Source organism: Herbaspirillum sp. RV1423 (assembly GCF_000577615.1).
Classification (GTDB): domain Bacteria; phylum Pseudomonadota; class Gammaproteobacteria; order Burkholderiales; family Burkholderiaceae_D; genus Herbaspirillum.
This window is the reverse complement of sequence record NZ_CBXX010000007.1, coordinates 57,672-173,014: the sequence shown is the minus strand read 5'-3', so window position 1 is coordinate 173,014 and position 115,343 is coordinate 57,672. Positions and strand designations below refer to the sequence as shown.

Genomic DNA, 115,343 nt, shown 5'->3' with positions numbered 1-115,343 from the left:
GGTACCGTCGAGCGTAGGTTTGATTTGCGTACTGCTGCTCTTTTTACGTACGACGTCCTGCATAAGCTTGCCACTCACCCAACCGGCCGATCGTCCCCAATCCTTAAAGTATGCCATCGGCAATACTTCGTCCAAATCGGCGCTGAAGGCGGCCAGGTTCTGGCCGACCTCGGTGAATTCCGGCGGCAACAGGAAGGCGGCCAGTTTCACACCTGGTCGGACATCCTTCAACGTTTCTCGTACGCCGCGGACATAGGCGCCTATTTTTCTTGCACGCCATCGTTGCCAGGCAGCGGAGGACGCAGAGGGCTCAGCGTAGTTCAGCAGCAAGGGATCAATGCCGATTTCCTGTATCGCAAGCTGGCGTGTATAGTCGCCGACATCCATGTTGACATCGTCGAAGCGCAGCCAGTCGAGCGAAATGCCATCGACACGATAGTTGCGCGCGACTTCCGCGATAAGACTACGCTCATAGGCTTGCACATCGGGATTGATCGGGTTGATGAAGAATTCGGTGTTATTTTTTCCTTTATATGCCCGGCTGCTGCCTTCTTCGGCAGACTGCATCTGCCATTCCGGGTGCAGTCGCATCGCGGCCTGATCATGGAATTGCGGCATCCACGCATAGACTTTGATGCCGAGCCGATGGCCTTCGGCGATGGCGGCTGCGAGGACATCGAACTTCTCGTAGCCTGCGGCAATCTGCGCGATGCTGCTGGCATAGTAGACTTGGCCGGAGGGGCGCTCATCGTCTTCATCCTGTTTGACGTTGAGATGAACAAGGGTCACATGGGCCTTCTTCGCATGCCTGAAAAAATCGCTTATGTCTTTCTTCGTCTTGAAATTATTGACGGTTCTGACGACCAACTCAATCTGTAACGGCGTTGGTGCGGGTGTCGTCTTGATCTTGTTGTGCGCGTTCGTAGCAGCGTGGGCGTCGGAGAGCAGCAATGAAAGATTCAGCGAAACATATCCGACGCCGACAAGACCGAAGAATGATTTTTGCATACGGTATTCATGCTTCCAGAAGCTGATGTTGCGGACGGTTTTGCACTCTGCGCAATTCCGTCACCACACCGGACAAAGCATGAAAAACCAGAACCTGTTTTTCCTTCTGCATTGCATCGACCAGAGCCAGATCAAGGTGGAAATGACGCGCCATATCTTCGAGCGTCAACGGGGGCGTCGCGCCTTGCGCGCGGAGGGGAGGGGATAGCACCAGGTTTGCCGCCGACCATAGTGAAAAGCCGACGACCAATAGCAGCAGCATCATCACATAGGTCGTCGGGATATGAAACGACGCCAGCAGAGATCTGAGAAAAATTTCTTGCGCCATCAGCCAGTGCTGAAACGATGTGCCCAGTTCACTCCATTCGCTGCCATTGACGACCGCCAGGAAGACGGCGCCCCACATCGCCCAGCAAGAGAAGAACAATACACTGTCGCGGGCGCGTATCAACGGTCGTTTGGACGTATTCAGGTTGATGATGAGTTGCGATTTCATGATTTGAATCCTCTGTCCGGACTGGTCCAGACTGCTCGTTGTCCTTTTTTCCTGAATAGCGCCTTCGGAAATCCGACAAGCGTCGCGCAGGCTATCATTATCCAGTACACAAAGGGGTACCAGATGATCCACACATAGGTCTTCCATAAGTCTTTCTCGTAGCGGCTATCGAGATACAGGCCAAAGCTGAACTGGATCAATGAGCTGATGATCAGGATGAAGAATGTACTTTGCGTCGATAAGATCGATTGCCAAGGCTGCATCGGCGTACTCTCGCCGAGCAAAAAAGCAATGAGCAAAATCACTGTCAACGAGGCGGTGGCATAGACCCATAGCAAGCTGGCTGCCAGCTCGATGAACATGGGCCACATGTGGCGGTGTTTCCAATGCAGGAAGATGTCGGCGTTGCGCAGAAAAACTTCGGATCCTCCCTGCGCCCAGCGCAGCCGCTGTTTCCACAGGCCGGCAAAGGTTTCCGGCATCAGTATCCAGCATTTCGCCTTGGGCTCGAAACGGACTTCCCAGCCGGCGCGCTGCAATTTCCAGGTGACGTCGACGTCCTCGGTAATCATGTCCGGCGTCCAGAAGTCGACCTCGGCCAGCGCCGACTTGCGGAATGCCGCTACGACGCCAGACACGGAGAATATACGGCCGTAGATACGCTGCGCACGCTTGATAATGCCGACAATGCTTGAGAATTCTCCGACCTGAATTTTCCCCAGCAAGGTAGAGCGATTGCGAATGCGCGGATTGCCGGTGACGGCGCCCACGTGCGGGTGCACGAAATGCGACATCATCCAACTGCAGGCATCGACCTCCAGTAATGCATCGCCGTCGATGCAGACAAGATACTCGCTGTTGGCGAGCAGCGCGCCGACGCACATGGCTACCGCCTTTCCCTGATTGGCTGCCAGATGCACCACGCGTAGCTTGGGATGCATCGTGCATAGCTGATCCAGCAACTCGCCCGTATTATCGGTGCTGCCGTCATTGATCGCGATGATTTCGTAGGCCGGATAATCTTGTTGCAACAGCCAGCCGATGGTCTCGTAAACGTTGTCGCCTTCATTATGGCAAGGCAGCAGAATCGAGATCGGAGGATAGTGCGCCAGCCTGACGGTTTCCGGCTGCGCGCGTTCCCACTTCAGGTAGTACAGCAGCGCGCCGATGAGCCAGACATGAGTCATTGCCAGCGGATAAAAAAACACATAGTCCGATATCAGGCCAAGCATCGCTACGTAAAATGATGGATTTTCCATCTTGTCTATTTCCCTGGTGTAAGAAGCGGATTGTTTTTGAGGGACACGGCCTTTCTCAACATATCGAACTTCACCGGATCGTCCATGAACGTGTCGTCGTCAAGCATGAAATCGGACACACCATGCCGCTGGAAAAAAGACATGTTCTCCACGACGTTCTCAAGCTGTTTGATGCTGGCTCCCTTGACCGGCAAGCTAAGGATGCCGGCCCGGTTTGCCGGGAGTTGCCGCACGAAGGTCGCCATCTTGTCCGGCGGTGCGTCGACGGGCGCAGGAAAAGCAACTCTGTCCGACGCTCCCGTCATCGCATGCGAGAACGATAAATGAATGATGGCGTCAGCCGAATTCTCATCGCCGGCGGCGTAAAACAGCATGGGTGGCCTGATGTAACTGCTGCGCCCCAGCAGTTCGACGTAGAAGTTGAATTGCGCCCCGTCAACGGCGGGGGTGTCAAACATCAGTCCCTGGGCAGGGCTTGCCAGGCTAAGCTCGCTGTACAGGTTCAATAAGTGCTCGCGGTCTTCCCGATCCGAGATGTCGAGCGGATGCGGAATGCCGCTCTCAATACGTGCAACCTTGGCGGTATCGATCAGAATGAACACATCTACGCCAAGACGGCTGCGAAATTGCCAGGCCACGCGATTGAGCAGATCTGCGCGCATCGGCAACACCGAGTTAGGGAAATAAGCTTCGCTGGAGAAACGCCCGCTAGCCGGTGCGGCAAAGGGCTGCAGCAAGACCGTGTTGATCCCGAGCCTGGCAGTCTGATCGAGCATGCGGCCGAGCTTTTCGTCTTCTTTCGTCGGATCGGGATCGTAGACCCGGTCAAGACTGATTTTGATCGCCCGCACCGCATCGGCATTGTCTTGCAGCACTTCGTGCGTAACCATGTAGGTGAAGCTGGTCAGCGGCAGCTCATCGCCGATCAGATTCCGCGGGATGACGGCGGTGTCGAGCGTCGAACCTACGCCATCCGTCAATGTGAAGTTGATCGGCATTCCGGCGGCGGCAGCCTCCTCCGCCGAGATGCGGTCCACCGCTCCATACGGCCAGACCATGATGCGAGGCCGGATTCCTGTGTGGCGGGCGATCAGGGCCGAGTTCTTGCGCAGATCGGATCTGACGCGCAGACGACGTTGATCGGGCGTCTCATAGGATTGTTTGTCCGGGTCATATTCCTGCGTCACTGCGGCAGGCTCGGTATTGTGTTGCGGATTGGCGAGAATGCCGTGATGCAGGTCGTAGCTGTGCGACGCCATTTCCACCAGGCCGGAGTCGGACATTTCCCTGACCTGCGCCCAGTTCACGAATTGCTGGCTGGCATAACCAGGGTCGCTCTGACTGACTTTCGGATCGCGGCCATCCTCAATCCACCGTCCGACCAGACCGAATACCGCCGGGATCTTATAGAGCTTCAGTAACGGGAAGACATTCACGTAAAAATCTTCGTAACCGTCATCCACTGTCAATAAAAAGCTCTTTTGCGGCAACGGACGTTGGCCGGCCTTGGCCCGCAGTATGTCGTCCATGCTGATGGCGGTGTAGCCGTTGCTGCGAAGCCAGGCCAACTGGCCTGCGAAATTGGTTGTGCTGTTGGCTCCTGCGCTGCCATTGGCCGTTGCAGGTACCGAGTGATAACAAAACACCAGATAAGACTGGCCCGGCGCGACGGTGATCGTTTCCGTTGTGGATGTCGTTGTCGTGGCCGCCTGCACCATCGTCGACAGAATGGCCAGCAACAATCCGAGCAAGGGCAATAGCGCCGCAAGGAAAAATCTGTGCGGATGGCGAACAGCGGGCAAGCGCGGTTGAAAGCGGTGCAGACGCGAGGCGGTCATAGGAATTTCCAGTTCAGGTTCAGATGGACTTCGGGGCCGGAAGAGATGTTGCCGCTATAGATGCGCCGGACATAACCGGCGCCGTAATTCAACGACAACGTGTCGCTCACGCTGACGCGCTGCTCATAGCTGACGCCTCCGATGGTTGCGGATGAAAAACCGTGCTCGGACTGGCGTCCTATCGACAGAATCAGCCGTTGTCCAAACGAGCGGTTATAGCGTTGGAAGTTATTCCAATCGCTGACATAAGAAAACATCACTGACTGACTGTCCTGAGGATTGAAATAGGCCGCGTTGGCGACGCTGTTGGTCGCGCGGTACAGCTCCAGCTCGACGCTGCCCTTGTAGGATGGTCCCTGGATCACCGTGGCGGCGCCACGCACCAATGCCGAGCGGCGCGTATTCTGGTCGGACATGTTCAACTGGCTCACATCGGCCGAGACCGACCAGCGTTCGCTGTCTCGATAGCTCACTCCGCCACCGACCTGCCAGCCGGAGATGTCGTAATAGCGCGCTACCAACGGCACATCGAGCGAGTTTGAATCGATGCGTCCGCGTACCGTCCATTGATCGTTGAGCCGGAAATCTCCGGTCAGCGCGACACTGGTTTTCGGGTTCTTGAAAAATTCCTGCTGTACTTCGGCTTCGACGACACCCACGTTGGCGATGGTGTATTGCAAGCCGGCGCCAAGACGCCGGTAATCAGAGGATAGTTGACTGGTGATGCCGCGCTCGAAGTATTCGTGAATGAATGGGCGTAATTGCGGCCACATCGGTTTCGCAAGCAGTTTGCTTTCGACGATCACGCCTCGCCCGGAGCTGATATTTTCAGAGCTGCGCGTGCCGATCAACGACACCGTCAATTCATTGTAGTTGCGTACTTCTTGCGCGCGTGCCTGATTCATGACGTCGCCATCCGCCGGCGCTATCGCCTTAAGTTGTGCAAGCCTGTCGTCGGCGGCACCGAAGTTGCCGAGCGACGCATCGGTTTCCACTAAAGCAGCGCCGGCCTGAAGGTTGTCGGGGTCGCGCTGCATGACCATGTCGAATTGCTCGCGGGCGCGTCGAGGCCAGCCACGCCAGAGATACACCTTGCCGAGCGCCATGTGCAGTTGGTCGCTCGACGGTGCTTCATCCTGCAATTTCTCCAGGCGCACCTGCGCCACCTCCAGATGCCCCTCGAAGGCGCGTTCAAAGGCGGCAGCAGTTGCCGCACTGAATTTGTCTTGCGGAAGCAAGGCCTGCTCGGCCAGCGTATCGATATGTTCACGCGCTTCCGGAAATCTGTTTTGATCCACGAGTGCATAGAACAAGCCCATGCCGGCGTTGAAATTGCCTGGTTTCCTGGCGACGGCCTTGCGAAATGCCTGCTCGGCGAGTTCCGGCTGCTTCTCCGCCAGATAGGCGGAGCCTGCGCTTTCATGCACCTCGGAAGGGATGTCTGATTGTTGGTCCGGCAGCGCCGCATAAATCGCGATGGCTTCAGTTCTGCGTTTGCGATTGTTCAACGCCCGCACGAGGTCGTAACGTGACTGCAGCGATTCCGGATATTGCTGCAGATTGGCCTGTGCAAGGGCTATCGCGCGGTCATAGCCGGGATATTCTTGACCCGGTTTGGCGTAGTAGGTATTTTCACTCCAGCGAACGGCAAGTGTCGCTCTCTCTTCGTAGAGGCGGGCGACCACTTCGCGACTGACGGCTGGATAGCGCTCGGCCTCTGCAATGGCGATGTCGCCGGCGCCGAGCCGGGAGAGCGTCAACAGTCTTCCTTCTCGTGCCGCCCGGTCGTCAGGATGGCGCAATAGCACTCTGTCGAAACTCTTCAGGCGTGCGATGAGATCGTCTTGTGTCGCTGGCAATGCGCCGACCGTGGCGGTTTTGGCTGCCGGCAGTGGCGGCGGCGCGGGCGTAGGAACCGATATCGGCGCCGGTATAGCCACATCCGAAAAGGTATCGGTATCTGTACTCGCATCCATGCCGTACGTCGCCGCAGTTTCGCTGACTGAGTTTGTCGCTGCACGGTTTACCGGCGTCGCAGGTAATGGCGATGCGGGCGCGGCAACGGCCGCTTCGAGCCCGGATATCGGCGTCTCGGCCTGTACCGCCGTCTGACCGAAGCTTGCGATCGCAACTGCCAAGGCAATTCTGGTTTTGTTTTTCATGGCTCATGCCTTAGGGCTTCATTCACTACGGTGGTGCGATGTTGATGTCTGAGCCGATCGAGATGCCGAGGAAGTCCTCGAGCAGTGATCGATAGTGTCGGCCGACGCTTTATTTTGGATGGAGCAGATCGACCAGCCTGCAGAGCTCGATTGTCAGGTCGGTAATCGATTCCTTCAGGCGCAAATTTTCTTCCTGCAATGCACGCAGATCCCTGAGCAGATCTGACAAGGGGATGTAGCGCTTGCGCATTTTCAGGAAGGCGCGCCTGGAGACGCCGGTGTCTTCGATAATGTCTTCCAGCGGCATGCCTGATGTTTCCTGCTGCAGCGCGGCTGCAATGCCGTCCCGTGTAATAAGCCGTCGCATGTCAATCCCGTGAGTTTCCAGATAATAATGTTTCAGTGTCCTGCGGACATTGGCGGCAACAATTGCTGCTTGTGTTCCATTGACTCCGGAAAATCATCAGAGACTATTTTCTATATGCTGCGATGCATCCGGATGATTTGATAATAGAACGAGGGGAGCGCGGAGTCGCGACAAAACCCTGCCCAATGTGGACAAGGTATTTGGCGTATCCGAGCAGGGAGTGGCGGATATGGACAGCGCGAGAAAATCGTGCAGAAGAGAGAAGTGAGGAACTGAGGAACTGACGAACTGATTTTGAAAGCGTTAGTGAACGAATACAGGAAGATATTGGAGTGCGCCCCGCATCAGGCCGCACGCTCGTTCAATAGCAAGGGGCAAGAACCATCGGCCAAGGACTTCAGCGCCGCAATGTCAAGCAGGCGCACCTCCCGTTTGTCGACTTCGATGAGTCCTGTGGTCTTGAATTTTGCAATGAGGCGACTCACACATTCACTAGTGAGGTAAAGATAGCTGCCAATATCGTAACGAGTCATGGGCAATCTAAACTGGAACGCAGAATGGCCAAGAAGTGAATTGCGAACGGAAAAATTGTTCAAGAAAATGGCAAGGCGCTGCTCCGCCCGCACTGTTCCGATAAGCATGGTGCTTTGGCTTGACACGATTTGATTACTGGCTATTTTCAATACGCGGTGACGCAGATCGGGTGACGCCAGACAAAGTTTCTCAAGTTGCTCAAAGGGGATTTCATATATCTGGCCGTCTTCCAACGCGACCGCCGTAGCCGCGTATCGCTTATCCACTATACCGTCGATCCCGAACATCTCACCATGCAGATAGAACCCGGTGACCTGTTCGACGCCGGCAACATTCACAATCGATGTCTTGATACAGCCTGACTGAACGATGTACAGGTTTTCGAACAGGTCATTCATCCGATAAAGACGATCGCCCATGCGAACACGTGGACAACGTGTCATACGGTCCAGGCTGATTGCGTCGGACTCGCTCAATCCGTGCCAGCAAGGATGCGTCAAGCAGAGAGCATAGTCGTTTTTGCCCGGGAGAATCGGAGGAACACTCTGCGACGCGAAGGAGATGGAAGACATGGTCATGACGCACTCACTCGATAAGCCCACGCAATCGGATATTGTCGTGCGGATACACTCGCATCTTCTTGATTTATATTAGGAACTCCAGAGCGCCGTTGGGCAATCTAAGCACGTATCCTTTGATCTATATCAGTTCATGTCAAATCAAGTGACCGCAATTGACCTCCTGGAATACGCGGGAGTGTCCAAATTGCCATATCGTTGAGTATTGAGGGGGGAGGCGTGATGGGAGAGTACCGGACGATACGCTGTCAGCGCTGTAATTCTGGGCAGGACGCGTGTCCTTTGCAGAAGCATTGAACAACCTCCCGTCCAGCCTAGGTTGCTTTCGCGACGATTATTTCGCAAATGGCCTGCTGCGTGCAACCAGACCTGCTCGTTGCGAGAGACGTCAATGTTGCACTGGGGTATCTTGTGCTCAAATCCGAAAGAAATGCGAGACCATTGAACCGGATCCGGCAATGTCTCGCCATTGTGTCAGCGACCGGAAAGTGTGCTGAACGATATGTCAATCAGACCGTAAATCGACATTCAAGATATTCGGCATGGTCAATGAGATAAGAGTACGGGAGCATTCATTGTTTTCAATATCTTGCGAGTGACTCCTCCGAACACCATTTCGCGGAAGGGAGAATGACCATAACATCCCATCACAAGCAGGTTTGAGCGTGTACTGCTTATCAACATCAGCAAAGCATCGCCGACGTCGGAATTGGTCGCTCTTTCGCTGACGTCGACACGCACGCCGTAACGCATCAAATACGCCTGGATGTCCGCCAATGATTGCCGATGAAGATCTTCTGCTTGCAGGCCATGACTAAACGTGACAAGGTGAACATTCTCCGCTTTCTGCAGAAACGGAATTGCATCGCGGATTGCGCGCTGCGATTCTCTGCTTCCGTCCCAGGCAATTAATACATGGGAACCGACTTTCTTGAATGACTCCTTATACGGCATCATCAGAACAGGATAAGCAGATCCTGTCAGGAGATCCGCCGTGATCTCGGATTCGATGGAATTACTGTCGCTGGGATCGCTTTGCCCGAGAACCAGGAGATCGCAACAAGTGCCCAATAGTCCCGCATCTCGGGAAAATGGATTGTCGAGGGCGCGCGTCTCCACCGATTTGACGCCAATGGTCTCGACAATCTTGTTGAATTTTTCGAGTAATTTGCCGGCCCTTTTTCGCAGAACATCCAAAAAGGGAGCGATACCCGGATTGTCCTTGTCAAGCGTCACTGTCTCCTTCAGGAAGCGCGTCACACCAGTGATGGCCACGCCGATCAGATGGCTCTCTTCCATTTTCGCAATTGTTGCGGCGGCCTCAATGCATGACTCGGCGCTCTCGGATTCACTCACGAGTACAACGACTGTTTTATATGCCATTTTAATCTCCTGATCAGTTTAGACAACAAGGCGTTTCCGTGCATGTGTACTAGAACTCATTTCATCAATAGGCGTGAGATGCGCTCTAGAAAATCCTCCGCAACCATCGGTACGGTTTTCGCCATCGGGTTCCCAAGGCGTGCAGCGATTCCCGATTCCTACACCGCTTGCGAGGCGATCACGATATTCGCATCCTGTGTGTTGTGCTGATCAAATGAAAGCGGGCCCGATGTCCGCAGCAAACTCTTGGCATGCAAGACATCGTCGGCGGTGCCATGCACCACCAGCAAGAATTCGCCGGCCTTGATGGCGTTTTCATAACGAAGTACGGAATTCTTCGGGATGCCGATGGCAGTCATTGCGCCGACCAATGCGCTCGCGCCTCCCACCAGAACCGCACCTTCCAGACCACCGAAGATCAACGCCGCCAGCGGCCCGATAACGATGACTTGCCCCACCACAGGAATAGACAACATCGCTGAACCAAACAAAATGCCGAGCAGTCCACCCCAGAATGCGCCCAGTTTGCCGAAAATCTTGGCGCGGTCACCGGCATTCAGGTAACCGACGACGTGTTCTTCAAGACGATAATCCTTGCCGATAATGGAAATTTTTTTCATGTCGAAACCTGCGAGCTGCAGGGCCTTGACCGCATCTTCTGCTTGCTGATGCTGGGCATATGTAGCGACGGCGAGATTGGAAGTGGATGGAATCTGGGTCATGGCAACTCCTGAAATCTATTGAGGACGGATTTACATGATGTTCCTGCCGACCGCGAGGCGCTTGATCTCGATCAATTATTTCGCATCAAGGCGGCTTGCACTGGCGCATCGGGATATGACATCAACGCGACGATAGCGGCATTCAATTGAACATGCCGGCGGCACGCATGCGCTGACAGACATCGGATCGATTTATCGGCTTGGTCACTCCTTGTTCGGCTGCACGATTGCGCATGGCCTTGTAATGCTCATTTATGTACGACAGACATTCTTCATAGCTGGGCAGGCTCGTCATCTTCGCTCTATATTCAACCCGTTCCTCGGATGACATCATCGACCAGCCCGCGACTTGCGTATCATCGTACTGAAATCGTGAGTTGCCGCGCACCTGATACCCACGTTCAGGATATGCACAGGCGCAGAGCGAGATCGAGAAGATGACAATGAGCCACCGTTGAAAAAGTCCTGTCACCAAAAATCTCCTGGTTGAATTGGTCAGAATCCTCACGTTCCGACACGCGATATCCTGAAATTTCTCTTTTATCTCTGAGACGCGCACGCATGTTTCATGCTTTTTCCATCACGCATCGGCAACACTGACTTGACGCGGCAACGAAGACGCGCCGCCATCCATCGTTTTCGATTTGTGCACGATCCGACAGCGATTGCTCCACTTATGCCAGTCGACGCGCAGGCAACGCTCGTCATCCTTGTAGCGCAAGCGGAGCGAGCCGCGATAAGTGGTGGCAAGGACTACGCCCAGGCTGCGCGCCAAGCGCAGTCCGGTGGTCTTGACGATTGTTCCGTCCATCTGTTCTGAAATGTTGATGATCCGCTCCATTGGATATGCCGCCATCTCTCGCGCTGCCCGGCGTAACAACAGGCAGCGCAGCTCCTGCTGTTGCTGCAGGTCAAAGTCGCCGTGAATGATCAGATATCCGGCCGGCATGTCTTCATCGATACGACGACATGCAGGACACTGGACTTCGACGGCTACAGATGACGGCGCGCTCCATTTCCATTCGCCATCGTCATAGGCAGCACCGCATTCCCGGCAGATGCAATGAGAATGAAGGCTCTCCTTGTCCCAATCCATATCCTGCGGCGTCGCCGAATAATCGGGAATGCTGCTCAGAGTGAGCATTTCCGGCATTGACGGCGAACCGTCATAAAACAAATGCGTCAAGGCTGTCATAGTCTTACCCGTCCAAACGTTTAATGTGCAGTAGTGTCGTTGCTACCGCCTCTCAATGTGTTCAGCTTCCATGATCCATTCAGCTATTGAATCGCCAGGCGCTTGGTCCTCTGCGTGTGAGGCAGCTTGGGCAAGGTCAGTTCCAGAAGACCGTCGGTATATTTGGCCTTCACGTGTTCGCGGTCGATATCGAAATCCAGAAAGAAGCAACGATACACATCGCCCTCGGTTCTCTCCGAATACAATAGAGACGCGTTCTTTTTCTGCCGATATTTGATGGTCGAGGTAATGCTCACCTGATTTCCCTCAACGTCTATCTTGATGTCGCTTTTGTCGACACCGGGAAGATCGGCGACGACGATATAGTTGTCGTCGTCCTCATAGAGGTCGAGATCAAGTTGAAAGCTACGCGCCCCGGCTTCGACATCATCGTGTCGCCAGGGAGTGCGAAATGCGTGTTTCAATGCATTGCGAAGCCGGTCGGAAATCGGTTCATGAATGGCTATGGAAGTCATGTCTGTCCTTCAGGGTTTGTAATAGTCGATGTCTGCAAGTGAGGTTTCAAAAAAATGGTCAAGAAACGACAACAATGTTGTTGACGACTGCCGTTACTCCCGGGGCTGCCCATGCCGCGTCTTCGGCCTGGTTCTTTTCAGGCCACGATTTCACGTGACCGCCCAAGACTGCTCGGGTGCCGGACACGGTAACGCTGACATTGTCCGCCTCGATCTGTGCATTGCGAACAAGCGCTTCCTTGATCTTCGCCTGTACATCCGTGATCTGAAGCTTCGGCTTGACGACGATCTTATTGGTAATCCCCTTCACGCCGAATAGCGGTCTGACCGAGTTTTCCGCCCAATCGTGTTGAAAGCGCCATTCGACTTCTCCATCCAGCGTGATCCATCCATCCGTCACCGTCACTTTGATGCCTTTCTTCGGAAGGGAACCGTGGGTGGCAATCGCATGAAGCGCGGCCTCGGCAATTTCCAGATCGCTACGCTCCCAACTCCCCGGTAGTTGGACATCCAGATTGTCAACGACTGCCCTGACGCCGCCGACCCGCCCGGCAGCGAGTTCCGCATTTTTCTTCTCCGCGAACTTCGCGACATATCCGTTCAGCGTCACAATGTGGTCCTTCACTCCTACAACGATGTGTTCTTCATCGAAAGACGGATCCCAATGCATTTCATCTATGACTTTTTGCTGCAACTCATTGTCGGTATCAGTGCTCATGAGGTAATTTCCTTCCTGCGATCGGTGCCGGTGGTTGTCGAAACTCGTGAAACACTGTGCATCTGATACCGCGCCGCGACACTGATCTACATCAAAAAGTGAATCGGTAAGTCAACACCGCGGCTTTGCCGATGCAGCATCATTGGAGCAGTCCTATCAGCACGAAGTCGGATATTGTTCATGGCACTGTAAATCCATGCGTTCGTCACGTTTTTGATGTAGATCAGCAATCGGGGTGGAGCGGGGCGTAAATTCAACTCTCCTAACCTGGAGATGACAATGAACCTACTTAAAGTGATTGAAGTGCTGGCGGAGTCAGACAAGAGCTGGGAGGATGCGGCGCAGATAGCGGTAAAGATGGCTGGCAAGACCGTCAATAACATCAAGTCGATTTATATCAAAGAGATGGACGCCACCGTCGACAACAACAAAATCACCCGTTACCGCATCAACGCAAAAATAAGCTTTTTATTGGACAAATGAGGCCCCTGGATCAATTGGCCTTGTTTTTTTGACACAACCTACTTTTCTGGAGAATGCGATGAGTATAGATATTGAATTGCAGAAGAAAATCGTTGAAGAATTGACTTGGGATCCATCGATCGATGCAACGCACATTACTGTCGCGGTGAAGGACAGTATTGCCACATTGTCGGGTTATGTTCCTCGATTTGCCGATAAGGAAAATGCCGAGCAGGCTACCAAACGCGTCGCCAACGTAAAGGCGGTGGTTGACGAAGTGGAGGTCAAGCTGGCAGGTTCCTTCAAGCGGACTGACCTTGAAATCGCCGAAATGGCGCTCAAGGCGCTGCAAGCCAACTCGACGTTGCCGAAAGACAAGGTCAAAGTCACGGTTGCAGACGGCTGGGTCACGCTGGATGGCGAAGTCGAATGGCATTATCAACAGGATTCGGCCGCAAGCTCGGTGCGATATCTGTCGGGCGTCAAAGGCGTCACCAACAAAATGACCATCAAGCCCACGGTGCATATTTCAGATATAAAATCCAAAATCCGCGATGCCCTGGTGCGTAATGCGCAGATTGACGCCAACAATATCAATGTCGGCGTCAATGGCGGGATGGCCGTTCTGGATGGAAAAGTCAAATCGTGGGCGGAAAAAGAACAAGCCGGATATGCTGCCTGGTCTGCTCCTGGCGTTACATCCGTGCAGAACAACATCTCCATCCGTTGAAGTGGGCGGCATGGGCTGATGCGTCACGAAATCACGCTGGTCGCCGCATCAGCTCGATGCCTTGCACACGTCCGGCACGAGAATTGAAGAGGGAACGAAATGCAAGAGAAGATGACGGCAATGGTGTTGAATGCTGCAGGCGAAGCATTGCAACTGCGGTCCGTCGAAAAGCCTGTTGCGCAGGCCAATGACCTGCTGATCAAAGTACATGCCTGCGGCGTTTGCAGGACGGATTTACATCTGGTGGATGCAGAGTTGCCCAACGCTGTGTTTCCTGTCATTCCGGGGCATGAGATAGTCGGCACGATAGTCGCGACGGGATCGGCGGTTCAGAGATTTCGCATCGGTGATCGCGTAGGTGTCCCGTGGCTTGGGCATACCTGCGGCCATTGTCCGTATTGCGTTGGCGGACGGGAGAATCTTTGCGATCACCCGTCCTTTACAGGATGCACCATCAATGGCGGGTACGCGGAATACGTGGCGGCAGACAGCCAATATTGTTTTCCCATTCCGGATAATTATTCCGACCTCGAAGCAGCTCCGTTGCTGTGCGCCGGGCTCATCGGCTATCGCGCGTTGAGAATGGCTGGACAGGCGCAGCGCATCGGCGTCTACGGTTTCGGCGCGGCCGCGCAGATCATCACGCAGATCGCTTGCCATCAGGGACGAACCGTTTATGGGTTTACGCGTCCAGGCGATAGCGCGGCGCAGCGGCTTGCTTATGACTGCGGAGTTGCCTGGGCCGGTTCCAGCGATGAGGCGCCACCGTCTCCGCTCGATGCAGCGCTGCTGTTTGCGCCTGCCGGAGAGCTCGTTCCGCAAGCGTTGCGCCATGTACATAAAGGCGGCATCGTCATATGTGCCGGCATCCATATGAGCGATATTCCGACGTTTCCCTACTCCCTTCTGTGGGGGGAACGGAGCATTTGTTCTGTCGCCAATCTGACGCGTCAGGACGGACAGGATTTCTTCGCATTGTTATCGGAAGTGCCGTTGCATATGCATATCGTGCCCTATCCCCTGAAGGAGGCAAATCAAGCCTTGTCCGATTTGAGATCGGGGGCACTGAAAGGTACGGCAGTGCTGCAGATAAGTTGAACATGCAAGGGATTGATGATTTTCCAGTAGATTTTCCAGTACGGGATAACCTGTCGGGAATTGTTTGGAAAGAAGCACCCCGTTCACAGATCAAGGCAATTCGTCGTCTTTTGTATCGGAAATGCCAAGTCAGACGGATATTTTTGCGCTGCCGTCATGCTGATTGTCAGGCAATATTCCGAAACGGAGATACCCAGATTTTTCTTGAACAATGTCTCCAGCCTCTGTTCGGACAGCCCGACACTTCGCGCGGCTTCTTGAGGAGTGGAATTTTTCTCACGTAATATTTTCTGGGCAATCTCCAGTCGTAAATCAGTGAGAAATTGATAAAGAGTCTTGCCGGTCGATATCTTGAATTTTCGTTGGAAATTACGTTCACTCATACAAACGAAATCGGCCGCGTCGGACAATACCGCCGACGACGATATGTTGTCTCGCATGAAGTCTATGGCTGCGGACATTGGATTCCGATTTTGTTCTATTTTTACAATTTTCTCATTGATGGGAACGCAGGCCTCAGTCATTTTCGTCTGAGCCTGGATCAGGCTGGCCAAGACGCGGTTCGCAAGATGAGCGCCAAGATCGCTCTGCAATAATCTCTGCGTCAACACTGCTCCCATTCCGTAGTCGCTCGTGGTGTAAATATTTCCGTCCTCGACGATCGCATCGTCTCTGATGTGAATTTGAGGAAACTCCTCCAGGAGTTTCTCTTCAAGGAATCGGGGGGCGGTCGCATGAAGATTATCCAGGAATCCTGCTGAGCCGATAACCAATACACCACAACTCATGGCGCCGATTCGGCGCACCGAGGGGCGAATCATCCTCAGCCAGTTCATCAAACGAAAATTGTGAGAGATATCCAGATTGCCTTTTCCGCTGACAATTATCAGCGTGTCGAAATGGACCGCAGCATCGGGTAACGGCAGAGTCATGATCTGTATCGATGTGGAGGAAATGACAATCTTTCCATCAATGGAGAGCAGCGATACTTTATATCCGCTTATCCCGGAGAACTCCGTCGCAAGCAGTCTGTCTGCCATCTCAAACGCATCCGCAATGGCAATGAGATCGTGCAAGATGACCCCGTCTGCGACGATAAGACCGATATGTCTTTTTCAGATATTGGTTTTTGGTTATCAACCCTCTCTGCGCTATGCAGCAGCATTGGCAACTCCTTTTTTTATATCCTGTTTTTAAGCGGAACCTGTCGGACGACCGAAGCGAGCTGGAGTACCTTGATCTCCTTGGCAGGACATTTGACTTTTTATATGATTTTCGACGATAGAGGGTTGACTTATGTCAATCGAAGGGATTAAAGCCGGAACGATGGCGGGAGAGGACCGACGTTTGTCGGAAATGGAGCGACCGTAGAGGGTAATATCGACGCAAATACAAACAAACAACGCTATCGCGTGAACCATCGAAATGACCCAATCGCCGTTTTCCCATCGCATCTCTGCATGCTCTCCAGGGGAGAGCGATGTCACTTTATCTCATCGTGATCTGCGACTTCTCATGAATGGAATAGCGTTCCGCAAGAAGGTATATCGAGGACAAGTTTTGTACAGCACGGGTGGTATCGGTCGCAATCTCTTTGTCATTCATGCAGGATATTTCAAAACAACACTTGTCAATCTGGGGGGAGACGAGAGAGTTGTCGGATTTCATATGACGGGAGATATTCTCGGTCTGGAAGATATTGCGAGAAATGTCCGCAGCACCATTGCCGTCGCGCTGGAAGACAGTGAAATCATTGAAATTCAGCTTTCTCGACTTATACGCTCGCTCGCGGCCAGGCCGGATTTGCTTCAGGATTTTCTGGACCTGATGAGCAACAGCATCGCATTCGGCCAAAGCATGATGCTGATCTCGCAGATGCGAGCGGAACAACGCTTCGCCTCATTTCTCTGCAATGTCTCGCATGAACACGCCATCCGAGGATACTCATCGTCGGCGCTTCAATTGCGCATGTCGCGAGACGATATCGGAAGCTTGCTTGGATTGACCAACAGCAGCATCAGTCGTTTGATTGCGAAATTCAGATCCGGCGGTTTGATCGAAATCCATCATCGCAATCTCCGCCTTCTCAATATGATCGGCCTGAGACATCTCGCAAACGGCACATTGCCATGGGATTCTCTCTCGACCAAGTGATTCCGCACGGTTTTTATATGTGCGCTCAATGTCGAACAGAGGCAGTCATGGAAATTGCCATCCTGCGCCTGTTGCTTCATGAGAACGAGCTTGCGGATGGCACTCATCTTGATTTTACGGTCTGCGGCAACGATACCTGAGACGCGCCCGTCGTCGGGACTACTCGCCTTGCTTTTTCACGAATGACGAACGACGACCCCATGTTAATCGTCAGTACTGCCGCCGCATTTGATATGGATCATATTGAACGCTTGCCGAGAGGCCTATGCTTGAAATCAACGATGATGTTATGTCGTTATGCGATAGCGCGACGGATTTATCGTTGCAGCTTCCTCCGGAATCTCATTGATAGAAAGCGAGGCCAATCATGGCTGGCAATTTGACACGATATTCTCCGTTCAACGACATTGCACGTTTCGAACCTTTCGGCGGCATCGAAGATATGCTTCGTGAGTTTCGTCTGACGCCTTCGCTCCAGGCGTTCGAGAACGGGCAAGGCATGAAGATGGATGTCTCCGAAAATGAACAGGCATACACCGTGAAGGCAGACATTCCCGGCATGAAGAAAGATGACATCAAAATCGACATCGACGGCAAGCAGGTATCGATCGTGGCGGAAACATCTCAGTTCAAGGAGCAAAAGGACGGTGAAACGGTGGTGCGCAGCGAACGCTTTTCCGGTCGCCTGTATCGCGGATTTTCACTCGGGCATGAAATCGATGCCGCACATGCGGTTGCCAAATATCAGGATGGCGTCCTTGAGTTGACATTGCCGAAAAAGGCTCGCAATGGCGCAAAGAAATTAACCATCAGTTGAAACACGGCGCAGCGCCATGGGCTATGCGCCGTCAGTCCCTGATCAATGGCGCCCCCGGTTCGCGAGCTGGAACAGACGCTATTTGAAGGATATGAAATGAACAATCTGCGATATTTCTTGTTGGCAGTCGGCCTTGTGCTGCTTGCTGGTTGCGATCGAAGCGAATTGAACTTGCCGAGGACAAAGACCGTAGACCAGAGCGCGCCAGCCGATACGGCGGACCAAGATCAGATAAGGAAGAACGACTTCCTGAAAGCAAGCCGTGACGAGCTGGACCAGCTCAAGCAAGATCTGGATGCCTTGCAAGGGAAGGCAAAGAGCGCCTCTGACGCAGCCAAAGAAAAGATGACTTCGGAGCTTGAGAACTTTGAAGAACAGCAGCAAAGCCTTGAGGCAAGGTGGCAGAAGTTCCGGGAAAAAGGAAACGATAGTTGGAAAGACGTTGAAAAGTCGTTTCGCGATGCAATTGAAACGCTAAGAAATTCTGTTCGGAAAACCTATACGAATAGCGGGAAACAGGCGACATCGTCGAGTACGAGTCTGGAAAGCGTGCGTTCCTACCGGCGTGTAATCGTCAAGCGCATTCCCGATGTCTGACCTTTCCTGACGACTTCATTTATTTAAGGATAGTAATATGCGATCGCCATACTTTCTCCTGGTCTTTGTACTGATGCAGATTTCGGCCGCTTATGCTGCCCCGGTCGAGGTGGTCTCCGGACAGACTACCTATATCTCAGGCGGCATTGGTTCGGACGAAGCCGCCGAGATGAAATCGATGGCTTCCCGGTATGTGTTGGAAGTCGTGTCTGTAGTTAAGGCAGACCCACGAGAACAATACACTGCGGACTACCGCATTCTCATCAAAGATGCGACTGGCAAGACTGTCCTCGACGCTGTTTCGGAAGGCCCTTTTTTCCTCGCCAATTTACCTGACGGAAACTATCAGGTCGAGGCGACGCAAGACGGCGTGCGTAAATCGCAAAGGACCTCCGTAAAAAAGGGAGCGCATCGACGTCTGGTATTCGTATGGCCGCAGTAGCAGCGCCTTTCAGCAGGCTTGCCGCCGTTCTGACGGCGGCAGTCTGCCTTGGTTTTGGCATTGAGGAATCCTGCGTTGCGCAGACCATGCCGGACGAACTTGTCGTGATTTACCGTCAATATGTTGCTCCTGCTCTTGCTCCGCCAATCGAAGAGCAGTCGCTGTACGCCGATTTTGTGCGCAAAGCGCTTCAGGACAACGTGCCGGAGAGCCCGCAATATGTCATCTTGGTCGATCGCAGCGCACAAGTGCAGGCAATCTTCCTTTTTTGGCTGGAAGAGGGGAAAAGTCCCTTGTTCATCGGCGCATCCCCGGTATCGACCGGGCGAGTCGGGCAATACGATCATTTTGAGACCCCAACGGGCGTATTTGAACATTCCATCGACAATCCCGACTTCCGCGCAGAAGGAACAAAGAATGCGCTCGGCGTTCGCGGCTATGGTGTGAAAGGCATGCGCGTCTTTGATTTCGGCTGGCAACAGGCCACCCGGGGCTGGGGTAGCGGCGGCTTGAGTACGATGCGATTGCAGATGCATGCCACTGACCCGACCCTACTCGAATCGCGGCTCGGGACGATCCAATCCAAAGGATGCATTCGGATTCCCGCCAGCTTGAATCGTCTGCTCGATGCATACGGCATTATCGATGCCGATTACGAGGCTGCGGTAAGCAACGGCATTCATCTTTCGGTGCCGATGCCCGCGCCCAGGGTGCATGGCCCCGGAAGATACCTGATCGTGATGGACTCTCAGCGCACGACACGACCCGAGTGGGCGACGCCTCCATTTTTTCCGCGCGTGACTGCCGTTCCGCTGCCGCCGCTGCGATAGTGCAAACAACGGAAACGAAGCTGCCATGCTCGCCCGGACATGCAGGCAGAGAGCGACGCCGACAATTTCAGGCAGTCCCGTTTTTGATTTGGATCAACATTCGATCCGACATAGTCTTCATAATCAAACTTCACTATTTGAAGGAGGGGCTTGCTGTGAACATGTTCGCTGAAATCGATGCTGACACGCGTTGGCAAGACTGCATGATGGTGACTGTGGGGATCGCGCTTGTCGCGTCTCCTTTCCTGATGGAATATCCGCAGCAATACATTTCGCAAAATGCATTTGCCACGGGATTGGTCATTGCGATTTTTGCTCTTTTTTCCCTGTTTACGCCGGGCCTCTGGGAAGAAGCCGTGCTTTTGATGCTGGGATGCTGGTCGGTGGCATCCCCGTGGCTGCTTGGTTTCTCGGACAATCGCAGCGCGGCCCTTATCGTGGTGGCTGCCGGAGGAATCGTTTTGATATCCGCGCTGTGGGCGATGAAGGATGAAGACAGAAACAGAACGACCTCGGATAGTTTCGAGGAGCGTTAGCCCTTGCTCAATGGTTGCAAGCCGATGAAGAAAGCTATTTTGTCGTATTGAATCTGCGAGCTGACCTGCAATGCAGTTGGTCGAATGAATTTCAGCTCCGCAAGCGAGCCCAGATGAGGAAGAAATGCCATGGCGTATCCCACAGAAAAACAATTGACACATCTTCGAGAGCTTCTCGACAAGCAGGAGACAGCGGTCCTGATCAGGGCCCGGGTAAATGTGCCCGATGATACGGATAGTTGCGATACGACAGACGCAGAAGATACCTTCTCCAACATGGAGTTCGCCGAGTTGGCCGATATCGAAGCTGCGAAAAAAAGGATGTCCGAAGGACAGTACGGCCTTTGCACCGAGTGCGGATGTACGATCGCCTATGCCCGGCTTGAGGCTTATCCCACCGCAAAACGGTGCACGCATTGCCAGCGCCTCCACGAACAACACCGTCGCTGAATAGCTGCCGCACAGATCGTTCACGTTGCACGACGATACTGCTATTCATCAATGCAGAAGTGTGAGCCACGCTGGGTCGGCAATGCATAAGCTCTTGGAATCGGTTGTGCGCCGGCGGCGGCCAGTGCCTTGATCAGCGCAGCATCCATCTTGACCAGATGTCCGAGAAACCATTGCGGCAACATGGAGAGAATCTGGCGCGAAAGAACATAATCGCCATTCATCACCTTGGGAATGATGTGATGCAAGGCGCTGAGAAGTGCCGCATGTTGTTCGCGATGGGCGCGCAGATCATGGTATGCGATCCTTTCCATCAGTTCCTCTTCTTCCCGAAAGCTGCTTTCCAACAATCGGCTGATCCTCTGAAAACAGCGGGTGAACTCATGATCGGGAGCGTTCAGGATCGCCACCAATTCCCTGGTCAATATCTTGTGTGCATTATCTATGGTCGCTATGCCAAGAGAAATACACGATGACTGCGCAAGCTCTTCCATATGTTCACCTTGAATTTTTCGGGGGCATTACTTTTGAGCGGGTCTTGATGGCATTCCACGCATCTTTGAGCGCTTGTGCAAAGAGGAGGTTGTCGCAAAATCCGAGGCAACTCTCGGCAGACCAATGTAGACAGGAGCACAATCGATCCGGAACTGGCGATAACCAGCATCGCCTTACCCATCACCGCCATTTTGAAAACGGAGGCAACGATAAGCGCATTTCAAGAGAAGAAATATAGTCCGATACTACGCCTGAAATTTGATTCATATCAAAAGACGTTTAAGTCCGTCGACAAAAATCGCGCACTGGATTATTTCGCCGTGGCATCGAGAATGCGCGATGCTCTCTCTATGGCGGCAGTCGAATTTCGACAGGTCTATGGAGTTTCTTTTGACGCTTAAGCATGGTGCTGCAAGGCAATATCGACTTGTCCTCGGATCTGAATATGTCTGCAATCCGCCAATCGCCTTCAGATGTCGATAAGACGAGATGGATAATGTCGCTCGCTCCCGCTGTCTCCTGCCTTTGATCTGCTACTTGATGCATATCAAGTAGCAGATGACATTCAAGAGGTAGGATCGGGCTCATCAATGTCTCGGATATCGGGACTTCGTCGCTGCACAAACTTCAACCATTGCCACTTCTTTTGAAAAGCCCAACATGCCGCCAGATTTCGACACCATCGGAAGTCATTCTGCGGCCGGTGTCGGGAAGAAAACACTACCTCCTGGAGCGCCTGCAATCAGTGCACAGAATGTCGGCAAGTGGTTCGGCGAAGGCGATGCCAGGACCGTAGCGGTCAACGGCGCAAGTTTTGATCTCCATTTTGGCGAGATGCTGTTTATCGTGGGGCCTTCTGGAAGCGGCAAGACCACCTTGTTGAGCATCATTTCGGGGATATTGAAACCGAATGAAGGTAGCGTCATCGTCAACGGCCAGGATATCTGGCGTCTCGACAAGGACGATCTCGCGGACTTCAGACTGAATACGATCGGTTTTGTCTTTCAGGACTACCATCTTTTTCCGCGCCTGACCACGGCAGAGAACGTGGCGATCCCTTTGATTCTCAAGAAGGAAAGCTGGAGCCGCGCGCTCGCCGAAGCAAACAAATACCTGGAGATCGTCGGACTCAAGGAACGGGCCGAGTTGCCGCCGGTGAAACTCAGCGGCGGTGAACAGCAACGTGTTGCGATAGCCAGAGCGATGGTCAGTCATCCGTCGATTCTGATTCTGGACGAACCGACCGCCTCACTGGACGGCGACACCGGAAAGAAGATTCTGGCCTTCGTTCACGATCAGGTTCTGAACGAAAAAACATGCATTCTGATTGTGACGCACGATACGCGCATTTTTGAATTTGCAGACCGCATCATGTACATGGAAGACGGGAAAATCACCGGCTTTGATAAGGGGACCATATGAAAAATCGCCTTATTTTCGTCATCTCGGGGCTGGGCCTGCTCGCTGCGCTGGCGGGCGCTTATCTGATGAATCGCACCAGCAAGCCGCAATCCCCTTTGTTTGCTCCCACCGCGAATCCGTATGCAGATGGAATCTTTGCCAACGGTATCGTCGAGAGCGCACAAACCAACGGCTCGAACATCAACATTTATCCGGAAGTCGCCGGCACCGTGGCCAAGGTGGTTGTCACCGAGGGCGACACGGTCACGGCGGGACAAACGCTCATGGTGCTGGACGACACGGCGCAACGGCTTGTCGTTGAGCAGCAGAAGTCGCAGGCCGAGGCGACGCTCGCCGCCCTGGAGGAGCTGAAGGCTCAACCTCGCAAAGAGACATTGGCGGCATCCAAAGCGCAGCTCGACTTGGCGGCGGCGAATGAAAGAACGGCTCAGGATCAGTTCGACAAACAGAAAGCCTCATTCGACATTGAGCCAAGATCCGTCAGCCGCGATGTGCTGGACAATGCCCGGAATGCGCTCAAGACGGCGCAGGCCAGCCGCGAAGTCGCCAAAAGGCAGTATGAGTTGGTGCGCGCCGGCGCCTGGAGCTATGACATCCGCAATCTGCAAAAACAATATGAGGCGTTGAGCAGTTCAAGCAAAGCTGCGGAGGTTCTGCTTGGTAAATACACAATCAAGGCGCCGGTCGACGGTGTGGTGCTTGCGTTGAATACTTCCTCGGGGAGCTACATCTCCGCGCAAGGTGTCTACGATACCTATACGCAGGCAAACAAACCGGCAATCATGATGGGTGGGAAGCAAGACTATCTCAACGTCCGATGCTACATAGATGAAATACTGATCAATCGACTGCCGTCTCCGGGAGTCATCAAGGCGCAGATGTCGATCCGGGGCAGCGGACTTCACATTCCGCTTGAGTTCGTGCGGATTCAGCCCTACGTTTCTCCCAAGATATCTCTGTCGGATCAACGGCAGGAAAGAGTCGACTTGCGCGTCTTGCCCGTTATCTTCAGATTCGCAAAAACCGCCGAGATGAAAATCTATCCCGGTCAACTGGTTGATGTGTATGTCGGCCATAACTAAGTCGTGGCGTTATGCGGCGGGTGCGGCGGTTGCCCACCTGCTTTGCGCATGCACGGTAGGTGTCGATTATGTCCGCCAGCCTCCTCCGATTGAAGCGGGCTATACCATGCAGGATCCGTCAACGACGGTTGCCGACGCCGGTGGAAATGTACAGCGCTTTCATATGGACGCGGCCATTTCAGCCGAGTGGTGGAAGATGTTTCATTCGGAAGGCCTCGCCGAAGCGGTGAATCGCGCCTTCCTTAACAACGCCAGTCTCCAGGCCGCGCAAGCCAGCCTGAAAGAAAGCCAGCACAGTTTGCAAGCCGGTTATGGCGTATTTTTCCCGCAGATCGACGGCAGTTTCTCCGCGACGCGGCAATTGCCCTCCGCTTTCCGGTACGGGGCCGCCAGCCCTGCCGGGATCTTCAACCTTTTTACCCTGGGCGCGGCGATCAGCTATACCTTGGACATATTCGGAGGGCAACGGCGTGCGGTGGAGGCGCTGGGTGCGCAGGCCGACTATCAGAAATACGTCGCACTCGCGACTTACCTCACCCTGTCGGGCAATGTGGTGAATACCGCAATCGCTCGTGCTGCGTACAATGCGCAATACGAAGCGACACAAGAACTTATCCGACGCCAGGAAGAACAAGTTGCCATTGCCGAGAAACAAGCGGACCGAGGCATTGCATCGTATGCGACAGTGCTCAGCCTGCGCAGCCTGCTGGCCAGTTCCCGGGCAGCGTTGGCAACGGTGGCGCAAAAGCGCGACCAGGCAGACCACTTGTTGGCCAATCTGCAAGGTACTACCGCAAGCGGGACGTACACTTCATCGTTTGACTTGGCAGAGCTGGAATTACCGCAAAATCTCCCATTGAGCCTGCCCTCCGAACTGGTGCGCCAGCGCCCGGACATTCTGTCGGCGGAAGCGCAGTTGCATGTCGCCAGCGCTGAAATCGGGGTGGCCACCGCCGCGCTGTTTCCGAGCTTCGGCATTGGCGCCAACTATGCGTTCGGCAACACGAGGTTCGGGAACCTGACGGACTCTTCAAGCAAATTCTGGAGTATCGGTCCCAGCATGGACATCCCGATATTTCATGGCGGCGCGACGTGGTATAAACGCAGTGCCGCAGAAGATGCTTATCAGCAGGCACTCGCCAGTTATCGTCAGACCGTCCTGTCTGCTTTCGAGCAAGTTGCCAATGTACTGACCGCCATCGAACACGATGCCCAATCGATGAAGGCGCAGGCCGAGGCACTGGGCGCGGCGGAACAAACGTTGAAATTGATCGAAGCGAATTATCGCGCGGGGCTGGTTTCGTACCTGGACGTATTGGCCGCTGATAGCCAGTACTATCAATCGAAGATCGCTTACCTGCAGGTGTCGGCGCAACGCTATCAGGACACCACCGCCTTGTTCGTCGCTCTGGGCGGGGGATGGTGGAATGCGCCGCCGCCATTCGTTGAACAACCGGCATCGGTACAGGTGGGTGGGAAATGATATGAACGGCATATACTTGATCGCCTACAAACTTCTCACCAACGACAAAGGCAAGTTCTTTTCGCTCCTGATCGGGATTACTTTTGCGGTGTTCCTGATGGTGCAGATGACGTCGATCTTCGCCGGCATCCTGAATCGATCTTCCGCGACGGTTGCCAATATCGGCGCAGACGTGTGGATCATGGATCCCGCCGTCAATACCGTCGCCAATACCATTCCCTTGCCGGATTACGTGCTCGACGCCGTGCGCAGCATGCCGGGGGTGCGTTATGCGGTACCGCTCTATTCAGGTGGCGCATTGGTCAAGTTGTCCGGCGGCACGTATCAGGCCGTCTCGATACTGGGCTTGGATGACACCAGTTTGTTCGGCCGTCCCGAACTGGAGCAAGGCAATATGCGCGACATTTATACCGAGAACGGATTCATCGTCGTCAACGATTCGGAATACCGGAAACTCGGTTCGCCAAAAATAGGCGCCGAATTCGAAGTGAACGATCATCGCGGTCTCATCGTCGGCATTGCAAAAGTCAGCTCGGGAGGGCTGTTCGGGGTGCCGACGCTGTATACGACATATAGCCGAGCGGTGCAGTACCTGCCGACCACACGTTTTACCTCTTCCTATATATTGCTGCAGTTGAAGACCGCCGATGCAATGCCGGCGATCAGGGCGGAGGTCGCCAAAATGGGCTATCTGGCATTGACCAAGGAGGAGTTCACGCAAAGAATCAGCGACTTCTATACCTACCAGACGGGAATAGGCACCAATATTCTGTTGATGACCGTAATGAGTTTCATCGTCGGCCTGGCTATCTCCGGCCAAACCTTCTACACCTTCATTCTGGAAAATCTGGAGAAATTCGGCGCGCTCAAAGCGATTGGCGCCAAGAGCCGCGAACTGATTTCCATGATTCTTTTTCAGGCGACCTTCACTGCGTTGACCGGCTATGGCCTGGGAGTCGGATTGTGCGCGCTTCTCATCTTCGTCGCTAAACGCGCATTGCCAGATTATGCGTCGCTGATCACCTTCGGAAATCTGGCATTGGCGTTTGCGATGGTGGTATTGATTGCTGCCATCTCCAGCTATATCAGCATTCGCAAGGTGTTGAGAATCGAGCCTTTCGATATTTTCCGGGGATGACGGCATGGATGAAACGCCCGTTCTCAAGAAAGGAGTGGCGCATGATGCACAACAGATATCTGAAGCCCGCAGCCCGGTTTGCTTTGCTCAGAATCGTCATTCTGCTTGTGGGAATGACGAGCGCTTTGTTTGTCTATCAAACTCCGACATCGCCGGCGGATGCGGCGGAATATCGAATCATCGGTGAACACGCCTACCCTATTCAAACCGAAGAGTCGAAACAACACACAGGCGAACTGGAAATGTATGGGGGAAATGCGGCCGTCGTCATCGCCTCATTCAATCGAAGGTTGCACGAGCTGTTCAGGGGAAAAAATCTGGCGTGCATCCTGGCGATATCCAGCCTCGTTCTGGCTGCGGGATGCTTTGCGGCAGCCTGGCGCCTGAAGCGCGATGACTAATGCGTAGGGTGTGGAGGGGTTGTCACGGCGACGTGTGTCATCTTCGCGAGTCGGAACCTGCGCCGGCGTATTTCACGGCAGATCGCGGATGATGCTGTAATTTTTGTCGCTGACCGGCACGAATTCCTGGGCGCGCAGGTTGGTCAGCGTGGCTTGCAGGTTGGCGCTTTTCTTGTTGAAAAAAACCGCGCGGATTTTTTTCTTGATATCGTCGCACAACTGGCCGCGGTAGACGAAGGGATCGAATGGGATGGGCGCCGATTTCCACAGTACGCGCAGATCCGCGCGTTTGACCTTGCCGGCGGCGATCAGCGAACCGAGATTGGCGCTGGCGACGAAGGCGGCGTCGGCTTCCTTGTTCAATACGGCGGCGACCGACTGTTCATGGTTGCCCGAATAGCCGATGCGTGAAAAATATTTGTTCAGCGGTGTGCCGATCTGACGTGAAAAGACATGGGTCGGGATCAGCGCGCCGGATGTGCTCTCCGGATCCGCCAGCGCCAGCCGTTTACCCTTCAGCCCCGCGATGGAGGTGACTGACCCATGCTGGCGCACGATCAGCAGCGAATAATAAGCCGATGCATTGCCTTCGCTGAATGCGTCGGCCATGCGCACCAGCGATGCAAACGGGGTGATGCGCGCATCGTTTCTGTGCGCCGAGACGTAAGTCGCCGGTCCCAGCCGCGCGAGATCGACGGCGCCGGCCAGCAGGCCCTCGGTGACGGCGCCGTAGGAGGCGGGCGTGGAGGCTTCCACCGGGATGCCGAGGCTCTTTTCCAGGTCGCCGAGCAGTGGTTGCAGCGCTGCGCCGTCGTCCTGCAATTCGCCTTGCGGCACAAATGAAAATCGCAGGCGTGCCGGTCTCTCGCACTGCGCCGCCGCTGCATTGCCCAGGCTGCAAGCCAGTGTCAGTGCGAGTGCGAACGCGGCCCGCGTCAGCGCGGCGCTGCTGCGGCATGCATGTCGATGTCGTTTCATAGCGGATCAAATCTCCCTTTTTGCAGCACCGGCTCGATCTGTTCCGCCGAAACGGGCCGTTGCAGATAGAAGCCTTGCACCTGGTCGCAGCCGATCACCTTCAGGTGCATGAGCTGCTCTTTGCTTTCCACGCCCTCGGCAATGACCTTCAGTCCCAGGTTGCGCGCCAGCGAGACGGTCGAGGCGACGATCATGGCGTCGCTGTTGTCGTTGCGGATATCGCGGATGAACGACCGGTCGATCTTGAGCGCGTAGACCGGCAAGGTCTTGATATGGCTCAGGCCGGCGTAACCGGTGCCGTAGTCGTCGAGCGCGATGCGCAAGCCCTCGGTGCGCAGTTTTTCGAGCACCTCCTTGGCGCTGTCGATGTCGTCGATGAAGCAGCTTTCGGTGACTTCGATTTCCAGAAGATAGGACGGCAGCCGGTATTTCTTCAGGGACTCGAGGATGGTCTCCAGCAGCAGTTCGTCCTGCAACTGCTTCACTGATACATTGATGGCCACGGGCAGCAGCGGGATATTGCGTTTGCGCCATTCGGCAAGCTGGCGGCAGACTGCCTTGATGATCCAGTGGCCGAGCGGGATGATGAGATCGTGCTCTTCCGCCAGCGCAATGAAATCACCGGGGAAGATCAGGCCGTGCTCCGGATGATTCCAGCGTATCAGCGCTTCCATGCCGACGATGTCGAAATTCTGCATTTCCACCTTGGGTTGGTAGTAAAGACAGAACTCGTCACTCTTGAGCGCTTGCCGGAAGCGGGCCAGCAGTTCGAGGCCGCGCGCGGCGGAGGCATTGAGCGAAGCGTCGTAGAAACGATAGGCGCCGCTGCCTGCTTTCTTGGCGGTGTACATGGCGGCGTCGGCGCTGGTCAGCAGTTCGTCGACGCTCTGGCCGTCGCGCGGATAGAGTGCGATGCCGATGCTGGTGGTGGTCTGGACTTCGTGTCCTTCCAGGTCCGGATACGGTTCGCTGATTGCCGTGACCAGGTCGCGCGCGATCTCGGCGACGCGTTCTTCGGCGGCGATTTCGGAAATCAGCACGACGAATTCGTCGCCGCCCAGCCGCGCCACCAGGTCGTACTCGCGCAGCACCGCGCGCAAGCGTCTGGCGACGGTTTGCAGCAAGGCGTCGCCGACCGCGTGCCCGAGCGTGTCGTTGATGATCTTGAACTTGTCGAGGTCGAGGAAGAACAGCGCATACAGCTTGCGGCTGCGGCGCGCGCGCGATAATTCGGTGGCGGCGATTTCATGGAACAGCATGCGGTTCGGGATGCCGGTCAGGTAGTCGTGCGAGGCCAACTGGTAGGCGCGCGATTTTTCCTGTTCCAACTGGTCGATCAGGCCGCTTTTTTCACGTTCCGAATACAACAGCTTTTCATAGAGCCGTTTGCGGCGATGCGCGATGTTGACCAGGGCATACGAGAACAACAGGACCGCCAGCGAGATGATGATCGCCTGGTACAGGTATTCGCGATGCGGCTGGGCCAGCCTGCCGAGCACGTAAGCCGGATCGCGGCTGACGATCACGGCCAGCGGGTAACGTTCCAGCTTGCGCTGCACGCCGATCTGCTGCTCCTGTTCGCCTGGCCGCACGGCGTGGATCTCGCCGTCGGCCTTGTTGTCGACCAGGAACAGCGCGTAGTCTTCGCCGGCAAAATTGCTGCCGCCCGACAGCGTGCTGCCGCTCAGCTCCGCCAGTTGGAAGCCGGTGGAATTGAGGATTTCAATGCGGCTGCCGCTGCTGATGCTGACCTCTTTGTAGGTCTTCAGGAAATAGCCGAGATCGAGGATGGCGGTGAAGAATCCCAGCAGTTGATCCTTCTGGTTCTTGATCGGAATCAGCAAGGGCACGCGCCAGGTATAGCCGTCTTTTTTAAGCGGCGGACTGATGATCATCCCGCCCTGGCGCTGTGAATACAGCAGCGAAGAGACGTAGGCCGCATTGATCAGTTGCGAGAATTCAGGCTCCTGCCGTTGGTGCGCCGACGAGTAAACCAGCCTGGCGTCGGCGTCGAAAATCGCCACGCGCAAATAAGCCGAGTCGCCCAGGAACAGCGGCGACAGATAGCTTGAGGCGTGCGCGTCGCCGTCCAGCACGGATTTTCCTATTCGTGAATACAGCAGGGCCTTGCTGAGGATTTCTTCCAGGTTCGAGGAGATGATGGCGGCGACGTTCCTGCTGTCGGAGACGGAGCTTTCGATCGCCAGGGTCTTTTCATTGCGGATGCGGGTGAACGTGATGGACCAGATGACTGCCAGCAGGAAACACGATAGCAGCACATATCCCAATGACAGCCCCCGGCCGTTCTGGAGCGCAGCATTCAGCCATTTCGGCCGTATCGATAGTGGTAACCGCAATCTTCCGCCTCAATTCGGGATGTCCTCGCGGTGGCCGCGAAGCGCTTTTTCCCAAGAGTAAGCGCCAAATATGTCGAATTGATGACAAGGCTGGTATTTATGCAAAGCATGCCGGGCGCCGAAGCCGGCGCCGCAACGGTTGCCGCGGCGCCCAGGCTCAGAGGCGCAGGGGCGCTGCCGCATTGCCATGTGCCGGCAATGCGATAGGGGCGTTCGCGACAGTGATGTTTCGCAACGGTCCGGGCGCTTCCTGCGCCGCGCCGATCCTGAATACGCTGACCACGCCGAGCAGGTTGTCGCTCTGGTGTTGCAGCGATGTCGCCGCTGCGGCAGCCTGTTCCACCAGGGCGGCGTTTTGCTGGGTGACTTCGTCCATTTGCGAAATCGTCTGATTGACCTGTTCGATGCCGATGGTTTGTTCGTGGCTGGCGGTCGAAATCTCGTTCATCACGGTAGTGACGTTGCGGATGCTGTCCACCACTTCGCTCATAGTGATGCCGGCTTGCCGGACCAGGCGCACGCCGGCGTCGGTGCGGTTCACCGAATCTCCGATCAGGCCCTTGATTTCCTTGGCCGCGGCGGCCGAACGCTGCGCCAGGCTGCGTACTTCCGATGCGACCACCGCGAAGCCGCGGCCCTGGTCGCCGGCGCGGGCGGCTTCCACCGCGGCATTCAATGCGAGGATATTGGTCTGGAAGGCGATGCCGTCGATCACGCTGATGATGTCGACGATCTTCTTCGACGATTCATTGATCGCATCCATCGTGTCGACCACCTCAGATACCACGGCGCCGCCGCGCACCGCGACTTCGGACGCCGAGGCGGCAAGCTGGTTGGCCTGCTGCGCGTTGTCGGCGTTCTGCCTGACGGTCGAGGTCAGCTCTTCGATCGACGATGCGGTTTCTTCCAGCGACGCGGCCTGCTGCTCGGTACGCGCGGACAGGTCCAGGTTGCCGGCGGCGATTTCGCCGGACGCGGTGGCGATGGCGTCGGTACCGTGGCGCACGGCCCCGACCACTTTCAGCAGACTGCCGTTCATGTCCTTCAGCGCCTGCATCAGTTGTCCGGTTTCGTCCGTCGTATTTACCTCGATATGGCTGGTCAGATCGCCCGAGGCCACGGTTTGCGCGACGCCGATGGCGGTCGCCAGCGGGCGCGTGATGGAGCGTGAAATCATCCAGGCGCAGAGCGCGCCGAGCGCCACGATCAGCACGCCCAGCAGGATGCTTAGCCGCAAGCTTTTATCGTACAGATCGGCAATCTGCTGGGCGGTGGCGTCGATGGTTTCACGCTGCAGCTTCAGGAAATCCAGCACCACCGCTTCGTAGCCTTGCGCGACGGGTTTGAATTCGGTCTGGTACACCCGCGCGGTTTCGGACGGATCGTTGGCTTGCTTGGCCTTCATCGCGGCGTTCTTGGCGACCTGGAATTTTTCGCGATAGGTTTTGATGCCTGCGTACATTGCCCTTTCCCTGTCGGAAGTCAGTTCGAAGGTGTTCTGGATGGCGGCGGCTTTCTTGGCGCCGGCGGCGATGTCGGCGGCAAACTTGTCAGGAAGCGTGTTGTCGTTGCTTTCGATGATGAAGGAGGTGCGGATGACGGCCGCGCTGATGTTGAAATACCAGTCCGACACCGTTCTTTCCTTTGCCAGCGGCGCGGCCATCATGCGCTGCGTCGCCATCGCCACCTGGCGCATGTTCCAGATGCCGATGGCGGTGGATACGATCGCCAGCGCCAGCACAATGGCGAACCCGATTCCCAGTCTTGTCCCAACCTTGAGGTTTGCAATTTTCATGTCTCTGTTCTTATGGAAATAGTCGTTGATGGATGCCGCGGGCGCGACATCTTTCTTCAGGCCGTCAATACCTCAAAGTACAGCTTTGACGACCATCCCGATCGCTACCAACCCGGCGACGGCGCCGAATCCTTGTTGCAGACGAGGGCCGGACAGGCGTGCCGACAGCATGCGTCCGCCCAGCATGCCGATCAGCGCGCCGCCCGAGAACGGCAGCGCCACGGTCCAGTCCAACTGACCGGCGAGCGCGCTTGAGGCCACGCCCGTTGCCGAGACCAGCGCAATCACGGCAAGCGAGGTCGCGACCACGGATTGCATCGCCAGGTCGGTGTAGCGCTGCAGCGCCGGCACCATCACGAAGCCGCCGCCCACGCCGAGCAAGCCGGAAAGAAAGCCGGCGATGGCGCCGGACAATCCCAGTGCCCGCGCGCAGGGCGTGGTCCAGATGATTTTTCCGGTCTCGGTATTGCGGATGCAGGGGGGATTTTTCTGCAAGGGGCTTGCCTCCGGCGCCGCACTGCGCCTGCTTTGGCGCAGCATGCGCAGTGCCACATACAGCAGCACCGCGGCGAACAGCAGCGTCAGCCAGCGGTTGTCGCTATGGTGCGCCAGCCACAGTCCGGGCGGCGCCATCACCATGCCGCTCGCGGCGATCAGCAGCGACGCCTTGTAGCGCACGATGCCGGCCCGCAATCCCAGCAATGCGCCCAGGGCCGCCGCCATGCCGACCGCCATCAGGCCGATGGGACCGGCCTGGGAAGCGCTGAGCCCGGCGCCGAACATCAATACCGGCACCGCCAGGATGCCGCCGCCGGCGCCCGTCAGCGCGAGGATGACGCCGATGGCGAAGCCGAGTCCCGCATTCAGCAGCATTGCCGTTCTCCTTCGACCTGCGGCGCGGCGCGCATCAGTGCTCCTGCTCCAGGCGCGCCAGCCATTCGTGGCCCTTGAGCATCCCTTCCCAGTACAGTTTCGGCAGCACGCGTTGTTTCAGTTGCCACGCCAGCGACGACGGCCTGGTGCCGTCGATCAGCCACGACGGGAAGGTCGGCGCGACTTTGCCGCCATACAGGAATTCGGCCAGCACGATCTTGCCGCGTTCGACCGTCAGCGGACAGGAGCCGTAGCCGTTGTAATGGTGCAGGCGCTTGTCGGCGCTCTTGCCGAGCCCGGCCAGCACATTGTGTGCGACCACCGGCGCCTGCTTGCGCACGGCCGCGGCGGTCTTGGCATTCGTGGTGTTGGCGACGTCGCCCAGCGCGAAGATGTTCTCGAACGACTTGTGGCGCAGCGTGGCCGGATCGACATCGACCCACCCGACGGCATCGGCCAGCGGACTGGAACGGACGAAGTTGGGAGCGGTCTGCGGCGGCACCACGTGCAGCATGTCGAACTCCTTGACCACTGTGTCTTTCGCGCCGTCGGCGCCGGTGCGGACAAAGGTCGCGGTCCTGGCGCCGCCGTCTACGGCGACCAGGTTATGGTTGAAGCGGAGCTGGATGCCGTAGGCTTCGATGTATTCCATCAACGCCGGCACATAGGCGGCCACGCCGAACAGCACGCCGCCGGCATTGCAGAACTCGATATCGATGTGGTTGAGTGCGCCGGATTTTTTCCAGTGATCGGCAGCGAGATACATCGCCTTTTGCGGTGCGCCGGCGCACTTGATCGGCATCGGCGGTTGCGTGAAGATCGCGCGTCCGCTGCGCAGCGCACGCACGTTTTCCCAGGTACGGGGCGCGGACTGGAATTGATAGTTCGACGTCACGCCGTTGCGGCCCAAGGTCTCGCTGAGACCTTCGATCATGTCCCAGTCCAGCTTGAGTCCGGGGCAGACGATCAGTTGCTTGTAGTGGACCACGCGGCAATCGTCGAGCACCACGGCGTGGCGTTCCGGTTCGAAGGCGGCCACGTGCGACTTCAGCCAGCGCACGCCTGCCGGCATGACCGCCGCCATGGTGCGCACGGTTTCCTCGGGCGTGAATATGCCGCCGCCGACCATGGTCCAGCCCGGCTGGTAGTAATGCACGTCGGCGGCGTCGATGATGGCGATGTCGAGGTCGGGACGGCGCGCCAGCAGGCTGGTTGCGGCGGCGATGCCGGCTGTCCCGCCGCCGACGATGACGATTTCGTAGGTGGCGTCGGCGATGCGAAAGGGCTGTGCGGCGAGGGCAGGCTCGCCGCCGGTGGCGGATGTATTCATGGCATGTGGTCTCTGTGGAATTGTTTGTTTTTATTTAATGGTGGTGCGAAGTGCGGGCGATGTTTCAGAGTGCGTTGATCGGGATCTTCAGGTAGCAAATGCCGTTGTCTTCCGGCTCGGGCAGATGGCCGGCGCGCATGTTGACCTGCACCGAGGGCAGCATCAGCACCGGCGTGGCGAGCGTGGCGTCGCGCGCGGTGCGCATGGCGACGAAGGCTTCTTCGGTGACGCCGTCATGCACATGGATGTTGTCCTTGCGTTCTTGCGCCACGGTGCTGATGAACTGGACTTCGCGGCCGTCAGGCTGATAGTCGTGGCACATGTAGAGGAGCGTCTGCGGCGGCAGGCTCAGCACTTTGTTGATCGAGCGATAGAGGACGTGCGCATCGCCGCCGGGGAAGTCGCAGCGCGCCGTCCCGTAGTCGGGCATGAACAGCGTGTCGCCGACAAAGGCGGCCATGGAGGCGCCGTCGTCGACCACGTAAGTCATGCAGGCCGGCGTATGGCCGGGCGTGTGCATCGCGGTGGCGTTCAGCTTGCCGATGGTGAATTTTTCGCCGTCGCGAAACAGATGGTCGAACTGGCTGCCGTCGCGCGCGAAGCCGACGCCGGCATTGAACAGCTTGCCGAACACGCTTTGTACTTCGGTAATGTGGCTGCCGATGCCGAGTTTGCCGCCGAACAATTGTTTCAGATAAGGTGCGGCGGACAGATGGTCGGCGTGAACATGGCTTTCCAGCAGCCATTGCACGGTGGCTCCGAGTTCGCGCACGCGGGCGGCCAGGCGGTCTGCGCTATCGGTGGAGGTGCGGCCCGATTTGGGATCGTAATCCAGCACCGTGTCGACCAGCGCGCATTGGCGGCTGGCCATGTCCATGACGATATAGCTGACGGTTCCGGTCACTGCGTCATGCAGGCCTTCGATATGCATCGGACTAAGCTTGTCCATAAGAGTGTCTCTTCAAAAAGCATCCTGTCTGCGGCAGGGATGCGGGTTGTCATCGGAAAGCGTTTCAGCAGAATCCGTACCATATGGCCGTATCCTCTTCCTCCTCTTGTTCTAGTCGCTTGTTTTGTATGGTTTTTGTGGATGCGCGGCAAGTATTGCGACGCACGGCGCGGAGCTGCATGGGACTGCCATGACTGTCATGGCACTGCCATATTGACAGTTGTGGCGGAAATGCGGATAGTCGATCCCTCTTATCCCAACGGCGCATCGATGGCGCGAAAGGCGGCACTTCATGTCGACGCATGACAGCTTCGACGGCGATGACCATGACCGGCAGAACCGGCAGGGCGAGTCGGCGAACACGCCGGCGATGCAGTCGCTGGTTTCGTTTCTCGAGCATGAGGCGCAGCCGATGATCGTGCTCGATCCCGATTACAACATCATTGCCGCCAACGTCGCCTACAAGCGCCAGTTCGGCGTTGCCGACCAGCCTTTGCTGGGGCGCAAATGCTATCGCGTCTCGCATCACTACGACATGCCGTGCGACCAGGCCGGTGAGCATTGCCCCATGAAAAGAGCCCTTGAAATGCGCGGCCCGGACCGGGTGTTGCATATTCATCATACGCCGCGCGGACCGGAGCATGTCGATGTCGAACTGCGTCCGATCTTCGACAGCCGCCGTGAAGTGGTGGCCTATGTCGAACGGCTGACTACCGTGCGCAGCGTCACGGCCAGTCCGAACGCGGAGGGCCTGGTCGGCCGTTCCGAAGCGTTCAACCAATCCCTGCATGCCTTGCAGCGCGTGGCGCCGTCGATGTTGCCGGTGTTGCTGCTGGGCGAGTCCGGCACCGGCAAGGAGTTGTTCGCGCGCGCCTTGCACGATGCCGGCGAGAGGGCGCGCGGCCCTTTCGTGGTGGTGGATTGCTCGGGCTTGACGGAGACCTTGTTCGAGAGCGAATTGTTCGGTTACGAGAAGGGCGCCTTCACCGGTGCGCTGGCGCGCAAGCCGGGACTGGTGGAAACCGCCAAGGGCGGCACGCTGTTTCTCGACGAAATGGGCGACATCCCGCTGGCCATGCAGGTCAAGTTGCTGCGGCTGATCGAGTCGGGCACGTTCCGCCGCGTCGGCAGCGTCGAGACCCAGCGCGCCGATTTCCGCCTGGTTGCCGCCACGCACAAGCCTTTGCAGGAGATGGTCGCGGCCGGCGCCTTCCGTCAGGACCTGTATTACCGGATCAGCGCTTTTCCCATTCATTTGCCGGCGCTGCGCGAACGCGTCGACGACATTCCATTGCTGACGGAGTCCTTTTTACTGCGTCATGGCGGCGTCGGCAACCCCGGCGCGCATGCCCCGATAAGCATCCATCCCGCCGCCATGCACCTGCTGCAGCGCCATGACTGGCCGGGCAATATCCGCGAATTGCGCAATGTGCTGGAGCGCGCGCGGCTGTTCGCCGACGATGGCGAAATACGCATCGAACACCTGCCCGCCGGATTGGGAGTGCGGCAGGTTTCTTCATCTGCGGGGACGGGAACGGCAACATTGAGCAGGCTGACCGACGAACAATTGATCGCGCAGGCAAGCAAGTCCGCCGGCACGCGGCGCGAACTTGCGCTACAGCTTGGGATGAGCGAGCGAACCTTGTATCGGCGGCTGAAAGCCCTGGGTTTGTCCTGACGCCATTTTTTCCTGTGCGGTGTCAATTTGCGGGGACGCCTTGCGCTCGCCGATTTGCTCAGTTTGGCGGAAAGCCGCTTCACATGCGGCTTTCAGGTCAATTTCATTGCGCCCGATAAGTATATGTATTTCATCTGCATGTTAGACCTAATTCATATTTTTCAAATATGAACATTCTCCTTATAATTTTCTCCAGACATCTAAAAAAACATTCGTGTGTGTGATTTTTTAAATTGATTTGGAGGCAAGGAAGAATGGAAAAAGACACTGAAGTGGCAATCATCGGCGCAGGCGCAGGAGGGCTGATCCTGGCGTTGAGCTTGCATCAGATCGGCGTGCGCTGCAGGGTATATGAAGCAGTTCCCGAAATCAGGGCGGTCGGCGCCGGCATCAACCTGATGCCGCACGCCGTGCGCGAACTCGACGAACTGGGCCTGGTGCCGGCGCTGGACAAAGTCGGTATCCGCACCAAGGATGCATCGTACTTCAACCAGTTCGGTCAGCATATCTACACCGAACCGGCGGGGGAGGCCGCAGGCTATCCGTGGCCGCAATTTTCGCTGCATCGCGGCGACATGCAAAAGGTTTTCCTGGATGCGGTCATCGAGCGTCTTGGTCCCGACAGCGTGGTCACCGGCCATCGCTGCATCAAGGTCGATCAGGACAGCAATGGTGTCACTATCCGGTTCGAAGGTGCGCAGGGCGAAGCGATCGCTCCGGTGCGCGCCGGCGTGGCGATCGGCTGCGACGGCATCAACTCGGTGGTGCGCAAGCAACTCTATCCTCAGGAAGGCGAGCCGATTTATTCGGGACTGACGATCTGGCGCGGCGTCACGCCCTTCAAGCCTTTCCTCAGCGGGGCCAATACCATTCGCGCCGGCTGGATGACGGTCGGCAAGCTGATGGTCTACCCGATCCGCAACAACATCGACGCCGAAGGCAACCAGTTGATGAACTGGGTGGCGACGCTGGAGCGTCCGCGTCCGGCGTCCTACGACTGGAACCGCGTCAGTTCGCTGGATGCCTTCTTCGAGCCGTACCGAGACTGGCATTTCGACTGGCTCGACGTGCCGGCGCTGTTGCAGAAGACCGATCCCGTACTGATCTTCCCGATGGTCGATCGCGATCCCCTGTCGACCTGGACCTCCGGCCGCATCACGCTGCTCGGCGATGCGGCGCATCCGATGTATCCGCGCGGCTCGAACGGTGCCGGCCAGGCCATCCTGGATGCACGTTACCTCGCAGGCTGCTTCAAGCGCAAGGGCGTGACGCTGGACGCGCTGAATGAATACGACGAAGTGCGCGTCCAGGCCACTTCAAAGGTGGTGCTGATGAACCGCGCCAATCCGCCTGACACGGTGTTGCGCGAAGTGTACGAACGCTCCGGCGGCAAGCGTTTCGACCATATCAACGACATCATTTCCGACAAGGAATTGCGCGAGATCGGCGATCGTTATCGCGCCGTCGCCGGCTTCGATATCGAAGCGCTGCGCAAGCGTCCGTCGTTCGTATAAGAGTGCGCGGGGCGGCGCTGCCCAGGCACGGCCGCACAGCAAGCATCAATAAAAAATTGAGGAGATTTTTCATGAATTCAGCAGGATTGCTGGTTCCGCCGCTGACGCCGTTCGGCGACGATCTGCAAGTCGATTATCCGGCGTTGCAGCGCGGCGTCGATTACGTGGTGCAGCGCTGCCGTCCGGAAATGGTGGTGGCCGCCGGCGTCGAGGTGCAGGAGTATCACTACCTGACGCTGGAGCAACGCAAGGAACTGATTCGCCATACCATCGAGTTCGTCGACGGCCGCGTGCCGACCGCTGTCGGCATTTCACATCCCTCGTTCAAGGTCGCCGTCGAGCTGGCGCATTATGCCCAAAAGCTGGGTGCGCAGGCGGTACAGTTGCTGGTGCCGTCGCGCCCGTTCGGCGGCGAGTCGACGCAGAGCGAGCAGCTTGCCTATTTCGAAGCCGTGTCGCGCGAGATCGGCCTGCCCATCGTGTTGTATATCAATGCCGGTCCGGGCGCCGACGTCTCGGTCGACGCCACCATCGAACTGGCCAGGCTCGATCGCGTGAAATACGTCAAGGAAAGTTCGCGCGATCTGTCGCGCGTGTCGCGCCTGATCATGGAGATCGATCGTGCCGGCCTGGCCAGGTACTACACCACCATGCAGATGCTGCTGATCACGTTGCAACTGGGCGGATCGGGCGGTACGCTGCCGCCGCCGGCGGCCGAACTGGGCTGCAAGCTGATCGAAGCATGGCAGGCTGGCGACCTGGCCGAAGCGACGCGTCTTCAGGCGCAGTTCGCGCTGTTCCCGGCGCGCTGGATGCGCCACGGTTTGTTGCCGGTGTCGAAGGCGGCGCTGAAGGCGGTCGGCGTCGACGCCGGCAATCCGTATCCGCCGTTCAAGCCGTTGCAAGGCCGCGATCTGGAAGAAATGACCGCGTGCCTGCATGCCACCGATCTGTTCAGCAAGGAGACATGATGCTCACCGTAAAACGACTTTCCATCGCCGAAAGCGTCATCCTGCTGGAGGGCGCTGCGCAGAAAGCACTCGAGATGAATATCCCGATGTGCATCGCCGTGACCGATGAAGCGGGCGACCTGATCCGCTTCGACCGCATGGACGGCGCCAAGATCAGCAGCATTTCGATCGCCATCGACAAGGCTTTCACGGCGGCGGCGGCGCGCAACGGCACGCATGTCTACAACCAGTTGTGCGTGCCGGGACAACCGACCTTCGGCATCCACATCACCAACGGCGGCCACTTCTGCGTGATCGGCGGCGGCCTGCCGGTGCGCGTGGACGGCCAGGTGGTCGGCGGCATCGGCATCAGCGCCGGCACCGCGATACAGGACCAGGAATGCGCGGAAGCGGCGCTGCATTATTTTTACGAGAAAACCGGCTACGCTGCATAGTTCAACCGGACGATCCGTCGCCGCGCATGGCGACGGGATGGAGGCAGCGTGCAGGAAACAATCAGGAGAAGACAATGTTTGGAAAATCGATTCTGTTCTCGGAGATGACGCCGGGCGCCGATTGGGTGACGGACTTTAATCATTGGTACGACACCGAGCATATTCCGGTGCGCATGGTGCTTGACGGGTTCCAGGGCGCGCAACGCTACAAGAGCGTCGATCGGGACAGCAACCTGGTGGTGTACGACATGGATTCGCAGGGCGCGTTGAAGACGCCCGGTTATCAGGTCGTCAAGAACCAGCCAAGCGAAAAGACGCGCTGGATGCTGCAGAACGTGACCGGCTTCACGCGCTATCTGGCGGACGAAATCGGCAATGCAGGCAAGCTGGACCAGCGCGCCGAGCAGGCGCCGGTATTGTTCACGGCGATGTTTACCGTACCGGAAGAGGAACTGGCGAATTTCGACGCGTGGTATGTCGAGGATCACATTCCCATCCTGCTGGAATGCACGGACTGGCTGGCCGTGCGGCGCTTCGCCGTCACCAGCGCCGAGCCGGGCACGTACAATCGGCTGGCGATCCATTACCTGAACAGCGATGCGGCCTTGTCGTCGCCGCAACGCGAGCGCGCCCGCAACACGCCGTGGCGCAACCGCATGGCCGCCAACGACTGGTTCAAGGAGGGTTACTACGCAACGTTCAATCGCCTGGGCCGACGTTTCGACGGCGCAGCGAAGTAGTGCAGCAAAAAATTTCGTCGACAAGCGTGGCCGTCAGACCAGACCGAAAATAGCGCGTTCGACATTGCAGGGGCAATCCGCATTTGCCCCGGACCCGGTTGCCGATCGGAAAAAATAAAACATGGCCACAAGGCCAGGCCGATCGCCAACGTGAAGTGTTTCAGGAGGAGACTTGATGAACAGGTTCCAAGAAAAGCTTATCGTCCAGGATGTGATCGACGCGCGCGGGGTGACGTCCTTCAGCATCACCGTGGCGGTACTGTGCGCCGTCGTGCTGTTCGCCGACGGTTTCAACACTCAGATCATCGGCTTCATCGCACCAGCGATCACCAAGGAGTGGGCGATCAACAAAGCCGCGTTGGGCATGGTGTTTTCCTCGGGTTTCGCCGGCTTGCTGGCGGGCCTGATCCTGCTCTCGCCGCTCCCTAACCGGATCGGGCCGACCAAGGTTGTGCTGCTGTGCACGGCGATGTTTTCGATTTGCACCATGCTGACCTTGCTGGCCGACAGCGTCGCCAGTCTGATGGTCTATCGTTTCATCACCGGCGTCGGACTGGGCGGAGCGATTCCCGGCGCGATCGCCTTGACCGGCGAATATGCGCCGCGCAAATATCGCGGCACCATCATGGTGTTGATGAATACCGGTTTCGCTTTCGGCGCGGTGGCCGGCGGTTCGCTGGCCAGCCTGATGCTCGTGCGTTACGGCTGGCGTCCGATTCTGTTCATCGGCGGCGTCATTCCTGCTCTTGCGCTTTTGCTGCTGATGCGTTACCTGCCGGAATCAATCAGTTTCTTGCTGGCGCGGCCGGACAAGCGCAAGAAGGTGGAAGCGATCCTGCGCCGCATCGATCCTGCTCGGACATCCCTGGCCGACAACGTGGCCGTGACTTATGGCAAGGCGACGCCGGTGAAGTACACCTCGACCGACATTTTCCGCGACAAGCGCTTATGGGGCACCGTGGCCATGTGGGGTGTGTTTTTCGTCACGCTGCTGGAGACGTTCTGCCTGCAAAGCTGGTTGCCGACCGTCCTGATCGACCAGGGATTCGGCGTGTCGGCCGCGACTGCGACCGGAACGCTGTTCAGCGCCAGCGGCATTGCCGCGGTGCTGATCGTCGGACCTTTTATCGATCGTTTCGGCCCGTACCGTGTAATGGGTTTGCTGTTCGTCATCGGCACCTTGTTCATTGCCGCGCTCGGCCCGGTCATGCAGCAGCCGGTCGGATTGATCTTCGCGGTCATCATGTTGGCAGGCTTTTGCGTGGGCAGTACGCAGAAAGCGGCGGCATCGCTGCCGGTGTATTTTTATCCGACCGACCTGTGCGCCGCCGGCGCGGGCTGGTCGTATGGCGTGGGACGGCTCGGCGCGATCGTCGGCCCTTACCTGATCGGCCTGGGCCTGCATAGCGGTCTGCCGATAACCACGCTCTTTTACATCGGCGCCTTGCCGATGCTGTTCGGGGCTTTTTGCGTGTTCAGTCTCGGTCGTTTGTCGCGCAAGTCGGGCCAGCGCAACAGCACCGTGGCGACGACCGGCAGCGCCGTACCCATATCGCACCGATCCTGACGACAGCGATCTGGCCGATGCGGCCGCTTGCACCGTAATTCAACTATTCATTGCCTCGATGTGAGTCCACGGTTTCTCGCCTGAGAAACCGCCGGATGCCGATTATCCGTATTTAACCAACCTTATTGGTATGTTGTTTTGTGGGAAGGAACGTCAAATGTTGGACTTGAAAGATCCCAACCTGCTGCGCCGGCAGGCATATATCGGCGGCCGCTGGTGCGCTGCCGACGCGACAGGGACGCTGGCGGTGACCGATCCCGCCAGCGGCGTGCAGATCGGCACCGTGCCCTTGATGGGACAGGCGGAAACGCGTCGCGCTATCGCGGCGGCCAATGCGGCCTGGCCTGCCTGGCGCAAGAAGACCGCGAAGGAACGCGGCGCCATCCTGCGCAAATGGAGCGACCTGATGCTGGAGCATGCCGATGACCTGGCAGCCATCATGACATGCGAACAGGGTAAGCCGCTGGCGGAAGCCAGGGGCGAAATTGCCTACGCCGCGTCGTTCGTCGACTGGTTCGCCGAAGAAGGCAAGCGCTGTTACGGCGACACCATTCCGTCGCCGTCACCCTCGTCGCGCATCGTCGTGACCAAGGAGCCGATCGGCGTTTGCGCCGCGATCACGCCGTGGAATTTCCCTGCGGCGATGATCACGCGCAAGGCGGCGCCCGCACTCGCGGCCGGCTGCACCATGGTGCTCAAACCGGCCGAGGCGACGCCGTTCTCCGCGCTTGCCCTGGCTGTGCTGGCCGAACGTGCAGGCGTGCCGGCGGGCGTGTTCAATGTCGTCACCGGTTCGCCGCGCGAGATCGGCGCGGAGCTGACGTCCAATCCTGTCGTGCGCAAGCTGAGCTTCACCGGCTCGACGGAGGTCGGACGTTTGCTGATGCAGCAATGCGCGCCAACCATCAAGAAGCTTTCGCTCGAACTTGGAGGCAACGCGCCGTTCATCGTGTTCGATGACGCCGACCTCGATGCGGCGGCGGACGGCGCCATGATCTCCAAATATCGCAACGGCGGGCAGACGTGCGTCTGCGCCAATCGCTTGTACGTGCAGGAGGGCGTGTACGAAGCCTTTGCGGAAAAACTGGTGGCGCGCGTGCGCCGGATCAAGGTCGGCGACGGCCGCGAGGACGGCGTGACGCAAGGGCCGCTGATCGACGACAAGGCGGTTGCCAAGGTGGAAGCGCATATCGCCGACGCCGTCGCCAAGGGGGCGCGCGTGCTCACCGGCGGCAAGCGGCATGCGCACGGCGGCAATTTCTTCGAGCCGACCGTGCTGGCCGATGCCACCGCCGAGATGCGCGTGGCGGCGGAAGAAACCTTTGGTCCGCTGGCGCCCTTGTTCCGCTTCAAGACAGAGGAAGACGTGCTGGCAATGGCCAATGCCACCGAGTTCGGCCTGGCCAGCTACTTCTACGCGCGCGACATCGGTCGCGTATGGCGCGTCGCGGAAGGACTGGAAAGCGGCATGGTCGGCATCAACACCGGCCTGATTTCCAATGAAGTGGCGCCGTTCGGCGGCGTCAAGCAGTCGGGCCTGGGGCGGGAGGGATCGCACTACGGCATCGACGACTACCTGGTCATCAAGTATCTGTGCATGGGCGGGTAGCGGCAGTCGGCGGCATTTTTCGGGCATGCATTCCACAACAAAATCAAACCTTATAAAGAGACAACGGGACATGAAAACTACAAACAGGAAACTTGGCGTATTGGCGAAATACGCTCTCATCTGCGGCGCCTGCGCGGCGCCATGCGCGGTCATGGCGCAGACCCAGCCCGGCGTGAAGCTGTACGGACTGGTCGACGTCTATATGGGCTCGGTCAAGCGTAGCGACCAGAACGCCGCGACTTCCTCGGTCAACGGCGGCGGCACCTATACCTCTTACTGGGGCATCAGCGGCGAGGAAAATCTGGGCGGCTCGTTCAAGGCGCTATTCGTGCTGGAAAGCTTCTTCCAGCCGGACACCGGCGCCATCGGACGCAATGCGACCGATCCGTTCATGTCGAAGAATTCGTTTGTGGGTTTGTCGGGATCGCTCGGCGAAATCACTACCGGCCGCTATACCATTCCGCTGCTCAAGGCGACGGCCTCCACCAATCCGTTCGGCGCGTCGCTGCAACTTTCTCCGCTGATGCTGCAGACCTGGATTCCGACCTATGGCCGCGATGTCGTCGGCGACAGCGTATGGAACAACGCGGTGCGGTACGTCACGCCGGAGGCGGGTGGATTCCGGGGCACGGCCTTGTTGTCGCTTGGCGAAGATCCGAACACCAACGGCAAGAACAACCGCAGTCTTTCCGCCAACTACCGTTCCGGACCGCTGACTGCCGTGCTGCTGAACCAGTCGGCCAAGACCGGCCCGGGTTTCCCGACAGGCGTGACGCAGCAGACTACCTGGATGGGCGGCGCCACGTACAACCTCAAGGTGGTCAAGCTCTACGGCACCTTCTACAAAACCGACACCACCGGCACCAACGTCAGCGACAAGACAGGGCAGCTCGGCGTGTCGATCCCGGTCGGCGCCGCCGGCAAGATATCGGCATCGTGGGCCAACAGCCGGATCGTGACGCAAGGGCAGCCTCATGTGACGCGCAACGATTATGCCGCAGGTTACGAATATGCCTTGTCGCGCCGCACCTCCCTGTACAGCATCTACCTGATGGACAAGCTCAGCAGCAAGGGCGGCGCCGGCACCATTGCGTTCGGCATCCGGCATTTGTTCTGAACGTCTCGCGCCATGCCGCCGAGTGTTTTGCGGCGGCAGGCTTCCCTGGTGCCGGTGTTAAGATCGCGACAGCGTCGATCAGGACGCTGTTCTATCCGATATGAATCGATATGAATCAGGCACATCATGGAATTGAGACATTTGCGTTATTTCGTCGCCGTTGCCGAAGAAGAGCATGTGACGCGCGCGGCGTCCCGGCTCGGCATCCAGCAACCGCCGCTGAGCCAGCAAATCCAGGCGCTCGAAGATGAACTGGGCGTCAAGCTGTTCGCACGCTCGGCGCGCACGGTGCGTCTGAATGCGACCGGAAAATTCTTCCTCAGCGAAGCGCGCAAGATTCTGGCAATGTCCGAACAGGCCATCGAACGCGTCAGGCGTTTCGATCTCGGCGAAGAGGGCCGGCTGCGCATCGGCTTCACCAGCTCGTCGTCGATGCACGACGCCACGCCCAGCCTGATCCGCGCATTTCGTGCCGCTTACCCGTTGATCGTGGTCGAAATCGATGAAGGCGCCACGCACGATTTGTTGTGCGAACTGGAGCAGGAACATCTGGACATTGCATTCATCCGGTCGGAGGTGACGCGCTATCCGACGCTGGCCAGCAAATGCTTCCAGGAAGAACAAATGGTGGTGGCACTGCCGTCCGACCATCCGCTGACGGCAGACAAGCGCGAAACGCTGACGCTGCTCGATTTGCGCGACGAACCCTTCATCCTGTATCGGCAGATCAATGGATCAGGCATCGCCAACATCGTCCTGGATGCGTGCAGCCATGCCGGTTTTTCACCCAGGGTAGTGGGGCAGCCCTCGCGTCTGATGAGCGCGTTGCACTTGGTGGCGACCGGGCTCGGCATTTCCGTGATGCCGAAATCGATGGCGCAGTTCCAGAATGCCGCGGTCACCTACAAGCTGCTCGATTCCACCGGCAACTTGCGCGTGCCCCTCAACATCGCTTACCGCAAATCGGCCGACGCCTTGCCTCTGATGCGCTTCCTCGAACTGGTCGACGAGGAGCGCTGGAAACATTCCGCCGCGTGATCTGGAACGCAGCTCACGCCTATTGACGAAATGAGTTCTAGTAAATGCCGCGCGTCTTGAACGGCTGATATTGGTACAACCAGGTCTCCGACAGCGTTTCGTCCTTGTAGCGCAGGTACAGCCGCAGGTCGACCGGATCGTCGCCATCGACGGCGAGGTCGAATTGCGCGCGCCAGTGGCCGGCGACGCCGTCGGGCACCGCTTCGGTGAAGACGTAAGAAAACTTGCCGCGCGATGTCGACAGCACGGCTTCCGGCAATTCGCCCATCGCCAGTTTCTCCAGCGGTGCGCCTTTGAACTCAACCATGAACTTGCGCACGTTTTGCGGACGCGGCTGGCCGGGCACGCCGCCATTGCCCAGGCGCGTCGCGATGCAGCGCGCCAGCGGCGTCTGGAACGGTTCATCCTTCAGCCAGTGCAGGTGGTAGCGCAGGCGATAGCTGTCGCCTGCCGCGGCCTTGGCTTTCGGTACCCACATGGCGACGATGTTGTCGTGGATTTCGTCGTCGGTCGGAATTTCGATCAGTTGCACCGAACCTTCGCCCCAGCCGTCCAGCGGTTCGACCCACAGGCTCGGGCGCCGCTCGTAATGCACGCCGTCCTGGTAGTGGTCGAAATTGCGGTCGCGCTGCAGCAGGCCGAAGCCGCGCGGATTGTCGTCGCTGAATGCCGAGGCGGTGATGCGCGCCGGGTTGTTGAGCGGACGCCAGATGTGTTCGCCGTTGCCGCGCCACATCGCCAGGCCGTCGGAGTCATGCACTTCGGGACGCCAGTCGGCGCCGACGCCTTTGACGGCTTCGGAAAACCACATCATGGAGGTGGCCGGCGCAATGCCGAGGCGGCCGATATCCCGGCGCAGGAACAGCGCACACTCGACTTCCATGAGCACGCCCGCCACACCGTCCGGATCGCGCCGCATGGTGAACTTGTAGGCGCCGGCGATGCTCGGGCCGTCCAGCATGGCGTACACCACGACGCTGTCGCTCTTGCCGGCCGGCGCTTCGAAATAGAAGTGCGTGAAGTCGGGGAATTCTTCCGCCTTGCCCGGCTGCGCCACATCGATGGCGATGCCGCGCGCCGACAAACCGTATTGGTAGAGGTCGCCGATGGCGCGGAAATACGACGCGCCGAGGAAGGCGACCCAGTCGTTCTTGCGCCAGTCGAGTCTGGCCTGGTCGCCGAAGCGGCTTTCCTGGAAGCGGAATCCGGCAAAACCGCTGCCGCGCGGCAGCTTGCGGGCGGGGCTGTCGGGCGGCATGTCGAAATAACTTTCGTCGTAGAGGATTTCGCGCGCCCTGGCGTTGCCGCTAGTGCCTTCCAGCGCGTACATGTGCACCGGCGCCGGGAAGAAGCGGCCGAGAGGGAAGAAGGTCGCGGGGAATTGTCCGGGACCGTCGGCGAACAATGCGTGGTCGGTATTGGCTTTGATCTTGCCGAGGGCTTCGTAGTCGATTTTCTCAAGGACATCGAGAGGCGGTTTGATCTGCGCCTTGTAGGGCTTCTGCGCCGCAGCGCGCGCTTGCGCGATCAGCGTGTCGAACGAGAACGGCGCGGCGTTGCCCAGCTTGATGCGATTGGCGGCGAGCGCTTCGGGAGGAATGCCCAGTGCGGCGAAAACGGCAGTGGCGGCGGTCGCGGAGGCGGAACTCAGGAAGGTGCGTCGATTGATCATAGGCAATGAGATGTCGGACTGTCAATTCGGCCGGAATGGCGCGGGTGGAGCAGAAGCATCGCGGTCTGCGTTTGCGAGGATGTGCGGCAAGACGGAAATGCCCGCAACCGATGGCATTGCCTGGAAAAGGCATGGAAAGCACCGGCTTTATAAAGAGTCTCATTGCGCGGCTTGGTTCCTGCTTCTCTTGTGTTTTCTGTGGACTGATCGAAATTAATTGAGTAAAATGCGCCGGTCATTGGGGAGTAGTCGCCTTCCGCCCTGAGGAGGGGTTTGCATCAACATACTTGGTCCACAGACCATGGTGCAAGCGGTCCTAAAGCTTGACAAGACCTTTGACCACGTTGCCTCCGGAATGGCCGGGGAGAGGCGTGGTCATTGTTTTTTGTCCGGCCATGGAGACCCCAATTGGATGCATTTCTCATTTCCACAGGTATCGTTGCTCTTGCCGAAATCGGCGACAAGACACAACTCCTCGCTTTCATTCTCGCTGCAAAATTCCGCAAGCCGGTGCCCATCATTCTTGGCGTCCTGGTGTCGACCATCGCCAATCATGCTTTTGCGGGTGCGTTGGGCGCATGGATTACGTCGCTGGTTTCTCCCGGAACCATGCGTTGGGTGCTGGGCCTGTCCTTCATCGGCATGGCGATCTGGACGCTGATTCCCGACAAGTTCGACGAGAGCGAAGCGAAGTTCGGCCGCTTCGGCGTATTCGGCACGACCGTGATCGCTTTCTTCCTCGCGGAGATGGGCGACAAGACGCAGGTGGCGACAGTTGCGCTGGCCGCGCAATACCATGCTTTCCTGCCCGTGGTGGCGGGCACGACGTTGGGCATGATGATAGCCAACGTGCCCGCCGTACTGTTGGGCGACCGCATCGCCAACCGGATTCCCGTGCGTATCGTACATGGCATCGCTGCGTTGATCTTCGCGATCCTGGGCGTGGCGACCTTGCTGGGCGCGGGAAAATCGCTGGGTTATTGAGGTCTGCTGAGGTGAAATGCGCGCAGGACGCACAATAAAAACGGCCTGCGCTTTTCTTCAATCTGCAGAATCGTGTCGTTCTTTCTTTTGAATGAACTCTATTTTGTATCCATCCGGATCCGTCACAAATGCGATGACGGTCTTGCCGTGCTTCATTGGTCCTGCTTCTCGGGTAACTGTGCCGCCTTTCTTTTTAACGGCATCGCAAGCGGCATAAGCATCGTCTACTTCAATAGCGATATGGCCATACCCGGTACCCAGGTCGTAGGACTCGGTATCCCAGTTATGCGTCAACTCTAAAACGGTATGATCACTTTCTTGGCCGTAGCCGACGAAGGCAAGCGTAAATTTTCCGTCGGGATAATCATTCTTCCGCAGCAACGTCATGCCCAAGACGTTCGTATAAAAATCAATTGAACGATCCAAATTTCCGACGCGCAGCATCGTATGTAACATTCTCATCTGGCTACTCCTTCCTATGGCCTATGGCTATTGTTGCTCGACGCACATTATCTTACATTTACGAGAGCGTCACCTGATCGCGATTGACGTCTTCTTATCATCCTGTCACCGAGCTTCGCGAAGCAACAAACCTGTCCATTCCTGTCCATTCGTGCGGAACAAATATGGACAACAATAAAACAGCCAAGCCTTTGGTTTTTCAACGCTAAACCATGCCCGCATTCGCGATATTTGCGGGGGCATGGGGTTGCAAGATCGAACTCATTGAAAGAAAAGACTGAAGTGATTTCATCCTGCCGGACGACGCAGCACCCGGCACATCCGGCAGGATGAAATACAGCGGGATCAGAAAATCGGCAGAGTCTCGGGCGCGCTCTCGCGCAACGCCCGTTTGGCGGTTTCGAACTCCGGGAAGATCGATTGCACCGTCGCCCAGAAGCGCGGACTGTGGTTCATTTCGCGCAGGTGGGACAACTCGTGCGCGATGACATAGTCGATCAGCGGCAACGCAAAATGCATCAGGCGCCAGTTCAGGCGGATGCGGCCGTCGGCGGTGCATGAACCCCATTGCGTGGTGGCCGACGACAGCGCAAACGACTGATAGGTCACGCCCAGTTTTTCGGCATACACCGGCAGGCGCGCCGCGAAGGTTTCCTTGGCGCGGGCCTGCAGCCAGCCTTGCACGCGATCCTTCAATTGCTGCTCGCCGGCATCGGCGGGCAAGCCCACGGTCAATTCCAGCGATGCTTCATCGTAGGCGATGCCGGCGGCCTGACGGGCGCGGATGCGCAGCGTGATGTCCTGGCCTAGGTAGGGCAGCGTCGCACCGTCGCACCATTGCATCTGCGGCTGCAGGCGACGCGCCGAGCGTTCGCGGCGTTCATTGAGCTTGGTGAAAATCCAGCGCTGCTTTTCGCGGATGGCGTTTTCGATTTCGCCCAGCGTGACCCATTTCGGCGCGGTGATGCGCAGGCCTTCATCGCTGATCAGGAAACCGATGGAGCGGCGCTTGGAGCGCAGCAGGGAGTAGTCGAGATGATGCTCCTCGAGCTGGATGCGGCGTTTGCCGTCGGCGGGACGGCCGATAGGCGGCGACATCGGCGGAAACGGCGTCTGTTGCGTCAATTCCGGCGCCGGTGGCTGTTCCTGCAAAAGCGAGGGCGGTGGGTTGTCCTGCGTCGTCTCTGGCGGCGTCGGGGTGAAGAAATCCAGTTGCAGCGTAAGCTGGTTGGGATCTGGCTGAGAGTGACGAAGCAGTTTCAATGTGTTGGGGCCGATGGTGTCAGTTCTTTGTCTTGTCAGCGGCGGCGTAAACCGCCGGAGAAATTACGCGCATCTCGGATTCTATCCAATTTTCGACGCGTTGGCTTAATTGTGCCGCATCCAGGCCTTCCGGCGAGATCGGCTTGCCGATGGACACGGTAATGAGACCCGGGGTTTTGATGAACGAACCTTTGGGCCAGCACTCTCCGGAATTCACTGCGATCGGCACCACCAGCGTGTTGGTTTCCACCGCCAGGCGCGGACCGCCGTATTTATATTTGCCGGCTTTGCCGACCGGCATGCGCGTGCCTTCCGGGAACATGATCACCCACTGGCCGTCGGCCAGGCGTTTGCGGCCATGTTCGACCACTTGGGCGAAAGCATCGCGGCCTTTGCTGCGGTCGATAGGAATCATGCGCAGCAGACCGATGCCCCAGCCGAAGAAGGGGATGTAGATCAGTTCTTTCTTGAACACGAACACCAGCGGCCGCGGCATGCCGATCACGTAGAAAATCGTTTCCCATGCCGACTGATGCTTGGACAGCAGGACCACCGGCGCATCCGGGAGGTTCTCCATGCCGCGCACCTCATAGCGGATGCCGCAGATGACGCGCGCAGCCCACAGCACGGCGACATTCCAGCGCGAGGTCAGGTAATAGCGCGTGGCGTAAGGAAACGGAGCGAACAGGATGCAGGCCATCGACCAGACGATCGTGACGACCGCCATGAAAAGCGCAAACAGGGCGGAACGCAAAAACAGGTTGATACGCAAAATGCAGTCTCCCTTATGAGATCTGTGAACCTCAGACAACTTCAGACCGATACTTCGACCGGTGCTTTTAAAATGAAATCGACCACGCCGGCGAGATCGGGATAAACCAGCGTGCCGGGCGGCAAGCCGCCTTTTTCAAGCGTCTTTTCGCCTTTGCCGGTCAGCACCAGATAAGGCGCGCAACCGGCGACAAAGCCGGCTTGCAGGTCGCGCAGCGAGTCGCCCACGGTGATGACGCCGCCGCGCAGGCTGATGCCGAAACGCCGGGAGATTTCGTTGAACATGCCGGGCTTGGGTTTGCGGCAATCGCAATTGTCGTCGGCGGCGTGCGGGCAGAAGAATACCGCATCGATGTCGGCGCCGACTTGTTGCGCGGCGTTGTGCATCTTCTGATGGATGGCGTTGAGCATCATCATGTCGAACAGGCCGCGGCCGACGCCCGACTGGTTGGTGGCGACGACCACGCGATAACCGGCCTGGTTGAGGCGGGCGATCGCTTCCAGCGAACCCTTGATCGGGATCCACTCCGCCGGCGACTTGATGAACGCTTCCGAGTCGTGATTGATCACGCCATCGCGGTCCAGAATGATCAGTTTCATTTTCTTCTTGCCCGTCCCTTGAGCATCGATAAATGTTATGCGGCCAACTTGGAAATGTCCGCGACCTGGTTGAGCATCTGATGCAGTTCGGCCAGCAATGCCTGGCGGTTGTTGCGCAACTGCTCGTCTTCGGCATTGACCATGACATCGTTGAAGAAGCCGTCGACGTTCTGCCGCAACTGCGCCAGCGCCTTCAAGGCGCCGCTGAAATTGCCCTGCGCATACGCCGCATCCACCTGCGGCTTCAGCAGCAGCATGGCCGAATACAGCGCCTGTTCGGCGGTTTCGCGCAGCAGGCCGTTCTGCACCGGGCCGGTCACGTTACCCTCGATCTTCTTCAGGATGTTGGTGATGCGCTTGTTGGCGGCGGCCAGCGCATCGGCTTCCGGCAGGGCGGCAAAGGCTTGCACCGCATCGAGGCGTTCGATGATGTTGTCCAGCACTTCAGGCTGTTGGGCGACCACGGCTTCGACCTCGTTCTGCGCATAGTTGCGTTCGCGCAGCAGGCCGCGCAGGCGGTCGTAAAGGAAGGCGCTGACGTCGGCGCCCGGATCCTTGAAGTTGCTGTTGCCGGCGAACAGTGCGGCGGCTTCCTTCAGCAACACCGGGATAGCCAGCGGCAAGCGCTTTTCCACCAGCATGCGCAGCACGCCCAATGCATGGCGGCGCAGTGCGAACGGATCCTTGTCGCCGGTCGGCTGCAGGCCGATGCCCCAGATGCCGACCAATGTTTCGAGCTTGTCGGCCAGCGCCACGGCGGTGCCGGTTGCCGAGACCGGCAAGGCGTCGCCGGCAAAGCGCGGCTGGTAATGCTCGGACGCGGCCAGCGCGACCTCATCCGGCTCGCCGTCATGGCGCGCGTAATACGTTCCCATGATGCCTTGCAGTTCCGGGAATTCGCCGACCATGTCGGTCAGCAAGTCGGTTTTGGCCAGCAGCGCGCCGCGCTCGGCCAGCGCGACATCGTTGCCCAGCAGTTTGGCGATGGCGCCGGCCAGCGCCTTGACGCGTTCGGTGCGCTGCAACTGGTTGCCGAGCTTGTTGTGGTACACCACATTGGCCAGCAGCGGGACACGCTCGGCCAGCGATTTCTTTTTGTCCTGCTCGAAGAAAAACTTGGCGTCCGACAGGCGCGGACGCACCACGCGCTCGTTGCCCTGGATGATGTGCCGCGGATCGGCCGTCTCCAGGTTCGAGACGATCAGGAAACGCGAGCGCAGCTTGCCGTTGGCGTCGGTCAGCGCAAAATATTTCTGGTTGGTCTGCATGGTCAGGATCAGGCATTCCTGCGGCACCGCGAGGAACTGATCGTCGAACTTGCATTCATAGACCACCGGCCACTCCACCAGCGCAGTGACTTCGTCGAGCAGCGCTTCAGGCATCAGCACCTTGTCGCCGCCGGCCTTGCCGAGCAGGTCGAGACGGATCTTTTCCTTGCGCTCGTTGAAACCGGGGATGACCTTGCCCTTGCTGATCAGGGTTTCGACATAAGTTTCAGGCGAATCGATGGAGATCGCGCCTTGCGACAGGAAACGATGGCCCTGGGTGATCTTGTCGGCGTCCAGGCCGAGGATGTTGAGCGGCACGACGTCCTTGCCGTGCAGCGCGATCAGGCGATGCGCCGGGCGCACGAAATGCACGGTGTCGCCGGCGGCGCGGCCGTGCTGGCGTTGATAACTCATCACCTTCGGAATCGGCAGCTTGGCGACGGCTTCTTCCAGTGCGGCCTGCAAACCGGTCGGCAGCGCCGTTCCCTTGGCAGTGTAGTTGTAGAAGTAACTTTCGGCCTTGCCGTCCTGCGCGCGCTCCAACTGATCGGGCGTGATGACCGGCACACCGGTTTGTGCGGCGAGCGCGGCCAGCTTCTTCACCAGCGGTGCCGATGGACGGCCTTCGGCATCAAGCGCGACGGCGACCGGCAGGACTTTTTCGCGGATCGCCTTGTCCAGCGAGGTGGCGCGCACCTTGCTGATCGAGACCGCCAGGCGGCGCGGCGTGGCGTAAGCGGTGGCGGTCGCGCCCTCGTCGAGGAAGTCGCGCGATTTCAGGCCGTTGAAAATACCGTTGGCGAATGCATCGCCGAGCTTGGCGAGCACCTTCGGCGGCAATTCTTCGGTCAGGAGTTCTACTAAAAGTGTCTGAGTCATTTTCTGTTTTCTAGCTTGTCTGGCGCAGCGCCGGCTGCCGGCGTCGCGCGAACCATTCAATACTACTTGCTACCGGGAGCGGCCGGCTTCAGGCAACCTGGCGTACATCACCCAGCATCGGGAAGCCGAGGCGCTCGCGCGAGTCGAAATACGCCTGCGCCACCGCGCGCGACAGGTTGCGGATGCGGCCGATGTAGGCGGCCCGTTCGGTCACCGAAATCGCGCCGCGCGCGTCCAGCAGGTTGAAGGTGTGCGCCGCCTTCAGGATCATTTCGTAGGCCGGCAGCGCCAGCGGCACTTCCAACAGGCGCTTGGCTTCCGCTTCGTAATTGCCGAACAGCGAGAACAGGAAGTCGGTATTCGAATACTCGAAGTTGAAGGTCGATTGCTCGACTTCGTTCTGATGGAACACATCGCCATAGGTCAGCTTCTTCTTGACGCCGTTCTCGACCCATTCGGTCCAGACCAGGTCATAGACGTTTTCCACGCCTTGCAGGTACATCGCCAGGCGTTCGATGCCGTAGGTGATTTCGCCGAGCACCGGCTTGCAGTCGAGGCCGCCGACTTGCTGGAAGTAAGTGAATTGCGTCACTTCCATGCCGTTGAGCCAGACTTCCCAGCCCAGGCCCCAGGCGCCCAGCGTCGGGTTTTCCCAGTCGTCTTCGACAAAGCGCACGTCGTTTTGCCGGAGATCCAGGCCCAGCGCTTCGAGCGAACCGAGGTACAGATCGAGGATATTTTCAGGCGCCGGCTTCAGCACCACCTGATATTGGTAGTAGTGCTGCATGCGATTCGGGTTTTCGCCATAGCGGCCGTCCTTGGGCCGGCGCGACGGCTGCACGTAGGCGGCGCGCCAGGGCTCCGGGCCGATCGCGCGCAGGAAGGTGGCGGTATGCGAGGTGCCTGCGCCGACTTCCATGTCGTAAGGCTGGAGCAATGCGCAACCTTGCGCATCCCAATATTCTTGCAGCTTGAGAATGATCTGTTGAAATGTGAGCATCTTTTTGTGTTGCCGGAAATGTGGGCAAGGAATTGCTAAAACCCTGAATTTTAGCGGTTTTTGCGGGGCTTATGCGGCCCATTCAGGGGAAACGGAAAGGAAAATCGCCGGAAACCGGCAGAAGTTCATTCTTTGGCGCCCTTGCGGCGCGACAACAGCCATGCCGCCGCCAATGCGGCCGCGGTCAGCGCCAGCATCAGCTTGTTGCCGAGCAGGATATAGGGTGTCTGGCCCTGGTAGCCCTGCACCGATGCGCTCAGCATATTGCGCGTGTAGGGCTGCAATTCCGACTCCAACTGGCCTTTGGGGCCGATCACCGCCGTTGCGCCGGTATTGGTGGAGCGCAGCATCGGGCGGCCGGTTTCCAGCGTGCGCATCTGCGAAATCTGCAAGTGTTGCGGCAGGGCGATGGAGTTGCCGAACCAGGCGATGTTCGACAGGTTCAGCAGGATGCTGGCTTGCGGCTGGCCGGCGTAATAAGCGCCGCCGAGCTGGGCCGCGATCTCTTCGCCGAACAGATCCTCATAGCAGATATTCGGCATGATCCATTGCTGCCGGACCTCGAACGGCATCTGCAAAGGCTTGCCGCGCGTCATGTCGCCCAGCGGGATGCTCATCATGTCGACGAACCAGTGGAAACCGAACGGGATGAATTCTCCGAACGGCACCAGATGGTGTTTGTCATAGCGATACGGCGTCCTGGCGGTGGCCGGATCGGGCGAAAACCCGATCACGCTGTTGGCGTACAGGCCGGGACCGTCGGACAGCGGGATGCCCAGCGCCAGATGGCTGCCCGAAGTCTGCACGAAGCGGATCAGGCGCGCCAGGTAATCCGGCGGCAATTGTTGCGGCAGCAGCGGCACTGCGGTTTCCGGCGTGGCGATCAGATCGGTCGGAGCGCTGCGGATCATCTCGTCGTACATCATCAATGACGACAGCAGCGCGTCATTGGAAAACTTCATCTCCTGCGGGATATTTCCCTGCAGCAAACGCACCGTGATCGGCCGCCCGGCTGCATGCGTCCAGTCGATCGCATGCAGCGCCACGCCGGCCCCTGCCAGCGCCACGGCCAGCACTGCCGGCAATGCGCGCGGTCCGGTGCGCAGACTCAGCATCGCCAGCGCGCCGGCGACGGCGGCGGCAATCCAGGCGATGCCGTAGACGCCGACCAGCGGCGCATAGCCCGCGAACGGACCGACGCTATGGGCATAGCCCGAGGTCAGCCACGGAAAACCGGTAAAAATCCAGCCGCGCGCCCATTCCGTCAGCGCCCACAGTGCCGGCAGCACCAGCAGCAGCAAGACGGTTGGCGACATCGGCCGGCGCCGCCTGAGCCAACTGGCGATGCCGGTGCTCAGCGCCGCATAGATGCCGAGGTAAGCCGCCAGCAAACCGACGGCCAGCGCCGCCATCCATGCCGCCATGCCGCCGTAGTCGTGCATGCTGATATACAGCCAGTGCACGCCGCAAGCCGCCCAGCCGAAGCCGTACAGCCAGCCGGTCAAGGCATTGCGTTTGAGCGAATCGCCGCGCGCCACCTGGCGGAACAGCCACGCCAGCGTCAGGATCTGGATCGGCCAGATATTGAAAGGCGCAAACGCCAGCACGTTGGCGACGCCTGCCAGTACAGCAAACAGCGGCGTCCAGCGCGAGGCGGTCGACGTCGGCAATGCGGCCGCATCGGCCGCAATCGTCGTCGAGTTTTCAGTGGCGAAGGGAGAGGGACGGTTCACGCGGGAAGACTATTGTTCTTCCCCGGCCGCCGACGTCTCCGGCAGCTTTTCCACCAGCAGCACGTGCGCCTGGCGGGCGTCTGCACGCAGCACTTCGAAGTGCATGCCGGCGATGTCGAACTCGTCGCCCTTGCGCGGCACGCGGCCGAGATGGTTGGCGACCAGGCCGCCGATGGTGTCGGCGTCTTCGTCGGAAAAATCGGTTTCCAGCGTTTCGTTGAACTGGGCCACTTCGGTCAGCCCCTTGATGCGCCAGCGCGGGCCGTTGGCGCCGTCCTTGATGGCGAGGATGTTGTCTTCTTCCTCGTCGAAATCGTATTCGTCTTCGATGTCGCCGACGATCTGTTCGAGCACGTCTTCAATCGTGATCAGGCCGGCCACGCCGCCGTATTCGTCGACCACGATGGCCATATGGTTGCGATTGGCGCGGAAGTCGCGCAGCAGCACGTTGAGGCGTTTCGATTCGGGGATGAACACCGCCGGGCGCAGCATGTCGCGCACATCGAACGATTCTTCGGCGTAGTAGCGCAGCAGATCTTTCGCCAGCAGCACGCCGACCACCTTGTCGCGCTCGCCTTCCACCGCCGGAAAACGCGAATGTGAGGTCGACAGCACCTCGGGCATCCAGGTTTCGATCGGCTTGCTGATATCGATGGTATCCATTTGCGAACGCGGCACCATGATGTCGCGTACGGCCAGGTCGGACACCTGGAACACGCCTTCGATCATCGACAGCGCATCGGCGTCAATCAGGTTGCGTTCGTGGGCGTCGTGCAGGACTTCGAGCAACTCGGCTCGGTTTTCGGGTTCGGGGGAGATGAGAGCGGTGAGACGTTCAAACAGAGAACGGTGGGGTTTAGCGTCAAGAGATTTGACGCCACTAGAGTGATCTTGCATATGGCGTGAGCCGTGGGTCCGACGTTGTTTCGACGGGCATAGGATACAACAAATATATGACAAATCAGCTAAAACCCGATTTCATGCCTGTACGCATGGCAAATGCGCCGACCCGTGTGTCGTAAATTGCAACAGTTTCCCGATGGACAGACATGTCCGCGGCATGCGCATGCCGCGGACATGTCGAAAGAAACGAAGATTACTTCTTCATTTCATCCTTGCCCATGCCATCTTTGGCCATGCCGTCATTGGCCATGGAATCCTTGTTCATGGAATCTTTCTTCACGTGTTTCTTTTTCGTGCCGTCCTTGTGCATGCTGTCCTTGGACATGGAATCCTTGGACATATCGTCCTTTGCCATCGTATCGGCGGCATAGGCGCCCGAAACGGCAGCCATCATCAGACAGGCGAACAGGGTAGAGAGTGCTTTTTTCATGTGGATCTCCTAGAAATTAAAAAATTGGCAAAGCGCCATGAACCGGCGGAACCCTTAGCAATCCGCTAAGCGCCGCCGAACCAGTTGTACCCCTGGTCTTCCCAGTAACCGCCGGGGTAAGTGTTGGTTACTTCGATCGAAACGATGTGCTTCGGATTCTTGTAGCCCAGCTTGGTCGGCATGCGCAGCTTCATCGGGAAGCCGTACTTCGGCGGCAGGATGTCGCCGTCGTAAGTCAGCGTCAGTTGCGTCTGCGGATGCAGCGCCGTGGGCATATCGATGCTGGTGTAGTAGTCGTCGGCGCAGCGGAAGGCGATGTACTTCGCGCTCAGATCCGCGCCGACATGTCGGAGAAAGCCGGCGAAGGGCACGCCGCCCCAGCGTCCGATGGCGCTCCAACCCTCGACGCAGATATGGCGCGTGATCTGTTCGACTTGCGGCAGGCGGCGCAGCGCGGGCAATGTCCACGGCCGCCTGTTGTCGATCAGTCCCTTGAGTTCAAGGCGATACGCGTCGCCGTCGACCTCGGTGATCTCATCTTCGCCATAAAAGGCGTTGAACGGAAAAGGCCGGGTGATCATCGATGCCGGATAAGTTGGCGCCAGCTTGTCCGGGTCGAACAGCCATCCCTGCACGCCGTCATTCATGCGCGAGATCCTGGTCAGCATGCGATTGACCGAGGCGTTGTCGGTGATGTCGCAGCCGGTCAGCAGCGCCAGGCCGCCCAGCGTCAGCGCGCGCTTGCCGAACAGGCGGCGCGACGGCATGGACAGTTCCAGCGCGCGACGGGCGTCCTTGACGATCAGTTCGCTGTCGAGCGAGGCCGGAAGCCGGTTGGGTTTCTTGATCATGGCAGGCTCCTCAACGTCCGCGCAGCATGGCCAGCAAGGTGCGCGGCACCATCGCCACCATCGCGACATGCACGGCAATGAACAGCACCAGAAAACTCATGGCGAAAAAATGCACGACGCGCGCGTTGTCGTAACCGCCCATCACCTCCCGCAGGAAGGGCAGTTGCACCGATTTCCAGATCGCCAGGCCGGACAGCACGATCAGCGCCAGATCGGCAATGACGGACAGGTAGGCCAGCTTTTGCACGGCGTTGTAGTCGGCCAGGGAGGCATGTTGCAACCTGCCTTTGAGCGCCAGCAGCATGTCCCGCGCCACTTCCTTCGGTCGCAGCGGGAAGAATTTGCGCCGCGCGCGTCCGGTCAGCAGATTCAGCGCGAGATACGCCAGGCCATTGAGCGCCAGCAGCCACATCGCGGCGAAATGCCATTGCAGCGCGCCGCCCAGCCAGCCGCCCAGCGTCCACTCCCGGGGAAAGGAAAAAGGGAAAATCGGCGACGCGTTATATATGCGCCAGCCGCTCAGGATCATGATGACGACCGACAGGGCATTGATCCAATGCGTGATGCGCAGCCACAGCGGATGGATCGTCGCTGTCGGAATGGCGGGGGCGGCGGTGTTCAAGTTCGTCTCCTCAAGGCATGAAAATGTTGATTCATGCTGCTTGGTCGGGCGGGGACAGGATTTCTTACAGGGATATTGAAAAAATAAAAAACGGCGATGACGATGCGCTAAGGAGCAAGCAGCGCAGTCACATCGATCTGCAAGACATTCGCCAGTTTTTCAATGTTGTCGAGCGACACGTTCCGGCTGCCGTTTTCAATCTGCGACAAAAAGGTCTGGGACAGATCGGCGCCGGCCGACAACTCATCCTGCGAGAGGCCCCGGGCCAGTCGCCACCGGCGTAAGTTCCGGGCGAGGCGTGTGCGGGCGGTGGGAGTGTCCTGATGGCTGGTCATTGATAAACCTGAATTCAGCAAATTGTAAGAAATCGCGTCCGGAACCGACAAATCATAAAGACGCCGGAGACTCGTCTACAATTCCGCAACGGGAGCGAATTTCATGAATTGCAAGGAAGCACATCGCGTCTTGTGCGACGCCCAAGACCGCAAGTTGTCATTTGTGAGGAGGCTGGCATTGCGCTGGCATTTGAGCATTTGCGACCATTGCACGCGCTTTAACCGCCAGCTCGGCTTTCTGCGTACGGCGGTGAAACGTTATCGCGACGGCGAATAGCGTCCGCAGGGCGTTCTGCGGCGCATGCCGGATCCGATGGCGGCGCCGCCGCTTTAGCGGCGGTCCGCGTAAGGATCGCCGAAGCCCAGTCCAGCCAGAATTTCCGTTTCCAGCGCTTCCATCTCGACGGCTTCTTCTTCGTCCTCATGATCGTAGCCTTGCGCATGCAACACGCCATGCACGATCAGATGCGCCGCGTGCTCGGACAGCGGCTTCTTTTGTTCTTTTGCTTCCTTTTCCAGCACGTCGGTGCACAGGATGATGTCGGCCTGCGTCGCTTCGCTGTCTTTGCCTTCTTCGTTATAGGCAAACGTCAGCACGTTGGTGGCGTAATCCTTTTCGCGGTAATCGCGGTTCAGCGTCCGGCCCTCTTCGGCGTCGACGAAGCGGATCGTCAGTTCCGCCGGCGCGAACAGCGCGGCCTGGATCCAGCGCCGGATCAGCGTGCGCGGCACGCTTTCCTTCAGGCGCGGATCGGCGTACTGGACGGAGAGGGTCAGCTTATTTTTTTGCATGGCGCGGCTTGGCGGACTGGGTCACGCCCTGGCTGAGGCGTTTGACGGCGTTGCTGGAAGTGACGTGCGAATTGCCGGCGGGCGAGACGGCTTCATAGGCGTCGACGATGCGCGCCACCAGCGGATGACGCACCACGTCGCTGCTGGTGAAGCGCGAGAACGCAATGCCCCGCACGTCAGGCAGCACGGTAAGCGCATCGATCAGGCCGCTCTTCTGGCCATGGTGCAAGTCGATCTGGGTGACGTCGCCGGTGACCACCGCCTTGCTGCCGAAACCGATGCGCGTCAGGAACATCTTCATCTGTTCCGGCGTGGTGTTCTGCGCTTCATCCAGGATGATGAAAGCATGGTTCAGCGTGCGCCCGCGCATATAGGCCAGCGGCGCGATTTCGATTGCCTGCTTCTCGAACAGCTTCTGCGTGCGATCGAAACCGAGCAGGTCGTACAGCGCGTCGTACAACGGACGCAGGTAAGGATCGACCTTCTGCGCCAGGTCGCCCGGCAAAAATCCCAGGCGCTCGCCGGCTTCCACCGCCGGGCGCGTCAGCACGATGCGCTGCACGGCGTCGCGTTCCAGCGCATCGACGGCGCAGGCCACCGCCAGATAGGTCTTGCCGGTGCCGGCCGGGCCGACGCCGAAGGTGATGTCGTGTTCGAGGATGGCGTGCAGGTACTGGCTCTGGTGCGGCGTGCGGCCGCGCAGGTCGTGCTTGCGCGTTTTCAGTATCGGGCTTTCGATTTCGGTCTTGTCTTTATTGTCGATTGCCACTTCCGCCTGGTTCAGCTCGGCGTCGATGGTCGCGGTGGCGCGCTGTTCGACCAGCGCCAGTTGGATGTCTTCCACCGACACCGGTTTGTCGGCCAGGGAGTAGAAACGATCGAGGATGTCCACCGCGCGTTCGGCGTTGCCGCCGCTGGCGATGAACTTCTCGCCGCGACGGAAGATCGTCACGTCGAGGGCGGACGAGATTTGCCGCAGGTTCTCATCCAGCGGCCCGCACAGATGCGCCAGGCGCTTGTTGTCGAGCGGTTCCGGGATGAAGTAGTGAGGCTGGCTGGGTGATTTTTTCAATCTGGCTCGTTATCGGTAGGTAGATGAAACAGCGGATTCGGATGCTTGCGCGACCGCGATCTCGCCGCGCAGCGAAAACGGGAACGCCTGCGAAATCGACACATCGACCAACTGCCCGATCAGGCGCGCGCCGTGCGGGCCGCCATCGAAGTTGACCACGCGGTTGTTCTCGGTACGGCCTTGCAGTTCGTTCGGATCTTTCTTGGACGGACCTTCCACCAGGATGCGCTGGATCGTGCCGACCATGCCCTGGCTGATCTTGTTGGCGTTGTCCTGCACCACCGCCTGCAGATGCTGCAGACGCCTGAGCTTGACCTCATAGGGCGTATCGTCGGCCAGGTTGGCCGCCGGCGTGCCCGGACGCGGGCTGAACACGAAGCTGAAGCTGGTGTCGTAGCCGATGTCGGTGATCAGCTTCATCAGCGCGTTGAAATCTTCTTCCGTCTCACCCGGGAAGCCGACGATGAAATCGCTCGAGATGGCGATGTTGGGGCGCACTTCGCGCAGGCGGCGCAGCACCGATTTGTATTCCAGCGCCGTATAGCCGCGCTTCATGGCCGCCAGGATGCGGTCCGAACCATGCTGCGCCGGCAGGTACAGATGATCGACCAGCTTCGGCACCTTGGCATAGGTGTCGATCAGGCGCTGCGTGAATTCTTTCGGGTGGCTGGTGACGAAACGGATGCGCTCGATGCCTGGGATGTCCGCGACGTATTCGATCAGCAGCGCGAAATCGGCGATCTCGCCATCGGCCATCTCGCCGCGGAAGGCATTGACGTTCTGGCCCAGCAGCGTGATTTCCTTGACGCCTTGCGCGGCCAATCCGGCCACTTCGGTCAGCACATCGTCGAAGCGGCGCGACACTTCCTCGCCGCGCGTATACGGCACCACGCAATAGCTGCAATACTTGCTGCAGCCTTCCATGATCGACACGAAAGCGGTCGCGCCTTCGACGCGGGCCGGCGGCATGTGATCGAACTTTTCGATTTCAGGGAAACTGATGTCGACCTGCGGACGGCCGCTGAAACGGCGCTCGCTGATCATCTGCGGCAGGCGGTGCAGGGTTTGCGGGCCGAACACAATGTCGACGTAAGGCGCGCGCTTGACGATGGCTTCGCCTTCCTGCGACGCGACGCAGCCGCCGACGCCGATCAACAGATCGGGATTGTTCTTCTTCAGCTCGCGCAGGCGGCCCAGGTCGGAAAACACCTTCTCCTGCGCCTTCTCGCGCACCGAACAGGTGTTGAGCAGGATCACGTCGGCCTCTTCCGGCCGGTCGGTCTTGACCAGCCCGTCGGAGGCGTTCAGCACGTCCGCCATCTTGTCCGAGTCGTACTCGTTCATCTGGCAGCCGAAGGTTTTGATGAATACTTTTTTCTGCATAAATGTCATTCAAACTTGAGGACGCAGCGATGGCGCATGGGTGGCGTGTAGCGCCGGCAAGGGAAAACGAAGTCGAAACCGCCCGCTCGGCAGCAGCCGCAACAGCGGCGCGTCATCGCCGGATTCGACATCAATTCGGCATGCGCCGGATGGACTGCGGTCGGTATTTCCAAGGTTCGCGATTATAGCACCGGATGCCGCCGGGAGCCGCGGGCGGACGCGGATCCGGCCATTCCGGCAACAGCGGGTAGCGGCGGGCAACGGCGCAGAAAAGATGCCTTGTCGGCAACTATTCCGGCCGCAATTCAGCGGCGAAGCACATCTCCAGCCAATCCAGCACGGCGCGCAGGCGCGGCAGGGCCTTCAGGTCGCGGTGATACACCACCCATGCCTCGCGCTGCAGTTGCGGCGCCGCCTCGGCCAGCGCCAGTTCCGGCGCGAGCAGATACTGCGGCAGCAAGGCCAGTCCCACGCCCGCGCGCGCCGCCATGCACTGCGCCACCAGGCTGGTGCTGCGAAAACGCACCGGATTGCCGCCGGCGCGGTCGGCCAGCCACAGCGTTTCGGGGATATCTGGGACGTCGTCGTCATAACCGATGAAGGGCGCCGACGCCGGCGCGGCGCGCCAGTCCGCCACGCGCTCCTCGCTGCCGCACAGAAAATAGCGCAGCGTACCCAGCTTTCGAGCGATCAGCTCACCGTCCTGCGGCCTGGCGAAACGGATCGCCAGGTCGGCGTCGCGGCGCGCCAGGCTGACGGTCCGGTGGCTCATGCTGAATTCGATATCCAGCCTGGGCCATTGCTCCAGCAGCGCCGGCAGGCGCGGCGCCAGGAACATGGTCCCCATCGCGTCGGTACAGGCGATGCGCAGCTTGCCCTCCATGCGGATATCCTCGCCGGCCAGCCGCCGCGCCAGTTGCGCGGTCTGCGCTTGCATCTCGCGCGCCGCGCCCAGCACCGTATCGCCCAGTCGCGTCAATTCGGTATCGTCCCCACGCCGCGTAAACAGCGGACCTTGCAAGGTATGTTCCAGCAGTTGCAAACGCCGGCTGACCGTGGCGTGCGTCACGCCCAGCACGCGCGCCGCCCCGGAAAAACTGCCCGACTCGACAAAGGCGGCAAAGGTGCGCAAGCCTTCCCAATCGGCATCGCGCGGTTGCACGGCAGGGATCGATGGATCTGTTAATTTATTCATGGATGGATGGCTAATTTTGACAATTGATGTGCGTATTTTAACCAACTACCATGACATCAATCGCCCAACCTTCACAAGGAAAAAACCATGTCGACCCCGAAAACGCTGCTGCAAATCGCCGGCGCCGCACCGCGCACCCCAACGTGGCAGGACGCCGCGCTGATCCTGATCGACCACCAGACCGAATACACCACCGGCGGCGTGCCGTTGGTAGGCATCGACGCCGCCGTCGCCGAGATCGCGCACTTGCTCCGGCAGGCGCGCGCCGCCGGCGCCCCGGTGTTCCATATCGTCCATCACGCCAAGCCGGGTGCGGCGCTGTTCGACCCGCAACGCGAGTTCGTCGACATCATCGACGGCCTGCAACCGCAAGACGGCGAACTCACGATCGTCAAGACCTTGCCGAACTCCTTCGCGGGAACAACGCTCGACGCCGAACTGAAAAAGGCTGGCAAGAAGGAATTGATCATCGCCGGCTTCGCCACCCACATGTGCATCAGCGCCACCACGCGCTCGGCGCTGGATCATGGCTACGTGTCGACGGTCGTGGCGGCAGCCTGCGCGACGCGCGATTTGCCGGACGCGTTGGGCAACGGCGTGGTGCCGGCGGCGGATGTACAACGCGCTGTGCTGGCGGCACTGGCGGATCGGTTTGCGACCGTGGTGCCGGGCGCAGCGGCCTTGGCTTGACGCTGGGTCAGGCCGTCGGCCCTGACGTGCCGGTCGGATGAATGCGCAGATTTTTCAGGATATCGCGCCAGGTCACGATGCCGACAGGCTTGAAGTCCGGATCGACAATCGGCAGGCAGGAAACGCCATGTGTATTGAACATGTGAATCGCATCGTCGACCGTGGCGCTTTCCTGCAGCACCACGGGGCGTCGCGTCATGACCTGATGCACGCGTTTTTTCAGGGTGGCAAGATCCTGGTAGCTTTCTCTGGCCGACCCGACATTCGGACTCAGGGCCTTGAGCAGATCGCGGTCGGAAACCACGCCCAACAGCTTGTGCTCCTCCACCACCAGCAGGTGGTGGAATTTCAGATTGTCAAAAATCTCTTTGACCGTTTCCAGCTTGTCGTCCAGGCTGGCAGTGACGAGCTTTGTGCTCATGATTTTCTTGATGCTGACTCCAGCCATTTGCCCCTCCGCGAGAAATACCTGATGTGACCCGATTGCTTCCGTGAGCGAATTGTACGATGGTTCTGGACGGCCTCAGCCTGCGGCGTCGCGGCGGCTATCCCGGCAGATTGCGCCACACCTTTGCCCCGCACCTTCGCGCCGGGCTTTCAGCCTCGCCTCCGAGCGGCGGTCTTTATGGTTGAGCCCGACCTCTTCCGCGGTGACGTTGATGCAGTTCTCGATGTCGCAAGCGATTTTGCGCACGGCGGCAAGCGCGACGGCAAGCGTTTCAATGTGCGCCGGATGGTGGCCTTCCGGTGTTTCCAGGCTCAGCAGGGCCAGTGTCGCAATGGCGGATATCTGACTATAGCCCTCTTGGGAGAGGGCATCCATATTATTTACTGCGGCCTCCAACTTCTCAATGCGCCCGAGGGCGGCGGATTTCATTTTGGCTTGGCGTGGGGCTGCCGGTCTGGTGTCGGGATTTTGTGCAGGTGCGGTCGTGCCAGGCATGTGAGCCTCCGTGTGTATGGGATGGAAGCCGGCCTTTCATCGCCAAATGAGGGAGGCGGGCGCAAAGCAGGGTTGGCGAACCGGTACACACGGCAACCGGCATACCCGAAGGTATCCCCGCCAGGGCCCGCCATTGAAGACGTGCAGAGGCAGTACGGACGTAAAAAAGCCGCTAAGGAAGCGGCTGTCCGCCATGTGTAAGTCGAGTCGCCAAACCCGATCCCCTTTGTCAGGGGTGGATGAAGATTAGCGTACCAAGTAAACAAGCGTCAATCGTTATTTGAATAAGCTAAATGTCATGTGTTGGTGTGAGTCAGTCTAGATATTTGAAGCTCATTCGATATCAGTCGATAGTAAAACTCTTGCAATCAATCGAGACACCTTGAGGGGCTTCCTGGCCCATATCTGCCCAAATAATTGCAATCACCTTGACTTTGATCTTCCCATTATCAAAGGTCAACATATCTCCGATTCTCGGGACATGAGACCAGTTTCGATCTCTAAACGGTTGCCCATCGAGGAAGATATTTACAAGAATTGATGCCATTTTTATCTCCGATTTGATTCATTGAGCCCTAATCCTAACTGATCATTTCTTTGTCGCGACGACCCGTGCTGCAAGTGTGTAGCGGCTGGTATCATCGGCGCGCACGAGCAATACAATGCGATTGATGTGCAGACGATTCACGGATTTACTTTAAGCCCCCCGTATTACAGAACTTGGCGAAAGAGTATCGAGACATTGTGATTCCTACGAAGGGCATGCGCTAACCACTCGCCCAATTCCTTTCGATGAGGAAGTATTGCGTCGCTTGCCTCCCATTCCGAGGCCTCCTATTAAAGAACAGCCAGAGCAGTTATGGATCGTGCGATCGTGTGGCAATCTTAGCCAAAGAGTGAAATTCTGCGAGAAAATCAACAATGTGATTTTCTGCTGATTTTTCCTTGACTGGCATCCGTTTCAAAATTGAAAAGCAGATGCGCATCCACTATGTTGATCCGCTCGGTTTGTCGCCCCGATAATGCAAGCACCGACAACAAGGAGCAACCATGGGATTCAATCGCCGTACTTTCCTCAAGCATGCTGCAGCAAGCGCCGTACCGCTCTCGCTGATGGGACAGTCCCTGCACGCAGTTGCCGCCCCCGCAGCATCCGCACCGCTCAAGGTCGGAGTCGTCCATGTTTCCGCCATCGGCGACTATGGCTGGGCCAAGCAGCACGACCTGGCGCGTCAGGCGATCGATGCGGCTTTTCCGGGCCGGGTGAAAACCATGGCGATCACCAACATCTTCAATCCGCTGGACGCCGAACGTGTGTTCCGCGATCTAGCCGGGCAGGGCCATCAATTGATTTTCGGTACCAGTTTTTCGCACATGACGCCGATCATGAAGGTGGCGCGCGAGTTTCCCGACGTCCGCTTCGAGCACTGTTCGGGTTTGCATATGCTGAACAATCTTTCCACCTTCGAAGCACGTTACTACGAAGGCTCGTATCTCGCCGGCATCGCTGCTGCCTCGGTCAGCAAGACCAAAATCCTGGGCTTCATCGGCGGCTTTCCGATTCCGGACCTGATTGCGACCGCGAACGCTTTCTTGCTGGGCGCGCGTTCGGTCGATCCGCAAATCGTCTGCAAGGTGGTCTGGCTTAATACCTGGATCGACCCGGCCAAGGAGCGCGAGGCTGCCGTATCTTTGCTGGCCTCGCATGCGGACGTCCTGCTGTCAACCTCGGGTGACATTACCGGCGTCAAGACGGCGGAAGAAAAGGGCGCCTGGAGCGTCGGCTATGCCAGCGATTTCCGCAAGTTCGCACCGAAGGGGCAACTGACCTCGTTCACCCTCGACTGGTCGGGCGTCTACGTCGAAGCGGCGCGGCGCGTGCTGGACAACAGTTGGGTCGCCACCGATCGTTGGGACGGCGTGCAGGCGCGTATCGTCAGGATGGCGCCCTACAATCCGGCCATTCCTGCCTCCGGCAGGGAACGTCTGAGTGCTTATGAAGCACGCCTCGCAGCCGGGACGGTGCGTCCGTTCACCGGTCCGGTGAAAGATACGGCCGGCAAGCAGCGTCTGGCTGCCAGCGCCGTGCTGGCCGATGCAGATATCCGCAAAATGGATTGGTATGTCGAAGGCATACTTGGCGCTTTCACCAGTTGAGCGTTTATATTCAAGGGAGCACTGCATGACAGTTTCTCAAGCACTTGCCCTGAGCAATGCGGTGGAATGCAATCAGGTCATCCTGGCGCGCGCGTCGGAGTTGGAAATAGCGCTCTGGAGGGATTCTGCCGGTACGCTGCACGCCAACCAGAATCGCTGCCCGCATCGCGGCATGCGCTTGCATTTCGGCTTCGTCAGGGACGACCGTCTCAATTGCCTGTACCACGGCTGGTCGTACGACAATCAGGGGCAATGCAAATACATCCCGGCGCATCCATCGCATACACCGTCCGGCGTCATCTTTCTGCAGACGCATGGCGTGCAGGAAGCGTATGGCGTCATCTGGAAAGGATCACCGCCCGCGTTGCCTGAACATGTGGCGGCAATGCGCTCCAAACCGGTGCGTTCGGTCTACCTCAGCGCCGCGCTGACACAGGTGCGCGCAGCCATGTCATCGCCATCGTTCGCTGCGGCTGGCGAGCACAACCTGCAGCATGCAAGCATCGACGAGAACTCCGGCTACTGGCTTCCTACCGACGACGGCCGCGTCGCACAAAACGGTTGCTTGTATGCCTTGCAGGATGCCGGAGAAGGCAAGACGGGTATTCATCTCGTCGCGCTGACACCGGCCGAAGCAGCGGCATCGCCGGCATGGCTGCTGGCGTTGTCCTCGCAACTGCAACTGGTGCAACTGAAACTGGAGGGACTCGCGTCATGAGCAAGACCACCGACCCGATCGCTCTGCGCGAATGGATCGTCATCGGCGCGATCACGGATGTGCCGCAAGGCGTTCCCTATCGCACGCGCTTGCTTGGACAGGAGATCGTCTGCTTGCGCCACGGCGACGCGTTTCAGGTGCATGAAGTGGATGGCGATTTGACGTCGCAACGCCAGGTACAGGTTCGCACGCGTTACGGCCATGTCTGGGTATGTCTCTCCGACGAAGCCAGGCCGATGATCGAAGTGGCAGAGTTCGTCGATCCGCGGCGACGCATGATCACCTGGGGCGGCGTCTACGTGCGCACCTCGCCGCAGCGGCTGGTCGAGAATTTTCTCGACATGGGGCATTTTCCGTTTGTGCATACCGGCATTCTCGGCGCCGAACCGGTGACCGAAATTCGCGACTACAAAGTGGAAGTGCGCGCGGAAGATGCCGAAGTATGGGCCACCGAATGCATGTTCTATCAGCCCAGGGCGTCGATGGCGGCAGACGCCGGGCGCGACACGGCGTACATCTATCGCACTTCCGGCCCGTTCGTCGCCGTGCTCTACAAGACGGCGGAGGAAGAAGGCGCGGTCGACAACATCGGCATGCTGGTGCAGCCGCTTGATGAAGAGCACTGCCGCGTGTTCGGTTATACCTTGCTGCTCGAAGAGGACACCAGCGATACAGAGGCGTTGCATTTTCAGCAGACCGTGTTTCTGCAGGACCGGCTGATCCTGGAACAGCAGACGCCGCGGCGCATTCCGCTCTATGAAAAAAATGAAATTCCGGCTCGCGCCGACGCGGCCAGTGTCGGTTATCGCCGCTGGTTGCGCGCAGTGGGGATGCAATTCGGCGTCTTGCCGCAGCAAGTGAAGGAAGGATCGCTGCAATGAAGCTTTACGACTATGAGATTTCCGGCAGTTGTTACAAGGTGCGCCTGCTGCTGTCGATGCTCAATCTGCCGTATGAAAAAATCGCCGTCGATTTCTATCCTGGCAAGGCACATCGACAACCCGATTTTCTACACATCAATCCGCTTGGACAGATTCCGGTACTGCTTGACGACGATCTTGTCTTGCGCGACGCCCAGGCTATCCTGCTCTATGTCGCTGCGCGCTACGACACGTCCTCTACCTGGTATCCCACCGATCCGGCGACGCAAGGGCGCATCGCCATGTGGCAGGCGTTTGCAGGCGGCGAGCTGATGCAGGTTTCGGCGGTGCGCCTGCATGACATGCTGATGGGCTATGAACATATAGATGCCGATGCCGCGCGCAGCGGTGCGTACAAGGCGCTGGCGATCCTCGATCAGCATCTGGCGGAATGTGAAATGCGTGGCCAGCAATGGATCGCTGCCGCACACCCGACCATCGCCGACATTGCCTGCTTTGCTTATCCGGCTTTGTGCCACGATGGAGGTATCGACCGCTCCGGGTATCACAATATCAATCGCTGGCTGCGCCGAGTGCGGGCGCTTCCGGGATTCATCGTGATGCCGGGGATACCTGCCTACGCCTGAGTTTTACGGGACACGCTTACCGTTGCCGGCACCGCTTTCGCTGCTATGCCGACGGCCTGATTCTTGCGACCCAGCACGACGTACATCATGAAAGTCTCAGTGCTGGAGAAGTTGTCGGCCATCAGGTTGATGAATGCCTTGAGCTTTTCCGAGGCGTGGCGTTGCTTCTGATAGACGCAATACACCGGTAAGGTTGCCGACGCCCATTCCGGCAATACCGGCACCAGTACGCCGGCATCGACCTCCACGCGAGTAAAAAAATCCGGCAGGTAAGAGATCCCATAGCCGTCGATGCAAAAAGTCTTGTCCACCCAATAATCGTTGCTCACCACCGTACAGGCAGGAGCGACTTCCGCGCATTCGCGCTCGCGATAGAAGCGCCATTTGCCGTCGCTCAGTTCATCACGACGTACATTGGTACGATGTGCAGAAAGATTCGCCGAGAGGTCGGTCGGATGTTGCGGCGCCCCGTGCTGTTTCAAATAGGCCGGGCTGGCATACAGACGGCAGTGGAAGGAGCCGATTCGCTTGGCGATCAGGTTGGGGTGATCGGGCGGCGTCGTGCATACAAAGCAATCGGCCTCGTCGGGGAATAGCGGATTCGGCTTGTCTTCCACGATACGAAGATGACAGCGCACCTTGGGATACAGCGACATGTAGCGTTCGACGGCAGGCGCGACAAACGTGGTGCTGAAATAATTGGTGGTCATCAGATGCAGCTCGCCGCTGATGCCCCGGCTCAGATTTTGTACATCGATCAGTACCGTTTCGAGATCGGTCTGCATGGTGCGCATCAGGCGTGAGCAGCGTTCGTAGAGTAAGCGTCCGGCTTCCGTCAATGTCGCCTTGCGCGAAGTCCGGATGAATAGTTGCTGGCCGAGCAAGTCTTCTAGGCGCGTCATTTGGCGGCTCAGCGTTGCCTTGGAAATCCCGCTGTCTTCCTCTGCCTGCGACAGGGTGCCGCAACGCGCTACCAGCACGAAACTCTCGACCAGACGCAGGTCGATCCCCATTTCACTATATTTCTCGATTGCACCCATAACTCTCGCCATTGCTAGTGTTGATCGCCGGAATTGGCGGACTAAGAGTTAGCAAGATTCATGCGCATGCATCCTAACGCGCAAATGAAAACACCTGCGGATTGCAGGTGTTTTTGGGGAATGCCAAGCAAGACGATCAGACGGCAACGGGCTCCTTGATGTGTGCTGGCGCTTCATGGCCGATGATTCCGCAATTTTTTAATTGGCAATCGAAGATGGTTTCCGGCTTGCGATTGATTGGTAAATTCGGCAACGGTCCGGTGTGCGTACGAGCGGCTCTCGGACTTGTTTCATTGGAGTATCCTGCGTTAATCCTGCGATGGAATTCATTTCTTCTCCATGAGACTCAGCCAATGTGAACATTATTTATCATCATGATTTCTTGAGTCCGCTATCGGCCGCGGGGACGGAGATGTTAAGGTGTACTGGCTCAAGATTGGACTTGACAGGTTCCGTCAGAGCGTCAACCGCTATTTGAATAACTTAAATTGTTATGTTTCAGATCGCGGAGGGGCAGTCAGGGTCATTTCCACGACACCCGACCTGAGCAATCAGGTGGATATCACGAATGACGAAAACTCAAAATCCAATCACGGAATGCCGCGAGCGAGGGCAATTCGCCGCTTCCGGAAGGGTAAACAAAATAGTAGCTTCGTCTGCTTGTAATGGCGTCACCAATAGCGACCAGCTCGCCACGCCGTAACTCGTCCTCGATCAAGACTTTGGGAATAAGTCCAATCCCCATGTCCGCGCGCACGGCTTGGATAAGATGCGAGGTAAGTTCAAAACTGGGACCGGCACGCATTTTTCTATGATCGAAATGGTAATGGGTAAACCACTCAGCCCACGCTTGCTGATTCGATGTGACTGTCAATAGCACCTGACCGCTTGCCCATTTCAGTAAATCCTGGGACCCCAAAACGTGCTGCGGTCCGGTGATGGCGACCAAAAACTCGTTGTATAGCCGATGGCTAACCAGATCTCCAGGCCAATCTCCCGAACCAACGGTAATTGCCGCATCAATTTCTTCTGCATGGAAATCTATATGTCCAATCCGTGAGTGGACATGAATGGTGACGTCGGGATTGATGTCATAGAACTCATGCAAGTGTGGCAGTAACCATTTTGAGCCAAATGTCGGCAAGGTTGCGAGACGCAAGGCGCCACTACCTGCCTGATGCGACATGGCCTGGAGCGTCGCATTGCGAATGCGCCCAAGTGCGGCATTGAGCTCCGAATGGTAGCGACGTCCCAGCTCCGTCAATTTCACGACACGCCCTTCGCGTCGAAAGAGACTCACGCCAAGTTGCTCTTCCAGTGCCTGTACCTGTCGACTGATGGCACTCTGGCTAAGAGACAGTTCTTCAGCCGCGCGCGTGTAACTCTCGTGGCGGGCGGCAGCCTCGAAAGCAAGGAGTAGCGACATGGATGGCGTTAAACGACGATAATTCATAACCTGTATGCATCAATTGCGGCAATATTTTACGTTTGTAAACTTTTTTTCAAAGAGGATACTACAGTCGATGTAGTTCCGTAATCATGAGTACATAACATGATTTAATCGTTTCCTTATAAACAGAACAGAGCCATGTCAATCGCTGCATTGCCGCAAGGCATCACTGGTATTGATGGGGATTACCTCTCCTTCCTGGAGGCAGCGCGATCCTCAGGTTTTAGCGGTGAAATACACACCGACCACGCAAATCGAACCGTCTTGTCGACGGACAACTCCATCTATCAGCGCCTGCCTCAAGCGGTAATGTATCCAGCGCACGCCAACGATATTCAAATAGTGTCACGACTGCTAAGTCAGTCGGAATTCAAAGGCGTGGCGCTAACCGCGCGTGGCGGCGGTACGGGAACAAACGGCCAATCTCTCACCGATGGCGTGGTGCTGGATCTTTCCAGGCATATGAACAAGATCCTCGAGATCAATGTGAAGGAGAGATGGGTCCGGGTCCAGGCAGGTGTTGTCAAAGACCAATTGAACGCAGCACTGAAGCAGCATGGATTGTTCTTTGCGCCCGAATTGTCTACGTCAAATCGGGCCACTATCGGTGGCATGATTAGTACCGATGCAAGCGGACAGGGAAGCTGCAGCTATGGAAAGACCCGCGACCACGTCCTCGAGCTCGATTCAGTATTGATTGGCGGAGAACTGCTGCATAGCAAATCGCTCGATCTTGACGAATTGGAGCAGGCCTGCGCCAGCCAAGGCCGCACAGGAAAGATATATCGTACTGCACGCCGCATCGCCGAAGAAAAAGCTGAATTGATTGAAGCCAAATTTCCGAAACTCAATCGCTGCCTCACTGGCTATGATCTTGCACATTTGAGGGAGCCGGGAAACAAATTCAATCTCAATAGCGTGCTGTGCGGTGCGGAGGGATCCCTTGCGTTTGTCGTAGAGGCGAAGCTGAATGTGCTTCCGCTGCCGCGATTTTCGACGCTCGTCAATGTGCGCTATGGCAGCTTTATGGATGCTCTTCGAGACGCTCGTTCACTCTTGTCCCACCAGCCCTTGTCGATTGAAACGGTGGACTCAAAAGTTCTGCTGTTGGCCATGCAAGATTTTGTTTGGAGCAGTGTTGGCGAGTATTTTCCGCAAGACCCCGATCATCCGACGCTTGGCATCAATCTGATCGAATTCAGCGGCGACGATTCGGCGAAGCTTGCCGCTGACGTCGAGGCATTCATTGTCCATCTGCGTGAGGATACCAGCGTTGTACGTCTGGGCCATACCCTGGCGACAGGTGAGGATGCCGTGAAGCGCGTATATGCAATGCGAAAGCGGGCAGTGGGATTGCTCGGCAATGTCCAGGGCGAGGCCCGACCGCAGCCTTTTGTCGAAGACACGGCTGTGCCGCCGGAACATCTCGCTGATTTCATCGCCGAGTTCAGGCAGTTGCTTGATAGTTACGACCTGGAATACGGGATGTTTGGTCACGTCGATGCAGGTGTCCTGCATGTCAGACCTGCCCTGGACATGAAGAATGCGTTCCAGGCAGCACTGATCCGCCCTATTTCCGATGCGGTGGCGGCACTGACACAGAAATACGGCGGTCTGCTCTGGGGCGAGCATGGAAAGGGCGTTCGCTCAGAATATGCTCCTGCTTTCTTTGGCGAACTATATCCCTCATTGCAGCAGTTGAAAGCGGCCTTCGACCCCGACAATCAGCTCAATCCAGGGAAGATTGCAAGCGCAGCGGCGAGCATGACGATGCTGTTGAAGATCGATGCGGTTCCTCTGCGCGGTGAATATGACCGACAAATAGACGAGCGGGTCTGGCAGAGCTATGGAACCGCCATGCATTGCAATGGGAATGGTGCATGCTATAACTTCGATCCTCATGACGCCATGTGCCCATCGTGGAAAGCAACCCGCCAGCGCGTCCACTCGCCCAAGGGGCGCGCTGCGCTAACGCGCGAATGGCTGCGGCTACAGGGAAATGCGGGCGTCGATGTATTGGCCGTCACGCAAAAACCGCAAGCGTTTTTAGCCAGGCTGCCGGCACGTTGGCGGAATAGCCGCGCCGCAGCGCGAGGGGAAAAAGATTTCTCGCACGAGGTCTACGATGCCATGGCCGGTTGCCTCGCCTGCAAATCGTGCGCAGGGCAATGTCCAATCAAGGTAAATGTGCCTGATTTTCGTTCCCGGTTTCTTGAGCTATACCACCTGCGATATCTTCGTCCCGTTCGTGACTACATGATTGGCTCGCTGGAAATGACGGTCCCATTGCTGGCCAAAATGCCTGCGCTCTACAATGGATTGATGAACACTAGTTGGGTGCGCCGGCTGCTGGCGCGTTATATTGGCATGGTCGACAGTCCTTCGATCAGCCGGACGGACCTTGCTGCCGTCATAAAAAAATGGAATGTGCGACCCGCCGAGCCGAATGCGTTATCAAGACTGACTGCGAAAGAAAGGGATGCGAGTATTATCCTCGTCCAGGATACCTTTACGCGTTACTTCGATACCGGGCAACTTGCTACTCTCATCGAACTTGCCTCGCGCCTGCAATTCCAGGTATGGCTCGCGCCTCTGAAACCAAATGGAAAGCCGCTGCAAGTTCAGGGGTTTCTCCACGCTTTTTCCAAAGTCGCGATTCGCAATGCTTCGCAACTGCGCCGGCTGGCAGAGAGTGGAATTGCTCTGGTGGGTTTGGATCCGGCTATTACACTGACTTACCGTCAAGAATATCTGAAAGTGAAAAATATCGGCGTAGTACCGCGCGTGTTGATGCCGCAAGAATGGCTCATGGATGTCTTACCCGCTATGCAAACCGCCGGCGCAATACCCGAGTACCGATTGCTGCCTCATTGCACGGAGAGAACAAATAGCCCGGATAGTCTGAAGCAATGGGTGCAACTGTTTGCCCGACGCGGGCTCAAAATACATGTGCAACAAACCGGTTGTTGCGGAATGTCAGGAACATATGGGCACGAAGCCCGCAACCTCGAGACATCAAAGGCAATCTATCAGCAGTCATGGGCTACGCAGGTAGAGGCGCCACAGGTCCCGGGAGAAGCGCTGGCAACCGGGTATTCTTGCCGCAGCCAGGTGAAACGGTTTGCCAAGCAAGAGCTGCGCCATCCTTTGCAGGCTTTGCTTGATCACATCAAAGCGGCATAGTGCCATGGCAGCGTCGCCTGCATCCGATCGGATCGGTCCACCAGGCAGCACAGAGTTGCCCTGCGATGGCAGCCATGGCATAGTCGGGAGAATGCCTGTCCAGTCATCCACAACCCGGCCCTTCGACAACAGTATCCCGGACAATGAATCCATTTCGTCTCAAGTACATAGAGGTTTTCCAGGCACTTATGGAGACCGGCTCCACACATGGAGCTGCCGCCGCGCTGCATACTACGCAGCCCAGTGTTAGCAAGGCGCTTGCGGCATTCGAACGACAATTGGGCTTCGCACTTTTCTTGCGCACGGGTACCGGCCTCAAACCGACTGCCGACGCCTATGCACTCATGGCGGATGCAAACAGAGTCAATGAGGAGGTCTTCAATTTTCAAAAGGCGGCCGGCGCACTGAGGGACGGAAGATCACATCAGCTCACCGTCCAAGCGTCTCCTACACTGACGTCGATCCTTCTTCCGGAAGCCGTTGCACGCTACAAGGACCGATGGAGCGAAGGCAAGATTTGCCTGAATGCGGGGGGAGAACACGGAGTGGCGAATGCAGTCCGAAATTTTGCTGCTGACGTAGGTATTGTACTTAGTGGACCAACTGATACCTATGGCCATATCCGCAGACTCCACTCTTCTCCAATGGTCTGCGTCATGCCTGTCAATCACCCGCTCGCAGCCCTGGATGTGGTGCGTCCGCCCGACCTTGCGGGGCAGAAAATTGTGGGCTATCGTCACAACTTGGCGCTGCAGCGAATGATTGAATGCGCGTTTTCAGAAGAATACGTGCAACAAGACATTGATGTAACGGCCAACTATACGACCACTATTTGCAAGATTGTTGAACAAGGCTACGGCCTTGCCATTGTCGATCCCTATTCAGTTCGCCTTGGACTATATCCCGGCTTGTTGAGAAAGCCATTCATGCCCGAGTGTATGGTCCACGTCGACCTGATCGTCTCGGAGCAACGTCCGGCTTCTGTGCAAGCCGAACAATTCCTTGAAATCGTCCAGGAGTGCCTGCTGGAAACGGTAAAACTCCAGACGCAATAAACCCCTCCCCGCTTGCCCGACCCATCCTCCCTTTTCCTGCGCACCAGCATCGCTCAATTCCCTAAAAAATGGCACCACATTGGGGCCGAAAAATAGCGTCCGGCACCGACTTGGACTAAGTGCTACATCACATTCCAAACTGGAATTTGATCGACGGATAAAGAATTTGCGAACCAGTTCTTACTCACCGAAGATGACGCCATAGCATCACTGCATCGTTAAACGATAGAGGTGGCTGTTCACAAACTGACGACTGAAAGAGCGCAATGAACAAAGTCAAGAAGATTGAAATTTCCGGGCTCGGTGAAGGAGAAAATGGGACTTGCCTGGCTGAACGCCTGCTGGAGGGCTCGCAACCCGTGTTCACGTCCTGGGAGCAAGACCATCATGGCGCGATGGTTCGCAGTGGCGTATGGGCCAGTACCGAGAGCAAGCAAATCGCAATACGGGGCAGCATCTATGAGTTCTGCCACATTCTGGAAGGTGTAGTCGAAGTCCAGGAAGATAGCGGCGAGTCAAAGATCTTCCGGGCGGGAGATTCCTTTGTGATCAAACCGAATTTTACCGGCACCTGGAAAACTATCGAAGCAGTGAAAAAAGTTTACGTTCTCGTGGACACCGCCGCGCAAGAAAAATGCACGGACGAAGGTGCAAATTAAGTAAACATCTCAAAGAAAAATCAACACCGGTCCGGGACGACAACGAAGATAAAAATCTCGATTGCCCGGACGAATCAGCAAGTGGATCTCTGTTTTTGGAAATCACTTCGCAATACCATCCGGCATATTTTGGTCAATTTAAAAAGGGGAATTCTCATGAAATGTATGGTTGCTATTCTTTCGTTTGTCATGTACGCGGCTGGTGCACACAGCGCGATCGCTCAGACTATTTTAAAAGTTGGATCAAGCCCGACTGGCAGCCCATTCTCCTTCCTTGACACAAAAACAAATACGCTGCGCGGCGCGATGATCGATATCATGAAGGCCGTCGAAAAAGAGGCAGGTGTGAAGCTTGAATTCGAGCCAATTCCCTTCTCCTCTCTGATCGCCTCCCTGACGTCAAAGAAAATCGATGTCATCGCAACCCCCATGTTCATCACTCCCAAACGTGCAGAAATAGTCGACTTCAGCCAGATGATTTATGGCTATGGAGAAGGACTTGCCGTGCCGAACAAAGACACCGCTCAATACAAATCATTCGCCGACCTTCAGGGAAAAACAGTCGGCGTCGCGGTAGGCACCGCTTACATTGAACCACTCCAAAAGGCAGGTGTATTCAAGGAAGTGAAGATTTACGACAACATTCAAGAGTTAATGCGCGATGTCAACGTCGGCCGGATCGACGCCGCATTTATTGATTACCCCATTGCTGCCTACGGAATCTCCACCGGCAACTACGCCAATATCCATATGGTGTCCTCATATAAACCTACGTTGCCGGGCGAAGTCGGTTTGGCCGTGCGCAAGGGAGAGCCTGAGCTACTGAAAAAGTTGAACGACGCCATCACCAAAATTAAATCCAACGGCCAACTGGATGCCATCCTGAAGACCTGGGGCATGAAGTAAGCGCATCTACGCCACCATTGCGAGTTAACTATGAATCAGTTTTATGGCGATGCAATCGAGTACCTGCCGATCTTGGGGAAAGGGCTTTACCTGACAATTACCGTCACAATTGGATCCCTGCTTCTTTCAACTGTACTTGGATTATTTTGGGCAGTGCTGCGCGTGTCTTCCATTCGGGCGCTGGCGTGGATCAGCGTGATTGTCATCAATCTTTTGCGCGGCATTCCGGTAATTGTGGTTCTCTTTTTCTTCTATTTCGTGTTGCCCGATTGGGGCGTGTCATTAAGTGCGGTTCAGGCGGCCATCCTTGGTTTGGGATTGACCTACTCGGCCTACCAGGCAGAGAATTTCCGCGCCGGTATTGAAGCCATTGATCGAGGTCAACTCGAAGCGGCGAGCTCGATCGGCATGGGATGGGGCCTGACCATGCGGCGCGTAATTCTACCTCAGGCTGTCAAGCTGATTCTTCCACCCTACGGAAACATCATGATCATGATGCTCAAGGATTCATCGCAGGCCTCAACGATTACTGTGGCAGAACTGGCGCTTCAGGGAAAACTGATTGCTGCAAGCACGTTCAAGAGTTCGACGGTTTTCGGACTCGTAGCACTGCTCTACCTCGCCATGTGCGTGCCTCTCATCGTTCTTGTTCGTTATCTTGAGAAACGGAATAACAAAAGATGATTACTATTCAATCGCTTGAAAAAAGCTATGGCGCCAATCATGTCTTGAAAGGGGTAGACGCGCATATTCGCCAGGGTGAAGTGGTTTGCGTAATCGGGGCATCAGGTTCCGGAAAATCGACTCTGCTGCGTTGCATTAATGGGCTCGAAACGCACACTGGCGGCTCCATTACCGTGGACGGCGACCCGGTCTCCGACAACCCGACGGATCTGAGGAAGATACGCAGCGAAGTGGCGATGGTGTTTCAGCGCTTCAATCTCTTTCCGCACCGGACGGTCCTGGAAAACGTTATCGAAGGCCCGGTTTTCGTCAAGAAAGAAGCTGTGGAAGATGCGACAAGGCACGCAATGGATTTGCTGGACAGTGTAGGCATGGGACATAAGGCTTCGGCATTTCCACCTCAGCTTTCAGGAGGGCAGCAGCAGCGTGTTGCGATTGCGCGCGCCTTGGCAATGCGTCCGAAAGCCATCCTTTTTGACGAACCGACATCCGCATTGGATCCGGAACTTGTTGGCGACGTTCTTGAAGTGATGCGAAAGCTTGCGGAGAGCGGCATGACGATGCTGGTCGTCACACACGAGATGCAGTTTGCCCGGGAGGTCGCTGACCGGGTGATTTTTATCGACGGCGGAAAGATTGTCGAAGAGGGAATCGCGTCCGAGGTATTGAGTCAACCAATGAGTTCCAGACTCAAAGACTTCTTGCGCCGGGTCTTGCACCCGCTGTGAAGTATCCCGACCAGTAGCCATAACGAATAAATGCAATGCAAAAAAGCACCATGCACACCATATCTGTACAGAAAAATTGGGACGTCATCATTATCGGTGGTGGCATCATTGGCCTTAGCACTGCGTGGGCTTTGGCCCGCCAAGGCTTGCAGGTCGCGCTCTTTGAAAAGGGAACAGTGGGTGCTGAGCAGTCTTCCCGAAACTGGGGCTGGATTCGCAGCTTGCGGCGTGATCTTGCCGAGCTTCCAATGGCTCTCCGGGTGAATGAAACGTGGTCGAAATTGCAGGAACAAGTGAACGTCGGCTATCGGAAAACGGGACTTGCGTATTTTGCGTCAAGCGAACAGGAAATGGCTTCTCATGAAAAGTGGCTTGCCGCGGCGCGCCAGATTGGCGTCAAGGGCGAACTGCTGGGACGTGCAGCGGCTGAAGACCTGGTCGGTGGAACCAAACAGCCGTTGGCAGGTGCGCTGTATAGCGCTGAGGACGGTGTTGCCGAGCCGCAAATGGTCCCGGGAATTGTTGCGAAATTGGCAGCTTTCGCCGGCGTCAAGATTGTCGAGAACTGCGCTGTCCGCGGTCTCGATGTCGCGGGAGGAAAAGTAGTCGGTGTATGGACTGAGCAAGGCCGGTTTGGCGCCGCGGCCGTTGTATGCGCGGGCGGTATCTGGTCTCGTCTCTTCTGCGGAAATTTCGGTATCAACTTGCCTCAACTCAAGGTGGCAGCTACCGCATTTGAGACTACGCCGATCGGCAATGGTCCCCAGGTGGCATTGAATGGCGGGGAATACACATGCAGGCCTCATTGCTCAGGTGGATATGTTATTTCCAAGCTGAATGCGTCCATCGTGGAAATTGTTCCGGACAGTTTCAAGCTCTTCTGGAAATTTTTCCCCGCCTGGAGAGCGGAGAGCAAGCTTCTGAAGCTTCGCTTTGGAAAGAAGTTCTTCGAAGAGCTCGCCGTCCCGACAAAATTCTCGATGGAACAAGTCAGCCCATTTGAAAAAAACAGAGTGTATGACGCGATCCCCACAGAGCGAACTATCTCCCAGGCCATGGACAGCGTCAGATTGGCATTTCCGCAATTCGCTCAGACAAAAATTGCCAGGCAATGGGGCGGCTTAATTGATGTGACTCCTGATGCCCTTCCCATTATTTCCGGAGTCGGCTCCACACCTGGCTTGTTCATCGCGACCGGGTTTTCAGGGCATGGCTTTGGAATCGGCTTTGCGGCTGGCGACATGATGGCCGGGATCATCTTCGACAAATCCAATCGAAACCGCCGTGAAGAGGATGCCTTTTCTTTTGATAGATTTGATTTGGGTTAAAAAGCCATATGAATACTTCTTACGAAAGTCTTGCTCTGTTCATTGATGGCGAATTTCGTTGCTCGTCCGATGGCGTAACCATGCCCGTCATGAATCCGGCGACCAATGAAATACTGGGCCAGCTCCCGAAGGTGACGACAGATGATCTTGACGCTGCTCTTCAAAGCGCAGAATCAGCATTTCATCTATGGAGCAGAACATCTCCGCTATTGCGATCCGACGTACTTCGTCGATTTGCTAATTTGGCGAGGGCGCAGGCTGAATCGATAGGACGCAACATTACCCTCGACCAGGGCAAGCCCCTGTTTGAGTCAATTGCAGAAGTCAAAGCCAACGCCGATCATGCAGATTGGCACGCGGAAGAGTGTCGTCGCATTTATGGCCGTGTTATTCCTTCCCGATCGCCGGAAGTTCGGCAATTTGTCATTCGCGAGCCGATTGGCGTCTGCGCAGCATTCACGCCCTGGAATTTTCCTTTCGGCCAGGCGATTCGCAAAATCAGTGCGGCTATCGGTGCGGGATGTAGCATCATCCTGAAGGGCCCGGAAGAATCGCCCAGCGCAGTGATGGCGATTGCCCGATTGTTTTCCGAAGCGGGTTTGCCGAAAGGCGTACTGAACATCATCTGGGGCGATCCGGCGGCCATATCCCGGCATCTCATCTCTTCACCGATCGTACAAAAGGTTTCATTTACGGGGTCAGTCCCCGTAGGCAAGCATTTGGCGGCGTTGGCTGGTACACACATGAAACGCGGCACCTGGGAGCTTGGCGGACACTCTCCCGTGATCGTATTCGATGACGCCGACATCCATAGAGCCGCGGTTCTGCTGGCGCAAAACAAAGTACGCAATGCTGGCCAGGTTTGCGTATCGCCGACCCGATTCTATGTTCAGGAAAATGCCTACGATCAATTTCTGGAAGTTTTTACCGATACGGTTTCTGCGATCAAAGTAGGAAATGGACTTGATGCAGATGTCGGCATGGGGCCGCTGGCACATGATCGCCGGGTCGACGCCATGAGCCGCTTCATGGATGACGCTGATCAGCGTGGCGCAACGATTCATTTCAAAGGCCATGCTCCGGTCGGACCCGGAAGTTATTTCCCGGTAACAGTAGTTACCGGCTTGCATGACGATGCCATGTTGATGAATGAAGAGCCGTTCGGTCCCATTGCACCAATTGTGCGATTCAGCACATTTGAAGAGGTCGTCAAGCGCGCCAATCGTCTTCCATTTGGACTATCCTCCTATGTGTTCACGGAATCATTGAAGACTTCCGCTGCTGCGGCCCAACAACTCCAAGTCGGTATGGTGAACATCAACCATTTCGGAAGCGCACTGCCGGAGACGCCGTTTGGCGGCATTAAAGACAGCGGCATGGGATCGGAAGGGGGCACCGAGACCTTCGACGGCTATCTGACAACGAAATTCATTACTCAGGTCTGACGAGAATATTTTTTACCAATCAAGTTCCTCATTGATGACACGGCTATGAACACACCAAATTTTATTTCGCCAGACGAAATTCGCGCAAAGTTTTCCATGGCGATGTCAGGCATGTATCGGGCAGAGGTTCCGCAATACGGTACCTTGCTCGAGCTGGTTGGAGATATCAATAGAAGCACGCTGGAAGATGATGTAGCTTTGAGGAAGGAATTGCTCCAGACGGGAGAACTCGACCGCATCGACGTCGAGCGGCACGGCGCCATTCGCCTGGGTACTGAACGCGAATTGGCAACAATGCGGCGAATCTTCAAAGTGATGGGCATGCATCCAGTCGGTTACTACGACTTGTCGGTCGCCGGGGTTCCCGTCCACGCCACCGCATTTCGGCCAATCGAGGATACCGCACTCCGCTTCAATCCATTCCGGGTTTTCACGTCGTTGCTGCGCCTTGAGCTGATCGAAAATGAAGAGCTGCGCGAAGAGGCGCGGCAGCTCCTGGTTGGGCGGGAAATCTTCACGCCAATGGCGCTCTCCTTGCTGGCTCAGGCAGAGAAAGAGGGGGGCTTGCATTGTGGTGATGCAGATCAGTTCATTGCGGAAGTTACCAAGACCTTCAGTTGGCATAGCGAAGCAACGGTCAGCTCAAGCACTTACCAAAAATTACTCGGCGCACACCGCTTGATAGCCGACGTCGTTTGCTTCAAGGGCCCACATATCAATCATTTGACGCCGCGCACCTTGGACATCGATGCCGCGCAGCTTGAAATGCCTCGCCGCGGCATCAAAGCAAAAGACCTCATCGAGGGGCCTCCTCGTCGGCGTTGCCCGATATTGCTGCGGCAAACAAGCTTTAAAGCGCTGGTGGAAGCCATTGCGTTCAAGGGTGATTCGGACGCCGGTACGCATACGGCACGATTTGGAGAGATCGAGCAGAGGGGCGTTGCCTTGACCCGCAAAGGACGCGCTTTATACGATCAACTTCTTGCCAAAGTGCGTTCCATGGATGGATCGGGCAACACGGCCACCGACTATGAGAGCCGCCTCCAGGCGGTGTTTTCCGATTTTCCGGACGACTACCAAACATTGCATACCGAGGAACTGGCATTTTTCAGATATGCGATTGTCGATGAAGAAGCTTTCGCTGCAGCCACCCGGGGAAACAATAATTTCAATCTTAAAGTCCTGATCAAGAAAAAAATCGTTGGCATACAGCCGATTATTTACGAAGATTTTCTCCCCGTCAGCGCCGCCGGGATTTTCCAATCCAATTTGGGTGGGAACGAGCAAAAAGACTATGTGGCAGATTCTGCACAGGGCGGTTTTGAACAAGCATTGCAGGCCCCGGTTCTTGATGAGTTCGTGATTTACGAGAAATCCCGACAGCTTTCATTGGATTCGCTGAAATTCCAATTTGAGAAGACGAAGTCTCTCTCGATCTAATTCTCACAAGAAGAACGCATGAAAAATACAAGCACAACCCCGGGGGCTGCCCCGGCGTCTCCGGGCATTCGCAACAAGAATCGTACTCGTGATGTCCTGGCGGCCAACTTCGGCACGTTTTTCGAGTGGTTCGACCTGTTGGTCTACGCGATGTTTGCCATCACCGTTGCCAAATTATTTTTCCCTACAGGTGATGAACAGACCGCACTGCTGTTGAGTCTGCTGACCTTCGGAAGCTCGTTTGTGGTCCGTCCCATTGGCGCAATTGTCCTGGGCGTTGTGGCGGACAAGCATGGGCGTCGCTTCACCTTGAGCCTGGCGTCATTCCTGATGTTGTGCGGCACTGCAATCATCGCATTTGTACCAACTTACGAAAGCATAGGTGTATTGGCGCCGGCAATCCTGGTGCTGGGACGAATGCTGCAAGGTTTTTCCGCCGGGGGCGAATTTGCTGCAGCCAATTCCTTCCTCACGGAGCAAGACCCAAAGCGAAGAGCATTTTTCGGTAGCATGCAATTTTCTGCCTCTGGTTTGGCAGTCCTCATGGCATCGCTTTTTGCCTACTGTATCAATCATTTTTTAACGCCTGAGCAAGTCGGATCCTGGGGATGGCGCGTTCCATTCATCTTTGGTTGCCTGATTGGGCCGGTCGGGCTTTATATACGCAACAAGGTGAGTGAAACATCCGAATTTGAAAGCCGCAAGGAAGTGCAGCAATCTCCGCTAAGCGAGGCGGTCAGATTTTACAAGGCGAAAATAATAGCGGGCGCAGTGATTGCCGGAATTGGTGGGCTTGCGAGCTTCATGAACATCTACATGCCCACCTTTGCAATCAATAATCTTGGCGTAAGCAAAGACGCGGCTTTCGTTTCGTCGATGATTAGCGGACTTCTTTGTTTTGTATTTCCGTTACTTGGGGGCATGGCGGCAGATCGCTTTGGTACAGTGAAAATGATGAAGTATTCCCTTGTATTTGGAATGATCTTGATCCTTCCGCTGTTTTACATGCTCACCCTGCTGCCAAGTTTTATCACTCTCGTGATATTCCAAACGACGCTGTCGATAGTGTTTTACAGTTTCTACTATTCGCCGGTTGGATCGCTGCTTTCACAACTCTTCCCTACCAGTTGCCGAACCACTGGCTCTTCGCTTTCCTACGTCATTTCCATGACCTTGTTTGGTGGAATGACGCCGGTTGTAGTCGGGCTTTTGGTAAAGCACACCGGCAGTATCATGTCTCCGGCGTACTACCTGATCGTGATCTCTGCGCTTGCGCTGATAGCACTGTTTGCGAGCAAAAATAACGTACGTTGATGCTTGACAGTGATTGAGGCAGTGTGAGCCGCCCCGTGAATCGCGGCGGCCATTTGGTTTTAGTCAGGCAGTAGCAGGCTGTACGGATTGACTACGCTGATAGTTCGCCTCAGCTTCGGCTGGATATAGCCCGTTCCTGCAATATCAGGCGCTGTTGGTACCGTAATGTGGTAATTCCGGTCTGGTACTGGGCAACGAGCTTGATAGCAGCGGCAACGCCGTGCCAAGATTGAACACACTGACCAATTGCGCCAGCTTGGCGGCCTGCTCCTGCATCGCCTGCGCCGCTGCCGCAGCTTGCTCCACCAGTGCGGCGTTTTGCTGGGTGCTTTCATCCATGAGGGTAATGGCGCGGTTGATCTCTTCGATACCGCTGCTTTGCTCCTGGCTGGCGGCACTGATTTCAGCGACGATATCGGTGACCCGCTTAACGCTATTGACCACTTCATCCATGGTGGAGCCGGCCTGCTCGACCAACTTGCTACCGGTGCCGACCTTATTAACCGAATCGTCGATAAGCAACTTGATTTCCTTGGCCGCTGCTGCCGAACGCTGCGCCAGACCGCGCACCTCCGACGCCACGACTGCGAAACCACGCCCCTGTTCGCCCGCGCGGGCAGCTTCCACAGCCGCATTCAAGGCAAGAATATTGGTCTGGAACGCAATCCCATCTATCACGCTAATGATATCGACGATTTTCTTGGAGGATTCGTTGATCGAAGCCATGGTCATGACGACCTGACTGACCACACTGCCGCCGGAAATCGCCACCGCCGAGGCCGACACTGCCAACTGACTGGCCTGGCGCGCGTTGTCGGCATTCTGTTTGACCGTCGATGTCAATTGTTCCATGGCCGATGCCGTTTCTTCGAGAGAACCGGCCTGCTGTTCGGTGCGAGAGGATAAATCGAGATTGCCACTCGAGATTTGGTTTGACGTCGTGGCAATAATATCGGTGCCGTTACGCACATTGCCGACGATATTGCGCAAACTATAGTTCATATCCTTGAGCGCTTGCAGCAACTGGCCGGCTTCGTCTGTGCTGTCGACTGCAATGTCGTCCGACAAGTCACCAGTAGCTACTCGCCGCGAAATACCGACTGCGGCATGGAGCGGGTGAGTGATGCTGGTGGTCAGGTACCAGGCGCTTGCCACGCCCAGCGTCAGCGCCAATGCTTCCAGCACCATCAAGAGATGGCTGCTTTGACTTGTCACGTTAACAATGCTGACACTAAGTTCATCAATGGCCTTACGTTGCAGTTGCAACAAGTCTTCAACCTGTTTTTGATAGACATTGGCTGCAGGCAGATAATTCTTGTCAAAGGCGGCCTCAATCACTGTCGGGTCGACATTGGCCTGACTTTTTGCTTGGAAAATACCATCGCGCGCACTCAGATAAATTTTGCGTTGCGCCACAATCTGTTCGAATAATTGCTTCTCTTCATCGCTGGCGAGCAACTCTTTGATATGTACCTGCAACTCTCCCGAGATCTTCGCCGCCTGATTGGTTTCTAGCTTGAAGAAAGCTGCTAATGCCGGATCGGTACTTTTGACTACCGCAGTGGTGCGACGAACGCTTGCATAAATGTAACGATACCAATCGCTGATCAAGCGTTCTTTGGTCAAGGGCTTCTCCATCATGGCCTGAGTCGCGCTAGCGATCGTGTGCAGCCTCCATACGGCGATGGCGGTGACTACCGTCGACAAGAGCATAATGGCGGCAAAACCCAGTCCCAGTCGCTTGCCAATTTTCATATTTCTGATCATGTTAAATTTTCTTCCCGACACCATTAAAAAACGAGCGTTTATTTCTATCCAGAAAACGTAAGGCGACACCAGTAGTTAAGACAGTCTTAACCCGATTTAAAATTGTGTCTGTTTTTTCGATTGCAGCAGAGCATCTTGATTTTTCACTACTGGTAGGCGACCTTTCTCTACAGTCGCAGGCTTTATTCTTCTGGTAGAAAAAATCCCATTTTTTTGTCGTCACAGTTTCTTGAGCAATGACTAGTTCAAGACTACTGCCCATTTTCTAATAACGCTTCTGGGTTCACGACATGCGTTGGATAGCCGTTCGCATAGGCAATAATCTGATCAAAAATATCGGTAAATTGGATTTCTAATTCATCACGCGATACATAGCCAATATGCGGCGTACAAATCACATTATCCATGTTGAGTAAAGGATTTTTAATGTCGAGCAAAGGCTCATCTTCAAATACATCCACGGCTGCCATTCCTGGGCGCCCTGCTTGTAGAGCCTGCACCAAGGCACCTGGGGCTATAAGTGCTGCACGACTGGTATTGACGATCATTGCAGTCGTCTTCATCCGGGCGAGATCTTCAGCAGTGACAATGCCGCGCGTTGCTTCATACAATCGCATATGCAAAGAAATGACGTCCGATGTTTCAAAGAAAACCTGCTTGCTTTCAGCAATTTCGTAGCCATCCGCTACTGCTTTCTTGCGTGATTCTGCCCGCGCCCATATCAACACTTTCATACCGAAGGCCTTACCATATCCTGCTACCACGCGCCCAATCCGGCCATAACCATAAATACCTAGGGTCTTCTCACGCAAAGTACTACCAGCACCGATTTGCCATTTTCCGGCCTTCAGAGCCCACATTTGCTGCGGAATCTGGCGCACACTCGCAAGCACTAAGCCCCACGTCATTTCTGCCGCAGCATAGTTAGGGGTATCAGCGTGCTGACTAGATGAGACGATCACGCCGAGTCGTGTGCAGGCAGCAATGTCGATGTGTGGGTATACGCTACGTTGGCTGATCAGTTTGAGATTTGGGAGGCGCGCTAATAATGTGGCCTGAATTTTTGTGCGTTCGCGATTCAATACCAGCACCTCAATATCTTGTAATCGTTCAGCTAGCACATCAACATCTTGTATATGGTCGTTCCAAATCGTGATGTCGTGGCCTGTTAATTTATTGAAACAGGGCAGCGTGCGTATGGTGTCGTGATAGTCATCAAGTATTGCAATTTTCATTGGCCTTCTCTTTCTAAGTGGGCACAGTAATAAAGACAGTTTTTAACTGCGTGTAAGCTGTGTCCATTTTTCTAAGGCTACCTCACGCATTCCTTATGCTGCGACTTTTCGACTATGGGTTTCTGGCATTCGAAAATAGACGAGAAGCGACACCGCTGCCCAGACGGTAACGTACCAATAAAAGTACTGTTCGTGACCGCTCGCCTTGAAACGCAACGCAACGAACTCCGTCGTGCCACCGAGGATCGCTGTCGTCAGCGCGTATGGCAAACCAACAGCGAGTGCACGAATTCGTACCGGAAACAGCTCTGTCTTCACGAGCATGTGAACCGAGGTAAAGCCACTCAGCATCACGAGTCCTGCGAACGACAGCAGAAACGCGACGAGCGGATCTTTCGTGTGGCTGAGCGCGGTGAACAATGGCACGGAGAACAACGTGCAGCACAAGCCGAAACAGATCAGCACCGGCCGCCGGCCGAAGATATCCGATGCGAGGCCGAAAAGCGGCTGCAGCGGCATATACAGCAGTAGCGCGCCGGCGGAGATCAGGGTTGATGTCTCCTTGCTCAGTCCGACCGAATTGACCAGATACTTCTGCATATACACCGTGTACGTATAGAAGCAGACGGTGCCGCCGACCGTGATGCCAATCGCTAACACGATCTGCCGCCAGTGCTTCAACATCTCTTGTGTGACTGACGGTCCCGCTTGCTGGGCGTTATGTTTGAAGGCCTCGGTTTCAGTGACGTTACGGCGCATGTACAGCGCAAACAACGCGAGCGCACCGCCAATGACGAACGGAATGCGCCAGCCCCAGCGTTCAATTTGTTCCGATGTGAAGAGCACATTCTGCATCACTAGCATCAACGCGAGCGCGACCAGTTGCCCCGCCACTACGCTGACCTGCAGAAAGCCAAGATAGAAACCGCGGCGGTGTGCTGGAGCGATCTCGCTCAGATAGGTCGCGCTGGTGCCGTATTCTCCTCCCATGCTCAAACCTTGCAGCAACCGCGCGAGAATCAGCACGATCGGCGCGAACACGCCGATCGTCGCATAGCCTGGCGTGACGGCGATCATCAGTGAGCCGACGCACATTGCCGTGACCGACCAGGTCAACGCCGATTTGCGGCCGCGCCGGTCCGCATACAGCCCGATCAGCCAACTGCCAAGCGGTCGCGCCAAATAACCGACCGCCGCGATCGCTGCGGTGTTCATCAACTGCACGGTCGGCTTGTCGCTTGGGAAGAACGATTTTGCGAAATAGATCGAGAAGATGCTGTACGCAAGAAAGTCATACCACTCAATCATATTACCGACCAAGCCGCCCACAATCGAACGGATGTGCAGCGGTGCAGCGGCATTTTTTGTGCTCCCGGAATTCCGATTGCTTGCGATAGCGGTCGCATTGATGCCGCGCGCGTCGCCTGGGTTGGGTGCTGTTGTCATCAAATCTCCTTGATTTTATTAGTGTGATTTTTATTGGCGTGATCAAGTGGCGTTGCCGCTCACTTGTCTTTTGCCGCGTATTCTCGATCAAGCCGATCGTACAAAGGCTTGTGGACGAGCCGTTGCCGTTCGCTGAACGGTGCGACCAATGAAGCATCTTCGTCGAGCTGGCCATTCGCGTGCAAAGTGCCGAGCGCTCGTTGCATGCCGAGCACTGCGCCTTGTAGTGCCGCGTTCGCATACAGCACGATCGCATAGCCGAGATTGCCGAGCGCTTCACGCGATTGCATCGGCGTCTTGCCGCCGATTACGATGTTAATCAACTGCGGCGCATCAATCAGTTTGGGTAAGCGCTCGATATCGGCGAGCGACTCGGTTGCTTCGATAAAGAGGATGTCGGCGCCGGCCTCGATGAATCGATGGCCACGCTCAATCGCGTCTTCGATCCCATGCACTGCGGCGGCATCGGTGCGGGCGATGATCAAAAGGTTGTGGTCTTCGCGCGCGTCGACCGCCGCGCGGATCTTGCCGAGCATTTCGCTCACCGCGATCACCTCCTTGCCAGCGAAATGACCACATTTTTTCGGCATCACCTGGTCTTCGAACTGGATCGCATCGGCGCCGCTACGCTCGAGCGTGCGCACCGTGTGGCGTACATTGAGCGCATTGCCGAAGCCGGTATCGGCATCGACTATCAACGGCAGCTCAACAGCGTCGCGGACCCGCGCAGTGTGCTCTGCAATTTCGTGTAAGCCAATAAAACCGAGATCGGGCAGGCCGAGTGACATATTGGTAACGCCAGCGCCCGTCAGATAGAGCGCTTCGAAGCCGGCGTCCTCGATGACCCGGCCACTCATGGCGTTGAATGCGCCGGGTACGAGCAGGCCCCGGCGTTCCTCGACCTTGGCGCGGAACGCAGCGCGGCGAGCAGTAGATAAAGTGGTCATGGGGTATGTCTCTGGGATAAGTGGCTATAAATCAGAAACCTATGCAGGAAGCGTGCCGATCATGATATTTTTTATTTCTCTCGAAAAATCAATGACTTATAGGGGCGGCGTAGTGAAGATGCTCATGTGGTAATGTTCCATCTATTAAGTGAAACGTTTCAAGAACGTTCCACTCGCCTTTGAGGATTTCATCATGTCAACATTCGCTTCGAACCCGAACCAGGACCGCCCAGGCATCGCGCTGGTCAGCATCAGCCGACTAAGAACACTCTGCGAAACTGTCATGCCCCGTTATGCAGAACGCGCGAAGTTCTTTTCGGTGCGCGAGGGCTATGGCACTGCCGTGACAGCGCTGCAGGCGCATGTCGATGCAGGAACGGTCGACGTCGTGCTCGCTGCCGGCTCAAACGGCGCATATCTGCGCGACAACCTGAATGTGCCGGTCGTGATGGTCAAGGTGAACGGTTTCGACGTGCTAGGCGCTATTACCCAGGCAATCGCAATGTGGCCAGGCGCGCCGATCGGCCTCGTTCTACACGAAACGGTATCGAGGGAACTGAGCGACCTCAGCGCGTGGTTGAACGTCGCATTGAAACAGCGCGCATACCGTTCGATTGACGAGGTCCGCGTGGCCGTCGACACGCTCGTGGCTGAGGGCTGCACAGTTATCATTGGTCCTGGCATGGCATGCGATCTTGCGCAACAAGCCGGACTGCAGAGCGTGTTTCTATATTCGCTCGGCGCCGTCGAAGAAGCGTTCGAGCGCTCCATCGAACTGGCACGCATGAGTCGTCAAAAGGAGTCGAAGCGCGTGCGGCTCAATACAATCGTAGCGCATCTGCGCGACGGCGTCGCCGCCTTCGATGACTCCGGCCAGCTAGAAGCAGTCAATCCGGCGATGATCGATCTGCTTGGACTTGACCGCGCGCGCGATCTGCCATCGCAACTAGCGAGAGTAGTCGGCCCACTGCTACGCGAAACGTTAGCCACCGACATGCCTATCGACGAGCGCATCGAGCAGATCGACGGTCGTGAGTTGATCGTTAATTGTGTACCTATCATCGAGCGCGGCTTACGCTCCGGGTCGGTGGTCACAGTGCAAGACGCGCTGGTTGCGCAGCGCATTGAGCGCTCGCTGCGCACCAGCCAGCGGCCGAAACATCTGGTGGCGCGGCACGACCTGGCCGATCTGATCGGGGCGTCGCCGGCGCTCGAGCGGGTGCGTAGTCTTGCGCGGGCTGGCGCCGCACACGACGCCACAGTGCTGCTCACCGGTGAAAGCGGCACTGGTAAAGAGCTGGTCGCACAGGGTATTCATAATGCGAGCCGCCGGCGCGGCAACCCATTCGTTGCGTTCAATTGCGCGGCGTTGCCGGAAGGGTTGATCGAAAGTGAGCTGTTCGGCCATGAGGAAGGCGCGTTCACCGGCGCGCGGCGTGGCGGCAAACCAGGGCTCTTCGAAATCGCGCATACGGGGACGATTTTTCTCGATGAAATCGGCGAAATGCCAGCGGCATCGCAAAGCCGGCTATTGCGCGTGCTGCAGGAGCGCGAAGTGATGAAACTCGGCTCTGGGCGCGCGACGCCGATCGACGTTCGCGTGATCGCCGCGACGCATCGCGACCTGCATGCGCTGGTCGAACAGGGGCTGTTTCGCGCCGATCTGTATTTTCGGCTCAATTTGTTGCAAATAGAGCTGCCGCCGTTGCGCGAGCGGCGCGGGGACATACCGGAACTGGCGCAGCACCTGCTCTCGCGCAGCGCAACAAAATACGAGTTACCCTACATGGCTACGGAGCGCGTGCGGGAATTCCTGACGCCACTGTTCGAACATTACGCGTGGCCAGGCAACGTGCGGGAGCTTGATAACCTGATAGTACGCGCGGCAATTTATCTGGGCGATACGGCTAGCGGCGCGTGGCAAGAGCACCGGGATGTTTTTCCTGAGTTTGAGCGCATGCATGTATCGCCGGCCTCGACGGTCAGAGGCGATGTCGTCGGCTTGCAGCCGGCGGTCGTAACCCGCGACGAGATACTACGCGCCCTGGAACAGAACGGCGACAACCGGGCCGCGGCGAGCCGTGCGCTTGGGATCGGCCGCACCACGCTTTGGAGACTAATGAAGAAGTGAGATGTACTGCCAATCACGGATGGGTGACTGGTGCGATTCACGCAACCATACACTGAAGCATAGGGTTTGAAGTCGTCAACAGAACATATTCCAAACGTCCACGGAATAATCCGGCAGAAATAAGTACCGCGCTCAGTCCCTATCGAGCTGATCTATTTGGTGTCGCTGTGGAGCCGATCTACAACTGGTATTGGCTGGTCGATGGCTTGGTGGAAACAGGTTATGATAAAACGGCAACAAAAAAGCCGCTGACCCTTTCGGATCAACGGCTTACAGTGTCTTTGGTGGTGATAGGTGGACTTGAACCACCGACCCCAGCATTATGAGTGCTGTGCTCTAACCAACTGAGCTATATCACCAAAAGCAAGCCCGTGATTATGCTGGCCGGCTTTCAGTCTGTCAAGAAAAACTGTACTTCCGGGGTTGCCTTTCTATCCACATGTCATCGCATCCCTCAGCCGGACTGGGCCGCGAGCGCCTTGCGGACGTGTTCCATCACGATCTGCGTGGCGTCGGATGCATTGCAGTCGACCACCACGCGGTCCGGCGTCGAGCGCAGCCAGGTGATCTGGCGTTTGGCCAGTTGTCGGGTGGCAATGATGCCGCGTTCGCGCATCTCGGCGTAGTCGTATTGGCCGTCGAGGTATTCCCAGACCTGGCGGTAGCCGACGCAGCGCATCGACGGCAGGCCCAGGTGCAGGTCGCCGCGGGCGCGCAGCTTGCGGACTTCTTCCAGCAAGCCGTCATTCTCCAGCATCAAGTCGAAGCGGCGCGCGATGCGTTCGTGCAGCACGGCGCGGTCGGACGGTTCCAGCGCCAGCGGCAGCAGGGTGAAGGGCAGCGCTTCGGCGTCTTTTTGCGCGAGCAGCGCCGACATCGGCTGGCCGGTCAGTGCGATGATTTCCAGCGCGCGCTGGATGCGCTGGCTGTCGTTGGGTTTGAGGCGGGCGGCGGTGGCCGGGTCGAGCGCGGCCAGGCGCGCGTGCTGGGCCGGCACGCCGTCGCGCGCGGCTTCTTCGTCGAGGCGGGCGCGCACGGCGGGATCGGCTTCGGGCAGGTCGTCGAGACCGTCGCGCAGGACCTTGAAATACAGCATGGTGCCGCCGACCAGCAGCGGCAGCTTGCCGCGCGCGCGGATCTCCTGCGCCAGGCGCAGGGCGTCGTTGCGGAACTGCATGGCCGAGTAGGCTTCGGTCGGGTCGAGGATGTCGATCAGGTGGTGCGGCACGCCGGCGAGTTCTTCTGCGCTCGGTTTGGCGGTGCCGATGTCCATGTCGCGATAGACCAGCGCCGAGTCGACCGAGATGATTTCGCAGGGGATGTACCTGGCGATTTCCAGCGCCGCTGCGGTCTTGCCGGAGGCGGTCGGTCCCATGATGGCGACCGCCAGTGGTGTTGCGGTCATCTTATTGGCCGCGCAGGAAGAGTTTGTCCAGGTCGGACAGGGCCAGTTGGCTCCAGGTCGGACGGCCATGGTTGCACTGGTCGGCGCGCTCGGTGGCTTCCATCTGGCGCAGCAGGGCATTCATTTCAGGCACGGTGAGGCTGCGGTTGGCGCGCACGGCGGTGTGGCAGGCCAGCGTGCCGAGCAGTTCGTTGCGGCGCTCGAGCAGCACGCGCGAGCCGCCGAATTCGCGCACGTCGCGCAGCACGTCGCGCGCCAGCGTCTGGGCGTCGGCGTTCTTGAGGAGCGCCGGGACGGCGCGCACCGCCAGCGTGGTCGGCGACATCGCGGCGATGTCGAAGCCGAGCGCGCTCAGGGTTTCCTGATGTTCTTCGACGGTGCCGACTTCGATCGCGTCGGCGTAGAAGGTCACGGGGATCAGCAGCGGCTGCACGAACATGGCGTTGTCGTCGAGCGCGTTTTTGAGTTGCTCGTACAGGATGCGTTCATGGGCGGCGTGCATGTCGACCACCACCAGGCCCTTGCTGTTTTGCGCCAGCACGTAGATGCCGTGCAGTTGCGCCAGCGCGAAGCCGAGCGGGAAGTCGTCGGCGGGCAGCGATTGCGCGCCGGCTGCGGCAATCTGCGCGGTGAAGGCGCTGACGCCATTGATGCCATTGGCGCCGTTGGTGGCATCGGCGCCGGGCGTCGATTCCATCGCCAGATCGGTTTGCACGCTGGGGCGGAAAAACGCGCCGTAGTCGGCGGTGTTTTGCGCGACGCCGACATTGCCGCCGCCGGAGAAGTTCGGCCGCAATGGCGCGCCGAATGCCGTCTGCTGTTGGTCGCGCATCCACGGCAACGGGCCGCTGCCGGCAGCTTGCGGCGCAGGCGCATTACCGAAGGAAGTGGCCGAGGTCTGCGCCAGCGCGCGGCTGACGGCGTGGAACACGAATTGATGCACGCTGCGGCTGTCGCGAAAGCGCACCTCGATCTTGGACGGGTGCACATTGACGTCGACCAGCGACGGGTCCAGATCCAGCGACAGCGCATACGACGGATAGCGGTCGCCGTGCAGCACGTCCTGATAGGCGGCGCGCACGGCGTGGGTCAGCAGCTTGTCGCGCACGAAGCGGCCGTTGACGTAGAAATACTGGCTGTCGGCGCGCGCCTTGGAGGCGGTCGGCAGGCCGACGAAACCGTGCAGGCGCAGCGGTCCGGCGGCTTCGTCCAGCGGCAGGCGCGCATTGGCGAATTCGTCGCCGAGGATGTGCGCGCTGCGCTTGGCGAATTCGCCGACGTTCCAGTGATCGACGGTCTTGCCGTTGTGCGTCAGCGAAAACGTTACGTCGGGGCGCGCCAGCGCAATGCGGCGCACGACTTCGGCGCAGTGGCCGTATTCGGTCTGTTCGGACTTCAGGAACTTGCGTCGCGCCGGCGTATTGAAATACAGGTCTTGCACGTCGATGGTGGTGCCGGGCGCGCCGGAGGCGGGGACGACGTTGCCGTCTTGCGAGCCGGTGATTTCCCAGGCGTGGGTGGCGTCGGCGGTGCGGGTGGTCAGCGTCAGTTGCGCGACCGAGGCGATCGAGGCCAGCGCTTCGCCGCGAAAACCGAGCGTGCCGACGTTTTCCAGGTCAGTCAGCGAGGCGATCTTGGAGGTGGCGTGACGCGCCAGCGCCAGCGGCATCTGGTCGGGCGCAATGCCGCGGCCGTTGTCGGTGATGGCGATGCGTTTGACGCCGCCTTGCTCGAGCCGCACGGTGATCTGCGTGGCGCCGGCGTCGAGGGCGTTTTCCAGCAATTCCTTGACGACGGCGGAGGGGCGTTCGATCACCTCGCCCGCGGCGATCTGCGAGATCAACTGGTCGGGCAGGGCCTGGATGGGGCGAAGAGGGCGGTTGTTGCGGTCTGGTGCGTTCATCCGGCGATTATACCGCCAGCCAAGGCGGGGATTTTCTTGGTCCAGATGGGAGGTCGAGACGGCGCGGCTGCAAACGCTGGCGCACGACCGCAACTACAACGGCTTCATTGACGACATGTTCGTGGCGGTTGATGACGCGACGTATCTGTGTGCGGCCTGATTCAATCAAATTTCCACGCGTTAATTTCATACGAAGGCAATCTCAGGCTTCACATTCAACGGTGCGCCCTATCAATTCCAAGGGTACATAGTATCGGTGAGGTGCGTTGCCGACGGATATCATGAAAGACTGGTCCAATCTCTACGCAACACGATCAGCACTTCCGTTTGCGATTCCAGATAGAACTTGGCTAGCGATTTCGGTTGGCCCGATCCGGGAATCTGCGTTTCAGCCACGCAAAATACGCTCTGCAATTTTCATCGCAGGGGTCATGTCGGGAACATTGCCGGTAAGGACAATATTTCGATGGGAGACATTGGAGTTCCGAAAATTGCGGATTTCCGTGTGGTACGCCTCCCACTGTGCTTGGGTAAAGCCAGCGCCATTCGAGATGCCCGTGCTATGCCTTCCTATATTGGATCAAATTGTGGGCATGCGATTTCGCATCGATGCCGGTTCCTGGGTAGACTCCGTCGCGAATGTTGATTGCATATTCGCACCAACCTTGCCACCGATTGGCATCCCAATTCTGCCACCCGAAATCAATGGTCAGGTCGCAACGGGCCGCAATGTATCAAGAACCGGACATTTAATAGGCAAGGAATTTGCGCGCCGGTCGTCGGCAATACCCTCAGAGCAGCCATGGCGCATTCGTTCTCCCGCGTCGTTTCAATGTTTCTGTGGACAACCCACCCCAACTTTCAGTGGTGCATTTTCGGCACGAAAAGACAGATTCGATTTTTCTACGAGCAATGCCAGCGGCTCGTCATGGACAATAAGCGTGTAGCCAAATGGAAATATATATCTGTGGCGAGTACATCGCCGATTTCCTTTGCAGAAGGCAGCTAATCACATTGACCTCTCGGCACAGATCATGCGAGCACGTTATTTGGAGTTTTTCAAATAGATGCCGGTGGCACTCGCAACGTTAGCCCAGAGCCAAAATGAGGATGCTATGAAAACGACTGCCGCAAAGCGAGTTAGCTGCTGCGGAAAAATCGATGCGACCAATAACAAAGTCAATGCAACAAGATGCGCACAGCATTGCCCGGTGGCCGTGCTATCGGAGATGATCTGTTTCACATTGGGCGGTTTCCTCCCGGTTTGCCCCATTCGATTTTGCAAGTGATACCAGACGAGGAATGGCACGATCTTGTAGAGCATCCCGTTGATTACGGAAAAGGCGAAGCCAACAATGATCAATATTCCGATTTGCAGTACATGGGTTGGCGACGCAGAAATTTCTGGAAACATGTTGCCGGCGACGTACATACCGACGGCACCAAGCATGCTGGCTAGGCCGAGCAGCCAAAACAGCGTGGTGGGATCTGGCCTGCGACGCTTCCGTTGACGGAGCAGGTCCAAAGTCAGGCCGGCAAATGCTGTGAGTCCAACGCCGATCACCATGGCAAGCAACGTGGTCAGCCAGGAATTCGGAAGAAGAATTCCAATAATTGACCATATGCATAAAGCGGCAAAGATCGCGGGCGCGAATATCCTGGTCGCCCATGCTGGGTAGCTGGGCGTCATTTGAAACATGGGAACAACCTGATATGCAACGCCGACGATCAGCAAGCAAACCCACCCGAGCAGACCCCATGCAGCGTGAAGATTGACCAGTCTTTCAAAGGGAAGTATTACGTCGCCGGCAGCGACGGCGCCGGCCATGGCCCCGAAACCGGCTGTGACGCCCAGAGCGATCAGGGCAAGGCGAATCGCCCGGAACGTGGCATTCTGCGATCCGCTTCGCCTGAACCCCAGCCAGCACACAACCAGCAGCAGCGAGAATCCGCCAAGCAGGCTGATGATCGCCATGTGAAACCAGGTTGCCTCCATCGTGGCGAATCCCGCGAGCAACGCAAGCGTTCCCGCAACGATCAGGCCATGCAACCAGCCTGCGGTAAGCGTGACCTGCGGAATCGCTACGCCGCCCATGACCTGAATGAACTGGAGCAATGCGCCGACCATCGACATGGTCGCAAAACCGAGAGTCAATAAATGGGTCAATTCTAGTGTGGTGGCGGACCACCGCGAGGGCAGTGGCCCCTGCCATGCCAGTAAAATTCCCGCCGCGACGGCGAAGGCCGGCGCAGTGAGAAAGAAGCGCAACGGGACCGATATCGGCGGCGTATGCTCGAAGGAATGTGTGCGTTGCATGCGACTCGATCAGCGACGCCAGATCAGAATCTCGAACAATGAAGCGGAGCGACGGGACATGCTGTGCGCGTAGCCGTTCTTGTCAAGGATGACGAACAACGGAATTGGCTCCCGACCGATCAGCACGCGCAGTTTTTGTTGTGCGCCTATAGCCGCCAAGGTGTCAAGTACCCGTTCCAAGGGTTCAGGTGGGGCGAGTCCGCGGACATCGAGAGAAATCTCCAAGTCCATCAGGACCTCGCCGTTTCTTCGAAGTGGTGCATCGCGCTGATGGTAGCGCCGGCCCGTGCACCGAGGATCCGATCGGCCATGGGGTAAAGGATACTTTCCTCCTTTATGTTGTGCTGTTGCACCATGATATTGAAGGTCTCGCATTGGCCAAGGAAGGCTGCCTTGTCGCGCTTTGCGATGGTTTCCACAAGCATGGCCACGATGCGGCGCATTTGCTCATGTTCATTGCGCATGATTTCGGTCGGCCCGCTGGCGTTGCCCGTTGCAGCCTCGATAGCGGGAAAAAGTATCTTTTCCTCCATGGCGAAATGCTGTTCAACCATTGCCGTAAACTCTTGAAAGAATCTCGCCCCCTTGTCCCACAAGCCGTCCAGGACGGCATTTTCGGCCTCGACGAAGCGGTCGTCGCAGTGGCTGTGAGCGCTGCCGAGGTAATTTGTGATGCTATCCATTTGATGCCTCTCTATTGAAGTAGACTTGCCCACTTGTATCAATCGTCCAGTCACCCGTCCAGACCGTCAATGCGAGGCCGAAGGAGGTAGGGCCCATAGGCAATGACATAGATCAGGAACGCGCCTGACCAGCACCCTGCAGCCAACGATAAGGTCACATGGCCGTCCCCATCCACACCGAGCGCCGCCAACAGCCTCACGAGCGCACCGAGTTGAATCAGCGTATACATGGCAGGCTCGGCAATGCCTGTCTTCAGCGGACGCCCCGTGTGGCCCAGCGCAGTGCGGGTGATCATGCCCATGATCAATCCGGCCATCGATCCAACCGTCAACGCGTGAAATGCGGCGCTTGCCGGAACGATGCCGAGCGATGCCAAGGCCATCAGGAAGAAGCCGATGGCTATCCATCCATAGGACAAATGGAGTATCCATAACAACGGCACACGCAGCGTCCGATGCGGCTGCCAGCCGGCCAACCTTGCCAAGGTTGCGCATCCTGCGGCAAAGGCCATGGATGCGGTGAAAACCGGCGCAATACCGGTAACCCAGGCCAGACCTGCCAACACGGCAAGAATGATCGTAATGCGGTCGCGCTTGCCGTTGACGACCGGCGTTGTACCTGGCGCACCGTTCCTGGTGAACATGGGGATGACACGGGCGCCGATGACAGACTCGATCAGAACGACGATCAGGATGGCAGCTTGTATGGACAGGATGGGCGAGACCCTGATCAGCCCAAGTGCTGCGCCGTGAAACGTTGCGTTGGCGATTCCCAGCAGTAGCAACAGTCCAACCAGAAAAAGATTGCGCTTGTTGTCGGCCTTGCGCAATACCCTGTAGAAGGACCATGCGGCCAGCGGCAGGAAAGCCAGGTCCACGACCGCTGCGAGCCAAGGCGGCGCAACCAACATGGCGACGCGTCCGGCGAGCCACAGGCCGACCAGTGCGGCGAGCGGTGCCTTTCTGGGCGTCCAAAGATTGGTCCAGTTCTTGCCGGCCGTGTAGAGGAAGCCGACAATCACGGCGGCTACCATGCCAAAGACCATCTCATGCATGTGCCACAACAGGGTGATATGCGAGCCTCCGGCGATCCAGCCGAAATAACTGGCCAGCCATAGGGGAATGGCGAGCACGGCAAACACCGCAGCAGCGAGATAGAACGGCCGGAAGGCCAGGCGCCACAGGGGATGATCCGATTGCCAGATATGGGATGCGTCGATCACCTGCGGTTCATCTATAGTCATAAGGCGCATGATTGATTCACTTTTTAAAATGTATTAAATATACTTCTTTTGGTCCGTCAATCGTCACATGGAGAAACGTCCACAACACTGACTATTTTTTGTGGATACGCACCGGCTGCGCCGCCGGTGCGCGACCGGAACGCAAAGGGGCTTTCTTGATGAGGTCTGCCAGTGTCACATTGTCGAGAACCGCAAGGTAGGCCGCAGTCGCGGAACTAAGCACGCCCTTCAGGACACATGCCGGGGCATAGACGCATGAATTGTTTTCACGGTCAAAACACTCTGCCATGTAGAAATCGGTTTCGCTATTGCGGACGACTTCGCCAATATTGATCTCCTCCGGTTCCTTGTTGAGCCGCAGTCCGCCATTGCGGCCGCGAACGGCATCAACCATTCCGGTCTGGCCCAATTGATGCACGACCTTCATCAAATGGTTCTTGGAAATGCCATGCAATTCCGCAATGTCATTGATCGTGACCAGCCGATCACGATTCAGCCCAAGATGCATCAGGGTGCGCAAGGAATAGTCGGTGTAGGCGGTCAGGCGCATTATTGTCTTCCGATGTTCAAGTCCGTCTTGCGACGAAACAGAATAAGCATTTAATCAAGTAAGTAGTATACATCTTTGTCCGTTTCGAGCAACGCCATGCGATAAGATGCATTCAATTTGCATCTTACAATACATTCATATAATATGCATCTTTATAAGGCCGCGAAACATCTTCTTCTCAACTGAACGTCAACAATAAGGAACCATGTCATGCACTCGACGCGCAAACTATGGACTTGGCTAGGGATCATGTGTGCGATCTCATTCGCAGTCCTGCTCTGGGTCGGCAAAGAAATCTACTTGAAAGCGCCGCCCATCCCGAATCAGGTTGTCAGCACCAACGGCGCCGTGCTTTTCTCGGCGGGTCAGGTCGATCTTGGGCAACAGGCCTGGCTTTCGGCCGGCGGCCAGCAATTGGGAACGGTTTGGGGCCACGGCAGCTACGTCGCGCCGGATTGGTCGGCCGATTGGCTGCACCGCGAAGCACTCGCGTTGCGCGACGTGCTGGCCCAACGTGATTTCGGCAAGCCGTTCGATCAATTGAATGCCGGTCAGCAGAGCAACATTGATGGCTTGGTGAAAGGCGAGATGCGACGCAACACCTACGACGCCACCACCGGCAGCATCGCCCTGTCGCCGCAACGCGCCGAAGCGGTGAATCAAGTCAGGCAGCATTACCTCAGCTTGTTCGGCAACGACCCTGCACTCGACAGCTTGCGCGAGCAGTATGCGATGAATGCCGGTACCCTGCCGAAGTCTGAAGACTTGCAGGCGCTGCCGGCATTCATTTTCTGGTCGTCGTGGGCTGCTGCCGCCGATCGTCCGGGCGAAACCGACATCAGCTATACCAGCAACTGGCCGCATGAACCGCTGGTCGGCAATACGGCTACTGCCGGCACCGGGATCTGGTCGATTGCCAGCATCATCCTGTTGATCGCAGCGATCGCCGCCATGATCTTCTTCCATTCGATCAGCAAGGAGGTGGGCGACCCCGCGCCGCCCAAGGCCGATCCGTTGTTCGACATGAAGCCCACGCCATCGATGAAGGCGACGCGTAAGTATTTCTATGTCGTGATAGGCCTGATCCTGGCACAAATCTCGATGGGCGTGATCACGGCCCACTACTCGGTCGAGGGTCATTCTTTCTTTGGTTATCCGTTGGCGCAAATCCTGCCGTACACGATCAGCCGCACCATCCATACCCAATTCGCGGTTCTCTGGATCGCCACGGCATGGCTGGCCACCGGTCTTTACATCGCGCCGGCAATTTCTGGTCATGAACCGAAATACCAGAAGCTGGGCGTGAACGTGCTGTTCTATGCGCTGCTGTTCATCGTGGTTGGTTCCACGGCATTCGGCTGGGTCGGTTCGCTGCAACACCTGGGCAACGATTTCAGTTTCTGGATCGGTAACCAGGGGCTGGCTTACACGACCATGGGCCGCGTTTGGCAGATCCTGCTCTTCGTCGGCTTGCTGTTTTGGGTGCTGTTGCTCGGACGAGGCCTTTGGCCGGCGCTGAAGAGGCCGGGCGAAAGTCGCGGCTTGATTGCCATGGTGTTTCTTGCTGCCCTGTGCATCGGCGCATTCTATGCCACATCGCTGGCGTGGGGTCAGCATACCCACTACTCGATGATCGAATACTGGCGCTGGTGGCTGGTCCATCTGTGGGTGGAAGGCTTCTTCGAAGTGTTCGCTACCGCCGTCATTGCCCTGCTGTTCACGCGGCTGGGTTTGATCCGGGCGGCGACGGCCAATAGCGCCATCGTGCTGGAAACCATCGTGTTCCTGTTCGGCGGCATCCTGGGCACCTTGCATCACTTGTATTTCACCGGCACACCAACCTTCGTGATCGCCATCGGCGGGATGTTTTCAGCACTGGAAGTCGTGCCGCTTTCGATGATCGGGGTGGAAGCGTATCGCAACTATCAGCGCGCCAATGCAGCGCCGTGGGTGCAAAGCTACAAGTGGTCGATCATGTGCTTCATCGCTGTCGGTTTCTGGAATATGGTGGGCGCGGGCCTGCTCGGCTTTGCCATCAACACGCCGATCGCACTGTACTACCTGCAAGGGTTGAACATGACCGCCGCGCACGGACATGCCGCGTTGTTCGGCGTGTACGGCATGCTGGGCATCGGCTTGCTGCTGTTCTGCCTGCGTGGATTGTCCGACCGTGCGGCATGGTCCGACAAATTGTTGAAGCCGATGTTCTGGCTGCTCAATATAGGTCTCGGTATGATGGTGTTCATCTCGCTGCTGCCGGCCGGCATATATCAAGCCTGGGCCAGCATCACCAAGGGCATGTGGTTCGCCCGTTCGCCCGAAGTCATCCATTCCCACATCATGGAAACCTTCGTATGGATGCGCGTTCCTGGTGACGTAGTGTTCACCTGCGGCGCCTTGCTGCTGGCGTTGTTCGCTCTGCGCCTGTTGACCGGCGGAAGAAAGGCACAAGTCGCCCCGGTTGGTACGGCACCAGCGCTGCGGACCTGAACGGCACATTGCATCGAGCAGGGAGGCGGCCTGGGTCGCCTCCCGAATTTTCAACTAAACGGGAGTACAACAATCATGCACGACTGTTCCATTCCAACCGAAAATGACGGTACTTATCTCTTTGACGCACGCGGCATCGCCAAGCGAGTCCGCCATGCGGCCATCTTTGGCGCGCTCGAAGCGCTCATCGTCGGCGAGCGATTGCGCTTTTGCAACGATCATGATCCAATACCGCTGCTGTCGCAGATCCGGGGCTACTATGGCCCACGCATCCGGTGCGATTACGTCTCGCGCGATCCAGGACAGATCGTGATCGATTTCGTCGTTTGTTGATGCCGACCAGGGAGCACGCCGTCGTGGACTACTACGCCATCAAGCATTTTCACCTGGCTTGCGCGGCCTCAAGCGGCAGCTTGTTCCTCCTGCGTGGGTATTGGATGCTGCGCAATTCAACCCGGCTGCAGCAGCGCTGGGTCAGGATTGTGCCGCATGTGGTAGATACGATGCTGTTGGCGAGTGCCGCCGTGCTGGCCGTATGGAGCGGGCAGTATCCGATCATGCAGGGCTGGCTGACTGCCAAGGTCGTTGCATTGATTTTTTATATTGTTCTTGGCACGATTGCCTTGAAACGGGGCAAGACCAGGGCCATCCGCATTGCCGCATTCTTTACGGCAGTCCTGATATTCGCCTATATCGGGTCGGTGGCAATCACCAGGCAGGCGCTGCCGTTCGTCTGATGCGCCGGCCGCCGGTTACGCGGCGCCTGGCGACTTTTCTGAATTCTCTGCCGGCGTGGCAGCATCCAGACCCCATGATTGCCAATCCGGTCCGAACAGTTCGACCGGATGTTGTGTTCGTTCCGAACCGTTGCCGCAGGCAAGCGAATCGGCCGGGCAATACTTGTCGCAGCCCCAGCACACGCGCTCGGGATTGACGGGATGAATCGGAAATTTCTTGGCCATGCGCGAAGACCCTAGATCAATTTTGAAAATTTGACGATGGTCGGCTGACCCAGATACTTGTCAAATACCATGCTGCTGGCGCGCACGAACAGGCGGCCCTTCGGCGTGACGCGAATGGCATCGTCATCGATCGTGATCAGGCCGGCTTCCTCGAATTGCCCTAGCTGTGCAATTTCCGGCGCAAAATAGCGGACAAAGTCGATCCCGAACGAGGCATTGATAGCGTCGAATTCGAGCGGCGCACTGCACATCAACGTCATGATCACATGGCGCCTGAGCAGATCGTCGTGGCTCAGCGCGCGCCCTTTTTCGATCGGCAGATGGCCATCATCGAGGTGCCGGCAATATTCCTTGACCGTGCGTACGGCTTGGCTGTAGGAGTCGCCCACCTTGCTGATCGCCGAGACACCGAGGCCGATCAGGTCGCATTCGGCGCGTGTCGTGTAGCCTTGGAAATTGCGGTGCAGGGTCTTGTTCAGGCGGGCGAGGTTCAATTCGTCGCCGGGCTTGGCAAAATGATCGAGACCGATGTATTCGTAACCGGCATCGAGCAGGCGCCGGGTCGACATCAGGAAGATCTGAAGGCGTGCCTCGGCGCTCGGGAGATCGCTTTCCACGATCTGGCGCTGGGCCTTGAAGCGGCTCGGCAAATGCGCGTAGTTGTACAACGCGATGCGGTCCGGTGAAAGATGGATCAGACTGTCGAGCGTGCGGCCAAAACTTTCCAGCGTCTGCTTCGGCAAGCCGTAAATCAGGTCGGCATTGGTCGACTGAAAACCCGCTGCGCGGCTATCGCGCACGGCTTGCTCCACCATCTCCAGCGGCTGGATACGGTTGACCGCCTGTTGTACCTGCGGATCGAAATCCTGCACGCCGAAACTGTTGCGATTGAAGCCGAGTTCGGCCAGCAGCGCCATGGTGCCTGCGCGCACCGTGCGGGGATCGATTTCGATGCCGAGCTCGGCATCCGGCGCGTACGCAAAGCGGCCGCGTAACATGGTCATGAGCTGGCGCAATTCATCGGCATTGAAAAAGGTCGGTGTGCCGCCGCCCAGGTGCAACTGCACCACGGTGTGATCCGGCCCGATGCGCGCCGCGACGAGGTCCATTTCCTTCTCAAGGTAGCGCAGGTACTCGGCCACCCGCTCATGGTCCTTGGTGATGATCTTGTTGCAAGCGCAAAAATAGCATAGCGATTCGCAGAACGGCAGGTGCACGTAGATCGACAATGGCGGGTTGATTTTCCGCGACGCGCGCTGTTCGAGATAGGTCAGGTATGACTGCTCGCCAAAATCGGTACCGAAGCGGTCGGCAGTGGGATATGACGTGTAGCGCGGTCCGGATTTGTCGAATTTGCGGATCAGGTCTTCGGACAGCTCGATGCCGTTTGCGATTGCATTCATGGCTGGCTGTGCTCCCTGATGAGTTTCACGAAATCTGCATCGACTTCGCCGAGTTTCGACGCGCTGCCTGCAATTCTGCCTTCGGCGTCAAGCAGGATCAGTGCGGTCGTGTGGTTGTAATCGCCGTTCGGCAAGCGCCGGTATTTGCGATGAAGGGCCGATGGCACATTCGACGGGCTGGTGAGCACCGCATGGATCGGCTCGCCCTGAGGCGGTCCGAAGTCGCCCTTCAGTTTGGACGGCGCTTGCGCAGCGGCCATCGCGGTTTGCACACACATGACCAGACCAACCGGTGCGGATACCTTCATCCACCTTTTTCGAGCGAATATGATGCGTTTCATAACGATCTCATCCCATCCCGGAATTGAAGCCTGTCGAAGGAATGTCATTTCCTTGTTGATAATTTAGTGTCGGCGACGCAACGAGAGCGTGCCAATCAACCATATGCCAATGTACGCGCCTGCTATTTGAAGCATATGATCTGCATCAAATATCAGTCACGCTGCGATATATTTCTGCCTGATGTGCCACCTTCCCCAATTTCGCCGCCTGGAACCGGGAACGCGGCAACAGCCGGTAAGCCGGCTCCTATATGGTCAGCCGGTAATTTCCTGAAAGAACGCTGTTGACCGATCTTGTTCATTGGCTGCAGGGATTTATTCCGGCGCCGACCGCCGTCGGAGGCCGCGAGAGGCTCCGTGCATGCAGCGGTGCCCTGATTGGCATCCTGCTGACAGGACTCATGACGCGTTGGGTACTTGGCGCATCTACAGCGCTGCCGTTATTGATCGCGCCCATGGGGGCCGTCGGCGGTATTGCTATTTGCATTGCCGGCGAGCCCACTAGCGCAGCCATGGTCGATGATAGGCGGCAACCTGGTGCCCGTCCACGGCATCGCACAATCTGTCGACCATTGCAAATGGTCATCGAAGGCAGCGCCGACTACAACGCCGCATCGGGCGACAAGATGCACAACAAGAAGGTGGAGCAATTCGATTTCAATCAGGTGGTGCAACAGTTAGAGCAGGCGCGTCAGGCTGCGCCCGCGCTCAATAGCGGAGCGTTGCGGACGCCTTGCTGAAGGCCCATCTGCAAGGCAGCGATACGGCCGCCATCGGCGGCGATCTGGCCTATGCCTATGCGAAAAACGGGAACTGGTCGGACACTGCTGCCAAGGCTTTGCTGGCGAGGCCGGAATTCGGCCGGCAGCAGGCGCTTGCGACAGCGAAATAAATCGATGGCCGCACGAGAATGAATACACGCGAAACGACAGGAAATGCAATGACACCAACACAAGCTCTACGGCCGCAACTTGAAAAAAGAAGCTGAGTCGCGGAAGATCTACTCGTCTGGCTCCGTTCGTTTCGCCGTCGAAAAATCCGTGATGAAAAACTCGCCATCCGGTACCAGGCATTCCTCGTTTTGGCGTGTGTGCTTATTTGCCGGAGCTTTCTTAAACCATTATTTAAATTTTGTAACACCCTCTTAGAATTGTTCCCAGTCCCCGCCCTTGTCGCTATCGGTGGGTGACGGCAGGACTTTCTTTGCCGTCGGTAATTTGGCCGCCGGCGCGGCTTTCGATTTGATTTTCGGCTCAATTTTCAGTTTGTTCGCCGGCGCCGGTCTGGCGGGCGCGGGGCTGAAGGCCATCGTATGCGTTTCGTCCAGCTTGAAGGTGCTGACCGAGGCCGTCAGCGTCTGTGCCTGATTTTGCAGAGATTGCGCGGCGGCGGCGGCTTGTTCCACCAGAGCGGCGTTTTGTTGCGTGGTCTGTTCCATTTGAGAGATGGCGATGTGGATCTGTTCGATGCCGTCGCGTTGTTCCTGGCTGGCGGAACTGATCTCGCCGACGATGTCGGTCACGCGCCTCACGCTCGACACCACTTCGTTCATGGTCGTGCCGGCTTGCTCGACCAGCTTGCTGCCTTCTTCAACCTTGTTCACGGAGTCGTCGATCAATGTCTTGATTTCCTTGGCCGCCGTGGCGGATCGCTGCGCCAGGCTGCGCACTTCCGACGCCACCACCGCGAAGCCGCGGCCCTGTTCGCCGGCGCGCGCCGCTTCCACCGCCGCGTTCAGGGCCAGGATATTGGTCTGGAAGGCGATGCCGTCGATCACGCTGATGATGTCGACGATCTTGCGCGAGGATTCGTTGATCGAACCCATCGTGTCGACGACCTTGCCGACCACGGCGCCGCCTTGCGACGCCACGTCGGACGCCGACAGGGCCAACTGGTTGGCCTGGCCGGCGTTGTCGGCGTTCTGTTTGACGGTCGTGGTGAGTTCTTCCATGGCCGAGGCGGTTTCTTCGAGCGAGCCGGCCTGCTGCTCGGTGCGGCTGGACAGGTCGAGGTTGCCGGTGGCGATTTCGCTGGAGGCGGTCATGATTTGCTCGGTGCCCCGGCGCACATCGGCGACGACGTGCGCAAGACCGTCGCTGATGCCGTTGACGGCGCCCATGAGCTGGCCGATCTCGTCCTGCCGGTCGACTGGCATGCGCACGGTCAGGTCGCCGCCCGCCAGTGTGCTGGCGGCTTCGCAGGCGCGCGCCAGCGGACGCGTCACGACGCGCTTGATGAGCAGGTTCATCGCCACGCCGACCAGCAGCAGAAATACGGCGCCGCACAGAATCAGGCGGTTGCGGATGGCGGCGATCTCCGCGGTCACTTCCTCGGAATAGATTTCGCCGACGATGACCCAGTTCCATTTGGGGAAAAAGCTGAATGCCGCCATCTTCGGTTCGCCCTTGAAGGCAGTGTTTGGGTTATCCCACAGATAGTGCAGGACGCCTTCTTTCTGCTCCAGCATCTCCTTGATGAATTCCTTGCCGTTGACATTCTTCAGGCCGAGCAGATTTTTGCCTTCATCCTGCGGACCGGCAATGGTCGCGCCGAAGTCCTTGTTGCCGCTCCCCGGGCCGGAAAGCAGCGTACCGAAGTCCTTGCCCTTCTGGGCATTGATGACATAGAAATAGCCGGTTTGGCCGATTTTGAGCGCTTTGATCCTGTCTTTGAGCGCCTTGATATCGTCCGAGATATCGACGCCCACATACAGGATGCCGATCAGTTGGCCGCCGGCATCCTTGATCGGGACGTACTTGGTGATGTATTGCTTGCCGAACAGCGTTGCCAGGCCGGTATAGGATTTGTCTGCCAGCAGCGCGGCATAGCCGGGGTGGGCGCGGTCGAGCAGGGTGCCGACCGCGCGTTCGCCGTTTTCCTTTTTCACCGAGGTCGAGACGCGCACGAAATCGTCGCCGCTCTTGACGAAGATGGTGGCGGTGACGCCGGTCTGCGCGGTAAAGCGGTCGGGAATCGTGAAGTCGAGATTGAGATCGGTACTGCCGTTGCGCAGCACCGGCGTGGCCTTGTCGCCGACCTGCACGGTACGGCCGGCATCGAGCGAGAATTTTTCCGGAAACGCATGGGCGAACATGTTGGAGAAGCGTTCCACCTGGCTGCTGATCGAGCGGTCGAACATGTCGACCATGTTGATCACGCCGCGGGTTTCATCGCTGATCTGCACCGTGGACCGTTGCTCCAGCACGGACGAGGTCGCGTAACCGATCAGCAGGATTGCCGCAATGAGCAGCGCGCCGACCAGCATCAGGGTGAGAGAGGTGAGCTTGGTGCCGACAGCCCAGTTTCGGTAATGAAAGGCGGAAGTTTTCATGGCATCTCTCATTGGGCGCAGGGCCTCGGTTACCGTCTGCACACGTTCGGGAACAAATGTGTGCATGCGGGGGAGTGAAATTTCACATTTCAAGTGGGTCCAAGTATAGCCAGATCGTTTTGAAGTCTTGTTTCTGTTCTGCAATAAACCTGATAACAAGTTGTTTATTGGCCACTTTATTTATTGGTCTTGTGGCGAATCCATGTCAGGGGGCAGACGGGATCGACAGAAAATTGTCAATATTGAAACTTTCCAGCCAGAGTTCAAAATTGTCCGCCGGCATCGGCCGTGAAAAAAGATAGCCCTGCGCCACGTCGCAGCCTTGCAGCTTGAGCAAATCGTATTGCTGCTTGTTTTCCACTCCCTCCGCGACGACAGTGAGATGGAGGCTTTCGCCGATGCGGATCACGGCGCTGGTGAGGGCCAGCACGGTGTCGTCGACGTTCATGTCGCGCACGAAGCTCTGGTCGAGCTTCAACTCGCACACCGGCAGATTGCGCAGGTAGCCCAGGCTGGAGTAGCCGGTGCCGAAATCGTCCATCGCCAGCTTTACGCCGAGCGCGTGGACTTCGCGGATGGTGCGCGTGGTGCTGGGGTTGGTGTCCATCATCACGGTTTCGGTGATTTCCAGCGTCAGGTCGGTGGGCGCCAGCGCATAGCGCTGCAGCAGTCCCTGAATGAATTGCGGCAGTTCCAGATCGTGGAAATTGGTGGATGACAGATTGACCGATACCGAGGGCACATCGATGCCGCGCCGGCGCCAGTCGCTCAACTGATAGCACGCTTCTTCGAGTGCCCATTTTCCCAGTTCGCCGATGAGGCCGCATTCTTCCGCAATCGGGATGAAGCGCGCCGGCGACACTTGCCCGAGCTGCGGATGGCGCCAGCGCGCCAGGGCTTCCACGCCGTGCAGCAGGCCGCTGTTGAAATTGATCTGCGGCTGGTAATGCAACTCGAAGTCGCCGCCCCGCAGGGCGTCGCGCAAGGCGCCTTCGAGCGCCAGGCGTTCCTGCGCCTGGGTGTTCATCTCGTCGCTGAAAAAGCTGAAGCGGCCGCGGTTCTTGGCCTTGGTCTGGTACATGGCCATGTCGGCGCGGTGCAGCAGCATTTCGATGGTCTCGCCGTTATCGGGAAACAGGCTGATGCCGATGCTGGCCGACGGCGTCAGCGTTATCCCGGCAACTTGGCAGGGGAGAGACAGGTTGGCCTGGATGCGTTTGACCACGTCGGTGACGCGGTGCAGGTCGCATTGCGTCAGCACGACGACGAATTCGTCGCCGGACAGGCGTCCGACGATGTCCGATTTGCGCGCCTCGATCTGCAGGCGTCCCGCCACCGTGCGCAGCAATTCGTCGCCGGCCTGGTGGCTCAGCGAGTCGTTGATTTGCTTGAAGCGGTCGAGGTCGATGAACAGCACCGCCAGCGGAATCTTGGTGCGCGCCGCATTGGCGATGGCCTGGTTGGCCTTGACCAGCAACAGGCTGCGATTGGGCAGGCCGGTCAGCGCATCGTAAAACGCCAGTTGATGTATGCGCGAGCGCGTTTCCTCGCGTTCCAGCGCCAGCGCGCACAGGTGCAGGCTGATTTCCACCAGCCGATGGTGGAAGGCGTCGGGCCTGCGCTTGCCGTAATAGTAGAAGGCGAAGGTGCCGATCACGCGTCCGTCGGCCGAGGTGATCGGCGTCGACCAGCATGACTGCAGGCCCATCGGCAGCACCAGATGCTTGTAATCCGTCCACAACGGATCGGTCTCGATATCGTAGACTTCCACCGGCTCCGCCCGGAATGCCGCGGTGCCGCACGAGCCGACGTTCGGGCCGATGGCGATGCCTTCGATTGCCCGGTTGTATTCTTCGGGCAGGCTGGGGCCGGCAATCGGATGCAGCAGGCCGTGCTCGTCGACCAGGAGGATGGACGCCACCACGTCCGGCGCGATCCGTTCCAGTTCCTCGCACACCATGGTCAGCACTTCATGCAGGCTGGCTTCGCGCACCATCGCGTTGAGCGCCTTGTACTGCAGCACTTCATGCATCTTGGCGTTGGTGATGTCGGTCAGGATGCTGACCGCGTTGATCAGTTTGCCGTCGCCGTCGAGGATGGGATTGACCACGGTCGACACCCACAAGGGATGCCCCTGCTTGTCGATCATCATCTCTTCGCCGTGGAAACTCCGGCCCTGCGCGATCACGGCATAGCAGTCGTCGATCAGTTTGAGGATGGCGGGTTGTCCTTCGAACAGCTCGCGCGGCCGCCGCCCGATCACTTCGTCGGCTGCGAAGCCGAGCATGCGGCTGAAGCCGGTATTGTGGAAGACGATGTGGTCGGCGTCGTTGGTGATGAACACCGCGTTGTCGGTCTCATTGATGCCCAGCGACAGCAAGTGCTGGTATTCGCGGTCGCGCTGCTCGCGCACCATGCGGTACGACACGTCCGCGCCGATGCTGATGATCTTGACCGGCTTGCCTTCGACATCGAACACCGGCGTGTAGGTTGCCTCCCACCATACCGGCCGGCCGTCGCGCGCCATGCGCTTGAAGCGGCCGGAAAAGAACCGGCCCTGGTTGACGTCGCGCCAGAAATTTTCGTATTCCTGGCTGTTCACATATTCCGGCTCGCACAGGAAACGGTGGTGCTTGCCGACGATTTCCGCGGGCAGGTACCCCATGGTTTTGAGATAGTTGCCGTTGGCGCCGACGATGATGCCGTCGGCGGTAAATTCGATCACGCCGAGCGAACGGTTGAGGGCGCGCAGGATGCTGTTCTTTTCCTGCGAATCGTCGATGTGCGCGGTGACGTCGGCCGCGATGGAGATGATGCGTTGCAACCGGCCCTGCGCGTCGAACACTGGATTGCAGGTCGCTTCGAGCCACAGCCTGGAGCCGTCGCTGCGCATGCGCTGCAAGGTGCCGGAGACGACTTCGCCCTGATGCAGGCGGCGCCAGAACTCTGCATATTCGGGCGACCCGGCGTGTTCCGGATTGCACAGCATGCTGTGATGGCGTCCGACGATGTCGCTCTGCTGGTAAGCCATCAGCGTGAGGAAGTTGTCGTTGGCGGCAAGGATGGTGCCGTCGGGCGCCAGTTCGAGAATGGCCATGGAGCGGGAAAATGCCGTCAGCAGCGCTTCCTTCTCCGCCAGGGCGCTGCGATATTGTTGTAGTTCCTGGCTAAGGCGCTCGCCGTCCATCATGGGGCTGTTCCCCTCCCATCCCTCGACTGCATTCATATGCGTCAATTTCCCCCGCTCGGTATGATCATATGCTGCTTTTTGTTCTTGCGGTCGGCCTGGACAGCCGGTGTTGAACAAATAACGACAGATTTTTGTCTCCGGTTAACACTGTTCTCATTGGTCCTTGCGAATCGTTTGCGCCGTCATCGCCGGCTGTCATCAGGAGCGAATCGACATATCCGACTTTATCGGAAGGAAAATAGTCGTACTTGAGTGCAGCGTCCAAATATTTCACCTTGGTTTTCTGCCCGCACAACGGGGATCGCACTTTTGCGCCGCATGTGCAATGCTGGGGGAGAAGTCGCCAGTGGTGTATGATTCCCGCGCAGCATGAGCGGCGATCAATGAAATGAGTGTATGGATTACTTGCAGTTACTGGACGTGCTGTTGCACGTCGACAAGTCCCTCGGCATCCTGATAGAGCAATACGGCACGATGATTTATGTGGTGCTGTTCCTGATCATTTTCTGTGAAACCGGTCTGGTGGTGCTGCCGTTTCTTCCCGGCGATTCGCTGCTGTTTATTGCCGGTACGTTCTGCGCCACCGGCGCGATGGACATCTGGGTGCTGATGTTCCTGCTGACGGCCGCGGCGGTCAGCGGCAATACGCTCAACTACTGGATCGGCAGCGCAATCGGGCATCGGGTGCTCACGCACAATTACCGCTGGCTCAATCCCGCCGCACTGATGAAGACCCACGCCTTTTACGAAAAGCACGGCGGCAAAACCATCATCCTGGCGCGCTTCACGCCCATCGTGCGCACATTCGCACCGTTCATCGCCGGCGTCTCGGAAATGACCTTCGTCAAATTCCAGTTCTTCAACATCATCGGCGCCTTGCTATGGGTGGTCGGCCTCTTGGTGTTCGGTTACCTGTTCGGCAATATGCCGTGGGTGCGCGACCGCCTCAATTCGCTGGTGCTGATCGGCATCGCGGCCGCCATCCTGCCGATTGTGCTGGGCGGCTTGTGGCAGTTTTATCGGAAATTCCTCGGCAAGCGCCGATAAGCGCGGCAACCGAAGGCCGGTTTCAGAATTCCTCCCAATGCTGTGCGCCGTCCGGCGCCGGTGATGCGGCGCGTTCCAGTTTCCTGGGTGCGGCGCTTGCCGCGACTGCCGGCCGCGGCGTCACATTGACCGTGCGGTGCGGCGCGCTGCGGTCGCCGATCTGATTGCGTTCGTCGAGTTTGAATATGCTCACGACTTCCGCCAGACGGCTGGCTTGCTCCTGTAACGATTGCGCGGCGGCGGCGGCCTGTTCCACCAGGGCGGCGTTTTGCTGGGTGGTTTCATCCATTTGCGTGATGGCGTGGTTGATCTGCTCGATGCCGTCGCTTTGTTCCTGGCCGGCGGTGGTGATTTCACCGACGATGTCGGTCACGCGCCTTACGCTCGACACCACGTCGTTCATGGTCGTGCCGGCCTGCTCGACCAGCTTGCTGCCGTTGCCGACTTTTTCCACCGAATCGTTGATCAGCGTCTTGATTTCCTTGGCGGCCGACGCGCTGCGTTGGGCCAGGCTGCGCACTTCGCTGGCTACCACGGCAAAGCCGCGGCCCTGTTCGCCGGCGCGCGCGGCTTCGACTGCTGCGTTCAAGGCCAGGATATTGGTCTGGAAGGCGATGCCGTCGATCACGCTGATGATGTCGACGATTTTCCGCGACGAGGCGTTGATGGACTCCATGGTGTCGACCACCCGTCCGACGACGTTGCCGCCTTGTATGGCGACTTCCGAGGCAGAGACGGCAAGCTGGTTGGCCTGACGCGCGTTGTCGGCGTTCTGCCTGACGGTCGAGGTCAGTTCTTCCATGGCGGAGGCGGTTTCTTCCAGCGCGCCGGCTTGCTGTTCCGTTCGCGACGACAGGTCGAGGTTGCCGCTGGCGATTTCGCTTGAGGCGGTGGCGATCGTATCGGTGCCGGTGCGGACCTGGCTGACGATGCGCAGCAAATTGTCGTTCATGGTTTTCAAGGCATCCAGCAATTGCGCGGTTTCATCCTTGCCGTTGCTGCGGATGTCCGACGTGAGGTCGCCGGCCGCGACAGTCTTGGCAACCGCCACCGCGCGGTTGAGCGGCACGGTGATGCTGCGCGTGATGGCGTAGGCGATCCAACCTGCCATGACCAGGCCGATGGCGCCCAGTGCGATCAGCATGTTGCTGGCGTGCCGGTAATTGCGTTCGACTTCTTCGCCGGCCGCCACCATCATGTCGTTTTGCTGCCTGATCAGTTTGTCGACGGCGCCCATATAGGCGTTCTGCACCGGCCGTACATCGCTGATGAGCAGGTCGATCGCGCCTTCCTTGGTGCCGTCGGCCACCAGCTTGAGCACCTTGTCGCGTTTGTCGAGGTAGTTCTTTTGCGCGGCGAGTAGTTCGCCGAGCAGCGTGCGGCTGGGCGCATCGGTGAGTCGCGTGTCCAGGTCGGCGAGGCGGTTCTGTATGGTTTTTTCAGCGCCGACGATGCGGTCGTTTTCACTCTTGATCTGCTGTTCGTCTTTCAGCAGCAGGATATTGCGCACCGAACGTGCGACCACATTGACCTGGTCGACGATATCGCCGGCGATGACGGTCTTGGGATACTTGTCGTGGATGACGTCGTTCATTTGCCGGTTGAGCTGCGACAAGCGGTTGACGCC

General features: G+C 57.5%; 108 protein-coding genes, 1 tRNA gene, 1 pseudogene and 1 riboswitch (2 of these 111 cut by a window edge). Of the genes and pseudogenes, 48 read left to right on the top strand and 62 right to left on the bottom strand.

The window, feature by feature from the left end; genetic code table 11:
• The 13 genes from RV1423_RS10050 to RV1423_RS09990 form a co-directional block, all read right to left on the bottom strand.
• Positions 1-1,008, bottom strand: partial view of a family 10 glycosylhydrolase gene (locus RV1423_RS10050; protein ID WP_034295967.1) — the 5' portion only. It extends 165 nt beyond the left edge of the window; only the first 1,008 of its 1,173 coding nucleotides appear in the window; its start codon is at positions 1,006-1,008; its stop codon lies beyond the left edge, outside the window.
• A gap of 7 nt (positions 1,009-1,015) precedes the next feature.
• A complete protein-coding gene (locus tag RV1423_RS10045) occupies positions 1,016-1,504 on the bottom strand; it encodes a PgaD family protein (RefSeq protein WP_034295964.1) in 489 nt (162 codons plus the stop codon).
• The gene (gene pgaC / locus RV1423_RS10040) at positions 1,501-2,763 is read right to left on the bottom strand and encodes a poly-beta-1,6-N-acetyl-D-glucosamine synthase (protein WP_051516606.1); all 1,263 of its coding nucleotides are present in this window, start codon (positions 2,761-2,763) and stop codon (positions 1,501-1,503) included. Before pgaC ends, RV1423_RS10045 begins: the two co-directional genes overlap by 4 nt.
• Before the next feature lie 5 nt (positions 2,764-2,768).
• Entirely contained in the window at positions 2,769-4,601 is a 1,833-nt protein-coding gene (gene pgaB, locus RV1423_RS28500) for a poly-beta-1,6-N-acetyl-D-glucosamine N-deacetylase PgaB (RefSeq protein WP_051516605.1), read from the bottom strand.
• Positions 4,598-6,763 (bottom strand): tetratricopeptide repeat protein, encoded by a 2,166-nt coding sequence (locus RV1423_RS10030; RefSeq protein WP_034295958.1) that lies wholly within the window; start codon positions 6,761-6,763, stop codon positions 4,598-4,600. Before RV1423_RS10030 ends, pgaB begins: the two co-directional genes overlap by 4 nt.
• Before the next feature lie 109 nt (positions 6,764-6,872).
• Positions 6,873-7,130, bottom strand: coding sequence for a hypothetical protein (locus RV1423_RS10025; protein ID WP_034295955.1), 258 nt, complete (start codon positions 7,128-7,130; stop codon positions 6,873-6,875).
• 344 nt (positions 7,131-7,474) lie between these two features.
• Positions 7,475-8,242, bottom strand: a complete 768-nt coding sequence (locus tag RV1423_RS10020) for a cyclic nucleotide-binding domain-containing protein (protein ID WP_081768771.1) — start codon at positions 8,240-8,242, stop codon at positions 7,475-7,477.
• A gap of 546 nt (positions 8,243-8,788) precedes the next feature.
• A complete protein-coding gene (locus RV1423_RS10015) occupies positions 8,789-9,625 on the bottom strand; it encodes a universal stress protein (RefSeq protein WP_034295953.1) in 837 nt (278 codons plus the stop codon).
• 158 nt (positions 9,626-9,783) lie between these two features.
• Positions 9,784-10,347, bottom strand: a complete 564-nt coding sequence (locus RV1423_RS10010) for a general stress protein (RefSeq protein ID WP_034295950.1) — start codon at positions 10,345-10,347, stop codon at positions 9,784-9,786.
• Between the two features lie 142 nt (positions 10,348-10,489).
• Complete coding sequence (locus RV1423_RS10005) at positions 10,490-10,819, bottom strand: hypothetical protein (protein WP_155835071.1); 330 nt, start codon at positions 10,817-10,819, stop codon at positions 10,490-10,492.
• Between the two features lie 108 nt (positions 10,820-10,927).
• Positions 10,928-11,542 carry a BCAM0308 family protein gene (locus RV1423_RS28495; RefSeq protein WP_051516603.1) on the bottom strand — a complete coding sequence of 205 codons (615 nt, stop codon included), beginning with the start codon at positions 11,540-11,542 and terminating at the stop codon, positions 10,928-10,930.
• Between the two features lie 83 nt (positions 11,543-11,625).
• The gene (locus RV1423_RS09995) at positions 11,626-12,057 is read right to left on the bottom strand and encodes an Hsp20/alpha crystallin family protein (protein ID WP_051516602.1); all 432 of its coding nucleotides are present in this window, start codon (positions 12,055-12,057) and stop codon (positions 11,626-11,628) included.
• 58 nt (positions 12,058-12,115) lie between these two features.
• On the bottom strand, positions 12,116-12,775 hold the full coding sequence (locus RV1423_RS09990) for a BON domain-containing protein (protein ID WP_034295945.1): 660 nt from the start codon (positions 12,773-12,775) through the stop codon (positions 12,116-12,118).
• A 279-nt stretch (positions 12,776-13,054) separates the two neighbouring features.
• On the opposite strand from RV1423_RS09990, the gene RV1423_RS09985 reads away from it, so the two are divergent.
• The 3 genes from RV1423_RS09985 (at position 13,055) to RV1423_RS09975 (ending at position 15,065) form a co-directional block, all read left to right on the top strand.
• The gene (locus tag RV1423_RS09985) at positions 13,055-13,258 is read left to right on the top strand and encodes a dodecin family protein (RefSeq protein ID WP_034295943.1); all 204 of its coding nucleotides are present in this window, start codon (positions 13,055-13,057) and stop codon (positions 13,256-13,258) included.
• A gap of 28 nt (positions 13,259-13,286) precedes the next feature.
• Positions 13,287-13,967, top strand: coding sequence for a BON domain-containing protein (locus RV1423_RS09980; RefSeq protein ID WP_231502151.1), 681 nt, complete (start codon positions 13,287-13,289; stop codon positions 13,965-13,967).
• 111 nt (positions 13,968-14,078) lie between these two features.
• Positions 14,079-15,065, top strand: a complete 987-nt coding sequence (locus RV1423_RS09975; RefSeq protein ID WP_034296106.1) for a zinc-dependent alcohol dehydrogenase family protein — start codon at positions 14,079-14,081, stop codon at positions 15,063-15,065.
• An 83-nt stretch (positions 15,066-15,148) separates the two neighbouring features.
• Here RV1423_RS09975 and RV1423_RS09970 read toward each other — a convergent pair whose 3' ends face one another.
• Positions 15,149-16,162, bottom strand: a complete 1,014-nt coding sequence (locus RV1423_RS09970; RefSeq protein ID WP_255344201.1) for a GlxA family transcriptional regulator — start codon at positions 16,160-16,162, stop codon at positions 15,149-15,151.
• Between the two features lie 328 nt (positions 16,163-16,490).
• Between RV1423_RS09970 and RV1423_RS09965 the strand changes: the two genes are divergently transcribed.
• The 6 genes from RV1423_RS09965 to RV1423_RS09940 all read left to right on the top strand — a co-directional run bounded on the left by RV1423_RS09965 (position 16,491) and on the right by RV1423_RS09940 (position 20,441).
• Positions 16,491-17,219, top strand: coding sequence for a helix-turn-helix domain-containing protein (locus tag RV1423_RS09965; protein ID WP_034295937.1), 729 nt, complete (start codon positions 16,491-16,493; stop codon positions 17,217-17,219).
• 367 nt (positions 17,220-17,586) lie between these two features.
• Complete coding sequence (locus RV1423_RS09960; protein WP_034295936.1) at positions 17,587-18,036, top strand: Hsp20/alpha crystallin family protein; 450 nt, start codon at positions 17,587-17,589, stop codon at positions 18,034-18,036.
• Between the two features lie 96 nt (positions 18,037-18,132).
• On the top strand, positions 18,133-18,633 hold the full coding sequence (locus tag RV1423_RS09955; protein WP_155835070.1) for a hypothetical protein: 501 nt from the start codon (positions 18,133-18,135) through the stop codon (positions 18,631-18,633).
• A 37-nt stretch (positions 18,634-18,670) separates the two neighbouring features.
• Positions 18,671-19,075: a hypothetical protein gene (locus tag RV1423_RS09950; protein ID WP_051516598.1), complete on the top strand. Its 405-nt coding sequence runs from the start codon at positions 18,671-18,673 to the stop codon at positions 19,073-19,075.
• Positions 19,063-19,905 carry a L,D-transpeptidase gene (locus tag RV1423_RS09945; RefSeq protein WP_051516597.1) on the top strand — a complete coding sequence of 281 codons (843 nt, stop codon included), beginning with the start codon at positions 19,063-19,065 and terminating at the stop codon, positions 19,903-19,905. Before RV1423_RS09950 ends, RV1423_RS09945 begins: the two co-directional genes overlap by 13 nt.
• Positions 19,906-20,066: 161 nt before the next feature.
• The gene (locus tag RV1423_RS09940) at positions 20,067-20,441 is read left to right on the top strand and encodes an SPW repeat protein (protein ID WP_231502165.1); all 375 of its coding nucleotides are present in this window, start codon (positions 20,067-20,069) and stop codon (positions 20,439-20,441) included.
• On the opposite strand, the gene RV1423_RS30820 is transcribed toward RV1423_RS09940, so the two are convergent.
• Complete coding sequence (locus RV1423_RS30820; RefSeq protein WP_255344200.1) at positions 20,438-20,572, bottom strand: hypothetical protein; 135 nt, start codon at positions 20,570-20,572, stop codon at positions 20,438-20,440. The two genes, RV1423_RS09940 and RV1423_RS30820, sit on opposite strands and share 4 nt — an antisense overlap.
• On the opposite strand from RV1423_RS30820, the gene RV1423_RS09935 reads away from it, so the two are divergent.
• Positions 20,571-20,891, top strand: a complete 321-nt coding sequence (locus tag RV1423_RS09935; protein WP_034295928.1) for a TraR/DksA C4-type zinc finger protein — start codon at positions 20,571-20,573, stop codon at positions 20,889-20,891. The two genes, RV1423_RS30820 and RV1423_RS09935, sit on opposite strands and share 2 nt — an antisense overlap.
• A gap of 41 nt (positions 20,892-20,932) precedes the next feature.
• Here the strand turns inward: RV1423_RS09935 and RV1423_RS09930 are convergent, their stop codons facing one another.
• Entirely contained in the window at positions 20,933-21,385 is a 453-nt protein-coding gene (locus RV1423_RS09930; protein ID WP_051516596.1) for a bacteriohemerythrin, read from the bottom strand.
• A gap of 661 nt (positions 21,386-22,046) precedes the next feature.
• Between RV1423_RS09930 and RV1423_RS09920 the strand changes: the two genes are divergently transcribed.
• Genes RV1423_RS09920 through RV1423_RS09900 form a run of 5 tightly spaced genes read left to right on the top strand, consistent with a single transcriptional unit; the run spans position 22,047 to position 26,912 of the window.
• Positions 22,047-22,808 (top strand): ABC transporter ATP-binding protein, encoded by a 762-nt coding sequence (locus RV1423_RS09920; RefSeq protein ID WP_081768770.1) that lies wholly within the window; start codon positions 22,047-22,049, stop codon positions 22,806-22,808.
• A complete protein-coding gene (locus RV1423_RS09915) occupies positions 22,805-23,890 on the top strand; it encodes an HlyD family secretion protein (RefSeq protein ID WP_034295922.1) in 1,086 nt (361 codons plus the stop codon). Before RV1423_RS09920 ends, RV1423_RS09915 begins: the two co-directional genes overlap by 4 nt.
• Positions 23,868-25,373 (top strand): efflux transporter outer membrane subunit, encoded by a 1,506-nt coding sequence (locus RV1423_RS09910; protein WP_231502149.1) that lies wholly within the window; start codon positions 23,868-23,870, stop codon positions 25,371-25,373. The genes RV1423_RS09915 and RV1423_RS09910 overlap by 23 nt, the downstream gene beginning before the upstream one ends.
• A 1-nt stretch (position 25,374) precedes the next feature.
• Entirely contained in the window at positions 25,375-26,511 is a 1,137-nt protein-coding gene (locus RV1423_RS09905; protein WP_034295918.1) for an ABC transporter permease, read from the top strand.
• A 41-nt stretch (positions 26,512-26,552) separates the two neighbouring features.
• Positions 26,553-26,912 carry a hypothetical protein gene (locus RV1423_RS09900; RefSeq protein ID WP_155835068.1) on the top strand — a complete coding sequence of 120 codons (360 nt, stop codon included), beginning with the start codon at positions 26,553-26,555 and terminating at the stop codon, positions 26,910-26,912.
• A gap of 72 nt (positions 26,913-26,984) precedes the next feature.
• Here RV1423_RS09900 and RV1423_RS09895 read toward each other — a convergent pair whose 3' ends face one another.
• From RV1423_RS09895 to RV1423_RS09870, 6 genes are all read right to left on the bottom strand, one after another.
• Positions 26,985-27,890 (bottom strand): phosphate/phosphite/phosphonate ABC transporter substrate-binding protein, encoded by a 906-nt coding sequence (locus RV1423_RS09895; RefSeq protein ID WP_051516595.1) that lies wholly within the window; start codon positions 27,888-27,890, stop codon positions 26,985-26,987.
• The gene (locus tag RV1423_RS09890; protein ID WP_231502164.1) at positions 27,887-29,785 is read right to left on the bottom strand and encodes an EAL domain-containing protein; all 1,899 of its coding nucleotides are present in this window, start codon (positions 29,783-29,785) and stop codon (positions 27,887-27,889) included. Before RV1423_RS09890 ends, RV1423_RS09895 begins: the two co-directional genes overlap by 4 nt.
• A 619-nt stretch (positions 29,786-30,404) precedes the next feature.
• Entirely contained in the window at positions 30,405-32,042 is a 1,638-nt protein-coding gene (locus RV1423_RS09885; RefSeq protein ID WP_081768768.1) for a methyl-accepting chemotaxis protein, read from the bottom strand.
• Positions 32,043-32,114: 72 nt separating this feature from the next.
• Positions 32,115-32,915, bottom strand: a complete 801-nt coding sequence (locus RV1423_RS09880) for a sulfite exporter TauE/SafE family protein (protein ID WP_034295914.1) — start codon at positions 32,913-32,915, stop codon at positions 32,115-32,117.
• Between the two features lie 34 nt (positions 32,916-32,949).
• Positions 32,950-34,245: an FAD/NAD(P)-binding oxidoreductase gene (locus tag RV1423_RS09875; RefSeq protein ID WP_081768767.1), complete on the bottom strand. Its 1,296-nt coding sequence runs from the start codon at positions 34,243-34,245 to the stop codon at positions 32,950-32,952.
• A 64-nt stretch (positions 34,246-34,309) separates the two neighbouring features.
• Positions 34,310-35,194, bottom strand: a complete 885-nt coding sequence (locus RV1423_RS09870; RefSeq protein ID WP_034295911.1) for an MBL fold metallo-hydrolase — start codon at positions 35,192-35,194, stop codon at positions 34,310-34,312.
• A 370-nt stretch (positions 35,195-35,564) separates the two neighbouring features.
• Between RV1423_RS09870 and RV1423_RS09865 the strand changes: the two genes are divergently transcribed.
• From RV1423_RS09865 to RV1423_RS09825, 9 genes are all read left to right on the top strand, one after another.
• The gene (locus tag RV1423_RS09865) at positions 35,565-36,872 is read left to right on the top strand and encodes a sigma-54-dependent Fis family transcriptional regulator (RefSeq protein ID WP_034296085.1); all 1,308 of its coding nucleotides are present in this window, start codon (positions 35,565-35,567) and stop codon (positions 36,870-36,872) included.
• A 254-nt stretch (positions 36,873-37,126) separates the two neighbouring features.
• The gene (locus RV1423_RS09860; RefSeq protein WP_034295909.1) at positions 37,127-38,386 is read left to right on the top strand and encodes a flavin-dependent oxidoreductase; all 1,260 of its coding nucleotides are present in this window, start codon (positions 37,127-37,129) and stop codon (positions 38,384-38,386) included.
• Between the two features lie 71 nt (positions 38,387-38,457).
• Complete coding sequence (locus tag RV1423_RS09855; RefSeq protein ID WP_034295908.1) at positions 38,458-39,357, top strand: dihydrodipicolinate synthase family protein; 900 nt, start codon at positions 38,458-38,460, stop codon at positions 39,355-39,357.
• Positions 39,354-39,791 (top strand): heme-binding protein, encoded by a 438-nt coding sequence (locus RV1423_RS09850; RefSeq protein ID WP_231502147.1) that lies wholly within the window; start codon positions 39,354-39,356, stop codon positions 39,789-39,791. The genes RV1423_RS09855 and RV1423_RS09850 overlap by 4 nt, the downstream gene beginning before the upstream one ends.
• A gap of 74 nt (positions 39,792-39,865) precedes the next feature.
• On the top strand, positions 39,866-40,531 hold the full coding sequence (locus RV1423_RS09845) for a DUF4286 family protein (RefSeq protein WP_034295902.1): 666 nt from the start codon (positions 39,866-39,868) through the stop codon (positions 40,529-40,531).
• 175 nt (positions 40,532-40,706) lie between these two features.
• Entirely contained in the window at positions 40,707-42,098 is a 1,392-nt protein-coding gene (locus tag RV1423_RS09840; RefSeq protein WP_034295900.1) for an MFS transporter, read from the top strand.
• Between the two features lie 157 nt (positions 42,099-42,255).
• Entirely contained in the window at positions 42,256-43,707 is a 1,452-nt protein-coding gene (gene gabD, locus RV1423_RS09835; protein WP_034295899.1) for an NADP-dependent succinate-semialdehyde dehydrogenase, read from the top strand.
• A gap of 70 nt (positions 43,708-43,777) precedes the next feature.
• Positions 43,778-44,824 (top strand): porin, encoded by a 1,047-nt coding sequence (locus RV1423_RS09830; RefSeq protein WP_197034912.1) that lies wholly within the window; start codon positions 43,778-43,780, stop codon positions 44,822-44,824.
• A 126-nt stretch (positions 44,825-44,950) separates the two neighbouring features.
• Entirely contained in the window at positions 44,951-45,862 is a 912-nt protein-coding gene (locus RV1423_RS09825; protein WP_051516592.1) for a LysR family transcriptional regulator, read from the top strand.
• Between the two features lie 37 nt (positions 45,863-45,899).
• On the opposite strand, the gene RV1423_RS09820 is transcribed toward RV1423_RS09825, so the two are convergent.
• Complete coding sequence (locus tag RV1423_RS09820; RefSeq protein WP_034295894.1) at positions 45,900-47,534, bottom strand: glucan biosynthesis protein; 1,635 nt, start codon at positions 47,532-47,534, stop codon at positions 45,900-45,902.
• A 228-nt stretch (positions 47,535-47,762) separates the two neighbouring features.
• A riboswitch (yybP-ykoY riboswitch) is annotated at positions 47,763-47,938 on the top strand.
• A 4-nt stretch (positions 47,939-47,942) separates the two neighbouring features.
• Between RV1423_RS09820 and RV1423_RS09815 the strand changes: the two genes are divergently transcribed.
• Positions 47,943-48,518 (top strand): TMEM165/GDT1 family protein, encoded by a 576-nt coding sequence (locus tag RV1423_RS09815; RefSeq protein WP_034295892.1) that lies wholly within the window; start codon positions 47,943-47,945, stop codon positions 48,516-48,518.
• Positions 48,519-48,575: 57 nt separating this feature from the next.
• Here the strand turns inward: RV1423_RS09815 and gloA are convergent, their stop codons facing one another.
• The 12 genes from gloA to RV1423_RS09755 form a co-directional block, all read right to left on the bottom strand.
• On the bottom strand, positions 48,576-48,980 hold the full coding sequence (gene gloA / locus RV1423_RS09810) for a lactoylglutathione lyase (RefSeq protein ID WP_034295891.1): 405 nt from the start codon (positions 48,978-48,980) through the stop codon (positions 48,576-48,578).
• A 345-nt stretch (positions 48,981-49,325) separates the two neighbouring features.
• On the bottom strand, positions 49,326-50,243 hold the full coding sequence (locus RV1423_RS09805; RefSeq protein WP_034295889.1) for a M48 family metallopeptidase: 918 nt from the start codon (positions 50,241-50,243) through the stop codon (positions 49,326-49,328).
• A 19-nt stretch (positions 50,244-50,262) separates the two neighbouring features.
• Positions 50,263-51,015 carry a 1-acyl-sn-glycerol-3-phosphate acyltransferase gene (locus RV1423_RS09800; protein ID WP_231502145.1) on the bottom strand — a complete coding sequence of 251 codons (753 nt, stop codon included), beginning with the start codon at positions 51,013-51,015 and terminating at the stop codon, positions 50,263-50,265.
• A gap of 41 nt (positions 51,016-51,056) precedes the next feature.
• Complete coding sequence (gene gmhB, locus RV1423_RS09795) at positions 51,057-51,644, bottom strand: D-glycero-beta-D-manno-heptose 1,7-bisphosphate 7-phosphatase (protein ID WP_373419955.1); 588 nt, start codon at positions 51,642-51,644, stop codon at positions 51,057-51,059.
• A 5-nt stretch (positions 51,645-51,649) separates the two neighbouring features.
• A complete protein-coding gene (gene glyS / locus RV1423_RS09790) occupies positions 51,650-53,761 on the bottom strand; it encodes a glycine--tRNA ligase subunit beta (protein WP_034295887.1) in 2,112 nt (703 codons plus the stop codon).
• A gap of 88 nt (positions 53,762-53,849) precedes the next feature.
• A complete protein-coding gene (gene glyQ, locus RV1423_RS09785; protein WP_034295885.1) occupies positions 53,850-54,761 on the bottom strand; it encodes a glycine--tRNA ligase subunit alpha in 912 nt (303 codons plus the stop codon).
• A gap of 125 nt (positions 54,762-54,886) precedes the next feature.
• A complete protein-coding gene (gene lnt / locus RV1423_RS09780; protein ID WP_373419954.1) occupies positions 54,887-56,494 on the bottom strand; it encodes an apolipoprotein N-acyltransferase in 1,608 nt (535 codons plus the stop codon).
• 9 nt (positions 56,495-56,503) lie between these two features.
• Positions 56,504-57,391 (bottom strand): HlyC/CorC family transporter, encoded by an 888-nt coding sequence (locus RV1423_RS09775; protein ID WP_034295881.1) that lies wholly within the window; start codon positions 57,389-57,391, stop codon positions 56,504-56,506.
• Between the two features lie 199 nt (positions 57,392-57,590).
• On the bottom strand, positions 57,591-57,827 hold the full coding sequence (locus RV1423_RS09770; RefSeq protein ID WP_034295879.1) for a pentapeptide MXKDX repeat protein: 237 nt from the start codon (positions 57,825-57,827) through the stop codon (positions 57,591-57,593).
• Between the two features lie 65 nt (positions 57,828-57,892).
• On the bottom strand, positions 57,893-58,678 hold the full coding sequence (locus RV1423_RS09765) for a molybdopterin-dependent oxidoreductase (protein ID WP_081768764.1): 786 nt from the start codon (positions 58,676-58,678) through the stop codon (positions 57,893-57,895).
• A 10-nt stretch (positions 58,679-58,688) separates the two neighbouring features.
• Positions 58,689-59,300: a cytochrome b/b6 domain-containing protein gene (locus RV1423_RS09760; protein ID WP_034295876.1), complete on the bottom strand. Its 612-nt coding sequence runs from the start codon at positions 59,298-59,300 to the stop codon at positions 58,689-58,691.
• A 107-nt stretch (positions 59,301-59,407) separates the two neighbouring features.
• On the bottom strand, positions 59,408-59,635 hold the full coding sequence (locus RV1423_RS09755; RefSeq protein WP_034295874.1) for a helix-turn-helix domain-containing protein: 228 nt from the start codon (positions 59,633-59,635) through the stop codon (positions 59,408-59,410).
• 103 nt (positions 59,636-59,738) lie between these two features.
• On the opposite strand from RV1423_RS09755, the gene RV1423_RS30935 reads away from it, so the two are divergent.
• Entirely contained in the window at positions 59,739-59,912 is a 174-nt protein-coding gene (locus tag RV1423_RS30935) for a zf-HC2 domain-containing protein (RefSeq protein WP_034295871.1), read from the top strand.
• Between the two features lie 53 nt (positions 59,913-59,965).
• On the opposite strand, the gene ybeY is transcribed toward RV1423_RS30935, so the two are convergent.
• The 4 genes from ybeY to RV1423_RS09730 form a co-directional block, all read right to left on the bottom strand.
• Entirely contained in the window at positions 59,966-60,427 is a 462-nt protein-coding gene (gene ybeY / locus RV1423_RS09745; protein WP_034295869.1) for an rRNA maturation RNase YbeY, read from the bottom strand.
• Positions 60,414-61,499 carry a PhoH family protein gene (locus tag RV1423_RS09740; RefSeq protein WP_034295867.1) on the bottom strand — a complete coding sequence of 362 codons (1,086 nt, stop codon included), beginning with the start codon at positions 61,497-61,499 and terminating at the stop codon, positions 60,414-60,416. Before RV1423_RS09740 ends, ybeY begins: the two co-directional genes overlap by 14 nt.
• A 9-nt stretch (positions 61,500-61,508) precedes the next feature.
• Positions 61,509-62,882, bottom strand: coding sequence for a tRNA (N6-isopentenyl adenosine(37)-C2)-methylthiotransferase MiaB (miaB, locus tag RV1423_RS09735; protein WP_051516591.1), 1,374 nt, complete (start codon positions 62,880-62,882; stop codon positions 61,509-61,511).
• A 289-nt stretch (positions 62,883-63,171) separates the two neighbouring features.
• Complete coding sequence (locus RV1423_RS09730) at positions 63,172-64,077, bottom strand: LysR family transcriptional regulator (protein ID WP_034295865.1); 906 nt, start codon at positions 64,075-64,077, stop codon at positions 63,172-63,174.
• 87 nt (positions 64,078-64,164) lie between these two features.
• Between RV1423_RS09730 and RV1423_RS09725 the strand changes: the two genes are divergently transcribed.
• Complete coding sequence (locus RV1423_RS09725) at positions 64,165-64,767, top strand: cysteine hydrolase family protein (protein ID WP_034295862.1); 603 nt, start codon at positions 64,165-64,167, stop codon at positions 64,765-64,767.
• Positions 64,768-64,774: 7 nt separating this feature from the next.
• Here RV1423_RS09725 and RV1423_RS09720 read toward each other — a convergent pair whose 3' ends face one another.
• From RV1423_RS09720 to RV1423_RS09710, 3 genes are all read right to left on the bottom strand, one after another.
• Entirely contained in the window at positions 64,775-65,188 is a 414-nt protein-coding gene (locus tag RV1423_RS09720) for a CBS domain-containing protein (RefSeq protein ID WP_231502143.1), read from the bottom strand.
• Positions 65,189-65,290: 102 nt separating this feature from the next.
• Complete coding sequence (locus tag RV1423_RS09715; RefSeq protein ID WP_155835067.1) at positions 65,291-65,710, bottom strand: hypothetical protein; 420 nt, start codon at positions 65,708-65,710, stop codon at positions 65,291-65,293.
• 343 nt (positions 65,711-66,053) lie between these two features.
• Positions 66,054-66,257: a hypothetical protein gene (locus RV1423_RS09710; RefSeq protein ID WP_034295859.1), complete on the bottom strand. Its 204-nt coding sequence runs from the start codon at positions 66,255-66,257 to the stop codon at positions 66,054-66,056.
• 503 nt (positions 66,258-66,760) lie between these two features.
• Here RV1423_RS09710 and RV1423_RS09705 point away from each other — a divergent pair.
• The 4 genes from RV1423_RS09705 to RV1423_RS09690 are packed head-to-tail and all read left to right on the top strand — an operon-like array spanning position 66,761 to position 70,092.
• Positions 66,761-67,867 carry a BMP family ABC transporter substrate-binding protein gene (locus RV1423_RS09705; RefSeq protein WP_034295855.1) on the top strand — a complete coding sequence of 369 codons (1,107 nt, stop codon included), beginning with the start codon at positions 66,761-66,763 and terminating at the stop codon, positions 67,865-67,867.
• A 25-nt stretch (positions 67,868-67,892) separates the two neighbouring features.
• A complete protein-coding gene (locus tag RV1423_RS28485; RefSeq protein ID WP_197034911.1) occupies positions 67,893-68,585 on the top strand; it encodes a Rieske (2Fe-2S) protein in 693 nt (230 codons plus the stop codon).
• Positions 68,582-69,466, top strand: coding sequence for an aromatic ring-hydroxylating dioxygenase subunit alpha (locus tag RV1423_RS09695; RefSeq protein ID WP_034295852.1), 885 nt, complete (start codon positions 68,582-68,584; stop codon positions 69,464-69,466). The genes RV1423_RS28485 and RV1423_RS09695 overlap by 4 nt, the downstream gene beginning before the upstream one ends.
• Positions 69,463-70,092 (top strand): glutathione S-transferase family protein, encoded by a 630-nt coding sequence (locus tag RV1423_RS09690; protein WP_034295850.1) that lies wholly within the window; start codon positions 69,463-69,465, stop codon positions 70,090-70,092. Before RV1423_RS09695 ends, RV1423_RS09690 begins: the two co-directional genes overlap by 4 nt.
• Here RV1423_RS09690 and RV1423_RS09685 read toward each other — a convergent pair.
• Both RV1423_RS09685 and RV1423_RS09680 read right to left on the bottom strand, forming a co-directional pair.
• Positions 70,083-71,132, bottom strand: a complete 1,050-nt coding sequence (locus RV1423_RS09685) for a LysR family transcriptional regulator (protein WP_197034910.1) — start codon at positions 71,130-71,132, stop codon at positions 70,083-70,085. The genes RV1423_RS09690 and RV1423_RS09685 overlap by 10 nt on opposite strands.
• A gap of 562 nt (positions 71,133-71,694) precedes the next feature.
• Positions 71,695-72,585 carry a LysR substrate-binding domain-containing protein gene (locus RV1423_RS09680; RefSeq protein WP_034295849.1) on the bottom strand — a complete coding sequence of 297 codons (891 nt, stop codon included), beginning with the start codon at positions 72,583-72,585 and terminating at the stop codon, positions 71,695-71,697.
• Positions 72,586-72,720: 135 nt separating this feature from the next.
• On the opposite strand from RV1423_RS09680, the gene RV1423_RS09675 reads away from it, so the two are divergent.
• The 10 genes from RV1423_RS09675 to RV1423_RS09630 all read left to right on the top strand — a co-directional run bounded on the left by RV1423_RS09675 (position 72,721) and on the right by RV1423_RS09630 (position 85,324).
• Positions 72,721-75,765: an FAD-binding and (Fe-S)-binding domain-containing protein gene (locus RV1423_RS09675; RefSeq protein ID WP_034295846.1), complete on the top strand. Its 3,045-nt coding sequence runs from the start codon at positions 72,721-72,723 to the stop codon at positions 75,763-75,765.
• Between the two features lie 143 nt (positions 75,766-75,908).
• Positions 75,909-76,820: a LysR family transcriptional regulator gene (locus RV1423_RS09670; RefSeq protein ID WP_034295844.1), complete on the top strand. Its 912-nt coding sequence runs from the start codon at positions 75,909-75,911 to the stop codon at positions 76,818-76,820.
• 266 nt (positions 76,821-77,086) lie between these two features.
• Complete coding sequence (locus RV1423_RS09665) at positions 77,087-77,479, top strand: cupin domain-containing protein (RefSeq protein ID WP_034295841.1); 393 nt, start codon at positions 77,087-77,089, stop codon at positions 77,477-77,479.
• Positions 77,480-77,644: 165 nt separating this feature from the next.
• Positions 77,645-78,385: an ABC transporter substrate-binding protein gene (locus RV1423_RS09660; RefSeq protein WP_306409266.1), complete on the top strand. Its 741-nt coding sequence runs from the start codon at positions 77,645-77,647 to the stop codon at positions 78,383-78,385.
• 30 nt (positions 78,386-78,415) lie between these two features.
• The gene (locus RV1423_RS09655) at positions 78,416-79,069 is read left to right on the top strand and encodes an amino acid ABC transporter permease (protein ID WP_034295839.1); all 654 of its coding nucleotides are present in this window, start codon (positions 78,416-78,418) and stop codon (positions 79,067-79,069) included.
• Entirely contained in the window at positions 79,066-79,797 is a 732-nt protein-coding gene (locus RV1423_RS09650) for an amino acid ABC transporter ATP-binding protein (RefSeq protein ID WP_034295838.1), read from the top strand. Before RV1423_RS09655 ends, RV1423_RS09650 begins: the two co-directional genes overlap by 4 nt.
• 35 nt (positions 79,798-79,832) lie before the next feature.
• Positions 79,833-81,125, top strand: coding sequence for an FAD-binding oxidoreductase (locus RV1423_RS09645; RefSeq protein WP_034295836.1), 1,293 nt, complete (start codon positions 79,833-79,835; stop codon positions 81,123-81,125).
• An 8-nt stretch (positions 81,126-81,133) separates the two neighbouring features.
• Positions 81,134-82,570, top strand: a complete 1,437-nt coding sequence (locus tag RV1423_RS09640) for an NAD-dependent succinate-semialdehyde dehydrogenase (protein WP_034295834.1) — start codon at positions 81,134-81,136, stop codon at positions 82,568-82,570.
• 45 nt (positions 82,571-82,615) lie between these two features.
• Positions 82,616-84,010 (top strand): VOC family protein, encoded by a 1,395-nt coding sequence (locus tag RV1423_RS09635; RefSeq protein ID WP_034295833.1) that lies wholly within the window; start codon positions 82,616-82,618, stop codon positions 84,008-84,010.
• 18 nt (positions 84,011-84,028) lie between these two features.
• Positions 84,029-85,324 carry an MFS transporter gene (locus RV1423_RS09630; RefSeq protein ID WP_051516587.1) on the top strand — a complete coding sequence of 432 codons (1,296 nt, stop codon included), beginning with the start codon at positions 84,029-84,031 and terminating at the stop codon, positions 85,322-85,324.
• 144 nt (positions 85,325-85,468) lie between these two features.
• On the opposite strand, the gene RV1423_RS09625 is transcribed toward RV1423_RS09630, so the two are convergent.
• From RV1423_RS09625 to RV1423_RS09610, 4 genes are all read right to left on the bottom strand, one after another.
• Positions 85,469-87,091, bottom strand: coding sequence for a methyl-accepting chemotaxis protein (locus tag RV1423_RS09625; protein WP_231502141.1), 1,623 nt, complete (start codon positions 87,089-87,091; stop codon positions 85,469-85,471).
• A 251-nt stretch (positions 87,092-87,342) separates the two neighbouring features.
• Positions 87,343-88,326, bottom strand: a complete 984-nt coding sequence (locus RV1423_RS09620) for a D-2-hydroxyacid dehydrogenase family protein (protein ID WP_034295831.1) — start codon at positions 88,324-88,326, stop codon at positions 87,343-87,345.
• A 93-nt stretch (positions 88,327-88,419) separates the two neighbouring features.
• Positions 88,420-89,772, bottom strand: a complete 1,353-nt coding sequence (locus RV1423_RS09615) for an MFS transporter (RefSeq protein ID WP_081768761.1) — start codon at positions 89,770-89,772, stop codon at positions 88,420-88,422.
• Positions 89,773-89,831: 59 nt separating this feature from the next.
• The gene (locus RV1423_RS09610; protein WP_034295829.1) at positions 89,832-90,719 is read right to left on the bottom strand and encodes an oxaloacetate decarboxylase; all 888 of its coding nucleotides are present in this window, start codon (positions 90,717-90,719) and stop codon (positions 89,832-89,834) included.
• A 193-nt stretch (positions 90,720-90,912) separates the two neighbouring features.
• Between RV1423_RS09610 and prpR the strand changes: the two genes are divergently transcribed.
• Positions 90,913-92,850, top strand: a complete 1,938-nt coding sequence (gene prpR, locus RV1423_RS09605; RefSeq protein ID WP_034296059.1) for a propionate catabolism operon regulatory protein PrpR — start codon at positions 90,913-90,915, stop codon at positions 92,848-92,850.
• A 282-nt stretch (positions 92,851-93,132) separates the two neighbouring features.
• Here prpR and RV1423_RS09600 read toward each other — a convergent pair.
• The 8 genes from RV1423_RS09600 to RV1423_RS09565 all read right to left on the bottom strand — a co-directional run bounded on the left by RV1423_RS09600 (position 93,133) and on the right by RV1423_RS09565 (position 100,952).
• Positions 93,133-93,209 (bottom strand) — tRNA-Met (locus RV1423_RS09600).
• Between the two features lie 95 nt (positions 93,210-93,304).
• On the bottom strand, positions 93,305-94,255 hold the full coding sequence (gene miaA / locus RV1423_RS09595) for a tRNA (adenosine(37)-N6)-dimethylallyltransferase MiaA (protein WP_034295827.1): 951 nt from the start codon (positions 94,253-94,255) through the stop codon (positions 93,305-93,307).
• Position 94,256: 1 nt separating this feature from the next.
• Positions 94,257-96,158 (bottom strand): DNA mismatch repair endonuclease MutL, encoded by a 1,902-nt coding sequence (gene mutL / locus RV1423_RS09590; RefSeq protein ID WP_155835065.1) that lies wholly within the window; start codon positions 96,156-96,158, stop codon positions 94,257-94,259.
• 1,045 nt (positions 96,159-97,203) lie between these two features.
• On the bottom strand, positions 97,204-98,475 hold the full coding sequence (locus tag RV1423_RS09585) for a hypothetical protein (protein ID WP_034295825.1): 1,272 nt from the start codon (positions 98,473-98,475) through the stop codon (positions 97,204-97,206).
• A 9-nt stretch (positions 98,476-98,484) separates the two neighbouring features.
• Positions 98,485-98,706 carry a DUF2249 domain-containing protein gene (locus RV1423_RS09580; protein ID WP_034295823.1) on the bottom strand — a complete coding sequence of 74 codons (222 nt, stop codon included), beginning with the start codon at positions 98,704-98,706 and terminating at the stop codon, positions 98,485-98,487.
• Entirely contained in the window at positions 98,706-99,158 is a 453-nt protein-coding gene (locus RV1423_RS09575) for a hemerythrin domain-containing protein (protein WP_034295821.1), read from the bottom strand. Before RV1423_RS09575 ends, RV1423_RS09580 begins: the two co-directional genes overlap by 1 nt.
• A 50-nt stretch (positions 99,159-99,208) precedes the next feature.
• Entirely contained in the window at positions 99,209-100,402 is a 1,194-nt protein-coding gene (locus RV1423_RS09570; protein ID WP_231502140.1) for an NnrS family protein, read from the bottom strand.
• Between the two features lie 91 nt (positions 100,403-100,493).
• Complete coding sequence (locus tag RV1423_RS09565; RefSeq protein ID WP_034295817.1) at positions 100,494-100,952, bottom strand: Rrf2 family transcriptional regulator; 459 nt, start codon at positions 100,950-100,952, stop codon at positions 100,494-100,496.
• Between the two features lie 210 nt (positions 100,953-101,162).
• Between RV1423_RS09565 and RV1423_RS09560 the strand changes: the two genes are divergently transcribed.
• The 3 genes from RV1423_RS09560 (at position 101,163) to RV1423_RS09550 (ending at position 104,179) form a co-directional block, all read left to right on the top strand.
• Positions 101,163-103,442 carry a nitric-oxide reductase large subunit gene (locus RV1423_RS09560; protein WP_034295814.1) on the top strand — a complete coding sequence of 760 codons (2,280 nt, stop codon included), beginning with the start codon at positions 101,163-101,165 and terminating at the stop codon, positions 103,440-103,442.
• 75 nt (positions 103,443-103,517) lie between these two features.
• A complete protein-coding gene (locus tag RV1423_RS09555; RefSeq protein ID WP_034295811.1) occupies positions 103,518-103,775 on the top strand; it encodes a DUF2249 domain-containing protein in 258 nt (85 codons plus the stop codon).
• A gap of 23 nt (positions 103,776-103,798) precedes the next feature.
• A complete protein-coding gene (locus tag RV1423_RS09550) occupies positions 103,799-104,179 on the top strand; it encodes a SirB2 family protein (RefSeq protein WP_034296055.1) in 381 nt (126 codons plus the stop codon).
• Positions 104,180-104,194: 15 nt separating this feature from the next.
• Here RV1423_RS09550 and RV1423_RS09545 read toward each other — a convergent pair whose 3' ends face one another.
• Genes RV1423_RS09545 through RV1423_RS09535 form a run of 3 tightly spaced genes read right to left on the bottom strand, consistent with a single transcriptional unit; the run spans position 104,195 to position 106,115 of the window.
• On the bottom strand, positions 104,195-104,404 hold the full coding sequence (locus RV1423_RS09545; RefSeq protein WP_034295808.1) for a DUF3079 domain-containing protein: 210 nt from the start codon (positions 104,402-104,404) through the stop codon (positions 104,195-104,197).
• 11 nt (positions 104,405-104,415) lie between these two features.
• Entirely contained in the window at positions 104,416-105,807 is a 1,392-nt protein-coding gene (gene hemN, locus RV1423_RS09540; protein WP_034295805.1) for an oxygen-independent coproporphyrinogen III oxidase, read from the bottom strand.
• A complete protein-coding gene (locus tag RV1423_RS09535) occupies positions 105,804-106,115 on the bottom strand; it encodes a hypothetical protein (RefSeq protein WP_034295804.1) in 312 nt (103 codons plus the stop codon). Before RV1423_RS09535 ends, hemN begins: the two co-directional genes overlap by 4 nt.
• 317 nt (positions 106,116-106,432) lie before the next feature.
• On the opposite strand from RV1423_RS09535, the pseudogene RV1423_RS30620 reads away from it, so the two are divergent.
• Positions 106,433-106,688 (top strand): annotated as a pseudogene (locus tag RV1423_RS30620) (HPP family protein); the annotation flags it as partial.
• A gap of 193 nt (positions 106,689-106,881) precedes the next feature.
• Complete coding sequence (locus RV1423_RS29785; protein ID WP_155835063.1) at positions 106,882-107,040, top strand: hypothetical protein; 159 nt, start codon at positions 106,882-106,884, stop codon at positions 107,038-107,040.
• A 252-nt stretch (positions 107,041-107,292) separates the two neighbouring features.
• On the opposite strand, the gene RV1423_RS09530 is transcribed toward RV1423_RS29785, so the two are convergent.
• A complete protein-coding gene (locus RV1423_RS09530; RefSeq protein WP_034295801.1) occupies positions 107,293-109,479 on the bottom strand; it encodes a methyl-accepting chemotaxis protein in 2,187 nt (728 codons plus the stop codon).
• A gap of 205 nt (positions 109,480-109,684) precedes the next feature.
• Positions 109,685-112,669, bottom strand: a complete 2,985-nt coding sequence (locus tag RV1423_RS09525; protein ID WP_034295799.1) for an EAL domain-containing protein — start codon at positions 112,667-112,669, stop codon at positions 109,685-109,687.
• A 396-nt stretch (positions 112,670-113,065) separates the two neighbouring features.
• On the opposite strand from RV1423_RS09525, the gene RV1423_RS09520 reads away from it, so the two are divergent.
• Positions 113,066-113,716 (top strand): VTT domain-containing protein, encoded by a 651-nt coding sequence (locus RV1423_RS09520; RefSeq protein WP_034295797.1) that lies wholly within the window; start codon positions 113,066-113,068, stop codon positions 113,714-113,716.
• 22 nt (positions 113,717-113,738) lie between these two features.
• Here the strand turns inward: RV1423_RS09520 and RV1423_RS09515 are convergent, their stop codons facing one another.
• Positions 113,739-115,343: the 3' portion of a methyl-accepting chemotaxis protein gene (locus RV1423_RS09515; protein ID WP_373419953.1), read on the bottom strand. Its footprint extends 111 nt past the window's final position; the window shows 1,605 of its 1,716 coding nt (coding positions 112-1,716); its start codon lies off the right edge, out of view; its stop codon occupies positions 113,739-113,741.

Bases quoted from the DNA above. Each gene is read 5' to 3' on its own strand.
- RV1423_RS10045 (WP_034295964.1), bottom strand. From the start codon at position 1,504: ATGAAATCGCAACTCATCATCAACCTGAATACGTCCAAACGACCGTTG.
- pgaC (WP_051516606.1), bottom strand. From the start codon at position 2,763: ATGGAAAATCCATCATTTTACGTAGCGATGCTTGGCCTGATATCGGAC.
- pgaB (WP_051516605.1), bottom strand. From the start codon at position 4,601: ATGACCGCCTCGCGTCTGCACCGCTTTCAACCGCGCTTGCCCGCTGTT.
- RV1423_RS10030 (WP_034295958.1), bottom strand. From the start codon at position 6,763: ATGAAAAACAAAACCAGAATTGCCTTGGCAGTTGCGATCGCAAGCTTC.
- RV1423_RS10025 (WP_034295955.1), bottom strand. From the start codon at position 7,130: ATGCGACGGCTTATTACACGGGACGGCATTGCAGCCGCGCTGCAGCAG.
- RV1423_RS10020 (WP_081768771.1), bottom strand. From the start codon at position 8,242: ATGACCATGTCTTCCATCTCCTTCGCGTCGCAGAGTGTTCCTCCGATT.
- RV1423_RS10015 (WP_034295953.1), bottom strand. From the start codon at position 9,625: ATGGCATATAAAACAGTCGTTGTACTCGTGAGTGAATCCGAGAGCGCC.
- RV1423_RS10010 (WP_034295950.1), bottom strand. From the start codon at position 10,347: ATGACCCAGATTCCATCCACTTCCAATCTCGCCGTCGCTACATATGCC.
- RV1423_RS28495 (WP_051516603.1), bottom strand. From the start codon at position 11,542: ATGACAGCCTTGACGCATTTGTTTTATGACGGTTCGCCGTCAATGCCG.
- RV1423_RS09995 (WP_051516602.1), bottom strand. From the start codon at position 12,057: ATGACTTCCATAGCCATTCATGAACCGATTTCCGACCGGCTTCGCAAT.
- RV1423_RS09990 (WP_034295945.1), bottom strand. From the start codon at position 12,775: ATGAGCACTGATACCGACAATGAGTTGCAGCAAAAAGTCATAGATGAA.
- RV1423_RS09985 (WP_034295943.1), top strand. From the start codon at position 13,055: ATGAACCTACTTAAAGTGATTGAAGTGCTGGCGGAGTCAGACAAGAGC.
- RV1423_RS09975 (WP_034296106.1), top strand. From the start codon at position 14,079: ATGACGGCAATGGTGTTGAATGCTGCAGGCGAAGCATTGCAACTGCGG.
- RV1423_RS09965 (WP_034295937.1), top strand. From the start codon at position 16,491: ATGACCCAATCGCCGTTTTCCCATCGCATCTCTGCATGCTCTCCAGGG.
- RV1423_RS09960 (WP_034295936.1), top strand. From the start codon at position 17,587: ATGGCTGGCAATTTGACACGATATTCTCCGTTCAACGACATTGCACGT.
- RV1423_RS09955 (WP_155835070.1), top strand. From the start codon at position 18,133: ATGAACAATCTGCGATATTTCTTGTTGGCAGTCGGCCTTGTGCTGCTT.
- RV1423_RS09950 (WP_051516598.1), top strand. From the start codon at position 18,671: ATGCGATCGCCATACTTTCTCCTGGTCTTTGTACTGATGCAGATTTCG.
- RV1423_RS09945 (WP_051516597.1), top strand. From the start codon at position 19,063: ATGGCCGCAGTAGCAGCGCCTTTCAGCAGGCTTGCCGCCGTTCTGACG.
- RV1423_RS09940 (WP_231502165.1), top strand. From the start codon at position 20,067: ATGTTCGCTGAAATCGATGCTGACACGCGTTGGCAAGACTGCATGATG.
- RV1423_RS09935 (WP_034295928.1), top strand. From the start codon at position 20,571: ATGGCGTATCCCACAGAAAAACAATTGACACATCTTCGAGAGCTTCTC.
- RV1423_RS30820 (WP_255344200.1), bottom strand. From the start codon at position 20,572: ATGGCATTTCTTCCTCATCTGGGCTCGCTTGCGGAGCTGAAATTCATT.
- RV1423_RS09930 (WP_051516596.1), bottom strand. From the start codon at position 21,385: ATGGAAGAGCTTGCGCAGTCATCGTGTATTTCTCTTGGCATAGCGACC.
- RV1423_RS09920 (WP_081768770.1), top strand. From the start codon at position 22,047: ATGCCGCCAGATTTCGACACCATCGGAAGTCATTCTGCGGCCGGTGTC.
- RV1423_RS09915 (WP_034295922.1), top strand. From the start codon at position 22,805: ATGAAAAATCGCCTTATTTTCGTCATCTCGGGGCTGGGCCTGCTCGCT.
- RV1423_RS09910 (WP_231502149.1), top strand. From the start codon at position 23,868: ATGTGTATGTCGGCCATAACTAAGTCGTGGCGTTATGCGGCGGGTGCG.
- RV1423_RS09905 (WP_034295918.1), top strand. From the start codon at position 25,375: ATGAACGGCATATACTTGATCGCCTACAAACTTCTCACCAACGACAAA.
- RV1423_RS09900 (WP_155835068.1), top strand. From the start codon at position 26,553: ATGATGCACAACAGATATCTGAAGCCCGCAGCCCGGTTTGCTTTGCTC.
- RV1423_RS09895 (WP_051516595.1), bottom strand. From the start codon at position 27,890: ATGAAACGACATCGACATGCATGCCGCAGCAGCGCCGCGCTGACGCGG.
- RV1423_RS09890 (WP_231502164.1), bottom strand. From the start codon at position 29,785: ATGATCATCAGTCCGCCGCTTAAAAAAGACGGCTATACCTGGCGCGTG.
- RV1423_RS09885 (WP_081768768.1), bottom strand. From the start codon at position 32,042: ATGAAAATTGCAAACCTCAAGGTTGGGACAAGACTGGGAATCGGGTTC.
- RV1423_RS09880 (WP_034295914.1), bottom strand. From the start codon at position 32,915: ATGCTGCTGAATGCGGGACTCGGCTTCGCCATCGGCGTCATCCTCGCG.
- RV1423_RS09875 (WP_081768767.1), bottom strand. From the start codon at position 34,245: ATGAATACATCCGCCACCGGCGGCGAGCCTGCCCTCGCCGCACAGCCC.
- RV1423_RS09870 (WP_034295911.1), bottom strand. From the start codon at position 35,194: ATGGACAAGCTTAGTCCGATGCATATCGAAGGCCTGCATGACGCAGTG.
- RV1423_RS09865 (WP_034296085.1), top strand. From the start codon at position 35,565: ATGCAGTCGCTGGTTTCGTTTCTCGAGCATGAGGCGCAGCCGATGATC.
- RV1423_RS09860 (WP_034295909.1), top strand. From the start codon at position 37,127: ATGGAAAAAGACACTGAAGTGGCAATCATCGGCGCAGGCGCAGGAGGG.
- RV1423_RS09855 (WP_034295908.1), top strand. From the start codon at position 38,458: ATGAATTCAGCAGGATTGCTGGTTCCGCCGCTGACGCCGTTCGGCGAC.
- RV1423_RS09850 (WP_231502147.1), top strand. From the start codon at position 39,354: ATGATGCTCACCGTAAAACGACTTTCCATCGCCGAAAGCGTCATCCTG.
- RV1423_RS09845 (WP_034295902.1), top strand. From the start codon at position 39,866: ATGTTTGGAAAATCGATTCTGTTCTCGGAGATGACGCCGGGCGCCGAT.
- RV1423_RS09840 (WP_034295900.1), top strand. From the start codon at position 40,707: ATGAACAGGTTCCAAGAAAAGCTTATCGTCCAGGATGTGATCGACGCG.
- gabD (WP_034295899.1), top strand. From the start codon at position 42,256: ATGTTGGACTTGAAAGATCCCAACCTGCTGCGCCGGCAGGCATATATC.
- RV1423_RS09830 (WP_197034912.1), top strand. From the start codon at position 43,778: ATGAAAACTACAAACAGGAAACTTGGCGTATTGGCGAAATACGCTCTC.
- RV1423_RS09825 (WP_051516592.1), top strand. From the start codon at position 44,951: ATGGAATTGAGACATTTGCGTTATTTCGTCGCCGTTGCCGAAGAAGAG.
- RV1423_RS09820 (WP_034295894.1), bottom strand. From the start codon at position 47,534: ATGATCAATCGACGCACCTTCCTGAGTTCCGCCTCCGCGACCGCCGCC.
- gloA (WP_034295891.1), bottom strand. From the start codon at position 48,980: ATGAGAATGTTACATACGATGCTGCGCGTCGGAAATTTGGATCGTTCA.
- glyS (WP_034295887.1), bottom strand. From the start codon at position 53,761: ATGACTCAGACACTTTTAGTAGAACTCCTGACCGAAGAATTGCCGCCG.
- glyQ (WP_034295885.1), bottom strand. From the start codon at position 54,761: ATGCTCACATTTCAACAGATCATTCTCAAGCTGCAAGAATATTGGGAT.
- RV1423_RS09775 (WP_034295881.1), bottom strand. From the start codon at position 57,391: ATGCAAGATCACTCTAGTGGCGTCAAATCTCTTGACGCTAAACCCCAC.
- RV1423_RS09770 (WP_034295879.1), bottom strand. From the start codon at position 57,827: ATGAAAAAAGCACTCTCTACCCTGTTCGCCTGTCTGATGATGGCTGCC.
- RV1423_RS09765 (WP_081768764.1), bottom strand. From the start codon at position 58,678: ATGATCAAGAAACCCAACCGGCTTCCGGCCTCGCTCGACAGCGAACTG.
- RV1423_RS09755 (WP_034295874.1), bottom strand. From the start codon at position 59,635: ATGACCAGCCATCAGGACACTCCCACCGCCCGCACACGCCTCGCCCGG.
- RV1423_RS30935 (WP_034295871.1), top strand. From the start codon at position 59,739: ATGAATTGCAAGGAAGCACATCGCGTCTTGTGCGACGCCCAAGACCGC.
- ybeY (WP_034295869.1), bottom strand. From the start codon at position 60,427: ATGCAAAAAAATAAGCTGACCCTCTCCGTCCAGTACGCCGATCCGCGC.
- miaB (WP_051516591.1), bottom strand. From the start codon at position 62,882: ATGCAGAAAAAAGTATTCATCAAAACCTTCGGCTGCCAGATGAACGAG.
- RV1423_RS09730 (WP_034295865.1), bottom strand. From the start codon at position 64,077: ATGAATAAATTAACAGATCCATCGATCCCTGCCGTGCAACCGCGCGAT.
- RV1423_RS09725 (WP_034295862.1), top strand. From the start codon at position 64,165: ATGTCGACCCCGAAAACGCTGCTGCAAATCGCCGGCGCCGCACCGCGC.
- RV1423_RS09720 (WP_231502143.1), bottom strand. From the start codon at position 65,188: ATGAGCACAAAGCTCGTCACTGCCAGCCTGGACGACAAGCTGGAAACG.
- RV1423_RS09715 (WP_155835067.1), bottom strand. From the start codon at position 65,710: ATGCCTGGCACGACCGCACCTGCACAAAATCCCGACACCAGACCGGCA.
- RV1423_RS09710 (WP_034295859.1), bottom strand. From the start codon at position 66,257: ATGGCATCAATTCTTGTAAATATCTTCCTCGATGGGCAACCGTTTAGA.
- RV1423_RS09705 (WP_034295855.1), top strand. From the start codon at position 66,761: ATGGGATTCAATCGCCGTACTTTCCTCAAGCATGCTGCAGCAAGCGCC.
- RV1423_RS28485 (WP_197034911.1), top strand. From the start codon at position 67,893: ATGACAGTTTCTCAAGCACTTGCCCTGAGCAATGCGGTGGAATGCAAT.
- RV1423_RS09695 (WP_034295852.1), top strand. From the start codon at position 68,582: ATGAGCAAGACCACCGACCCGATCGCTCTGCGCGAATGGATCGTCATC.
- RV1423_RS09690 (WP_034295850.1), top strand. From the start codon at position 69,463: ATGAAGCTTTACGACTATGAGATTTCCGGCAGTTGTTACAAGGTGCGC.
- RV1423_RS09685 (WP_197034910.1), bottom strand. From the start codon at position 71,132: ATGGGTGCAATCGAGAAATATAGTGAAATGGGGATCGACCTGCGTCTG.
- RV1423_RS09680 (WP_034295849.1), bottom strand. From the start codon at position 72,585: ATGAATTATCGTCGTTTAACGCCATCCATGTCGCTACTCCTTGCTTTC.
- RV1423_RS09675 (WP_034295846.1), top strand. From the start codon at position 72,721: ATGTCAATCGCTGCATTGCCGCAAGGCATCACTGGTATTGATGGGGAT.
- RV1423_RS09670 (WP_034295844.1), top strand. From the start codon at position 75,909: ATGAATCCATTTCGTCTCAAGTACATAGAGGTTTTCCAGGCACTTATG.
- RV1423_RS09665 (WP_034295841.1), top strand. From the start codon at position 77,087: ATGAACAAAGTCAAGAAGATTGAAATTTCCGGGCTCGGTGAAGGAGAA.
- RV1423_RS09660 (WP_306409266.1), top strand. From the start codon at position 77,645: ATGGTTGCTATTCTTTCGTTTGTCATGTACGCGGCTGGTGCACACAGC.
- RV1423_RS09655 (WP_034295839.1), top strand. From the start codon at position 78,416: ATGAATCAGTTTTATGGCGATGCAATCGAGTACCTGCCGATCTTGGGG.
- RV1423_RS09650 (WP_034295838.1), top strand. From the start codon at position 79,066: ATGATTACTATTCAATCGCTTGAAAAAAGCTATGGCGCCAATCATGTC.
- RV1423_RS09645 (WP_034295836.1), top strand. From the start codon at position 79,833: ATGCAAAAAAGCACCATGCACACCATATCTGTACAGAAAAATTGGGAC.
- RV1423_RS09640 (WP_034295834.1), top strand. From the start codon at position 81,134: ATGAATACTTCTTACGAAAGTCTTGCTCTGTTCATTGATGGCGAATTT.
- RV1423_RS09635 (WP_034295833.1), top strand. From the start codon at position 82,616: ATGAACACACCAAATTTTATTTCGCCAGACGAAATTCGCGCAAAGTTT.
- RV1423_RS09630 (WP_051516587.1), top strand. From the start codon at position 84,029: ATGAAAAATACAAGCACAACCCCGGGGGCTGCCCCGGCGTCTCCGGGC.
- RV1423_RS09625 (WP_231502141.1), bottom strand. From the start codon at position 87,091: ATGATCAGAAATATGAAAATTGGCAAGCGACTGGGACTGGGTTTTGCC.
- RV1423_RS09620 (WP_034295831.1), bottom strand. From the start codon at position 88,326: ATGAAAATTGCAATACTTGATGACTATCACGACACCATACGCACGCTG.
- RV1423_RS09615 (WP_081768761.1), bottom strand. From the start codon at position 89,772: ATGACAACAGCACCCAACCCAGGCGACGCGCGCGGCATCAATGCGACC.
- RV1423_RS09610 (WP_034295829.1), bottom strand. From the start codon at position 90,719: ATGACCACTTTATCTACTGCTCGCCGCGCTGCGTTCCGCGCCAAGGTC.
- prpR (WP_034296059.1), top strand. From the start codon at position 90,913: ATGTCAACATTCGCTTCGAACCCGAACCAGGACCGCCCAGGCATCGCG.
- miaA (WP_034295827.1), bottom strand. From the start codon at position 94,255: ATGACCGCAACACCACTGGCGGTCGCCATCATGGGACCGACCGCCTCC.
- mutL (WP_155835065.1), bottom strand. From the start codon at position 96,158: ATGAACGCACCAGACCGCAACAACCGCCCTCTTCGCCCCATCCAGGCC.
- RV1423_RS09585 (WP_034295825.1), bottom strand. From the start codon at position 98,475: ATGCAACGCACACATTCCTTCGAGCATACGCCGCCGATATCGGTCCCG.
- RV1423_RS09580 (WP_034295823.1), bottom strand. From the start codon at position 98,706: ATGGACTTGGAGATTTCTCTCGATGTCCGCGGACTCGCCCCACCTGAA.
- RV1423_RS09575 (WP_034295821.1), bottom strand. From the start codon at position 99,158: ATGGATAGCATCACAAATTACCTCGGCAGCGCTCACAGCCACTGCGAC.
- RV1423_RS09570 (WP_231502140.1), bottom strand. From the start codon at position 100,402: ATGACTATAGATGAACCGCAGGTGATCGACGCATCCCATATCTGGCAA.
- RV1423_RS09565 (WP_034295817.1), bottom strand. From the start codon at position 100,952: ATGCGCCTGACCGCCTACACCGACTATTCCTTGCGCACCCTGATGCAT.
- RV1423_RS09560 (WP_034295814.1), top strand. From the start codon at position 101,163: ATGCACTCGACGCGCAAACTATGGACTTGGCTAGGGATCATGTGTGCG.
- RV1423_RS09555 (WP_034295811.1), top strand. From the start codon at position 103,518: ATGCACGACTGTTCCATTCCAACCGAAAATGACGGTACTTATCTCTTT.
- RV1423_RS09545 (WP_034295808.1), bottom strand. From the start codon at position 104,404: ATGGCCAAGAAATTTCCGATTCATCCCGTCAATCCCGAGCGCGTGTGC.
- hemN (WP_034295805.1), bottom strand. From the start codon at position 105,807: ATGAATGCAATCGCAAACGGCATCGAGCTGTCCGAAGACCTGATCCGC.
- RV1423_RS09535 (WP_034295804.1), bottom strand. From the start codon at position 106,115: ATGAAGGTATCCGCACCGGTTGGTCTGGTCATGTGTGTGCAAACCGCG.
- RV1423_RS09530 (WP_034295801.1), bottom strand. From the start codon at position 109,479: ATGAAAACTTCCGCCTTTCATTACCGAAACTGGGCTGTCGGCACCAAG.
- RV1423_RS09525 (WP_034295799.1), bottom strand. From the start codon at position 112,669: ATGATGGACGGCGAGCGCCTTAGCCAGGAACTACAACAATATCGCAGC.
- RV1423_RS09520 (WP_034295797.1), top strand. From the start codon at position 113,066: ATGGATTACTTGCAGTTACTGGACGTGCTGTTGCACGTCGACAAGTCC.